Here is a 115,343-nt window from a genome sequence, read left to right on the forward strand (position 1 = left end):
TAACATCATCCCGAGCTGCTTGCCGAAGATCCCTCACATCGCTCGGAATGGGTGTAGAACTACCTACCATTTTTTCTTTCGATTTTGGCTCGAATCATAAAGTTGAAGAGTATTTTAGAAGAGCTCGTCATTCGTGTTTTTTGGGTGCACATTAATATCAAATGAATGCATTGAATCAGCAGCAGCTCCAGGAATTTTTCGTGATTCATTCGCCCACTCACCTAAATCAATGAGCTTGCAGCGATCAGAACAAAAAGGTCTGAATGGGTTATCCGAGTGCCAGGTATTTTGTTTTTGGCATGTTGGGCAGGTGATTTTTTGATCTGTGTTCATAAGGTTCTTCGTCAATCTCTCTTAGGAAGTATACGCATATGTATCTGTTGGGAGCAATTATTTTTAGTTTTCAATTGAGAAAATAAGGTTTTATCTGAATTAATGTTTCAAATTTATGAGTGCTATAGCCTATAAATAGTATAATCCAGTCGAAATGAATAACAGGAGATGAAGAAAAAGAGAGATACATGAATGTAAATTATCCTTTCACACAAACAATAGGGATTAATCTGGCTACTTTCTTAGTTAAACCAGAATCTTGGGCTGCATCAACAACAAGATCCACATTTTTATAAGCTCCAGGAGCTTCTTCTGCTACTCCACGATAGGAACTGCTGCGAATCAAAATGCCTTGTTGGGCTAATTGCTTGATGATATCTTGGCCTTGCCATTGTTTTGTTGCTTGATGTCGACTCATTGCTCGTCCTGCACCATGACACGCTGAACCAAAAGACTTATTTTGGGCATTTGCTGTTCCTGCTAAAACATAAGAAGCAGTTCCCATACTGCCCCCAATAATGACGGGCTGACCTACATGACTAAAAGAAGAGGCTAATTGAGGGTGACCTGGTCCAAACGCTCGGGTAGCCCCTTTACGATGTACAAATAAGCGCTTTGATTTACCCTTTATTTGGTGTATTTCTTCTTTACAGGTATTATGGGAAACATCATAGATCAGGTTTATTTTGGTGCCAGGTATCTCATCTTGAAAAACTTCGCGCATAAAATGAGTAATGATCTCCCGGTTCGCTAAAGCACAATTAATTCCGGCGCGCATCGCCCCTAAGTAACGCTCACCCATTGGCGAACGAATAGGTGCGCAAGCCAGCTCACGATCAATTAATTGAATTCCACGTTGTTGTGCGTCAATGAGCATGGAGCGTAGAAAATCAGTTCCTATTTGGTGGCCCAAGCCACGCGAACCGCAATGAATACTCACTACTACATCGCCTTGAGCCAAACCAAATGCCGCAGCAGTTTTGTCACAATATATTTTTTTTACTTCCTGAATTTCTAAGTAATGGTTACCTGAGCCTAAAGTACCCATTTCATTTTTTTGACGCTTTTTTGCATGTTCTGAAACATGCTCTGGTAACGCTCCATCAACACGACCATAATCCTCAATACGTTCTAAATCTTCCTTTTCTCCGTATCCTTGCTTAACCGCCCAGACAGCGCCGCCACGTAACATATCGTCCATTTGTTTCATCGTCAGATTAATACGACTTTTGCTCCCTACACCTGCTGGAATATGGGCAAATAAAGCATCAGCCAGTTGCTCTTTATAAGGTTCAAATTCTTCACGTTTAAGCCCAGTGCTTAAGAGCCTTACGCCACAAGAAATATCAAAACCAACTCCTCCCGCAGATACGATTCCCTCATGCTCAGGATCAAATGCTGCAACTCCACCAATAGGAAAGCCATATCCCCAATGAGCATCAGGCATGGCATAGGAGCCACTAACAATTCCTGGTAATGTAGCTACATTAGAAACTTGTTCATAAACCTTCATATCCATATCGCGCAACAAGCTTTCTGAAGCAAAAATAAATCCGGGTACTCGCATTTTACCGTGTTTGGGGATTTGCCATTCAAAATCACTGATTTTTTCTAATAAATTTAAGTCCATCGATTTTGCCTTATTTCCTAAAAGAGGGTGTATTGCAATTGTTTATTCTGGTAATTATACATCAACAACACATTGTGCTATCCAAGTTTGATTGCTTTGATAAACTTTTAATTCAGTAAAAGTAGCTCCTTTAACTTCCACTGCGGGTTGATGCCGAACAATATCCACTTGTTCTCCTGCAATTAGAGCAGTTAATTTTAGTCCCTTAATCGTGATATCAAACTGGCTAAAAAGCATCTTATGGATTGCCATGTTATAAATAATGGCATTTAACCAGTCAATGAATAAAATCTCTTGATTCGGGGCTTCACAGCTTATGCGAAGCTTTTTTATTGGTTGAATTAATTGATGAGTAATGACATGAGTCAATGCAAGAGCTCCCATTGCAAATGCCTCAGATAAAGTAGAACCACAACCTCTCACACCTATATCTGATTCATGAGAGAAATGCTCCCATCTTTTTTGAGCAATCAATTTAGATTCCTAATTTTATCGTTGTTATAAATGCATCATAGGCCATATTCACCGTTGATTGCTACCGTCTTGCATAAGCCGCAATAGAGAGAAGAACCATTCCCATACCTATGGTTTGGCCTATAGTTAATCGCTCACCAAGTACTATCCATGCAAGAATTACTGTAGCCAATGGCATTATTGCTGTGGATAAAGAAGCCATTACTCCGTCTACTTTTTGACAACCAAGAAACCAAAAAACATAAAAAAGACCTGTGCTTAAACCTAAAATAAATAAAATAAGCCAATCAAAAAAATGAATCGATAAATTATCCCAAGAGCAAAAAAACAGACACAACATCAATAATAGGGCATTTATTGCGTTAAGTAAGGAGGAAATTAAAAATACAGGAAGGGTGGGAGTATGCATTTTACTTAAAATATAGTAAGTCGCTTCGGGTATAAGAGAGAGTAAAACAAGCATATCTCCCCAAAATGAATGGCTCGCTTGAACACTACTTAATTTATCAAATCCAATAATGGCTAGCCCTAAAGTGGCAAACCCCACACAAATGATTTTTTTTCCTGATATTTTTTCACTAAGAATAATCCAAGACATGAGTGCAATAAGTGCAGGGAGTGCACTAGTAATAATACCAGCAACATTGGCATCCGTGTATTGCAACCCCCCTAACATAAAGAAATTAAAAAGTACGCCTGCAGAAAGCGCTTGGGCGATTATAAAAAACCAATCTTTTTGTTTTAATTGAGAAAAATAATAGCTCATTGATGCTTTTTTTGATGAAATGAGCGCATGCAAAAAAAATAAAATAATGGCAGCTAGAGTAAAGCGTAGTGTTAATATAAACAGGATTGGGATTGACGACAGCACGTATTTAGAAGCAACAATATTCACGCCTACCATAATCTGGGCCAGAATAAGAAAGCACATACCGTGCAGAAAATAAGTCGTATATTTGTTCATCAACATCTCTAATTGTAACTAATTAAGAAGATCAGTTTAGCAGAGTTAAACGCAGAAAAAGTTATCTGTTTCCTGCATTTTTTGTGCTGTTTAACGCTTTTGTTCTCCATTGCGAAGGAGACTCACCAAATGTCTGAGTAAATCGACGACTAAATGCAGATAAATTCTCATAGCCTACTGCAAAAGCGATTGCTTCAATTGAAGTATCCTTTAAAGACAGCAATCGCTTCGCATGATGTAATTTTTGAGAACGCCAATATTCTGCAAGACTATAACCCATAACGTGTTTGAATCGACGTTGTAATTGACTCACACTCAAATGGCAATACTTCGCTACTTTGTTTATATCTACAACATCTGCAAAATAACGATCAATCCAGTTTTTTGCTTTGATTACCGTTTGATCCATTTCAGCGGAAAAAGAGTTTGTTGCAAAATGAATAAGCAATTGATTGATCAATGAATTGGCAAAAATATCTTCTTCCTGGACCGTTAAGTAATGATGGGTAAATTGCACCAGTTTCTTAATATTTTTTGTGAGGTTAAATTCGTGAGAGTGGTATCCATTTGGCTGATTTTTAGTTCCAATATCAACTACTAAAAAAAGATTTTTGGAGCTTCCTGCAAAGCAGTGTTGCTCATTGGGTGCAATGTATACGCCAATATTATTGTTTATTACACCCGAATAATTTCCTGCTTCTAACTCCATAGAGCCAGCTACTGGTAATACTAACTGCGCAAAATCATGGGTATGGCTATGACTCTCAGTATGATAAGAACGTAGATCCATACGATGAGCTATCATGTTATTCTCTCTTCGAAAAGCAAGATATAACCTCGTATTATATCCTAAATTTCTTTCTAGACCGAACGGTTCCAGGAATATAAGGGATCTTATAAAATCATTATTTCGATCTCATGTTCAATAAGGGCAGCAAAATGAATTGCTTAAGACAGCTGTTTCAACTCCAATCAAGTATCTTTTTATTTTTTATTCTCTTCTTCATTATCGCTACTGCTCATGCAACATTCAATGAAAAGCCGTTTGTTATCATGAGCTTTAATATTGAAAATGGTGGAGCACAAATTGATTTTAATCAGGTGGTTAAAGCAATTAAACAATCTAAAGCAGATGTAGTAGGTATTCAAGAGGCGTGGGGGAATACTAAACGTTTAGCAAAAGCATTAAATTGGCATTACTATGATCCATACCAACATGTTATCTCACGATTTCCATTATATAAAACAGCGCCACGACAAAGATTTGTCTTAATTGAAATAAAACCTAAACAGTTTGTTGCTGTTGCAAACGTGCATTTACCCGATGAGCCGTATGGTCCTGATCTCATTAACCAAGGTTTTGATGCAAGTATTGTGCGTAAAAACGAACTGAAAGTACGTTTCCCAGAAATAAAACCCGTTCTTGATCAATTAGCAGCTCTCGCAAAAGAAGGAGTGCCTGTATTTTTAACAGGTGACTTCAATTCACCTTCTCATTTGGATTGGTCCCATGTTACCTTACAAAAACAACGCAATCACCGTTATGTAATGAATTGGCCTGTTACTCAATATGCAGCGAATAAGGGTTTTGTGGATTCATACAGACAAATTATTCCCAATGCTTACCAATTTCCAAGTTTTACCTGGCCAGCAAAACGAGCAGCAGTAAAAAACTCAATGGATAATTATAATCCTTCTAATAAAGACTTACCTGATCGCATTGATTTTATTTTTTCTTCAGGTCCTGCTCAAGTGCTTGATAGTCAACTTATTGGTGAAAAAGATGGCAAAGATGTGAGCTTTTCTCTTTCGCCTTGGCCATCAGATCATCGAGCAATCGTTTCGCACTTTAAAGTTAGAGCATCTTATTTTCCGATACACCATCTGAAATTATTTCCTGTAATAGGCGAATATCGCAATAAGAAACCTCGGGTTATGGTCTCTAAAAAAGTACTAAAATCGGGTGAGCCTATTAAGATTTTCTGGGAAAATGCACCAGGGTATTTCTATGATTATATAAGTATTTCTCCTAAAAATAGAAATAAAACAATGAATGAAAATATTCGTCTTTATACTCAGGGAGAAATTAATGGCATTATTCAATATTCGAACAAAAACGTACAAGGAAATTGGACTAATTGGCACAAAGCTCATGCAAGTTGGCCACTTGTACCGGGAGTCTATGACGTAGAATTAATGTTAGATGATGGATATAATTCACTAGCAGCGACGCAAATTATAATAAAGTGATTTAAAAGAGTTTTCAATTTTCAAATTACACCAATCTGAGGCTATCTCCTGGTGGGGATTAATTAATACATTGGGTGGTGTTAAAATGTGGATTTTAATTTGATCATTCACTGGATGCCTCAGAGAAGCTGATGCATGTAGGCGATGGAGTTCATTATCAATGCACACCTAATTTTTTACTAGGGGCTGTTGACAATTCATCATTCTACGTCCCGCGACTTGTTCCTGAGAGAGCCTCACACAATTTAAAAAAGGAGTACCCCGTTGCTATTTAGAACCGCTCAGCCTGAGGAGGGGCAAAAAGCCCCGTCTCGAAGGTTCCTTCTGAGGCTTCGAGACAGCGCTTTGCGCTTCCTCAGCCCGAATGATCCAAGTGTATAATGGATCAAAAACATTTTTTAGTTTAAATTGTGTGAGGCTCTCTCAGGAACAAGTCGCGGGACGTAGGCGGTTAAAATACCGATTGTCAACAGCCTCTATTTATTTTTTGATAAAACTATTCCTAATGTTGCAGCAGCTCCCAATGCTAAGACCCCTAATCCAATATTTTTCATAGAAAAAAAACTATACCGATTGGCTTCTTCTTTTTGTTGCTTAATGCTTTCTGGAGATGTATAAAAAGTTGGATGATTTAAAAGTATTTTACCACTTGGGGTTACCGGTTTTCCTACCAGAGATGCAGCTTCAATTTCTGTGTAACCTTCATCAATTAATTGCTTGATTTTCTTATCTATAAGTTTTTTTGATGGTGAAGCAGCTGTTCTAACATTAAGGAATCGATCATCGATTTTTCCATCATCTTTTCCATCTGACCATGAAACTTGTTTCTTATCTGCTTTTGATTTTTCTGCCTTATCTAACTCAATTAGAGCTGATACATTTTGCTCATTTAACATTTAAATGTTCTCTCAAAATTATCAAAATTTTACCCATGATAACAACAATTCATTAAGACAATATTAAGGCATTTGCAACAGATATTTGCCATCTTTGTACAGGACAATTTTTGAATTTAACGGTTTAAAAAGAGAAATAACTCATTGATATTAAAGGAATAGTAGTAGTTAAAATTTAGGGATATCCATTCAATCAATGTAATCCCGTGATATTTATTATAATAACATATTTTTTATAGAGAAGAATTTAAAGATTTGCTTTAAAATTGGTAAGATCTTAATCTTTGCTATTTGCCATTATTTTTGGGCCAAAATTAATGAGCAATAAGAGAAAGCAGGTTTTTCATCTCTATTTTCTTGAATAATTGTGAAGCCAATTTCAGTCAACATGCGCCGGTAATTTTCAGCTGTTTTCATCACATGAGGGGTGAAATCATCGTGAAAAATATAACGATATTCTGCAGAAAGACAACGATCATTATTTTCTTCTTTATAAAACTCACAAATGCTTACAAGGCCATTTTTAGGTAATGCTTGATAAGCCATAGTTAATAGCTTTCTATCAACTTGTTCATTCCAGTCAAAGAGTACTCGGGTAAATAAAATAAGATCAAACCCGTCTGGAAAGGTATCTTCTTTAATAAAATCGCCCTCAATAACACTTACTTGATTGCTTAAGTTTTTATCAGCAATTGTTTTTCTTGCCATTACAGCTGGCTTGGGTAAATTATATACTGCAGCTTTTAAATGAGGGTGTTCGGTAACAAAAGCACAAGCCATAGTACCATCTCCTCCCCCTACATCCAAAAGAGCGGATACTTTTTTAAAGTTGATGCCATCCAAAATACACCGAATCGGTTGCTCTGCTGTTTTCATCATCCAATCCTCTAGCCATACCACTTCTGTATCTTTTTTAGGAGGCCAGGAAACACTTGTTTTGACTTTACCATAACGTAATACGTCAGTAAGATTTTCTTCTGCAGCGACATTCCAGCTATTAAAAAAGAACTGCATGTTCCACCATCGATTACTTTGCATTAACTGGTAAAACTCATCGGTTAATTTATAAGCAGGTTCACCATTTATTTCATTTTTTATTAAAAAATATTCACAACTAAGCAGATGGAGCCATTTTTTGGCTCTGATTGGCATTAATCCTAAATTTTCGATGATTTCTTGCTCTAAAACAAATTCATTTTTTTCAAATAAGGCGAATAGGTTCAAATTAAACATTGCTTCTACGAGTTTTAGCCGCGCACCAGAAGCGATAAGGGAAAAATAATTTTCGTAAAAATTGATTTTATTTTCTGGATTTTTTTGTTCTGCGCTATCTTTTTGTGCTATTAAATAAGTATGAGTGTCATGATGTTCTTTTGCAGAAGATTTTAAGAATGAACTTTTGAACCATGACATTAGTGTTTTCATATAAAATAAATTTTAGTGGGGATCTGTTGAATAAGCATATAAAAGAAACTAATGTTCAGCAATAGACCTCTAGCATAACCGCATCTTTTGTCTGATCGCTGCAAGTGCTTTTGCGGTATTCATTTACTCTTATATAAGCTCTGCTTCTCTCGCGAAAGAATGGAGTGTCTTGTTATAAATTCCTATTATTGTTATTTTTTATTTTTTAATACTACATCTGGTGGTATGGGAGCATTTTAAGTGGTGAAAAAAAAACAGGAAAATAATATAAATGATATTCTTAATGAACCTCTTGCAATTATTGGCATGAATTGTCAATTTCCTGGGATGGATTCAGATGTAGAAGACATTGATTCATTTTATACAATGTTGCTCCAAGGGCAATCACCTATTAAAGAAGTGCCTAAAAACCGTTGGAATGTTGATGAATATTATGATCCTGATCGTGACAAAGCCGATAAAATAATTGGTCGTAAGGGAGGTTTCCTTAATAATCCTCAATTGTTTGATGCTTCTTTTTTTAAAATCGCTACTGTTGAAGCGAAACAAATGGATCCACAGCATCGACTTTTTTTAGAGGTGGCCATTCGCGCTTTGAATCACGCGAATATTACACTTGACTCGCTTAGTAATTCAAATACTGGTGTATTTTATGGCACTTCAGCGCAAGATTACAGTCAACTGAATTATAAAGATCATATTGAATTTAATGCATACACCCAAATTGGAGCAGCAAGTAGTGCTGCAGCAGGAAGACTCTCTCATTTTCTCAATTTAAAAGGCCCAAGTTTGGCTGTGGATACAGCCTGTTCCTCGTCTTTGTCCGCGCTTTGCCTTGCTGCAAATTCATTAAGAATGGGACAATGTTCGCTGGCAATTGTTGGAGGGGTTCACTTGAACCTTTGTCCTGAAAACTTTATTGGTTTAAGTAAAGCCAGCATGTTATCAGCCCATGATCAATGCAGTAGTTTTGATATAAAAGCAGATGGTTTTGTACGTAGTGAAGGCTGTGGCGTAGTGATTGTGAAACGCTTAAACGATGCCCTTAAAGATAATAATACCATTTTGGCGGTACTAAAAAGTGTGGTTATGAATCAAGATGGTGATGATGGTACAGTATTAATGGCACCCAATATTAAGGCTCAGATTGCACTGCATGAAGAAGCATTAGCCCAAGCTCATTTGACAGCAGGCGATATCGATTACTTAGAAGCTCATGGGACAGGTACTATTGTTGGCGATTCAATCGAATTTAATGCGATTCAGCATGTGCATCAAGGTTTTCATTCTAAAGAGAAACCTCTGATTATCGGGGCATTAAAAAGTAACATAGGTCATGGTATCGCCTCATCAGGGATTGCTTCACTGATTAAAGTGATAGGTGCTTTACAGCATGAAAAAATTCCTCCAAACCTACATTATTCAAAGCCAAATCAAGCAATTGATCCACAGAGGATACCTGCCTTATTTCCCACTCAATCAATTGAATTTAAAAAGCTTAAAAATAAAAAACGGCGTGTACAAGTATCTAACTTTGGTTTTAGCGGTACTAATGTGAGCGCAATTATTGAGGAGCCAAATAATACAGTAAGTCCAGAAAGCTCAGATGATGACCAACCAAAATGTTTTGTTATTTCCGCAAATAGTGAATATTCACTAAGGCATATGATAGCAGGTTATGTCTCTTATCTTAAAAATACATCAGCTTGCTTAGGGGATATTTGTTATACGCTGATTCATTGTCGTGATCACTTCAAATATCGCTGCGCTATTATTGCTAGTGACAAAAATACGTTAATCAAAAAAATTGAGTCTCAAGATTATGAGCTGCATAAAGTAACTCTCAAAAAAGAAGTTAGAGAAATAATTCCTGATGCCCAAAATATTTATGAAACTTATCTGGCCGGATTTAATATTAAAATAACCTCCAATGCTCTTCCATACCATAAGGTAGAGTTACCTCTGTATCATTTTGATAGAAAATCGTATTGGCATGAGCCAAGGGTAAGACATTTACCCGATGCATTGCAGCAACAATCCAGGGAACAACAAGTTGAAAGCATCAAGAGTCAAGTGGCCACCAAAATACAATCTCTTCTAAAAAGAGAAAGTGTTAATGAATATGAAGACTTTGGATCTCTAGGACTGACTCAAGAATTACTCGTAGAACTTGATCAAAGTATTTATGAAACGTTTGCCTATAAAATGTCAACTCCAGCTTTTTTAACTATGGATAAACTTGCAAGACATTTACAACAGGTCTTATTGCCAGCTCCAGTTGTTCGCCAACCCACAGTCAATATACTGGATAATGAACCTATTGCTATTATAGGAATGAGTTGTCGTTTTCCCAAGGCATCAAATATCGATGAGTTTTTATCTCTGTTAGAACACGGGGAAAGCGGTATGGTCGATATACCTTTAGATCGTTGGGATAATGAAAAGTTTTATGATCCTGATGTTAATGCTTTAGGACGACTTTATATCAAACAACTTGGACTTATCGAACACATCAGAAATTTCGATGCTGAATTTTTTAATATTAGTCCGCGAGAAGCCAAGCTGATGTCACCACAGTTACGTGTGTTTTTAGAAACAAGCTACCATGCTTTAGAGAATGCAAATCTTCCTCTGGCTACAATAAAAGACAGTAAAACCGGTGTTTTTGTTGGTGTTGGCACGAACGAGTATCCACGACTGTTAGCAGGTTTAGGCGTGGGATTGGAGGATCTCAATATTTATTTTGCTACAGGAAATGTGTTGAATGCTATTCCCGGACGAGTGGCTTATTCTTTTGATTTTCATGGTCCAATACAGGCAATTGATACGGCATGCTCTTCGTCTATGACTGCAATTCATGATGCGTGTGTGAGTTTACAATCTGGTGGTTGTGATATGGCGTTAGCGGGGGGCGTCAATATTTTACTTGCTCCTGATTCGAACATTACTCTTTCAAAAGCAAGAATGTTATCTCCTGAAAGCCGCTGCAAAACATTTAGTGAAGATGCTGACGGTTATGCGCGTAGTGAAGGATGTGGTGTCCTTGTTTTAAAACGTTTAAGTACTGCACTCAAAGATAAGGATACGATTCTTGCTGTAATTAAAGGGACTTCAATTAATAGTGACGGCAAAAGCGGTGGGTTTACGGTTCCTAATGGGATTGCGCAAGAGGAAGTAATACGCAGCGCACTTGCTAAAGCAAGTCTTTCCCCAGCTGATATTGATTATATTGAAGCGCATGGGACAGGCACACCACTGGCTGATCCGATTGAAGTGAATGCACTCTCTAAAATTTTTAGTGAGGCTCACAGTCAAGAGAATCCGCTTTACATTAGTTCAGTTAAAACGAATATAGGCCATTCAGAAAGCGCTTCGGGTGTGGCAGGAGTGATTAAAACAGTTTTAAGTATACATACACACCAATTATTTAAACACCTCAATTTTAAAAAATTAAACCCACAAATTGAGTTAAAAAATACAGTTATTCCATTAAGTACTATAGTTTGGCCTAAAGAGAAAGGTTTACGGTGCGCGGGGGTAAGTTCATTTGGATTTAGTGGCGCCAATGCGCATGTTGTCCTCCAAGAAGTACCGTTACAAAAAATGGAACCTCGTGTTTTACCGCAAGAGTCCTTGTTGTTGATTTCAGCAAAAAGCAAAACCGCTCTTGAGTTACTTTTAGCAAGCTATCAAAAATTCTTAGCAAATACCGATAAAGAGTTTCCTGATATTTGCTATACCGCAGCTACATGCCGCAATCATTTTTTATTTCGAGTAGCGATTAAAGCAAGAACCGCAAAAGAAGCTGCGTCTTTTCTTGAAAAAAATGAATATAAGATTTATCAACTCAAAAAAGAAAAAAGCACTCCTTTATTTTTGCACCAATCAATGACATTGGAGCAGTTACAGACTGCCTATCAAGATGGAGTCAAGATTGATTGGCTTAATTATTATAATGGTCTTGCAGCAGGATTAGAGTCTGAAAACACGCACGATAAAGAGAAAGAGGAAGCGCTTTTTGGTGATAATTTTTTTATAAAAGTTAAGTTGCCTTTATATGAATTTGATCGTGAAGAACATTGGTTCGAAACAAAAGATAAGTTAAAAGATGTACCTATGCCTAAAGATTGGTGCTTTCAATTACAATGGCAGCATCAACCTTGTACTAAAAATCAGCGTAAAACCCAAGGCAATCATTGGCTGCTTCTGGGGGCGAAACATCTTGCTTCCAGGTTTGGAGCCCAGGGGTTATCTGTGGTTTCCGAAGAGGATAATTTTCCATTAGAAAAACTCAATGGGATTATATGTGCCATGGGTTTGGATTTTCCTGAAGACAGCGATATTGAATCCAATATTGCTTTTCAAAAAAATACCCTAAAAAAATTATTAGCTTGGATCAAAGAACTCCATGATAAAGCCGTCAAATTACAACTCATTGTGCTCACTACAAATGCAATCACTGAACTTGCTGCAGGCAAGCTTAATTTGGGCAATAGTTCTCTGATTGGATTTTGCCGAACTTTGGTATTAGAACTGCCTCAATTCCATACAATACTTATTGACTCGGAAAAAACGGATGATGAACATTATATTGCACAAGTTATTAATGAAATAAATTATAATGATGAGCCATATTACGAACATATTGTTGCCTATAGAGATAAGAAGCGATTCATTGCCCGTTTGAAAAAAACCAAATTAGTAGATCGACGGCGCTCGCTTTATGGTGACGGCCGTTATCTTATAACGGGTGGTTGTGGTGGTTTAGGCTTGGTAACTGCACAAGCGTTACTTTCCTCCGGAGCAAGAGAAATTATTCTTACTTCAAGAAATGTCAATAAACCTGCAATAGAAGAAGCAATAAAAAAATTAAAATTCAATTACACCGGGAGAACAATTCGGGCGATCAGTTTGGATGTCACCGATAAAGAGAAACTGCAAGCGTTGCTTTTAGACTTGAATAGTGATGGTTTACTCAAGGGAATTATTCATGCTGCTGGTGCCGCCGTTAAAGCGTCATTAATTGAACATACCGATAATGATATTGATTATTTGTTTTCTGCCAAGGTATTGGGAGGATGGTATTTACATGAACTGAGTCAAAACATTGATTTAGATTTCTTTGTTGTTTATTCTTCGATTTCATCGGTATTTGGAAGCAATAAAGAGTCCGTATATAGTGGCACAAATAGTTTTTTGGATGCGTTAATTGCTGAACGACGACGTCTAGGGTTGGTGGGTACTGCGATTGATTGGGGGCCTTGGGGCGAAGTGGGTATGGCAAAGAAACGCTCACAAGATCAAGGTCTAAAGCAGTCCTTAATTAGTAATGAACAAGGCTACACTTTTATCAAAATCTTGATCAATGAGCAGTTAAGCCATGCGGCCATTATTTCACCAGACTATCTCAAGTTTATGCTGGATTTTGTCCCTAAACCATTGCCTGCTTTTCATCACGATTTGGCGAGTAATCTTATTGGTGTAGGTCATATAGCGGATCAAAATTTATCAGCATGGCTTAATGATTATCTTGAAGTGAGTGCAGAAAATCGATTACAAGCTTGTAATGAGATGGTAACTAGCATTTGTAAAGAAATTCTTGAGTTATCAGATGCTGAAGATTTGGATGAAAATGAAGGATTTTTCGAACTTGGCTTTGACTCACTGATGATTACAGAGCTGGCCACTAAGCTCAAGGAAAAGCTCGCGCCAACACTTAAAGTTACTGCCACTATTGGTTTTGATTATCCATCGATTAACAAACTTGCTCACTATATAGAATCGGAACTGGATACCCATTTAATTAAAAAGCAAGCTCCTAAACCTATAGTAGAAAAATTAGATGATTCAATTGCTATTATTGGTATGAGTTGTAATTTTCCTAATGCACCGGATATTGCCGCTTTTGAAACATTGCTCGAAGAAGGGCGAAGTGGTATGAGAGAGATTCCCATTGAGCGTTGGGATAATAAGAAATATTATGATCCCAATATGGATGCTCCTGGAAAATCATATGTCAAGAAGTTGGGATTAATTGAAAATATCAAAGGTTTTGATGCCAATTTTTTCGGAATTAGTCCTCGTGAAGCGAAGTTTATGGAGCCACAACAACGGATATTTTTAGCGTGTTCGTATAATGCCTTAGAACATGCAAATTATACTCCTGAGTTTTTACAGGGTAGTTTAACTGGCGTGTTTGCTGGGGTAGGTCCTAATGAATATTATGCGCAACTTGAAAAGTCAGGTTTTTCTAATGAAGAATTAAGCGTTTATTCTATTACAGGTAATGTTTCCAATCTTATTCCAGGACGAGTTGCCTACGCCTTTGACTTTAAAGGGCCATCAATTAGTGTAGATACGGCATGTTCATCATCGATGGTTGCAATTCATTATGCTTGCCAAAGTTTAAAAAATAGGGAAGTCGATTATGCCTTAGCAGGAGGTGTCAACGTTTTATTAATGCCAGAGTCCAATGTTACTCTATGTAAAGCAAAAGCATTATCTCCCGATGGAGAGTGTAAAACTTTTGATGAACAAGCAGACGGTTATGCTCGAGCAGAAGGTTGTGGAGTGCTTTTCTTAAAAAGACTGTCTGATGCATTGCGTGACAAAGATACCATTTTAGCCGTCATTAAAGCATCAGCGGTTAATAATGATGGGAGGTCTGCAGGATTAACTGTTCCTAATGGTTTAAGCCAAGAAGAAGTGATGATGAAGGCGTTAAGTCAAACTGACTTATCAAGCAGTGATATCAGTTATGTTGAGGCCCATGGAACAGGTACTCCCTTGGGCGATCCTATTGAAGTTCATGCAATCAATAAAGTTTATGGAAAAGGGCGAGGGCAAGATAATCCATTATATCTTGGCGCAGTCAAAACCAATATTGGTCATCTTGAAAGTGCTGCTGGTGTAGCAAGTATTATTAAAGCAGTCATCAGTTTGCAAAAGAAAAAAATTTATCCACTTTTAAATTTTAAAAAATTAAATCCTCATATACACTTGGGTGAAACGCGTCTTGCGTTGCAAAAAATGGATTGGGATACTCCTCCTGCTAAACTAAAATATGTGGGAGTGAATGCATTTGGTTTTAGCGGTACTAATGCACATGTTATTTTACAAGAGTTTTCTGCTTCTTCCTTAACGTCTGATGATCTTAATGCTGCTGGGACTTTCTCACATGCTACGTATCACAAATCCATAGACAGTACCGCGGATAAATCGCAGGACGTCCGCAGAGGTGATCCGTTACAAGTCCGTAAGCCTCATCTACTTGTTTTCTCAGCTAAGTCCCAAACTTCACTAAATAATTTGACTGAAAACTATCAACAGTATTTGGCAACAACGACGGATGATTTTGGTGATATCTGTTTTACTGCAGCTACCTGTAGAGAACATCATACTTATCGAGTAGCTTTAGTGGCTCAAACCGCTAAAGAGGCGAGTCAATTATTAGAAGCTGATCAGTTCAATGAAGCACTTCATTTTAATGATCCAGCACTCAAATCAGTATTCAATCTTTATTTACAAGGCAAACAAGTCGACTGGGTTTCCTATTATAAAGCTGTTGGCAATGATTATGCTAAAGTCAATTTACCTTATTATCCATTTGATCTTGTTGAGTTTTGGGTTGAAAAAAAATCGTCTCAAAATGTTCCTTCAGATGTAGTTCATCCTCTTTTAGGACAAATGTTTTCTCTCCCTGGGAATGAATATTTATTTTGCAATAAGCTGGATTTAGACCATTTTTCTTATATCCAAAAAAATTACATCTTTGATAAAATTGTATTACCAGCAACGGTATATATTGAATCAGGTTTAGCAGCTGCTCGCTTGGTTTTAAAACGCAATGCTTTTTGTATTGAAAAGTTTCATATTGAACGTCCTTTATATCCTAAAACCGAACAAGAATTTCAGGTGCAAGTTAAACCTCAAAATGAGAATCAATTCAAAATAAACATCTTTGCCAAACAAGAGGACAATTGGCAATTATTTTCAGAAATGGAAATCGGTTTGGTAGCGCCATCAATACCTCAATCTGTTGATCTTAATACCATAAAATCATCTTTTGCTCATCATATTAAATCCTTACAAATTTATGAGCATTTTAAAGCGCATTCTTTTTTTTACGATGACACGTTTCAGGTATTACAAGAGAGTTATATAGATAATGAAAACATACTTTCAAAAATAGTATTACCAAAAAGCGGTGATGGACAAAATTATTATTATCATCCTCTTTTGCTTGATGGGGCTATGCAAAGTATTTGGTTATTTATTATGAATCATGTTGAGCATTCAACTTATGTACCTTATGCATTTGCGCGCATGATTACTTTTCAAGAAGCTACTCGAAATGCCTGGGTGCATCTCACGCAACGAGCCTCTGATAATGAGCATGAACTTTGTTTTGATATAAAATTTTATGATAACTCAGGGTTATTGATTGGTGAAATAGAAAAGCTTAAATTACGAAAAGTGACTCGTGCCCATTTCATTTCGTATGAACCTAATCTCCAACATCTTTATTATACGCGATGGAATGCATTTAAGTTTAATTTATCGATTCCAACAGAAATTCCTGAGCTTTTGGTAATTGCTTCTGATCCTGTACATGCTCAAAAGGTACTTGGCGATCTGAATTATCAACTCATAGACAATCTCAATGAGATAAAAAACATTGAGAATAAGAACATTGTATTTTTATATCATCAAGGCCAATTCAATGCCTTATTTCATTGTTGTCAGAAATTATTTAAGTTACGACCCAATAGCTTTATTTTGGTGACAGAAAATGCTTACGCAATTCATGAGAAGGACAAAGTTAATCCTTATCATACAATGGCGAGTTCTTTTTGGAAAACCTTTAGCAATGAACTTGAGCTCAATAAAAATTATAGTGTTGATTTAGATATCAAGAGTACTTTGTCACCTGTTTTAAGTATTTTATTCTCCCCAAATAATTCGGAAAATCAATTTGCAGTGCGAGATTCCATTTATATTCCAAGACTTAAGAAAATGCAGTTGCCTACTAACCTTACCCAAGAAGAAATGTCATTTAAAAGTGATGCAAGTTATTTGATCACAGGTGGGACTGGGGGGTTGGCACGATTGTTAATTGAATACCTCATGCAACGAGGGGCTCAACATATTATTATTACAAGCAGATCTGAATGTTCTAACTCGATTAAGGAATTGATTAACCGATCACGAAAGAAAAATATATTTATTCAGCATCATCAAGCAGATGCCAGTAATTATCAGCAAATGGAAAAAATTATTGCTGAGATTGAACAAGGTTCATACCCATTACAAGGTGTATTTCATCTTGCAGGTATAGTGCAAGATGGTCTCTTAATCAATTTGAGTGATGAAGAGATGCAACCTGTATTAAGCGCGAAAATGGATAGCGCTTTGATTCTGCATCAATTAACCCAAGAGATTCCTTTGGATTTGTTTGTGTTATTTTCTTCATCAGCTTCGGTATTAGGAGCACGAGGACAAGCAAATTATGTTGCCGCCAATGGATTTTTGGATGGATTAGCTCATTTAAGGCAACAACAAGGATTACCCGCCATAGCTATAAATTGGGGGCCTTTTGACGCTATAGGTATGACCGCTAATTTATCTCAAGCAATACAACAGCGTGGATTTACTTCACTGGATAAATCCAGTATCGATATTCTTGATGTTTTATTAAAAAGTCAGTTGGCGCAAATTGCTGTATGCCCTATTAATTGGGAAATTTATTTTAAATTTGTACCGAAACAATCGTGGTTGTCTGGCCTAGTTAAGAATAATCCAGTGGATCAACATTTTTTAAATGCTTTGCGTCAGCATACTCAAGAAGAATCTATGGCATTATTAGGTCAAGCGTTGCGTGAAATTGTTGCAGATGTTTTAGGTTTGGATACTATTGAGCAAATCAAAATTGATGATGGGCTATTTTCATTAGGATTAGATTCATTAATGGCCATCGAAATTAGAAATCGAATCCATGATAAATTGCAATGTTCTACGCTTAATTTATCTATAGAGTATTTCATTAATAAACCAAGTATACGCAAAATTGCAAAAAGCATCGTTGATGAATTACAAGATTTTTTTAATTTTAATTACAAAACAGAGCAGCAACTTATTGAAAACTCAATGCAAGAAGCAGTTCCTTTATGTGATTTTCAATACGTATTTTGGGTGCTTAATAAACGAGAATATCCTTATAATGTAGGTACTCAATTACAGCTCCAAGGGAAACTCAACAAGGAATATGTTGCTCAAGCATTTGATCTTGTAGTTAAGAGAAATAGTACATTTTGGTTGAGCTTTAATAAAGAAGAGCCTATTCAAGTGTTGAAAAGGCAAGGGCAGTTTAAATTAATTTATAAAGACGTCTCTTTAGAGAATGAACCTAAAGAGCTGAGTCAGGAATTTCAAAAGAATATGCTAAGTGCTATTTCTTTATGTGAGCAACCTTTAATTCGGGTCTATCTCTATAAGATAAATAGTGACTTACATGAATTACATATAGTAATACCCCATATTATCGTCGATGGTCCTTCATGTGATCTGGTATTGAGTCAATTCAAAAGATGTTATGACATGCTGGCTCAAGGAGAGGGGTTAAGCATAGAGCCAGAAAGAGATTCTTTTCTTAACTATGTCAAAAAAAATAATTCTCTTTATGAAAAAAATTTAAAAGAGAAAATTGATTTTTGGCGAGATTATAATAAAGCATTTAAAATGCTGTACTTGGGCCCTCAGTATTTCATGTCTACTGCCATTCAGAAAAAATATTTATTCCATTATCCAATTGATTCTCATCGTGCAGAGCAATTTATTGAGTGGCATAAAACAAAAAATATGAATGTAAGCACAGGATTAATTGCGGTTTGCCATATTGCATTTTATAAGTTGAGTCGTCAAAAGAATGTACCCTTTATCCAAATTCATAGTGGGAGGGAAGGGAGTCAATATAATTCAATTGTTGGTTTGTTCTCAGAATATAAAAAAATAAATAGCGCTTTAAAGGAGGAGTATCGTTTTATCGATTTCATTAAAGCGATTGATGAACAACAATTGAAAGCAGCTCCTTATCAAAAGTGCTCCCATGTAATTAAAAATAATGAGTTTCAAGGAGCCGGATTGGCTATGACTCATTATTTGCGCTACAAATGGAATAAGTTTTGGTTAACCAAACAATTTAAAAAAAGCAAGCTCGACTCGAAACTTATTGATTTTTATCTTAAGTATTTAAGTTGGGCGGAAGTGATTGATTACTCGACAGCAATTAAATTGAAACTGAACAAGCTATTTAAGACCAATATTCCTTTGCAAAAGCCAGAGCGGTTAAGAGTATTGATTAATATCACTCCTTCTTTTTTTGGTAAATCCAATCCTGATTTGGATGTGTCGCCTTTAAAGTATCAGTATGCGAATCACTTTAGCAGCGAGGATCGCCCTACAAATAGTCATGTTCTGTGGATTTTATTTTCAAAAAATCAAAAAGGTGAATATCTATTTTCCATTAATGGTCCATTAACCACACAGGCTAAAGATCTTATTGCCGCTGAATTTAATCAGATTATTGCGAAGCTGATGGAAAATGATAAGTGTACGATTGCTGATTTATAAGATGAGAAAAGGTAGTCTGCTGCAGCGAAGCATAACCCGTTTATGATCCAGATCTATTTCTCGGATGCATCCAGACTACCATTATGAGGCTATAATTCTTTTATATAATGGGCAAAATAGGGATATGATCGATGAAAAATAGACCTAATGATCAGGAGCATCGCCACCTAAAAAAGAATGAATCGGCAAATGAGCATCAATCATGTCATCATCCTAGATCTCAGCAAACTTCAACTGAAAATAAAATAACAACGGGCATGTTTACCTGCCCTATGCATCCTGAAATTCGTCAATCAGGCCCAGGAGTTTGCCCTCTTTGTGGTATGGCACTAGAGCCAGAAACGGTGTCTGTAGAAGGAGAAAATCCTGAATACAAAGATATGAAATATCGATTTTGGCTTGCATTGGTATTGAGCTTCCCTGTATTTGTATTGGAAATGAGTGGGCATATATTTTCTGAGGTTATCTCTGCAAATCAATCGGCATGGATTCAATTTATATTCGCAACTCCTGTGGTTTTTGGGTGTGGGTTACCCTTTTTCGAGCGAGCGCTCCAATCACTTAAAACACGCCAGTTAAATATGTTTACTCTAATTGCTATGGGTATAGGTGTTGCTTGGATTTACAGTACCATTGTTTTGATGTTTCCAGGAGTATTTCCCGTTGCATTCCGCAATAAAGGGTTAATCAATGTTTATTTTGAGGCAGCGGCAGTTATAACAACGCTTGTTCTACTTGGACAAGTATTGGAGTTAAAGGCACGAGAGCAAACTGGAGGTGCGATTCGATCTTTATTAAATTTAGCGCCAGAAAGTGCTCGCCGAATTGATCATAAAGGGAATGAGGAAGAAATAACACTCGATCAAGTTCTGGTTGGAGACAAACTACGCGTTCGACCTGGTGAAAAAATTCCTGTAGATGGGGAGGTAGTTGAAGGACATAGTAATGTTGATGAGTCTATGGTTACTGGGGAGGCGATGCCTGTAAGTAAAAATGTGGGAGCTAAGGTGATTGGTGCTACAATAAATCAGAATGGTAGTTTTGTAATGAAGGCAGAACACATTGGTAGTGATACAATGCTTGCACATATTGTACAAATGGTTAGTGAAGCGCAACGAAGTAGAGCGCCTATTCAAAGATTAGCCGACACGGTTTCTGGTTGGTTTGTGCCAGGAGTCATTTTAATTGCATTAGCCGCTTTTTTTATTTGGTTTTTCATAGGTCCTCAGCCAGCATTTAGTTATGGTTTGCTCGCCGCGGTCTCAGTATTAATTATTGCTTGTCCTTGCGCATTAGGATTAGCAACACCAATGTCCATTATGGTGGGGGTGGGTAAAGGGGCTCAAAATGGAGTTTTAGTGAAGAATGCTCTGGCACTTGAACAGATGGAAAAGATTAATGTGCTCGTTGTGGATAAAACAGGGACATTAACTTTAGGACAACCGAAATTAACACAAATTATCACCAATAAAGAGTTTGAAGCAGATGAACTATTGGCTTTAGCGGCAGCTCTTGAGCTTCGTAGTGAGCATCCTCTAGCCCATGCCATTATTAGTGCTGCCAAAGAAAAACAATTATCTTTTGCCGCTGTAACTCATTTTGAAGCCTTACCAGGAAGAGGCGTTCGTGGTCATGTAAATGATTTGCAAATTGCTCTTGGAAATATTCGATTGATGCAAGAATATCGTATGGAGGATGATTCACTAATTCATCAGGCGGATGAGCTACGTTCCCAAGGGGTCTCAGTGATGTTTCTTGCTATAGAAGCTCGTGTGGTTGCTCTTTTCGCAGTAGAGGATCCGATTAAACCAAGTACACCAGAGGCAATACGTGCGTTACAAAAAAATAATATTGATCTTTTTATGCTTACTGGAGATAGTCAGGCAACCGCCGAATCAGTAGCCAAGAATTTAGGAATTAAAAATGTTGTTGCAGAGGTTATGCCCGAGGACAAATGTCGAATTGTACGTGAATTAAAAGAAAAAGGTTTCATTGTGGCAATGGCTGGAGATGGGGTGAATGATGCTCCAGCTTTGGTGGTTGCTGATATTGGTATTGCCATGGGAACAGGTACTGATGTTGCGATTGAAAGTGCTGGCATCACATTATTGCATGGTGATTTAAATGGCATCGTGAAAGCGCATCATCTGTCCCAAGCTACTATGGAAAACATCCGCCAGAATCTTTTTTTTGCTTTTATCTATAATGGATTAGGTATTCCTTTGGCTGCAGGAGTGCTTTATCCACTGACAGGATTACTCTTAAATCCTATTGTTGCAGCAACAGCAATGGCTTTAAGTTCTGTTTCAGTGATTATTAACGCATTGAGATTGCGTAGGCTAGTGCTCTAATCCATGAGTAATATGGCGCTCTCAAGTTTTACGACAAAGTATGAAAATGTTGCATATGTTCGTTAATATTGAAAGTTAGAACTTAAAAGCTGATGCTAATGCTGTTCTAAAAGCTATAACCTTATCCTTGGGATCAGGTTTTTCGTTCTAGAAATTTTACAAGTTCTATTTTTATGCCTATATTGAACAAATAAAATTAAATATAAGGAGGTATTGTCATGGAATACAAATGTCATAAATGTGGTATGGCGGTAAAAAATATTACCTGCAGTAAATGCAATACATTATTAGTGGGGGATACTGTAAAAACTGATGATGGTAAGGTTCAAGTTGCAAAGTGCCCTAATGGTTGCGGGCAAATCAAGTCGCCAACATGTTGCGGCCACGATATGGTAGCCACAGCTTGATTCATTTCTGAATTGATCAAAATAAAGGCAAAAATATTCTACCAAAAAGATGAAGTAAAAGATTCAGGTATGTTTATTTTGTCTTTGCGAGCCTGGGCGAAGCAATTCAGAACGCCGTCACATTGAGGGGTTGAGCTGGATTTACTTCGTTCGGAATGACAACTGTTACAGCGTGAAGTTGTCATTACCAGAACGAATGCCCCAAAAGAGTGGAATAGAAGACTATTCCATTCCGTTATTATATTCACCCATACAAGCTAAGCTGTTCAAACGGGCGCGATTAAGTAAAGCTTCTTGTGCTGTAGCAATATTGGCATCTTTTCCACCCCAGGCAGATAAGCAATTCTCTTGTAATGCTCTGCCAAAGGAAAAACTCAGTAACCACGGTTGATGGTCAATGCTGTTGATTGCATTTAAATTCGCTGTAGCTTGCTGAGGTGTTTGACCGCCAGATAGGAAATTAATTGTGGGTACCGCAGCAGGAACATTATTACGAAATACACCAATCGTGTAATCGGCAACTTCATCGGGTTCACTAAAGGGTTGATTTTCCTTACCGCAGGTTACCATGCTTGGTTTTAAGATGATATGTTCTAGTTCAACCTGATGGATAAACAAGGCATGAAATAACTCATGGAGCACGATTTCGCATACTTCAGCGCAGTGCTCTATGCTGTGATTTCCATCCATAAGCACTTCAGGCTCAACAATAGGAACTATACCTGCTTCTTGACAGGCTGCTGCATAACGCGCCAAATTCTCTGCGCCTGTTTTTACTGCAGTCAAACTGGGTGTATATTCTGAAATAGAATAAACATTACGCCATTTAGCAAATTTTGCGCCTAATTTTTTAAAATGCTGTAAGCGTTCTGCTAAACCATCTAAGCCTTGTGTTACTTTTTCCTGTTCAGTATTGGCTAAATCAACTAACCCTTTGTCTACTTTAATTCCAGGAACGATGCCTTTATCTGCAAATAATTTAACAATAGGGGTTCCATGCTCATCAGTCTGGCTAAAGGTTTCTTCAAACAAAATAACACCATTGATATAGTTTTCTAAGTCAGGTGTTGTGGCGAGTAATAACCTATAATTTCTGCGATTTTCTTCAGTATTTTCAATTCCTATTGAGGAAAAGCGCTTCCCTATAGTTGCATTACTTTCATCGGCAGCTAAAATTCCTTTACCTGCCTGAAGTATTTGTTCCATAGTACTGGATAATTCTTCATAACTCATAATTGCTCCTGATCATTATCTAGATATATATTTTTCACGAATAATTTGTTGCATAACAAAGCCTTGATCTTTTAAAGAATTAAAAGCCTCGTCAATCATACCTGGATTTCCACATAAATAAATAATATCTTTTTCGGGATTAAGGTTTAGTGACGGAAAAGCATGTTGTACATAGCCACTGAATTCATTTTCAATTAATTCATGCTTGGGTTGACGACTTAAGTAAGGTCTGAATGTGGCTTGAGGATATTTTTGCACAAAATCTCGAAATTCATTAGCATAGAGAATCTCTTCGCGTCGTTGTACCCCCTGGAGAATAACCACTTGTAGTTCAGGATATTGATCCATAAGATTTCCAAGATCTTGGAGCATTGATCGGTATGGAGTAACCCCTGTACTCGTAGCTACCAAGATAAAACGCCCAAAGTGGCCTTCTTTAAGCGTTAACCGGCCATAAGGGCCACTGACCTGTATTGTATCACCAGGTTTTAAATGATACAGCAATTCAGTACCTGGTCCATTTTCAAAATAGCCTGCAGCGATCTCAATTTTATTATCGCGTTTTGGGATATTGGCTATACTATAACTACGCTTTAGTGTTTTACCTCCATGTTCAAAATGAATGGTAATAAATTGACCAGGAGAATAGTTAAAATATGGAAAAATCTGACAATTAAAAACAAAGTGTTTTACTTTAGGTGAGATCATAAAAGATTCTACTAAAGTGATGGGAAATGTATTTATTTGCATAATGAGTATAAACTTTATTATAAAACTTGAGATTATAACCTTGAAATGAAGTTAATATAAGCAAAAATTATGCATTATAAGTTTTAACGGCATATAATTAAATTATGAACACACCAGATCTTGTTACAATGATAGGCAATTTAAGCCGTTCTTTATATCCGGTACAGCATATTATTACCGGGGGGGCTTATATTCTAGGTATTTTATTTTTTATGACCGCTATTGCCAAGCTCAGAAAAATAGCTGATTACAGGGCTCAGTCGTCTTCTCAGGAAAAGATGTATGGTCCAATGATGTATTTAATATTTGGAGCACTTTTGCTTTATTTGCCGTCTGCTTTGGACGTAATGGCTAATACGGCCTTTGGGGTAGGGAATATATTAACTTATAGCTCGTACAATCCCTCAAATATATTTAGTTCAATGGGATTACTCATTCAAACTATAGGCATCTTATGGTTCGTCCGCGGTTCCGTTTTAGTGGCGCATTCAAGCCATCCGGGGACGGGACATGGGCCAAAAGGTTTAGCATTTATCTGTGCAGGAATTTTAGCGATGAATTTTGATAATACAATTGCTGCTCTGAATTACGTGGTGAATAATTTTGTGAGTTGGACACTTTAAAAATAAGTCCTGGCTGGTACTTCATCATATCCTTTAGTCTTCTCCACATATCCTGAGGTTGTTTGCTTTAGCAAAATCTAAGATTGATTGGTATAACAAGGGACTTGATTCTTTAAGCTTAGGGTCAAGCAAAACGCATTGATAGCCTTCACTATTGACGCTTGGGCGCAATAAAGGAGAATAGCGAATACGGCTATTTTTGAAACTTGCTAATGAACCACTCATTCGTTCAGCCCAGTCACTAGGTCTGAATGTTTTCCCTTGAGCAGTTATTCCTTCGATAATAATTGTTTTATTTTCTGCGGCAACCATAACACTATGCAATTTAAGTACAGTGTGCTAAGTATAACATCATATGGTGCATGCTGTATTGAAATTTATTCGTTTTGTTGAAATAAATTTGTGTTAAATATAATTTGCAAAAGTAATTTTTATCCCTATTATGTCAAGATACTTTATTTAGGGGTTTTTAAAGGTTATTAAGAATGGAAAAAGACAGTCATTCTGGTATTTATTTGTTGCCCAATCTGTTTACAACGGCAAGTTTGTTTGCTGCATTTTATTCTCTTGTTGCCTCAATGAAAGGACAATTTGAAGCATCAATCATTGCAATATTTATTGGCATGATTGCAGATGGATTAGATGGAAGAATTGCTCGTTTAACTCACACGCAGACTGCATTTGGTGCCCAATACGATAGTTTATCGGATATGGTCACATTTGGAGTGGCTCCTTCACTTTTAGTCTATAATTTGATTTTAAATCACTTAGGAAAAGTGGGGTGGCTTGTTGCATTTGTTTATACAGCAGCTGTAGCTTTACGTTTGGCTCGTTTTAATACCCAACTCGAAACAGCAGATAAAAGATATTTTCAAGGATTGCCTTGCCCACCTTCTGCAGCAGTAATGGCTTCTTTTGCATGGTTATGCTATCAACATGAGTGGCAAAATATTTTCGTTGCGGTGTTAACTGCGTTCTTATCGTTAATTACGTCTACATTAATGGTTTCTAATATTCGTTATTATAGTTTTAAGGAAGTAGATTTTAAGGGGAAAGTTCCTTTTTTGTATGTATTAGTCATGATCATTTTATTTGTAGCTATTGCTGCTGATCCCTCATTAGTTTTATTTATTGGATTTACTATTTACGCGATTTCTGGATTAATTATGACCTTAATTGTTTTGCAGAAAGTAAGAAAGCAGAGAAGAAACATGGAGAAATAGCTCTGCCGCGAAGGTATTTGTTCAAAAGATATACTTGGTAAAAGTTAGGTTGAAAATGAAATTGCTTGAACAAATTACAGGCCTTTTACTCTTTTTAGCCCAAGTTTCTCGATGAATGTGGCATGCATGAGTAGTTTTGTCGATTAAATAATGATTACTACTCGCCTTCACCAAAAAAATTATTGATTAAGTGAGTTAAAGCTTCATTCATTTGGGTTTCATCAGGGCCATTTATTTCCATAATGATTTCAGCTCCTTGATTTGCGGCGAGCATCATTACACCCATAATGCTTTTTCCATTAACGGTTTGTGAATTACAGGTTACATCAATCTGGCTTTGAAATCGTGCAGCAGTTGAGACAAATTTTGCTGATGCCCTTGCATGTAAGCCTAATTTATTAATTATTTTAATCGTAGTTTTTATCATAGCGCGTACAATGTACCATGAAGTGTAAAATAAGTGTAGTCTGATGGGGATGAAAACACGGTTTCAATGAAGGATTGTGCGAGCACCGGGACAAGGCATTCCTTATCCCGGCTACTCATCAGAGGCTTTTGTATAACTATCTTTTACTTGATTACTGCAAGTTAAACGTCTATTTTGCGTCTTACACTCAGCAAAATATGCTGTGCTGGCTGGTTATGTAGAAGTTATACCTTAATCATGATGATTACGGTTTTTTTCTTTATGTTTGATCAGTTGCCGATCTAATTTATCAATCAATGTATCAATTGCGGTGTATAAATCATCAGATTCTGAACTTGCATGCAACTCCCCTTTGGCTACATAAACAGTTGCTTCAGCAATTTGTCTTAATTTTTCTACACCAAAAACTACATTAATGGACGTGATTTGATCGAAGTGACGCTCTAGTTTATCGAATTTTTCTTCGGTAAATGCTCTGATAGCAGGAGTAACATCCATATGATGCCCTGTGATGTTAATTTGCATAAAAATCTCCTAGTTGTTTTAGAATCATAAAAAGCTATGATTTCTAATAATTAATGTGTTCGATATAAGAACAATATTATTTTTTATATCGAATTATGTTGATTTAAAATTAATTGGGTCCCGTATAAATGCTACGTATTTTACTAAACTCTCATTAGTTATCAATTATTTTTCGTTCATTAGATGGAGCAATTCCCATTGCTTCACGATATTTTGCTACAGTTCGTCTTGCTACTTGAATCCCTTGTTTTTCCAGTAATTGGGTAATTTTGCTGTCACTTAATGGTTTTTTTCTATTCTCGGCGGCAATTAATTTTTTAATTACGGCACGTATTGCCGTAGAAGAGCATTCATCGCCAACATTTGTACTAATATGGCTAGAGAAGAAATATTTAAGTTCAAAGACACCTCGAGGAGTATGAATGAATTTTTGTGTAGTAACACGCGATATGGTTGATTCATGCATTTCTAGAGTTAAAGCAACGTCATTAAGAATTAATGGTTTCATTGCTTCTTCTCCATATTCTAGGAATCCTTGCTGATACTCCATAATGCAGGTAGCTACTTTGAGTAGCGTTTCTTGTCGGCTTTGAATGCTTTTTAAAAACCATCGTGCTTCTTGCAGGTTATTTTTTAGAAATTGATTGTCTGCACTATTGTCTGCTCGTTGAATAAGTGATGCATATTGATTGTTAATGCTTAAGTGAGGAAGCACACTTTGATTTAATTGAACTTTCCATTGGTTGTTGATCTTTTTAACCGTTAAATCGGGAATAATATACTCAGTAATGTCTTCATGAATTAAACTCCCCGGCTTAGGGTTTAATTTTTGGATAATTTTTAATACTGAGTCAATTGTTTTTTCAGTAATCTGGTGATTTTTCATCAGTTGTCGGTAATTATGCTGACCCAGTAATTCAATGTCTTTAGTGATTATCTTTTTAGCCAAGGCTAAATGTTCTGTATCTTGATGAAGTTGATCCAGCTGGATGAGTAATGTTTCCGCTAGATTGATGCAAGCACATCCTACAGGATCAAATAATTGAAGGCGATGACGTACCGCTTCTATTTCATCTAAGTCAAGGGGGTGCTCTTCGCTGGTAAGGCTAGCATGTAGCTCAGCAATGCTCATACTTAGGAATCCATCGCTGTTAAGCGCATCGATAATGGCAGTAGCTATAGCCCTATCTATATCACTCATAGGAGAAAGGTTAAGCTGCCATTTTAAATGATCTTTTAAGTTAGTGGTTGTACAATGTAGGTTATCAAAATTATAGTCATGTTCTTCAAATGAGGTGCGCTTATCTGAGCTTTGATATAATTCAGACCATTGAAAGTCACTTTGCTCATTTTCTTGTTGTCTTATTTCATCGATTTGGATTTCTTCTTTTTCTTCATTTGGCGTTGCTTCAAGCAAAGGATTTGATTCAAGAACGAGTTGAATTTCTTGTTGTAAATCAATAGTTGATAATTGCAAAATTCTTATCGCTTGTTGTAGCTGTGGAGTTAGAGTTAAATGCTGGCTAATACTTAGTTGCAATGATGGTTTCATGCAAATCCTCTTTGTTTTCTTTCATTGCTGTTTATTATCAGTTTAAACGATTCGGGAGGATTATCCAGTATTTCACCGGGTTATTTAGAATAAAACTCGAACTAATAAAAAAGCCCCTTACCGGGGCTTAGATATTTATTTTACTTTTTTCTCTTTGAAGAGCACATGCTTACGTACTTTTGGATCATACATCATGAGTTCCATCTTTTCAGGATGGTTCCGTGGATTCTTCGTTGTAGTTTTGTAGTATCCAGTTCCTGCTGTGGACTCCATTTTCACTTTAATAGTGACAGCTGCCATGGCTTATCCCCCTAAATTATATTTTTTCGCCTTTAGCTCTGAGTTTATCCAGAACTGCTTTTATACCTAACTTGTCTATAATACGCATACCTTTGGTACTAAGTTTTAATGTGACAAATCGTTTTTCTTCTTCAACCCAAAAACTATGGTTTTGAATATTAGGCAGAAAGCGTCTTTTAGTTTTATTGTTAGCGTGCGACACTTTGTGGCCAGTCATGGGTCGCTTGCCAGTTACCTGACATACTCTAGACATTATGTTACTCCAAAATAGGTTTTAATGTGCTTATCTTTGTAAAATTCTGGGCAAATAGCCGGATGTGAAATACAAGAGCGGTTTTATATCAAAAAAATGCATTAGTTGCAAGATTTTTGTAAGAACATATAATTCCTGGCTTTAGATAAATTGGGTGTGAAGATGCAGCGTCAGATAAAAAGTTATGTGTTACGAGCTGGGCGAGTAAGTAATCGACAACGCCAAGGTTTGGAGCTTTGGTTAAAGAATTATGAGCTCACTGTAAGTGGAAGTCCTTGGGATTTGAACAACGAATTTACACGATCAGCGGATACTATAGTTGAAATAGGATTTGGAATGGGGGCTTCGTTGTTGGCGATGGCAAAGAATAATCCTGAACTTAACTATATCGGAATAGAAGTACATCTTGCGGGGGTGGGGAGTTTGGCTGCTGATTTACATGAACATCAATTATCTAATGTGCGTATTGTAGCGAATGATGCTGTAGAAGTATTTCATACTCAATTACTCGACAATTCACTTGCGGGAGTGCAGATTTTTTTTCCAGACCCATGGCATAAAAAGCGTCACCATAAAAGACGTTTAATTCAGACAGCATTTATTCAATTACTTGTACAAAAAATTAGACCTGGAGGATTTATTCACTGTGCTACCGACTGGCAAGAATATGCAGAGCATATGCTCCATGTTTTATCCATGGAGCAAGCTTTAAGAAATCTCCAGACCGATGGCGGATATTCTCCAAGACCTTTATCACGGCCACTGACAAAGTTTGAGAATCGAGGTGAGCGTTTAGGGCATGGCATTTGGGACCTAATTTTTACTAAATTAACGTGAGTTATGGATAAAAAAGCGGATTATTCCCCCTCAGTACGTTCGGGCTGAGGAAGCGCGTAGCGATGTCTCGAAACCTTAGCACGAATTTTCAAGATCTGTGTTCAGGCTTCAAGACGGCATGAATGCCTCCTCAGCCCAAACGGGCCGAAATGGAGACTGGTTCTAAATAGATTCTTTATCCGAAACTCACGTTAAATTAACATGAGTTATGGATAAAAAAGCGGATTATTCCCCCTCAGTACGTTCGGGCTGAGGAAGCGCGTAGCGATGTCTCGAAGCCTTAGCACGAATTTTCAAGATCTGTGTTCAGGCTTCAAGACGGCATGAATGCCTCCTCAGCCCAAACGGGCCGAAATGGAGACTGGTTCTAAATAGATCCTTTATCCGAAACTCACGTTAAATTAACATGAATTATGGATAAAAAAGCGGATTATTCCCCCTCAGTACGTTCGGGCTGAGGAAGCGCAAAGCGCTGTCTCGAAGCCTTAACACGAACATACCAAGGCTTCGAGACGATGCTAACGCATCTCCTCAGCCCGATCGGAGTCAGGTAGACGCTGGTTCTAATAAAATCCTTATCCATAACTCACGTTAAATTAACGTGATCTCGACATAAAAGGTATAGAGTTTGATCTTCTATTGTTCAATGTGTAATATAAATCTGGAAGTAACTTACAGAGGATGTAATCATGGAATTTATAACGGAAATCAATGCAGCTGTAAAATCGGGATTGCAAGGATTTAAACTGTTTATTGAGCAAAAGCTTAGCGAAGATGCGAATTATTTAGGACATCCATTTTGGATTGAAAATGGCGAACAAGTGACTGTCTTGAATTATTTAATTCAGCAGCATCAAGAAAAAGAAGGAAAGCGTATTCATGAAGAGTTATCTTCTGATTTAACGCAGTTTATTGATTTTGTTCTAAGTAGAGTAAAAGATAAAAATATTGGTGAACCACTCCATCAGGCGCTTGCTTTTGGAAAATTACAGTTAGCGCTTCATCTCTTTGATACAGTTGTTTTTGACGTGAATCGGCGTGATCAAGAGGGGCGTACTTTATTATCTTTGGTTGTAGAAACAAAAAATCGCCATTTATTGAGAAAAATATTGAAGAGTCATCCTGATGTGAATGCAACTACACGGATTACAGATGCTCGTGTTTTGTTTCAGCCATTACATCAAGCTATAGCATTGGATTTCGCATTTGGAGTAAGGAGTTTAGCAAATGCTGGAGCGGATTTAACGAACCCTTTAGGGGCGATGAAAGATACGCCAGTATTATTGGCGGCACGACAAGGTAAAATAAAAGCGCTTGAAGCTTTATTAGAGTTTCCCGTAGAAAAACTCGATCTTGAAGCAGAAAATAATAGATTATCCGCAGATAAAATGACAGCAGATAATGCGATTGAGTCACTTTGCAAACTATTAGCAAACGATAAAAATAATAAGGACTTGATTCGAGGTGTGGCTATGTTGCTTTGTCGTGGTGCTGAACCGCCACGAAAAGAGTCTATGTGTCAATTATTAGCGGATAAACGTAGTGATTTGCTTAAAGAAATTGACCGTTATATGAATTCTCGACCTGAACTTGTTGACCCTTTTGTGAATCGGTGTCATTTGGCAGATAGTCCATTACATAAAATAATTTATGTAGATCACTCCTGGGGTAGTACTTTACGTCAGTTATTTGGTAGACCTAGCGAGGCCGCCTTTGTGATTGAGCGCTTGGTTACACGTAAGTACAGTCGTCGTCAAGAAGGAAGCTCCGAATCGCCTGCGTTATCAACTGTTGCTGCAGTACCCTTAAAAGGAGATGAACCTCCTCTCAAACTCTATGCTGAATTTGTCCGACGCTATAATGAGGCTTATCAGAACCAACGAATTACAAACCCTTGGAGTACTATGCGATGGATGATTGCTGAAGGAAAATGCAATTGGGAAATGGTGAAGCAATACGCACGTAGCCATCCAGGAACTAGAACACAGATTATCTATGATGATATGTTTAAAACTTTACCTAAAATGGAGATGCATGAACAAATTGAGAATGCAACCGGAACGCTTCATTGTAATGTCAGGCTTTAAATGAGTCACAGTTTGAGCAAGGAGATGGTAGTGCCAAAATTACGGATTAAATTAAGATTATGATATATAATTGAGCTTGTTGTTTGGGGTATCCATTATGAACGTTAGTTTATTGCTATTAATCTTAATTTGTTTTATTGGAATGATTAGTCCGGGACCAGATTTTTTATTGGTTACAAAAAATGCGCTCTTATATCCCAAACGCCAAGCGTTGGCTACTGCTTTTGGTATCGTTTCAGGATGTCTTTTTCATGCTACTTACTGCATTTTGGGTTTGGCATTAATTATTACCCAAAGTATTGTAATTTATACAATGGTAAAATATGCAGGAGCTTGTTATTTAATTTATTTGGGATTTAAAAGCCTAAGTTCTAAGAAAATGAAGAGAGAACCTTCGGAGCTTTCTTCTATAAAAAATATTACCGTTTTAAGAGCTTATACAGAAGGTGCTTTATGCAATGTATTAAATCCTAAGTTAGCTTTTTTCCTCTTAAGTTTGTTTACTCAGTTTGTTTCAATTAATGCAGCATTTAGTGATAAAGCTTTAGTTGCGGGAGTGTTTGTGACTGAATCAGCTCTTTATTGGCCTCTTTTGGTTTTATTCTTGCAATCACATCATATCCGAAAGTTATTGACTCATTTTCAAGCTTCCTTAAATCGCGTATTTGGTGGTTTGTTGGTGTATCTAGGCTTTCGAGTGATGTTGAGTACGGATGTTTAAATTTCTTAAAGTAACGTCACTTTATTACGTGTCACTAAAATGATGTCAATCCATGTCTGGAAGATTGATCTCAGAGGAAAATCTCAGTAGGAAGCTTGCTTAAACTTCATATACCCCATAGAATTCTAGTTTTCTTAAAATTGGCCAGGAGAGAAGTGCATGGGGTGGAATGAGCCAGATAAAGGCAAAGAGCCTTGGAAGGGTAAAAATCAACCTCCAGATTTGGATGAAGCGCTTAAGCGTATTCATGAGAAGCTGAAGAAGATTCTTTTTGGTGGTACTGTAAAAACAAATAATGAGCCTTCTAAAAAATCAAATGGTGGATTAGTAGCCATGATGATTGTTCTAATTGCTTTCCTTCTTTGGGCTCTGTCTGGTATTTTTATCGTTGATCCTGCCGAACAAGCGGTTATTCTTCGCTTTGGTAAATATGTAGAAACAGTAGGATCAGGGCCACATTGGATACCACGAATTATTTCCTCCAAAATTATAATGAATGTGGATAGAGTCTTGGATTACTCCTATTCTGCCCAAATGCTTACCAGTGATGAAAATCTGGTTGCTGTCTCTTTAGCGGTACAATATCGCATTGGTGATTTAGAACAGTACTTATTTAACGTTGCTAATCCAGAAGAAAGTTTGCAGCAAGCAACTTCCAGTGCTCTCAGACAGGTTGTAGGAGCTACTACTTTGGATCAAATGATTACTGAAGGACGTGAAGTGTGGGGAAGTCAAGTTCAAGAGACCCTAGTAAAAACTCTAAATTTATATCACACAGGTATTGTTATCGTTAATGTGGCGCCCCAACCCGCACGAGCTCCTGAAAGTGTACAAGAGGCCTTTGATGATGCTATTAAAGCTCAAGAGGATGAAAAGCGTTTTAAAGCTCAAGCGTATGCTTATGTAGCTAAGGTAGTTCCGATTGCTGAGGGTAAAGCAAGTCGTATTAAACAAGAAGCAGAAGCCTATTCGAAACAAGTTGTTTTGAATGCCCAAGGCGAGGTTTCTGAGTTTTTGGCCTTACTTTCTCAATACAATGTGGCTCCTGATGTGATGGCTGAACGCATGTATTTGGAAACCATGGAAAAGGTATTGAATAGAACCAGTAAGATTATTGTTGATAGCAAATCAGGTAATTTATTGTATTTACCTTTAGATAAATTATTTACAAAATCGTCGGGCCCTCTGGAGACCGCAAAAAATAATAAAACAGGAATTGATGAATCAAATGAAATGGAGACTTTAGTCGATGGACGAGAATTCACAAGACCTGTTTATCGACAAGGGAGAGATTAACAATGAAGAATACTGGCAAAGCCCTTGGCATATTGGTCTTTTTAATATTTCTGGTTTTACTTACTACAGTATTTACTGTAACTCAAGGACAACAAGGTATTCTTTTGCGTCTAGGGCGCTTGGTTAATGACGAGGCAACTAATAAAGTTAAGGTATTGAATCCCGGGCTGCATTTTAAAGTACCGTTTATTGAAAATGTACGTATTTTTGATACTCGAATACAAACAAAGGATATTAAATCAACTCGTATTGTCACTCGAGAAAAAAAAGACGTGATGGTTGACTATTATGTTAAATGGCAAATTGTTGATTTAGCACAATACTTCAAATCCACTGGAGGTAGCGAATTTAAAGCTGAAACTTTGTTGGAGCAACAATTAAATACTTTATTACGGGCACAATTTGGCAAACGTACTATTCCTGAGGTAGTATCAGGTGGGCGTGATGATGTGATGCAGTTGCTCCGTAAGGCAGCCCAAAAACAAGCAGGTGAATTGGGTATTAATGTTGTCGATGTACGTATTAAAGGTATAGAGTTGCCAGCAAGTACCAGTAACCAAATTTATCAACGCATGCGCGCTGACATGCAAGAAATTGCAAACCGACACCGTGCTGATGGTCAGGCAGCTGCTGAACAAATACAAGCTAAAGCAGATGCCGATGTTATGGTGTTATTAGCAAAAACTCGTAGTGAGGCGCAAAAAGTCAGAGCAATTGGGCAGGAGAAAGCTGCATCAATCTATGCAGAAGCATATAGCAAAAATAAGGAGTTCTTTGCTTTATATCGTAGTCTTCTGGCTTATGAGGGGAGCTTTAAAAGTAAAAAAGATATTTTGGTTTTGGATCAAAGCAGCGCATTTTTTGATTATTTTAAGCAAGCTACTCCAAAAAATGATGGTGTACCTGTTAAAAAATAACTATAATGACCAATTTTGTTGAAATTGGGTTCAGAACTTTTTCAATTAAGAGCAATAGAGAGCATTTTGCAAATTAAGAGTGGATCATGGGTAAAAATGTTGTTGTTTTAGGAACACAGTGGGGCGATGAAGGCAAAGGTAAAATTGTCGATTTATTAACGCAAGATGCGCAGGTTGTTGTTCGTTACCAAGGCGGGCATAATGCCGGTCATACTTTAAAAATTAATGGGGTTAAAACTGTTTTACGCCTTATTCCTTCAGGCATGTTAAGGCCCCATGTAATTTGTTATATTGCAAATGGAGTGGTGCTTTCACCAGATGCGTTACTGAGCGAAATAAAAGAACTGGAAAATACGGGGATTGATGTTCGCTCGCGCTTGCGTATTAGCAAGGCATGCCCTCTAATTCTCCCTTGCCATGTTGCTATGGATAAAGCACGCGAAGCACATATGGGAAATTCTGCTATTGGTACTACTGGGAGAGGCATAGGCCCGGCTTATGAAGATAAAATAGCCCGTCGTGCATTAAAGGTAAGTGATCTCTTCCATCCAGAACGCTTTGCCACTAAATTGGAAGATCTTCTAGACTATTATAATTTTATTTTGACCCAGTATTTCAAGCAACCTGCTGTAGCGCTTCAACCTTTATTGGATGCCGCCTTACAATGGGCTGACGAATTACGTCCTATGATTTATGATGTTTCGACTTGCTTACATGAACATAGAGAACGAGGGGATAACATCCTATTTGAAGGAGCTCAAGGAGTATATCTGGATATCGATCATGGCACATATCCTTTTGTAACCTCTTCGAATACCTGTGTGGGTTCTGTGATTAACGGTGCAGGCTTTGGTCCGAAATATATTGATTATGTGTTGGGAATTACGAAAGCGTACACTACTCGAGTAGGAGGGGGGCCTTTTCCCACGGAACTTTTTAATGAGGTAGGAAAGCGGATTGCTGAGCGCGGCCAAGAGTTTGGTGCGGTTACTGGTAGACCACGACGATGTGGATGGTTTGATGCTGTTTTATTAAAGCGATCAATTGAACTGAATAGTATTACAGGCCTATGTATTACCAAGTTAGATGTTTTAGATAGCTTAGATGTACTGCGTATCGCTGTCGCTTATAAAGACAATAAAGGTAATTTAATTTCACGACCTCCACAAGCTGCTGTTGATTTTGAAGATTTGGAGCCTGTTTATGAGGAGATGCCAGGCTGGCAGGAATCTACTGCTGACATCAAGAATATGAAGGACTTACCTGATAACGCAATTGCTTATCTAAAGCGAATAGAATCGTTGCTGAATATTCCTATTGATATACTATCAACTGGACCCGAGCGTGATTCGACAATTATTTTACGTGATCCATTCAAAATTTAAGATGTACCGATAATCCATTCCCCATCTGTAGGTGTCGCACTTTATGCGACACCTACCTTAAATACTGGGATTAAGCTTCCAATTTTTGATACCTCGGGCAAGCCCTTGAGCGATATTTACAAAATTTAAAAATGAGGAGCCACTGGCTATTTAGAATCGTTCAGCCAGAGGCCTACCGTTATTGACTTAAGGGGTTCCTCATTTCGCGCCAGCGGAAATCCATATTTAGAGGAGCATTGTGCCTCTATCACCATAGGGACTCCCTTGCACGCATAGGCGTCTACTTAAGGAAAAATTGACTCTCACTTTTAAGGGGATGTTTAGCAGGGCGTCACCCTCTGCGAAAGCAGAGGGTCTATTGAAATCTATGCTGGAAGATGAAGTTTCTAAGGAAGGTTTGTTGCCTTTTCAGACCTTCTCCTTTTGCGCATAGGCGTCAATTTTTCCTCAAGTAGACGCCTATGCGCTTGCACGAAGGCGCGAACTACCCATTCTTTAAGTGTGAAGGGCAGTGGAGCCCAGCTTATGCAAAAATATAGGTTAAAACTTATGCTCAAATTTATTCAGTTTTTGTTCTAAGTTCCATTGCAATTGAGCTTTTTCACTTATTTTAATAAATTGTTTGCAGCTTTGACTGTTTAAATCTTGGCAATCTTGAATAAGCTGAGCTTTATTGGCATCTGTCCAGATGCTTTTTCCGGGTAAAAATGCATAAGTTATTGCATTTCTATTGATTTGTTTTATGGTTTTATAATCTAAACCATGGTGCAATACGGCCTCTACATATTGTTGGCTTAAATTAGTTCTTAAGATTCCTTCATCATCCGTAGATAAAACAACAGGAACATGGTGTTTTAAGTAATAATTAAGAGGATGTTCTCGACCAGAAATGTTTAATATTTTAAGATTGCTAATTAAATTAATTTCCACTGCTTTATGTTGAGTTGCCATATAATCCAAGGTGTCTTCGACATGACTCTCATTGGCGATAGCTACACCATGTCCAATTCTTTGGGCTTGGCCAGTAAACAGAGCATCATGTATGTGATAATCTAAATCTTTAGGGGTAACAATTTCTTGAGTTAATTCGCCAGCATGTAACGCAATATTTACTTGAGGGTAAATTTGATGCAGGTACTGATACATCTGCATTTGCTGATGATAATCTCGTAAGGAAATAATTCCATCTTCAGGTTGTACTAAGTTAACCCCAACTAAGACTCCTTTATTTTTCATGGATTGCGCTACAGCCTCAAAAGCATTCAGTGTTTGTGCAAAAAGATTATCGAGAGGCTGTTCTCTAAGCGAGTAATATAAAAACTTTACTTGTATTTGACATTCTTTCTTTTCTGGATAGGCTGTACATCCTAATTCCTGGTGTGCCTTTTGGAGGATATGTTCTGCCTCCATGGCAGTATGGTTGATGTTATTTTGAAAGTCTTTATTTGCTAATAAAAGCGCTCTTTTTTCATTGAATGTAGTTGTATTTTTAAGTAAATCACCAAAACTCAGTGAATGAGCATTATCAGGCAAAAGCATTAATTCCATATATTGCTCATTTTGTTGTGCTGCAACTTCCAGTACAGCTGCCACTAATTCGGGCTGATAATCTTCTACTATGGTATTGAATTTATCAAATGAATTAAAAAAATGATCGTGTCCTGATTCTTTTCCAGCAACAAAATCTTTCATGGACCAACTTTTGATGGTATTTGCATAAATGTCTGGTTGTGTGAGTAAATTTTTAGTATCCATTTCATTACAACCGGTAGAGTTTTTACTCACTTTTGATGTCACTGTACTCAGGCAATAATCTTCTTTAGATGCAAGTTCTAACATTATTTCAGGATATGCGCCTCCTGCTAAATGATAATGAAGCTCTCCACCTTTGGGCATGCTTTTAAAAAATGCAGATAAAGAATTAGGATCGTTTTTTATTTGATCAAAGTAAGATTGCACACTTGCTTGAGTAACAGATAAGAAAGAAAAACTGAGGAAGTATAAAGTTGACTTTAAATAATTCATGATGACCTACTGGTTGTCATTTTTTGGGTGAATTATTACATAATTATTATTAATTCCCAACCATTGTATTTAACTCCTATTCATAGCAAAATAATTTTGTCATTGTTTTGTTCGTCATTTGGAAAGTGCAATGAATAAAGATGATCTCTTTATCAATCAGTTACTACACAGTCTAATCAATTAGGAAAATAAATATGAAACATTTTTTATCAAAGTACATTGTTTTAAATACTTTTTTTGTCTTTTTGATGACAGGCTTTAATGTAGCCGCATCTAGCTCAACGGATACTACAAAGAAAATGACGATTAATGTTGGCATTTATGCTCCCTTTACTCATGAATCCGCTGTTATTGGTAGAAACATGTTGGGTGCAATGGAAATCGCCCGGGATCAATTAAAATCTTCTAACATAACTTATGAGTTTTATACTTTGGATAAGATGCCAAATAATACAAACGCCACAAAAACATTACAAAAATTTATTGATACACATCATATTAATGTACTATTGACCGAAGGAACGGATAGCGGTGCTTTAGTGGCACCGTTAGCAAAAAAAAATAACCTCATTCATTTTTGTTTAACCAATGATTCGGTAATTACTGATGGAAAAAATAACTTTTTAGCACAAGGCATTCATCACCAGAATGCGGTGGCTTTAACTAAAACAACGAAGCCTGAGTTTATTGCACAGTTCCAACAAGAATACTTTAGTCATCCTATTACTCAAGCAGGTTATGCTTATGATATATTCCATATCGTGCATAATAGCGCTGTGCTTGCAATGAAGACCAATTCTGATTTTTCCAGTCAAGCGGTCGCTACGCATCTTTTAGCTCTTGAACCTGGAGTTGGTGTCATGGGGACATTTAATGTGGGTAAAAAAGGTGTTTCCTATAAAAAGCCAGTCCTGACTGCATAAACTTTGTATCTAGTTCTTGCTTGATGAATCGAAGTCACTAAAAGCCGTTAAGAACGGCTTTTAGTTTATAAAAATTCCCTTTGAGGTTAATGCTAAACAAAGTGTAGTCCAATATAAGGTGATTGTTACGCCCCATTTGACATACAGTGTAATGGTGCGTCAAATGTGCAAATTATGAAATGGCTATAATCTGAAAGTTATGGATATTTGCAATGATTCCATTTTCCCACCCACCAATAATTAAATTATCGGCATTATTTTTTAATAGGGTGGCTACTGTTCCAGAAAAATGGGTTGTTTGGCCATTTTTATCTGGAAAGGCATCAAAGATAGCATAAGTATCTGCATCGGCTTTCAATGCGCCCCAAAAATAGGTTTGAGGTTCTGTCGCATTAATAATTTGCGATGCTTCATGTAAAAATAGTTCAATTTCCTGATTTTTTCCTGGTTTTACTTTGAAAACAATCAAATTAGCTACTTTAGAATTTAAAATTTTTCCTTTATTAAAATGATTGGTAGCGATGAGATCAAAATTATTAATATTTTTCACTACTCCATTTTCCCAGCCATCTTTTACTAATTCTGCTGCATTTTCTTTTAATGCATTGGCTACTTGACCTGAAAAATGTCTCTCTCTTCCAGTTTCATTATAAAAAAGATCAAAAATAGCAAAATGTTCATTTTCTTTTAATCCAAACCACAGAGGTGTTCCTGGTTCTGTTTGCCGTACTAATGTGCTTCCTTTGTGTAAAAACTCCTCCAGTTGTAATGCTGCTTCGGGTTTGCTTTTTAAAGAAATGTAAGTAGCTTTTTCAATAGTTATAGTATCAGTATTCATAGTTTTTTTGCTCGCATCATTGTTAGTTGAAAGTCTTAAAGTTAAGACACCTGTTGTGAATAATAATCTAAGTTTCGTCGGTACCTCGGTAAAGCTATCTACTAATAGATAGATTAGTTAAATAAAAAATTTTAATCCATTTTTTTTATAAATTGTTTTACAATTTCAATATAAGTAAAATCATGATACAAACGTGACATCAGTAAACCTCCTTCTATTTGAATCAGTAAATATTTGGGTAGATTATCTTTTGAATATAAACTATCAAAAGAGTTATTTTTATAGTTCTCTGCATCGAGCAACTCTTTTATCCATTGTTCGAGCGCATTAAAAAAATGACGAACTCTATTTTTAAGTTTTTCAGGCAAAGAAAGTACATCCGATGCTAGAATGCCTCCCAAGCACATTTTCATTTCATCACGTAATGTCAATGATAAAATTACATCAACCGCATATAACAGCTTTTCTTGTAAAGAAAGAGCGCTATTGAGTTTGAGTTCATTTAAGACAATGAGTACGCGCTCCAGTTGCCAATCAATTACAGCAACAGCCAGATCTTCTTTGGTAGGGTAATAATAGTGAATACTGGAGGTTTTAATTCCTACTATCAAGGCTATATCTTTATAGCTAAAAGCATTATAGCCCATTTTCTGGATTAAACTTTCTGCTGTATTTAGTATTTTTTCTTGCATCATTGTCAGTTTCATAATATAAATTCTACCTACTAGTAGATAAATGTCAAGTTTTTAATTATTTTTATTAGGAGCTGTTGACAGGAGACGCGGGTCTTTGAAGACGAATCGTCAACAGATCTTAGCTAGATATGGGTTTCCACGTGGCGAAAATAACAAAAGCCTTGAACCAATGGGCCTAAGAGCAATGATTTTTTAGCACATTGCTCTTAATCTTGCTACTCGTTCTGCTGTTAAGGGATGAGTTGAAAATAGATTGGCCAATTTTTCTCCATTTAATGGATTAACGATAAACATATGTGCTGTTGAGGGGTGTGTTTCTGCTTCCTTAAAAAAACGTTCATGGCTCGCTTGCTCGAGCTTTAATAAGGCATTAGCAAGCCATCTTGGATTGCCACAAATACGTGCTCCACCAGCATCTGCCTCGAATTCACGAGAGCGTGATATAGCCATTTGAATTAATCCTGCTGCCAGAGGAGCAACTATCATCATAACAATTCCAACAACAGGGTGTACACTTTCTTCATTATTTGAATGGTTACCAAACATAGAAAGCCACATAAACATATTGGCAATCCCACTAATTGCTCCCGCTATAGTCGCACTGACCACACTAATTAAAGTGTCGTGGTGAATTACATGAGCTAATTCATGAGATAAGACTCCTGTTATTTCTTCTTTAGTCAATCGTTCCAATAAGCCTGTGGTAACTGCGATACTTGCATTTTCAGGGTTTCTTCCTGTTGCAAATGCGTTTGGAGTCGTGTTATTAATTAAATAAACTTTGGGCACAGGCGTTCCTGCTCGGTGAGCGAGTCCTGATACAATATCAGAGACAAAATGACTGGAAGATAACGGCTCAGCGTTATACATTCTTAAAACAAGAGTATCTGAGTACCAGTATGCTGAAAAATTCATAATTCCCGCAAATATTAATGCAATCAACATTCCGCTGGTTCCTCCAAGCAATCCACCAATAATAACAAGCAATGCTGTTAGAGCGGCAAGCAAGAGAAAGGTTTTCAGATTATTTATCATTTTTATCACTCATCATTCATCGTTACTATTTCTAATAATGAGGGCAGATATAAAAATTTCAACTTTGATGATCTTATTGAGTTTTTATTGAAGTTATTCTCAATTATGCAAATGCATACAAAACAAAAAGCCTGGGGATTTTTTACTTCGCCCAGGCCATAAAGCTAAAAATCATTGGGAAAATAAATCGATTATCTGTTTGCTAGAGACATACCTTCCAATACGGTCAATGCAGCGTAGAGTTGATAGTCATTGTGCATTAAGTCATCCAATACTGCTTTGGCGCTTTTTGCTTTGGTCTTTTCTACACTTTTGTTAAGTATATGTCCATTCAGATCTGCTTCACTAAATCCAGTTGCATCCGCAGGCTTAGCTGCATTTTTTGGAATTTCTACTTCGTTTACTACGATATCAGGAATAATTCCTGTTGCTTGGATGGATGTTCCTGAAGGCGTATAGTAAAGCGCTGTAGTTAGCTTAATTCCTGTTTTATTATCTAAAGGTAATACAGTTTGTACTGAGCCTTTGCCAAAACTTGTTGTACCCAGAATTACTGCTCGTTTATTGTCTTTCAGTGCTCCAGCTACAATTTCAGCAGCAGAGGCGGAACCATTATTGATGAGCACAACCATTGGTGCATTATGTAAAACGTCCATTCCTTTTGATAAAGCAGTGAAATCTGAACCGGGTAATCGTCCTTTAGTAGACACAATAGTTTCTGGTTTGCCTGATTTATCTTTGCCTAAAAATGCATCAGAAACCTGGATGGCTGAATCAAGTAATCCTCCTGGATTGTTTCTTAAATCCAGTATAAGACCTTTTAATTTACCGCCAGATTTTTGTTTCAGTTGAGCAATCGCTTGTAACATATCTTTTCCAGTTAAAGCTTGGAATTGAGTTAAACGAATGTAACCATATCCTGGAGCTAGCATTTTGCTTTGAACACTTTTAATTTGAATCACTTCTCGCACTAAATCAAAAGTCAGTGCTTTATTCACTCCTTTACGGAGTATTGTTAATTCAATGGTACTTCCAGCTTTACCGCGCATTATGTTGACTGCATCTTTAAGAGAGAGTCCTTGAACGGATTCTTTTCCTAATTTGATGATATAGTCCCCAGATTTAATTCCTGCCTTAAAGGCGGGAGTATCAACAAGTGGAGTGACCACTTTGACAACCCCATCTTCCATGGTTACTTCTAGGCCTAGGCCACCAAATTCACCGCTAGTAGATGTTTGTAATTCTTTAAACTCTTCTTCATCCAGATAGCTGGAGTGAGGATCAAGCCCACTGAGCATTCCACGAATGGCATTATCAAAAAGTTCTTTATCATCTATAGGCTTAACATAATATTTTTTAATTTCACCAATTGCATTGGAAAATCTTTGTACATCTTCTAAGGGTACTGCTTTGGAGTCTGAATTGGAGGCATTGCTTGATGTATCTGTATTAAACTCATCATCTGCGAACACGGGCAGAGACAACATAAGAGTCATTGCATACGCTATTGCAAGCGAGCATGATTGTAGTTTTCTTAGCAACATAACGATCTCCTCAGATACCGGCTAGAATATAAGCCATTTTCTTTTGTTATAATTATTGAAATGCAATTTAGGTGCCAGGGATCAAAAATCTAGGACAACCAGTTTAATGGCGGAATAGCCCTTCCCTTTAATCTTATTTCAAAGTATAGACCGTTTTGTTTAATTCCGCCGCTATGGCCTACACTCGCAATTTGTTCATTTTGACTGACGTATTGTCCTTGTCTTTTAAATAAAGACTGATTATGAGCATACAAAGTCATGAAACCTTGGCCGTGATCAATAATAAGGAGTAATCCATAACCTTTAAGCCAATCACTAAACACGATTTTGCCTGGATAAACGGCAGTAACTACTGCTCCTTCTTTGGCAAAAAATGTCACTCCTTGATGCATTTTGCGAAATGATCGGCCCTGAGTCTGAACTGGAAGCGGCAATTTTTTGCGCATCTGACTAAAAGGCTTGCTGGTTTGGGTAATGCTTTGCTGGGATAATGATTTTAATAAGCGTGCTAAATTCTCTTTATTTTTTTTAGCTTCATGTAATGTATTTTGTTTGTCTTGGATTTCATGATTAAGTGATTGAATTAGAGCGGTATGATAACCTTTATTTTGGTTTAGTTTTTCCTGATGTTGTGTTAATTCAGTTTTAAGTTGTTTGTTGGCTAGGAGTTCAGATCGGAGTTCTTCTTTACTTTTATTAAGGTTTTTACGCGTTTTATCGATGTGCTCGATAAGTTGTTGTCGTGATTTAACGATATATTGATAATAGGTTAAAATTCGACTTATTTTATTTGGATCATCTTGATTGAGTAACAGTTTAAGCGGTTGATATTCGCCCATTTGGTAACGTGCACGTAGGTGATTTGTCAGTAATTGTTGTTGGGTCGTAAGTTGCTTGTTTAGTTGATTGACCTGATCTTGTAGCCCAACAATTTTCTTTTCGGTACTATTTATATCATTTTGTATCGAGCGTAGCTTTTGCACACCCTCACCGATTTGTTTTTCAGTTTCGGAAAGCTCTTTATTTAAAACACCACGTTTATCGTGCGCAGAATTTAATGTTTGTTGTAAGCTATTAATTTGAGCATCTAATTGTTTGAGCTTATTTTGTGTTTGCAGTACAGAAGGGGATGATTCTGCATAAAGATTGAAGCAAAACAGCACCCCAAAAAGAGAGCTGTTCAAATAAATAAGCGCTTTTTGCCACTGGCTACGTTTACGCTCTTGATTTCTTTTGACCAAGGAGAAAGAACGACTTCGCTTGGTATCAGACTGATTTGAGCTATAACAAATAATACAATTACGTTTATTCATGAATATTTTTTTCTAATAATGAATGCCCAGTCATTTCAGCTGGAGGAGTAATTCCGAGTAAGGTCAACATAGTTGGCGCAATATCGATTAAACTTCCTTCACTGCGAGTAAAATGCCAAAGTCCCCCAACGTATACTAAAGGGACAGGCTCACTTGTATGAGCAGTATGTGCTTGATGGGTGTTTTCGTCAAACATTTCTTCAGCATTGCCATGATCTGCTGTAATCAGTAATTGTCCACCATGTTGGGCTAATGCATGCCATACTCGACTCATACATTGATCCAGGCATTCTATGGCAGAAAGAGTTGCTGCAAAATCCCCGCTATGACCAACCATATCTGCATTAGCATAATTACAAATAATTACATCATATGCTTGGCTGTTAATCGCCTCAACTAAATGCTCGGTTAATTGCGGGGCGCTCATTTCAGGTTGTAAATTATAGGTGGCAACTTTAGGAGATGGAATCAGCACTCGCTCTTCATTGGGAAAAACATTCTCATTGCCGCCATTTAAGAAAAAAGTGACATGGGCATATTTTTCGGTTTCTGCGATACGTAATTGGCTTAATCCATGGGTGGCAAGAACTTCTCCTAAGGTATTATTTAAGGGAATTGGAGGAAACGCTGATGTTGTGGGCAAGTTTTTATCATATTGAGTCATACTCACAAAATAAGACAATTGAGGTCGAAGTGTTCGGTGAAACTTTTTAAATTCGGGATCAAGAAAAGCAGTAGTGAGTTGGCGGGCTCTATCTGCACGAAAATTAAAAAATAAAACGGCATCACCATCTTTAATTGGATGTTGTTTGCCAATTCGAGTCGGCGGTATAAATTCGTCTGACAGATTTTCCAGATAATACGACTTTATTGCGGTTTCTGCATCTGCATAATGATACTTACCCTCACTTTGGGTTAATAAGGTATAAACTTGCTCTATTCTGTTCCACCGATTATCTCTATCCATCGCATAATAACGCCCGCTAATCGAAGCTATAGTCGCTACTGGGTGAATTTTAAAGTATGCATTGAGGCGCTCTAAGCTTGGTAATGCGCTTTGCGGCGGTGTGTCGCGTCCATCTAGGAATAAATGCAGATAAACCGCAGTAAATTTTTGTTGTGCGCATAAGTCAAGTAAAGCAAATAAATGTTGCTCATGGCTATGAACCCCTCCTGGAGAGAATAATCCCATGATATGTAACGTTTTCTCGGTTTTTTGTAATGTAGTGATAACCTTATAAAAAACTGGATTATTCGCGAACTCACCATTTTTTATACTTTTATTAATCCGAGTAAAATCTTGTTCTATTATCCGGCCTGCGCCAATATGCATATGTCCTACTTCTGAATTACCCATTTGCGCATCAGGTAACCCTACAGAATCACCAGATGCTTGCAAAAGAATATGCGGGCAGTTTTCCCACCATTCATCCCATTGTGGTGTCTTAGCTTGGGCAATAGCATTGTATTGGTTATTTTCGTTATATCCCCAACCATCCAAAATCATAAGCAACAATGGTGCTTTTTTTTGCATGTAATACTCCGCAAAATAGGATCAAATTTAGAGGAAAGATTATACATGACTTAAGTTGCAATGCATTCCTTAGTATCTAAGAAATTCTCACAAAATTAGAACAATTTTGTATAGGACAGTGTACTTCTCTGCATAAATTTGTGCATGTCCGAAAAGTATTCATTAATGTTCGATATAAAAATAAACGTCATTTTTTATATCGAACTGATTTTATTTAGAACTTGATTCCCTATAAATGCGACGCATTTTATGGAATAACGTTCGTTTAGCGACGTCAAGGCAGCATGGAAGTTCCTTTACGTCGAGCTCGCGTTATTTAGATAATTTTTGAGTAGTGACATTTTTAGGTTAAAGAAGTTAGACTATGCACTATTTATTAGTTTGAGAAGAATAGTGTTAGAGCAAAAAATTCCTCAGCATATTGCTATTGTTATGGATGGAAATGGTCGTTGGGCTGAAAGTAAAGGGTTGGCTCGCATTGAAGGTCATAAAGCAGGTGTGGAATCTGTGAAAAAAATGATTCGTAGCTGTATGACAAAAGGAGTTCCCTATCTTAGTTTATTTGCTTTTAGTTCTGAAAACTGGTTACGTCCTGTTGAAGAGGTAAGTTTCTTAATGGAATTATTTCTAGAGTCTCTGCGCAAAGAGATAGCAGAATTAAATCAGCATGGAATAAGGATGCGTTTTACTGGAAATCGTAGTTCTTTATCGTCAGTGTTACAAAAACAAATGCATGAAGCAGAAGTTTTAACGGCAAAAAATGAGCAATTTACTTTGAACATAGTTGTTAATTATGGTGGTAAATGGGATGTGGCGAATGCAGCCAAAAAAATAGCGCAAGCAGTTATGCGTAGTGAATTGAAGATTGATGAGATTAATGAAACCAGTTTTGCTCATTATTTGGATACAGAGGGATTGCCTGATCCTGATTTATTCATTCGTACTAGTGGCGAGCTGCGGATTAGTAATTTTTTCCTTTGGCAACTTGCTTACACGGAGCTTTATTTTAGCGAAGTTCATTGGCCAGATTTCGGAGAGGATGAATTTGAGTTGGCGCTAGCCTCTTTTAATAAAAGAAAAAGAAGATTTGGGCAGATTTCTTAATTAACGTGAGTTCGACATAAAGAGCATTTCTATGCTTGTTATGTCGCTAAACGAACGTTATCCCGTAAAATGGGTAGCGTTTATACGGGATCCAGTTTTAAAATTGGAATAGTTCGATATAAAAAATTACATTATTTTTATATCGAACTCACAAATTAATTTTAAACCATAAGGGCAATATCATGTTCCTACAACGTCTTATAACTGCATTGATTCTAGTTCCTTTGGTTTTGTGGCTGATTTTTTATGGCAATCAATGGCTTTTAGCCGGAATAGCCTTAATCGTTTATATTGCTGCGGGTCGAGAATCTTTCCAATTAATTCCTATAAAAAAAATCAGCACTCAAGTTGGATTTCTTTTATTGCTGCTGTTGTGTTTGTGGGGTTGTGGTTATTTATTTCCCTACTGGTTAGTCTTAGGCTTGATTATATGGGGTTTGATTATTGTTGCGATACTCACTTTTCCTAACTCACAGAAATATTGGGGCTATCCTGTTATTGTTGCCGCCACTTGTTTGTTATTGTTGCCTTTATTTTTGCAAAGTCTCTTTCATTTATATAGTTTATCTCAGGGCAAAGAGTTATTGATTTACTTATTGTTTTTAATTTGGGCATCAGACTCAGGCGCTTATTTTAGTGGTAAAACTATGGGAAAACATAAGTTAATTCCTCAAGTTAGCCCGGGAAAATCGTGGGAAGGGGTAATTGGAGGGGTGGTTTTATCCTTGATCGTTGCCTGGGGTGGTTATTATTATTTTAACCCTGTTGCTCAGGTTCATTGGTTTGTTTTGGCCTTATGTACTATAATAATTGCAATCTTCGGAGATTTATTTATCAGTATATTGAAGCGCAGGTGTCATTTAAAAGATACAGGCGCCATAATTCCTGGTCATGGGGGTATCTTAGATCGTTTGGATAGTTTGATTGCAGCTTTACCTTTATTTTATTTCGGATTAACTATGTAACCTCTTGAGTTAACCTTTAAAGCTGTTTGGACTTAATAATTAATCAATAAACAGGATGTTTTTGGCAGGTCGCACCTTGCAGGTGAGCACCTACTTTTATATTTTTGTAAGTCTAAACAATTGGAGAGCGATCAGGGGTGTTACTACTATTTTTTAGGATAGCACTATGCTTTCAACTCTGCTTTATTTTTTCTTAGCTTTAATCTTATTAGTTACAATTCATGAGTACGGCCATTTTCAAGTGGCACGTTGGTGTGGTGTTAAAGTACTTCGTTTTTCTTTTGGCTTTGGACCTATTTTGGCGCGATGGCAAGGTAAAAAAGGAACAGAATACGCCTGGTCTTTATTCCCGTTGGGGGGATATGTCAAAATGCTTGATGAGTCTGAGGGCGAAGTAGCAGAAAATGAACGTCATTTAGCATTTAATAACCAACCACTGTGGAAAAGGGCAGCAATTGTTTTTGCAGGCCCCTTATTTAATTTTCTTTTTGCTTTTGTTGCTTTATGGTTGGTGTTAGTTATTGGGATGCCGTCTTTAGCCCCTATTGTTGAAGCTGTAAAACCCAACAGCATTGCTGCCCATGGGGGTCTAGAAGCAAAAGAAGAAATTATTGCACTCAATGGTAGTAAGATAAATAGCTGGCGTGATTTTCAATATGCCATTATGCCTCTTGTTGGTTCTGAAGAAACCATACAATTAACGGTTAAATCATTGGTTGATGGACGTCAACATCAAGTATTTTTACCTTTGGCTCATTGGCAATTGGATAGCAAAAGGCCTGATCCACTCCAAAGTTTGGGTATAGAGCCTTTTATTCCTTCAATTCCTCCTGTTGTTGGGGAAGTAGTACCTGATTCTCCGGCAGCAAAATCTGGATTACAAAATGGCGATATTATTTTAAGTGTCGATGGTAAGTCTTTCAAAGACTGGTTGTTCCTCGTTGATTTTGTGCAGAAACATCCAGATAAATCATTAACATTAACTATTAAAAGAAATAAAGCAATACAAAAAATTATGGTACATACTGGAAGCCAGGAAAATAAGGGTAAAATTGAAGGCTTTTTAGGTGTACGCTCACAGAAAGTTAAGTGGCCTGCACACTGGTTACGCTTAGAAAGACAAGATCCTTTTACGGCCATAGGCACGTCATTAAAACAAACAACCCAATTAACAAGTGCAACATTTACATTAATGGGCAGATTAGTAATGGGTAAGTTAGGGCTAAATAGTATTAGTGGCCCAGTTGGTATCGCTCAAGGGGCAGGAGATTCCGGAAGAAATGGACTAGCTGCTTATTTGTTTTTCCTTGCACTAGTAAGTATCAGCTTAGGCGCATTAAATTTATTACCTATTCCTATGCTGGATGGTGGTCATTTATTGTATTATTTGGTGGAAGCCATTCAACGTAAGCCTGTATCTAATGGTTTAAAATCAGCAGGAGCTTATTTTGGTTTATTACTATTAGTCGTGCTTATGTTTATAGCAATAACCAATGATTTATCCAGGCTTACAGGTTAGTTATAGTACCTATATGCTCCAAAGGATTGGAGCAAAACCTTGACAGTAGTTTCTACTTCCTATAAAAAGTGGTTCAATTTTTAGTGTACCGATTTTGGTATTAAAAGTGCACGTAGTACTGGGCGTAAAATAATAATGAAAAAAATCAGTAGTAAATTAATATTAGGTATTTGTTGTTCCTCGCTTATTGCTTGGTCTTCACAAACAATCGCAGCGGATACTTTCGTTGTTAAAAGTATTAAAGTTACAGGATTACAACGAGTATCCACCGGAACAGTCCTTAATTACATTCCTGTGCAAGTAGGTGAGGAAGTTGGCCCTGAATCTACTGCTGAAATCATTCGAGCTCTTTATGATACTGGTTTTTTCCAAGCGGTTTCCTTAGAGCGTCAAGGGAACACTTTAATTGTTAACGTAGTAGAAAGGGCAACCATTGGCTCGATTAGTGTCGTGGGAAATAAGGAAATTCCTAGTGACAAAATGAAAGATTTTCTCAAAGAAATGGGACTAGTTAAAGGTCGTGTATTCCAAACATCCACTTTGGAGCGTTTAGAAAAGGAACTTAAGCAAGCATATAATGCGAGAGGAAAATATAACGCACGTATAGAAACTCGAGTTACTCCATTAACAGAGAATAGAGTAGGAATAACGGTTACTATTTCTGAAGGACGAGTATCACGAATTAAACAGATCAAAATAATTGGTAATCATGATTTTACTACTAATGAATTGTTACCAGAGTTTGCTTTATCTAAATCGGGTATTTTTACTTATTTTACTAAAAAAGATCAGTATTCAAAGCAAGGCATGGATGCATCCTTAGAAGCGTTACGCTCATTTTATTTGGATCGAGGATATTTGAAATTTAAAATTGTTTCGTCACAAGTTTTACTCTCACCGGATAGGAAAGATGTTTACATTAATGTGCATATTGAAGAAGGACCACAATATCACTTTTCAGGTTATAAAGTAGTAGGTAAGCCTATATTGCCTCCAGAGAAGATTGAATCATTAGTCCAAGTTAAAAAAGGTGCTGTTTTTTCACGTAAAAAGGTAACTGATACTATTTCTTCGATTGGATTGGCTTTAGGAGATATAGGTTATGGATTTCCAGCAATTAATGCAGAACCTCAGTTAGATGAGAAGGAGAAAACTGTATTTATCACCTTTATCGTGCAGCCTGGCCGACATGTTTATGTCCGTCGTATTAATTTCCATGGTAACACTAAAACGAGTGATTATGTATTACGTAGTGTTATTCGCCAAGATGAAGGAGGGTTGTTATCTTTACATAACATTAAGGAGTCAGAAAGGCAGCTGCGCTTACTGGGATATTTGAAAAATGTTGATGTAAAAACTACCCCAGTTCCTGATGCAAATAACCAAGTTGACCTAGACGTCCAAGTAGAAGAAGCTCCTTCTGCTGAGGCAAGTGCTTCTATTGGTTATGGTACCAATGGCTACCAATTGAACGCTTCGGTGAATCAACACAATTTTATGGGAACGGGACGAGCAATCGGCGCTGCGTTTACAGCAAGCAAATGGGGACAAGATTATACTTTAAATTATTATAATCCTTTTTATACAGATACAGGAATAGGACGAGGGGTTAACCTTTATTTTGCTCGAGTTGATCCTAGAAATCTAAATGTAAGTACTTATAGCTCCAACCGTTTTGGTGGCGATGTGAATTATAGCTTACCATTAGGTGAGATCAGCAGATTACAGTTTGGATATGGTTACCAGGACATAGATATTAAAAGTGTAGGTTATGTTGTTCCTATTCAGAATTTTGTAAATTTATATGGAAAGCATTTTCATGAAATCCGTTTATCTACTGGATGGAGTCGTAATACTTATGACCAATTTCCTTATCCTACTCGAGGTGTTAATCAACAAGCGGCTGCTGTAATTGCTTTGCCAGCTGCTTCTGGATCTTTATCTTATTTCAAAGGTTCCTATCAAGCTCGTTTGTATCAACCTATAACCCATGGGTGGATTTTTTCTCTGCAAGGATTTGCAGGTTATGGAAACTCTTTTAATAATAATGGATTGCCGTTTTTCGAGAATTATTATGCAGGGGGTACTGCACAACCAGGTCAAGTACGCGGATATGACAGTTATTCTTTAGGGCCTTTAGATAACTACCGCAATTCAGTGGGAGGTAACTTATTACTTAGTGGAACCGCAGGGATTATATTGCCTTATCCTTTGAGTAGAGACAATGTGCGTACAACAGCTTTTGTGGATGCGGGTAACGTATTTGCAGTGAATACTCTACCTACTTTAACGGGAAAGTATGAAGGGCCTTTAAGATATTCAGCCGGTGTTTCTATTGAATGGCGTTCTCCTTTTGGTCCATTAGCATTTAGTTTAGCTAAGGCATTGAACCCTCAACAATTCGATCAACAGCAATTGTTCCAATTTGCATTGTCTTCTGGATTTTAATTTTTTATTTCTCCTTACTTCTGTTGCAACGTGGGGAAAAAATAGGGACTGTAAACAGTCCCTAAAGCGACGCTAATGTCCCAAAATTATTATTGAAAACTCGTGTTGTATATATCGCAACCTATATCGATTTGTGCTAGCATCATGATCTTTAATTTAGGAGATAGTTATGAAGCGGTTTGGTTTGGTTTTATTGACCTTTATTTTTAGCGTGTTTGGCGCTAACGTATTTGCTGATACAGCAAAGATAGGAGTGGTTGATTTACAAAAAATCATGCAAACTTCAAGTCAAATCAAAGAAATTCAACAAAAATTAGAAAAAGAATTTAAGCCGCGCCGTGATAAGTTATTAGCGGTTGAAGCCAAGATAAAGGCTGATATGGAAAAGTTCAAGCGTGATAGTGCTGTTTTGAGTGCTTCTCAAAAGAAAGAAATGGAACGCAAAATTGTCAGCGCACAACAACAATTTGAACGTGATGGTCAGCAATATCAGCAAGAGCTGAGCACTGCAAACAATGAAGCTATGGAAAGTTTGTATGCCAAAGTGCGTGCAGCAATTGCAAAAGTTGCTAAAGATGACAAATATGATCTTATCGTACAGAAAGATGCAGCTCCTTTTAGCTCAGATTCCCTTGATGTAACTGACAAAGTCGCTAAAGCGATTAATTAATTTGGCGATGTGGCGTTGCTAACATTAGCACAACTGGCTGAAAAATTAGGTGGCGTGTGGCATGGTAATGCAGATCACGCCATTTTTTCATTTGCTTCTTTAGCTCGAGCGACACCTAAAGATATAGCCTATTACGATAATTCTATATTGCGAGGCGCTTTAGGAAATACTTCTGCCGGTGCAGTATTACTTAAATCAGAACATAAAGCTCTTTACCAAGGAAATTGTATTATTGTATCCAATCCCTTACAAACAATGATGCAAGCCACGCAATTTTTATCAAAGCCAACAATTTTGTATTCTGGTATAGATCCTACGGCTCGAATTCATCATTCAGCTCAAATAGGTGAAGGAGTATCTATAGGTGCATACAGTGTCATTCATGCTGAAGCGCGATTGGCTGATCACGTTGTAGTAGGAGCAAATACTGTTATCGAATCATCTGTTGTGATTGGAAAAAACAGTCAGATTGGTCATGATGTAGTACTACATTCGGGTTGTCAATTGGGAGCTCAAGTAATTATTGACTCTGGGTGTGTTGTCGGCGCTTTTCCATTTAATTATTTAAAACAACACGGCCATTGGCAGCCAGGTTTTAGCGTAGGTACGGTTATTATAGCGGATAAGGTACGTATTGGGGCTAATACCGTAATTGATAGAGGTTCTTTAAGTGATACTTACTTAGGGGAAGGGGTTTGTATCGATAATTTAGTTCAGATCGCACATGATGTACTGATTGGGAAAAATACAATTATTGCAGGATGTGCTGCTGTAGGAGCTTATGCTCAAATTGGAGAGGACTGTATTATTGGTGGCGCAAGCTCTGTTGCTGCTTATGTATGTTTAACAGACGATGTGGTGATTACAGGTATGTCTACTGTAAGTAAATCGCTTGCTAAGTCTGGAATTTACTCTTCAGGAACCTTAGTCCATGAGCATCAACGTTGGCGTCGAAATGCAGCACGATTTCGACGATTAGATGACTATATAGAAAAACTTAGTGCTTTAGAAAAAAAATTAAATCTAATAAATACATTTGAGTCCTCATCTGAGGATTAGATATTTCTAATAGATTTAACTGTATTTTGAGGTAGATAAGTAGGATAGGACGGACAAGTTTTTAACAATTAATAATTGATTTGCATCTATTAAAACTGGATAATGCATTCTTTATTGTGGCCAGCTAAATAGACTGATTAAGCGAGAAACTGTGTATGAGTGAACCTATAGATATAAAACAAATTTTTAGTTTGTTGCCCCATCGTTACCCGATGTTGTTGGTAGATAGGGTATTAGATTTTAAAGCATATGAACATTTAACAGCTATAAAAAATGTGACGATTAATGAGAACTTTTTTGCTGGCCATTTTCCAGAAAGTCCAATTATGCCAGGAGTTCTGATGCTTGAAGCTTTAGCTCAAGCAGGCGGTCTTTTTGCGGGATTATCTCAGACACCTGAAGAAAATGAAGGAATTTTACATTTTTTTGCGGGCATCGATAATGCAAAATTTAAACATGTAGTGGTTCCTGGTGATCAATTACGCTTGGAAATAAAATTATTAACAAGAAAAGGAGTTTTTTGGCGTGTGCATGGCGAAGCTTATGTAGGCGATAAACTAGCCTGTTCTGCAGATTTATTAAGTGCAGCGAAGGAATTTCAAAAGTGATAGATGAACGAGCTATAATTCACCCCAATGCAAAATTAGCAAATGGGGTATCAGTAGGTCCTGGCGCTATAATTGGTGCAGATGTGGAAATAGGTGAAAATACCTGGGTTGGTCCTTACGCGGTTATCGAAGGGCCCACAATTATTGGTAAAAATAATAAAATTTTTCAATTTGCCTCAGTAGGGGACGAACCCCAAGATATGACCTATAAAGGTGAATCTACCCGTTTAGAAATTGGTGATGATAATATCATACGTGAATATTGTATGATTAGCCGAGGAACTGCTAAAGGTGGCGGCGTTACTCGTATAGGGAATAAGAACTTCTTTATGGCTTATTCGCATGTTGGGCATGACTGTATGATTGGCAACCAAATTATTTTGGTGAGTTATGCGGCACTATCAGGACATGTCACCGTAGGTGATTATGCAAACATTGGGGGATATGCTGCAGTACATCAATTTTGTCATATAGGGGCTTATTCTTTTATTTCGAGAGCTTCTTATGTAAGTAAAGATGTTCTTCCTTATCTCATGATTTCTGGTGATACCACCTCGGCTTGTGGTATTAATACAGTAGGACTCCGTAGACGAGGATTTTCATCAGAAGCAATTGATAATTTGCGACGTGCTTATAAAATAATTTTTCGCAAAGGATTAACTGTGCAGCAAGCTGTTGCTGAATTAGAGTTGATGCAACACGAATGCCCTGAAGTAGTTCTTATGATTGATGCATTGAATCAAGCTACGCGTGGTATTGTTAGGTAAATTGAATGTAACTGCTCACTCCATCTTAAGTGTGTCTGTACTTTGTGCGTATTGGATAAGATTTTTATATTCTGATGTATGTTTTGCTTTTTAATTTTTTTGTCCAACGACGCACAAATTTGAATGCTCACCAAAAATTTTCATGTAGAGAGCGAGCAGTTACAATTGGACGAATAAATTAAGTTAGAGTGATATCTTTATGCTAGACATTCAATTATTACGTGATGAGCCGCAATTTGTTGCCGCACAGTTATTAAAAAGAGGTTTTCAGTTTGATGTTTCATCTTTTATTGCCTTAGAAGAAAAGCGTAAATCATTACAAGTTGCAACGCAATCATTACAAAATGAACGCAACACACGTTCCAAAGCTATTGGAGAGGCAAAGTCTCGTGGTGAAGATATAGATGTCATGCGTGAAGATATGAATCGTCTTGCTAAGGAGTTGGAACAAAAAAAAGGTGAACTTGATGATGTGTTACAACAAATTGAAGCAATTGCTTTACGTTTGCCGAATATCCCTCATGAGTCTGTTCCAGTTGGCGAAAATGAACAACATAATCAAGAAATTAGACGTTGGGGTACAATTCCAACTTTTGATTTTCCAGTAAAGTCACATGATGAATTGGGAGATGAGTTGGGTCAAATGGATTTTGCTTTGGCTGCTAAGCTTACGGGTAGTCGCTTTGTGGTTATGAAAAATCAATTAGCTAGATTACATCGTGGTTTGATCCAATTTATGTTAGATCTTCATACACAACAACATGGATATCAAGAAATTTATGTTCCATATATTGTTAATGCAGACAGCTTATTAGGTACGGGTCAATTACCGAAGTTTGAAGAAGATCTATTTAAATTAACTGGGGATCATGGGTATTACTTGATTCCTACAGCAGAAATTCCTGTAACTAATACGGTCCGTGATACTCTTTTAGCTGAAGAAAATTTACCTATTCGTTATGCATGCCATTCTCCTTGCTTTCGAAGTGAGGCGGGTTCTTATGGTAAAGATACTAAAGGCATGATCCGACAACATCAGTTTGAAAAAGTAGAGTTAGTATGGATTACTAAGCCAGAAGAGTCGTATGCTGCTTTGGAACAATTAGTACAACATGCCGAAACGATACTGCAGCGCTTAGAATTGCCTTATCGTGTAGTTACCCTTTGTACTGGTGACATGGGACCTAGTGCAGCAAAAACTTATGATATTGAAGTATGGTTACCCAGTCAGAATACTTACAGAGAAATTTCGTCCTGTTCTAACATAGAAGCTTTTCAAGCTCGTCGTATGAAAGCACGCTATAGACATGAAAAAACACGTGAAATCAATTTAGTGCATACCCTAAATGGATCAGGTCTTGCTGTAGGTAGAACATTAGTTGCTTTAATGGAAAATTATCAAGATAAAGAGGGTAATATTCATATTCCTATGGCCTTAAGACCTTATTTAGGTGGGATAGAGTGTATACAGCATGTGAAGCAATAAAAACGCTTATTTTTTTAGCCTGTGCTTACCCCTAAGTCAGGCTAAAATAAAACATGACCTTTCTGAAAAATATTCACAGTTGGTCTGAATTGTATTTCTCTTTCTTTTTTGCTTTGTTCTGTTGATGAAAAGAAAGTTGAATGCTGATGCACTAGAAAACTCTTGTGCGACGAGTGTGGTTTTTCTTTTGGGTGCGCGCTGTTTTCAAGAACCCCTCTTTCATGATTAAAGTTGTTTCTTTTTTTAAGATTTTCTACGAAAAATTTAAATGCAGTTAATGCATAGTCCATAACATCTGTATCTTGCATAGGTACATTTGTTATTAAGTTTTTTTTCGCAAAATGAATGAAATAATGAAGACAATGATGAAGACTATCAATTGGTACATGATGTTTTTTTTCTAACAGTGATGCGAGTTTATTATTTTGCTGATGAATTAATTGCAATAAGCGTTTCTTTTTTATTTGTTTTACGTTATTTTGTGCGTTTTTTATGCATGTGATTGAATGATGTAATCGTGTAGTAAAAGATGGAGTACTAAATAATTTTTCGATTACATCAAATTGTCGAGTGACTGTTAAAAAAAACAATAAATTGTGCTTGCATAAGAATTTGAATTCATTATGTATTTGTTCATTTTGATGTATTTCATCTGTTTTATTGAGACTACCATTAATTTTTCTAATCCATGTTAAGTAAGATACCAGCAAAGGGCATCCTGCTTCAGAGATGTGATGTTTTTTTAAAAGAGAACTTCTTTTATATTTATTAGTCCCTTGTACATGCACATCCAGTGCTAATTGAATGGAGTCCATCACTCAATTCCTGTTCGTCCAAGTTTTAAAAGTATAGTATTTTTTGGAGAAAGTGCATTTATTTTGGGCCAACTGATTTTTTTATGAGATTTCAATGGATTAAGTAATGTTTTGACTGAATCGTTCTTTGCTTTTAAGATGTGCTTTTTGCTTTTATTTAAAGAAAATTATGCACGCCAACACATTAAAACTTATTCATGTGATTAATAATTATTGGGAACATTGGTTAACTTCCCACAAAAATAAAAGTGTTTGCTCAGGTTTTCTTAAAGGCTCAAAAATGAAATACAAACCATAGGATAGTTTTTGAAGAAAAAATCAACTGCCTCTTTTATAACTCATAATCAATAATTGCTGAAGATAAGGAATGTATTGTGAAAAAAGGATTATATTGTTTCATAGTTTTGTTTTGTATGCTGACGACTTTTTCTCAAGATGTTTTTTCTGCCTGTTCTGTCTTTCATTCTTCTGGAAAACTTACAGAGCGAACTAATGATGCTTTAGGCCTTATACTTTTTTCAGAGGCTCAGTGCCCTAGAGATGTTTTTGCATTGCGGCAATTTTTAAAAAATTCGGGTTTAAAAATAGAAACAACAATGGTTGCAAATCGAGGATTCCATAATCCATCTCAAGGTAGTTTTAGTTTATTTGAGATGGCCTTAGGGGAATTAAAAATAATGGATCATCATTTGTCCATTAATGCCGGCGATTTTTTCTTTGGTCATTTTACTGCTGTAAGCCCAGCTGGTGATTTAGTTGCTGATCAGAATCCAGAAAAAAATGTATTAATGATTGAGGCATTTGCTTGGGATCCTAAAAAAGAGGTATTTAATTTTTATGAATTACGTGGTGATGGCACACAAGGCCAATGGTTTTATCGCGGAGATTCAGAAGATATTTTTGCAGATAACGAGTTACTTCATCGCCAACCCGATCCAAAACATCCCCAATTTGGTACACGATTACGTTGTTCTGGATGTCATGGTGCTGGTGGGCCTATTATGAAAGAATTGGATAAACCTCATAATGATTGGTGGGAGCCAAAACGAAAATTGGATTTTGGTGGGCGCAAGCCAGATGCGGCATTGCAAGATATTTTAGAAACACTAGTGGCGCCGGATCAATTATCCAAAAGCGTTTTGCTTGGCGTTAACAAGCTGAATTATAACGAGAAATTCTATCGAAAAAAAGTTTCTCTTTCCTTACAAGAGCTGCTTCGTCCTTTATTTTGTCCAGTTGAACTCAATTTAATGTCGGATATTTACCCAAATGATGAATTTCATTCCGAAGTAAGTATTCCCATGGAGTTTTTTATTGATTCAAGATTTTTACCGGATCAGAAAAATCAAGCGATTATTATTTCTAGAGCTTTTTACGAAGAAGCATTAAATGTTTTAGGGAGTCATTTTCCTGAAACCTATTTGCAAGATGCGGATCATGCGTGGCTTACACCTGTGAAAGCTAGATCAGATAAATTAGCAGTGGATAATTTAATTAACAATAGAGTAATTGATACTAAATTCATGTTGGATGTTTTAGATATAGATAGAGAAAATCCAGTATTTTCACCGACACGGTGCAGTCTTTTACGTTTGCTGCCAGCAACCCCTACTTTGAATTGGCATGATGTATTTATAAAAAACTTGAGTAAATCAAAAGAATGGGCTGCAAAAAAATTGCTAAAAAATCGTACCTCTCCAGAACAAGATATTGAATTTTATCAACAAAAAGCAAGAAAATTTCTTCAGAATTGTCAAGAGAAACTAAAAAATAGCAAAAATGTGGAAAAGATGTATCGCTTGTTAGTGCAAAGACGGATAGAGGTGAGCACATCAGAAATTTCATTAAATCCACTTGGACAAATTTTAGAACCCGGATTTCGTGTCATTTTTCCTGAGAATGAAAGAATACTTGCTTCAAGGACATTAAAGCTCACGTCAGCCTGTGATGTAATAGAGCAACAAGATAAAATATCATGAGCATAAAGAAAAACAATTGATTCAAAAATTATCTTATTACTGTGTTGTTACATCGGATATCATTTTTTAATGATGCCAATTGATGGTGTTTTGTAGCCTGGATATGATCAATAAGTCTATGTTTTACCCAAAGACCCTGGCATAGTTACCTATGCCAGGTGCTGCTACGTTTCACTACGCGACAATCGCCATGGTAGCACTGTTTTTTATAAGTTGAATGATGGCATGTGTTACCTGCGCATGTAGTGTGTTTAACATCTTTTGTCCACACAGCCCAACTGTTTGAAGCGAAAAAAACACCTACACTCAAGCCTATAATTATTTTTTTAAAATGAGTCAATATCATCTAAATCTCCTCGGTCATATGTTTATCTATATGACTATAATTTTTACATTTCTTCCGATGAGTATAGGTGAAAACACCAGATTTTTCTTTATTTTATTCAAAATGATTATTATTTTTATAGTAAAATAATTATTGGAGTTAAATATTGGTTCAATTTTATTTAGATAATTTTCTTTTCTTCATACTTTCTTTTAACAGCGAAATGAAATCAATTACGTCACTTTTGCTCTCTTTTTCAGGTATTTCTTTTTTAATTTTTGATTGTTTTGCAATTTGTTGATCCAGCCATTTTTTTAATGCTTCTCGATATTCGTTGTGATATTTTTCGGGTTGCCATTTTGTAGTCATTTCTTGAATCAAGGCTGTGGCCATTTTTATTTCTGAAGCAGAAATTTTATAAGCTTTGAGATTTTCTTGAGGGAGAGCAATTTCATGTTCTGCACGGATTTCGTCTTTAAAATGGATTAAGTATAAAAGTAATGCATGCTGATGAGGAATAATCAAGCAGATGGATTCTTTAGTGCGTATGATAATTCGCGCAACACCTGCTTTATTTGTTTTTTTTAATGATTCTCTTAATAACACATAAGCTTTTTTATTTTTGCTTTCCGGTACTAGATAATAAGGTTTAATTAAATAAAGACTATCGATTTCTTGAAAATTGACGAACTCTTCAATAGTGATTGCTTTAAATAAATCAGGCTCAACTTTTTCAAATTTTTCTTCATCTACAATAACGTAGCGATCTTTTTCGTATTCAAATCCTTTAACGATATCGTCCCAAGATACTTCATTTCCTGTTTTTTCACTAATACGTTGATAGCGAATTCTCGATTTAGTTTTTTTGTCAAGCAGATGAAAATTAATTTCATTTTTTTCTTCAGTTGAATATAAAGAAACAGGAATAGAAACAAGGCCAAAAGAAATTTCTCCTTTCCAAATTGATTTAGGCATTCTATTTAATCCTTAAATAAATTCATTTATAAAATCTCATGATCAAGGTTTATTAAAAAAGATTAGACCATTTATCTCTTTTTTGAATTCTCTCCAAAGTGGAAATTTCTAGTTTTTTTAATAAAATTAAAGAAGAAACATACATCATGGAGAGAGTAATGAGCTTGGAGGCTTATCGAAATAAAAGAAATTTTAATAAAACTCCTGAACCTCAAGGTAATGTTTCCGAGGAAGATAAATTTCTATTTGTTATTCAAAAACATGCAGCCAGCCATCTTCATTATGATTTTCGATTAGAATTGAATGGAGTATTACTAAGTTGGGCTATTCCCAAAGGTCCTTGCCTTGATCCCTTAGTGAAACGTTTAGCAATGCATGTGGAAGATCATCCAGTTGAGTATGGTCATTTTGAAGGAATAATACCCAAAGGCCAATATGGTGCTGGTGTCGTAATGCTCTGGGATCAAGGTACTTGGCAAACACTGGATAAAAATCCCGAAGAGGCTTATAAAGCTGGGCATTTACGATTTGAATTAAATGCCAAAAAATTAAAAGGGCGTTGGGACTTGCTTCGTTTTAACAAGGCGAATCAATGGTTTTTAATTAAATATAAAGATAAATTTGCTCAAAAACTAGAAGATTATGATGTTACTGTAGAGGCGCCAAATAGTGTGTTGACTTATCAATCTATTGAAGAAATCAGTAAAAAATTTCGTTTTTCATGGACAAAAGAGGGGTTAATGGAGGAGGTGGTTCCAAATCAAAACCTAAAAAAAAACATGACGATAATTTTTTGAAATTATTAAATGACTTGCCAATTAGCCCTTTACCTGAGTTTGTAAAACCGCAATTAGCCACTTTAGTAGATAAGGCTCCGGAAGGTTCAGAGTGGTTGCATGAAATAAAACTTGATGGGTATAGGATACTTGCTTTTATTCAAGATAAAAAAATTCATTTAAAAACCCGTAACAATAATGATTGGACCAGCTATTTATCATCGATAGAACAAGCACTTAAAAAATTATCATTGCAGCGAGTTATTTTGGATGGGGAGCTTGTGTTGCTTGATAAGCATGGATATTCTGACTTTCAACTGTTACAGAATACTATTAAAGTTAACACAAATGCTCCTTATGTTTATTATATTTTCGACATTCTTTATTACGATCAATTTGATTTAAGATCGTTACCTTTATTAAAGCGTAAGCAGATTTTAAAAAAATTATTAGCAGGGGAAAATAAAACGCTTCGTTATAGTGATCATATTATAGGGAATGGTGGTTTTCTTTTTCAGCAATCTTGTGATTTATCTCTTGAAGGAATAATTTCCAAACGAATAGATAGCCCTTATTTATCGAAGCGAAGTAATACATGGTTGAAGGTAAAATGCCAACACAGGCAAGAATTTATTATTACAGGATATGTTCCTTCTAAGGGAAGGCGTCACTATTTTCGATCTTTATTTTTAGGAGTCTATAACGAGTATGGGGACTTAGAATATGTAGGGAAAGTAGGGACAGGGTTTACAGAAGAGTCACTTAAAGAAATTTTTACTCTTTTACAAAAAGAGCTTCCAACTAATAAGAGTCCTTTTAATAAAGAGATTGCCAATTCTCATGAAGTAGTTTGGGTTACACCCATGTGGGTGGTGGAAGTGGAGTTTACTGAATGGACAGAAGAAGGTTATTTGCGTCATCCAAGTTTTAAAGGCTTACGTTTGGATAAAAAGCCTGATGAGGTAGTTAAGGAAAGAACAAATAAGATTTATCAAAAAGAGGATGAAGTGAAAAAAATGAAGGTGGATACAAGACAGCATTCATTGAAAATAACTCATCCTGATAAAGCGCTGTATCTTGAAGAAGGAATTACAAAAAGAGATTTACTTAATTATTACGAAATTGTAGCTGATCATATAATGCCCTTTATTAAAGATAGGGCTTTATCATTAGTACGATGCCCTGAAAATCGGAACAATTGCTTTTTTCAACGCCATTATACGGAGTCTACACCTAAAGCTTTAAAAGCGATTACTGTAGAAACTAAAGCGGGAAAAAAAGAGCAATTCATTTATTTAAATACTAAAAATGGATTATATAGTTTGATACAAATGGATGTTTTAGAAATTCATCTATGGGGGAGCTTAGTTTCGAATATAGAAAAGCCAGATGTGATTGTTATTGACTTAGATCCTGATCCATCAGTTGCTTGGGAAACTATAGTTAAATCTGCTTTGGAAATAAAAAAATATTTGCAAGAATTTAAATTAACTTCTTTTGTCAAAACGACAGGTGGTAAAGGATTACATGTGGTTGTACCTATACAACCAGAGTATGAATGGGATGAAGTGAAAAATTTTACACATGTTTTTGTGGCGCTTATCGAAAGAATAAATCCTGAATGTTACGTAAGTAAAATGACTAAATCCAAACGCAAAGGCAAAATTTTTATTGATTATTTGCGTAATCAACGCGGCGCAACCGCAATTAGTCCTTATTCAACAAGAGCACGTGCGCATGCCCCTGTTGCTGTCCCTATTTCTTGGGAGGAGCTTACTCATGATAAGCGTGATTCGGAGTTTACTTTAAAAACTTTACCTAACCGACTCAAGTTATTAAGAAAAGATCCATGGGAAGATTATTGGAAAATAAAACAATCTTTGCGACTCGATGAATTAAAATGAGTAGTGCTATTAAGGGGAGTAGCCACTCCTCATGATACGGCCCCAGAACATTCTGGAGCTGTGTGCAGGTATTTCTAATATCAAGAACAATCATGCTCGCTTATATTACGTAAGGATACGGATATAAAAAACGATTTTTGTTTAGCAAAAGCATTAAGGGTAACTGGCAGATATCCTTGATTTCCTCCTAATGAATAACTAGGATATATATTATAAGATCAAAAATAGATCATATTGTTTTAATTATTTCTTATTCCGAGAAAAGGAGTGATTTAATGAATACAAACATCGAATTAGGTGCAATGAATGCTAGTGATAGTACATCAATGGATGAGATGGATACCAATGAAAAGACTGTTAGTGCTGATTCTGAAGATGTATCTAAATATAAAAAAATAAGCGCGCATATTCCAAAGCTAATTACAGTTCTCGAGCAATTAGAAATGTTAGATCAAAGTTTTGAAATGAATTTTGAATTAAAAAAATCAAGAAAAAGGTTCGCATCGATAGTTACAGATAACGTAAATCCAAATGCAGAAGATATAGAAGAATTTATAGATCTTCTATCAAGTGCGCTTTACGGGTTAAGTGCTGGATTGCGTGTAATTGATATGAACACGCTTATGCAAGAGAAGAAAAGCCGTGCTGTAGATTTACTAGCAGACATTTCTCTAATCCAAGAGGATATTGCTAAGCTCGCTGGCTAAACAAGAGGACTATACAGCAAACTTTATTTACCTGCCCTGCAACGATTGATTGTAGTTTATGAGAGATTTTAACCATGCCAACTACTAGAAAACTTGATTGGAGCAAAGTAGCACGAGCCGCGAAAAAAGCAGCGAAAGAAGCTGGCGCAGGGCTGGTGGGAGTGCTTGTTGCTCCTGTGTATGCTGTGGGCAGTGCAATTGAATGGACAAAAGATCACGGTTGGCCCGCGGTTCGTGATGCGGCGGTAAGTGCGTATAAAGGAACAAAAGAAGCTTTAGGCACTGCGTTTGAATGGACTAAAACCAAGGGCTGGCCAGCCGTCCGCGATGCGACGGTAAGTGCGTATAAAGGAACAAAAGAAGCTTTAGGCACTGCGTTTGAGTGGACTAAAACCAAGGGCTGGCCAGCCGTCCGCGATGCAGCGGTAAGCGCGTATAAAGGAACAAAAGAAGCCTTAGGCACTGCGTTTGAATGGACTAAAACCAAGGGCTGGCCAGCCGTCCGCGATGCGACGGTAAGTGCGTATAAAGGAACAAAAGAAGCTTTAGGCACTGCGTTTGAATGGACTAAAACCAAGGGTTGGCCAGCCGTCCGCGATGCAGCGGTAAGTGCGTATAAAGGAACAAAAGAAGCTTTAGGCACTGCGTTTGAATGGACCAAAACCAAGGGTTGGCCAGCCGTTCGTGATGCGACGGTAAGTGCATATAAAGGAACAAAAGAAGCTTTAGGCACTGCGTTTGAATGGACCAAAACCAAGGGTTGGCCAGCCGTTCGTGATGCAGCGGTAAGTGCGTATAAAGGAATAAAAGAAGCTTTAGGCACTGCGTTTGAATGGACTAAAACCAAGGGCTGGCCCGCGGTTCGTGATGCGGCGGTAAGCGCGTATAAAGGAACAAAAGAAGCTTTAGGCACTGCGTTTGAATGGACCAAAACCAAGGGTTGGCCAGCCGTTCGTGATGCGGCGGTAAGCGCGTATAAAGGAACAAAAGAAGCTTTAGGCACTGCGTTTGAATGGACTAAAACCAAGGGTTGGCCCGCGGTTCGTGATGCGGCGGTAAGCGCGTATAAAGGAACAAAAGAAGCTTTAGGCACTGCGTTTGAATGGACCAAAACCAAGGGTTGGCCAGCCGTTCGTGATGCGACGGTAAGTGCATATAAAGGAACAAAAGAAGCTTTAGGCACTGCGTTTGAATGGACCAAAACCAAGGGTTGGCCAGCCGTTCGTGATGCAGCGGTAAGTGCGTATAAAGGAACAAAAGAAGCTTTAGGCACTGCGTTTGAATGGACTAAAACCAAGGGCTGGCCCGCGGTTCGTGATGCAGCGGTAAGTGCGTATAAAGGAACAAAAGAAGCTTTAGGCACTGCGTTTGAATGGACTAAAACCAAGGGCTGGCCAGCCGTCCGCGATGCAGCGGTAAGTGCGTATAAAGGAACAAAAGAAGCTTTAGGCACTGCGTTTGAATGGACTAAAACCAAGGGCTGGCCAGCCGTCCGCGATGCGACGGTAAATGCGTATAAAGGAACAAAAGAAGCTTTAGGCACTGCGTTTGAATGGACCAAAACCAAGGGCTGGCCAGCCGTCCGCGATGCGACGGTAAGTGCGTATAAAGGAACAAAAGAAGCTTTAGGCACTGCGTTTGAATGGACTAAAACCAAGGGCTGGCCAGCCGTCCGCGATGCGACGGTAAGTGCGTATAAAGGAACAAAAGAAGCTTTAGGCACTGCGTTTGAGTGGACTAAAACCAAGGGCTGGCCAGCCGTCCGCGATGCAGCGGTAAGCGCGTATAAAGGAACAAAAGAAGCTTTAGGCACTGCGTTTGAATGGACTAAAACCAAGGGCTGGCCAGCCGTCCGCGATGCGACGGTAAATGCGTATAAAGGAACAAAAGAAGCTTTAGGCACTGCGTTTGAATGGACCAAAACCAAGGGCTGGCCAGCCGTCCGCGATGCGACGGTAAGTGCGTATAAAGGAACAAAAGAAGCTTTAGGCACTGCGTTTGAATGGACTAAAACCAAGGGCTGGCCAGCCGTCCGCGATGCAGCGGTAAGCGCGTATAAAGGAACAAAAGAAGCTTTAGGCACTGCGTTTGAATGGACTAAAACCAAGGGCTGGCCAGCCGTCCGCGATGCGACGGTAAATGCGTATAAAGGAACAAAAGAAGCTTTAGGCACTGCGTTTGAATGGACTAAAACCAAGGGCTGGCCAGCCGTCCGCGATGCGACGGTAAATGCGTATAAAGGAACAAAAGAAGCTTTAGGCACTGCGTTTGAATGGACTAAAACCAAGGGCTGGCCAGCCGTCCGCGATGCAGCGGTAAGCGCGTATAAAGGAACAAAAGAAGCCTTAGGCACTGCGTTTGAATGGACTAAAACCAAGGGTTGGCCAGCCGTTCGTGATGCAGCGGTAAGTGCTTACAAGGGAACAAAAGAAACTTTAGGCACTGCGTTTGAGTGGACTAAAACCAAGGGTTGGCCCGCCGTTCGTGATGCAGCGGTAAGTGCTTACAAGGGAACAAAAGAAGCTTTAGGCACTGCGTTTGAGTGGACTAAAACCAAGGGTTGGCCCGCGGTTCGCGATGCGGCGGTAAGCGCGTATAAAAGAACAAAAGAAGCTTTGGGCACTGCGTTTGAGTGGACTAAAACCAAGGGTTGGCCCGCGGTTCGCGATGCGGCGGTAAGCGCGTATAAAAGAACAAAAGAAGCTTTGGGCAATGCTGTTGAACGGACAAAAACTAAAGGTTGGCCTGGAATCAAAGAAGCTGCTGAAAATGCTTTCAAAAATGCACGTGAATTTTGCAGCAGCAAGATTTCTGCAATGAGCAAGAAGTTTGATGAATTACATGATAAAGCAATCGAAAAAATAGATAAGTATTTAGATGATTATTTAACTGAAGATAAGGGACTCTTATTATCTTCTCCAGCGAATAGTTCTCCGAAAACATCTCTTTCTTCTTCTTTTAATGAACCGATGTCGACGAAACAATCCGAAGATAATGAGATGCAGGAGCTGGGGAAGGATAAGGAAGATTCAAAACGTCATCAGTTATAGCGCAAGCGTAATACGAAATTTTTTTCTCTATTGCTCAAATAGAGATGAGTTTTAAATAGTATCTGAGTCAAAGTGTTTTAAAAATACATTAAAAGGGTAGGTTTATTCTGCTAAACTGCGAGCTAAATTTCTTTTTTTAAAGTAAAAATATGGTTATTTATGAAGTCAATTTATCAATTGACCGAGATGTCTTTGCAAAATTTCAAATATGGTTAAAGGAGCATGTAAAAGAAATGCTTCAATTGCCTGGATTCATACAAGCAAGAATTTTAAAGCCAGAAGATAAGGAAATAATTGGGAAAAATAAATTAACAGTCCAATATCAACTGGAAAATAGAGAATCCTTAACTATATATTTTGCTGAATTTGCAGCTAAAATGCGTGAAGAGGGGATTAGATTATTTAAAGATAAATTTTCTGCAGAAAGAAAGATTTTTGAAGTTCAGGAAAATATTGTGAAACAATAACTTAACGTGAATTTCGGATCAAGGATCTATTGAGATCCAGCCTCCATCTTGAACCGTTCGGGCTGAGGAGGCATGCATGCCGTCTCGAAGCTTTAGTCCAGAACTTGAAAATTTGTACTAAGGCTTCGAGACAGTGCTATGCGCTTCCTCAGCCCGAACGGATCAAAGTAAAACCACGTTCTCTTATCCGAAACTCACGTTAATTTAATGTAAAAGAAGTGTCTGTATTGAAAATAAAAGCATAAGAAATTAGGTCATTAAAAACAAATAGCATACAAAAACAATCTATTACTTAGGGTGATCGTTTAAGTGATTTTTTAATTGATCGCAGATGAGCTCAGTTGAACAGTTGTTCATATAAGAATCTATCGATAAATGATACAATTTTAAATATTTTTGATTATTGGGTATTCTTTGAATGATTGGTTTTTCTTCAGAAGAGTTTCGTTTTTGCTTTAAACTCATGGATAAATCTCAACATGAATTTGTTCTGGGATGGATTCATCAACCTCATATTAATGAATGGCTTCATGGTGAGGGTTTAAGCAATACCATCAAAGATATAGAACAATTCTTAAATAATGGGGAACCATGGGCTACCCATTGGATAGCCTACGATAATGAAATTCCATTTGCTTATTTGATGACTTCTGAAGTTGAAAAATCAAAAGAATATCCAGAGGGAGCAGTTACTTTAGATTTATTTATTTGCAGGTTGGATTACATAGGGAAAGGATTATCGATACAAATGATTCATGAATTCATCTTAAGTCAATTTATTGATAAAAAAATTGTGCTAATTGATCCAGAAATTTCTAATGAACGTGCTGTTCATGTGTATCAAAAAGCTGGTTTTGAAATTATTGGCGAATTTATAGCCTCATGGCATCCCGTCCCACACTATAAAATGCAGTTATGTATTGATAAACTAAAAAAACAAAAATCATTAGACTAGATAAATTTTTGTATATTACTGGTATTGATTAGGTTTAACCATTGCATCTATCGATTATCGATATGCTACAGGACGTTATGGATTATTCGCTAATAAGGTAAAAATATTAAGTAACGTGAGTTCGACACAAAAGACATTTCTATGCCTTTTGTGTCGTTAACACGTTAAGTAGTTCTTCTGAACTAAACCACTACCCAAGGAAATTTTTAAAAAGTCAGGTGGGGATTCAATTAATGGGAATCCAATCAATACAATTGAAAATATATGTGAGCACATAAAAAAAATTGTTATACAATTAGTAGTATCCTTAGATTACGAGGGCTGTTTTTAGAATTAATATTTGTAGCAGTCATTAAAATTTTTTATTTCTGTTAAAAAAGGAACTGGTTCCCACTACCTATATGTTGCGTTTTACGCGCAGTGTCCCGCTTTGCAAGAACCTAATATTGCAGACCGTTTGGAGCTCGACTATAAATCGCAGAGCGTAGGGAAACAAAATGGATTGCCAGCAAACTCTAAGATACAACTAAGGAATAGTGTAATGAGAATTAATGATATATATACCTTCTTTTTGTGGTGGTTTCTCTTTAGCATTTTCTGGATTTTATTGATTTCCCATGTCACTGTTGCCGAATGTCTTATTGGAGGCATTTTAGCATTTATCATTGCTTTTATACCTCTGACAATGACCAAACTAGGCTACTTTTCATTAAGGATTCGTGGCCATTGGTTTGATACTTTCTTAAAAATTCCTTATAAAATTATTTTTGAAACTTATTTAGTATTTGTAAGAGTTATTACATTTTTTATTAAAGGAAAACAGATAAGAGGCGGTTTCCATACTTTATACTTTAAAGATTTGCATCCCAAAATATCTAATCGAAAACTAGATTTAACCTTGCTAATTTATACATTTTCTATTGCTCCTAATCATTATATTGTATTCATTGATAAGAAAAATAAAAAAATATTGATCCATTCTTTAGTAACTAATAGATAAAGAATATTTTAGTTTTTGTAGTTATTAATAAGGCAGGTTTAAGTGAATATTTGGTTTATCGCAATTCTATTTATGCTTCTAAGCTTATTAATTACAACAGTTGGAATTTTGCGAGGTACGGTTTTAAATCGATTAATTTTTTTACAAGTAAGCAGCAATATAACTACTATAACTGCTTTATTATTATGCGAGTTTTATGGCCGAGCTGCTTATTTTGATGTGCCGTTAACAATGGCTATATTAAGCTTTATTAGTATATTAATTTTTATTCGGTATTTGGAGTGATCAGCGAATGAATTATGTAATAGGAATCCCTCTTTTTTTAGGAGTTGTATTAATACTTCTTTCTAGTATTGCTCTTGTAATTTTACCAACAGCCTATGCTCGGTTGCATTTCCTGGCGCCTACTACCTTAGGGATATTTTTAATTGTAATTTCAATTTTGATCAAAGAAGGACTGAATCAACAAGGGATTAAGTCTTTATTAGTTTTTATAATTTTAATGTTAATAGGACCCGTATTGACTCATGCCACGGCAAGGGCAGGTAAAATGGAAAAAAATCAATGATATTTATAAATCTAATTATCTATCTGTTGCTTATTATTACTGGAACTGGGGTAATATTAACTAGAAACCCATTAAAGCAAACAATTGTATTAAGTTTATTTGGGCTTATTGCTTCTCTATTATTCTTGATCCTGCAAGCACCAGAAGTTGCTCTTTCAGAAATTGTTGTAGGCATGGTGATCATTCCCCTGATGGTTCTACTCTCTCTTATAAAAATAAAAAGTTATAAAGAAATCAATAAAGATGAAGGGGAATAAATGAATAGCACTAGGAAATATTTTTTTTTATTTTCTGCTCTTGGTTTTTTCATCTTTTTAATTCCAGGAATTTTAACGCTCCTTCCTTTCGGCCAGAATCAAAGCGAATATGCAAGAATTGTTCTTACACAGGAGTCAGCTAAAATAAAAGCAACTAATATCGTAACTGCAGTTGCTTTTGACTATCGCGGTTTTGATAGTTTTATTGAAGCAATAATCCTTTTTACGTCAGTTGTTGGTATTATTCTTGTTTTGCGAGTAGGGAAAAAAGAAAGAAAAGAAATTTCAAAGCATATAAACTCTAAGAAACAGCCTCCAAAAATTAGCCCTGCAATTGAGTTTTTTGGTTTGGTTTTTATTGGTTATATTGCTTTTTTTGGTTTTTATATGGTTTTGCATGCTCCATTATCACCCGGAGGGGGATTTCAAGGTGGAGTAATCATCAGTTCTGCTTTACTATTAATTTATCTTGCAGGATCCTATTTTGAATTTATCCAGAGGCTTTCATTATATGTTATAAGTCTTGTTGAATCTTTGGGATTGATTAGTTTAATTTTATTGGGAAGCATTCCATTTTTGGAGGGAAACAATTTTTTTTATAATTTTCTTCCTAAAGGAACGCTCGGAAATATATTATCTTCAGGAACGATTTTACCTTTTAATTTATTTGTTGGTATCACTGTTATGGCCAGCATCATTCAAATTTTAAATGAATTTTTAGAACAAGTAGTCATCATTCGCAAAAAGAGTAAGGAAAGATAATAATGGATTATTTGTCTTATTTTGTAGCATTTTGGTTGTTTATTTTCTCTCTCTATGGGATCGTTAGCAGTCGCAATTTAATTCATATGATTAATTGCATTATTGTCTTACAGTCCTCTACTTATATTTTTCTTTTATTCATTGGATACCGTCAAGGAGGCTCTGCGCCTGTTCTTGCGGATAATATACCTCCTGAAAAGATGGTTGATCCGGTAGTGCAAGCCATTGCTCTGACCGATATTGTAGTGAGTGCAGTCGTTGCTGCATTATTATTGGCTATTGCAATACAGGCATATAAGCAGTTTAAAACGCTCGATCCCTATAAATTAATTTCTATAAAAGGTTGATATGTATAATTTGGCTGTTTTGCCCATTCTACTTCCTTTTCTTACGGCTATGATTTTATTAGTGGTTCGGGATGTCTTAAGTAGAAAGTTCTTGGATTCTATTGCATTAGCTACAACACTTGCAGTTACTTTGATTTGTATCCTATTAATGAGGCGTGTTCCTGAGGTGTATTGGTTTGGTAATCAAATTCCCGTAGGGAAGATGGCAGTAGGTATTGCATTCGTTATCGATTTTATAGCAGCTTCTTTAGCAACTTTTACTTCATTTCTGACGTTTACAGTTTTTATTTATTCTTGGAGTTACTTTAAAGCGGTTAGCGGTTTATATCATTCTCTTATGCTCCTTTTTTTAGGAGCTATGATTGGGTTTTGTTTTACCGGTGATCTGTTTAACCTCTTTGTTTTTTTTGAGCTTATGAGTGTGGCTGCATTTGCTTTAACAGCATATAAGAATGAATCACAAAGTGCTTTGCAGGGCGCTCTCAATTTTGTGATTACGAATATGCTGGGTGGCATGTTAATATTATTAGGCGTAACATTTATTTATAGTAAAACAGGGGCATTAAATTTTGCTCAAATAGGGGCTCTGCTCCAAAATCAAACTTTAGACAATATCATCATTACTTCTTTTGTGTTGATGACAATAGGATTTTTAATTAAAGCAGCTATCGCTCCTTTTCATTTCTGGCTTGCCGATGCACATACAGTTGCACCAACGCCTGTATCTGTCCTTTTGTCAGGTATTATGGCTCCACTTGGATTATATGGTTTTTTACGTGTTTATTGGACGATGTATGCGGCGCCGTTACATTCTTTAGATACGGTGGTTACTGTACTATTTTTTAGTATAGGCACTATTACCATTTTAATCGCAAGCATCATGTGTTTTATTGAACGCTCATTAAAACGAATGCTTGCTTTTTCGACTATAAGTAACTCGGGCATTATTTTAATTGGTATATCTACCTTAAAACCACTAGGTATACAGGCTTCTATGATTTATATTCTTGCACATGGTTTTTTAAAGGGTTCCCTTTTTATGTGCAGCGGGGTGTTATTGCATCATTTTAGAAGCGTTGATGAACTTGATTTACAGGGAAAAGGAAAAAAAATACCTTTCATTGGTCTTTTGTTTTTTATAGGAATTATTGGTTTGGCAGGTTTGCCTGCATTTGGGGTTTTTACAGCCAAAAATATGATTGAAGCTTCTATGGATTTGAAAGTTGTTGGGGTTGCCTTTTTTCTTATTCTATTTGAATCAATTGTTACCACCGGAGCGTTTGCACGTGTGTTTGGAAGAGTTTTTCTTGGTTGGGGAATGCAGCAAAAAAATAATTTGGTCACCGAAAATAGCGAAGAGCAAGAAACTCAAGCCACCAAAAAAACTACTCCTATAGTGATGGGTATTCCAATAGTATTATTACTATTAGCACCTGTGGTTCTAAATTATCTCTATTTTTTTAATAACACTTTAAGTACTGCTGCAAATGAATTTCAAAATCGAATTTGGTATTATGCTGTTGTATATAATGAAACATTACCTGTTACACAGCCAGTAAATTATTCAGGAAATTTAAAAAATTATATTTTCGAATTCACGGGGATTTTAATTGCTTTATTTATTGGATTCTTAAATATCTTTAAACATTTTATCCCTTTTAAAATACGTAAAATAACTGATACGATTAATATGCCCTTTATAACAATATTGAAATCATTGCAAAGTGGTTTAATTGGAGATTATCTATCTTGGATTATTTTTGGGACAACTATTATAGGTCTTGCTTTTTTACGTTCAGTATAACTATTACATGATCTTAATAGGGCTTAATTAAGAGGAGTAGGCGCTACCCAAATCCTTTTGAGCCTAGAATGATCTGATTTATTGGAAGCTGGTACTTAAGGCATTTTACGATAAGTAAAATGGATTTTATTCTTACCTATAAGAGATGGACATTTCAATGTAGCAGTATTGAATTTCAATTTATCCTGTCTATACTCAAAATACACTAATAATGCTTTTGGAATGAAAGGCATCAGGTGTATGCACTAAAGCACCCCAGGAAAACCTCCATGGAAATTTATACTAAACATTCTACGCTAAAATTATAATTTAGTTTTATGAAGTCAGATGTCCCTACTGGAATCAATAAGGGAGAAGCTGAATGCCACGTGAAAACTATAAAAAAAATGAAATTAGAGACACTGATGAGAACCCCCAAAATTTAGATGAATATTTAACAGGCTATACGGCGGGTTATCAATTTTCTGGACCTCATCGGCCACTAGAAGAGTCAGAACAGATACTTAAATATCCTTCTGATTTTGATCGTATGTTACATGCTTGGTTAGCAGAAATCACGTTAGGGATATCACCGGCTTCTTTGATACTTGCATATATTGATTGGTTTTTGCATTTATTAGTATACCCTATCAAACAGCAAGAATTGCTCAGAGACGCAAATCGAAAAATTGAAATGTTCTTAAACTACGTGAAATATAGTTTGCTAGGACAGAAATGCGATCCTTGTATTGTACCACAAGAAAAAGACAGCCGATTTGAGAATAGGCTATGGCAAGAGTTACCATTTGCTTTTTATGCACAAGGATTTTTATTAACCGAACATTGGTGGCAATTAGCCACAACCCACATTCATGGTGTAAGTAGGCATCATACCGAAATCGTTAACTTTGTAACAAGGCAATGGTTGGATATGCTTAGTCCGAGTAATTTCCTTCCCACAAATCCTGAAGTGATTAAAACAACGTTGGACGAACAAGGCCAGAACCTGATAAAAGGCTTAGATCATTTAATAGATGATCTCTCCCGTTTTATTCAAAATGAGCTTCCTCGAGATGCTGAGCAATTCAAACTAGGAACCGATCTTGCGACATGTGAAGGTAAAATTATTTACAGAAATTCTTTATTTGAATTGATTCAGTATGTCCCAAAAACCCAAAAGGTATATCCCGAACCCATTTTAATTATTCCGGCTTGGATCATGAAATATTACATTTTAGATCTTTCACCAAATAATTCCATGGTAAAATTTTTGCTAGAGAAAGGCCATACTGTCTTCATGATTTCATGGAAAAATCCAGATAAAGAAGACTCATCACATGGCCTCTCAGATTACCTAAAAGAAGGGGTTATAAAAGCAATTGAAATAGTTTCTAAGGTTGTTCCTAATCAAAAGATCCATGCAACTGGTTATTGTGTTGGCGGTACTATTTTAACAATGGCAGCTGCTTATCTTGCTAAGCATAATAAAAACTTACTTAAATCACTTACCTTATTTGCAACTCAGATTGATTTTGCTGATGCGGGTGAATTGTTGATGTTCATCGATGAAAGTGAGCTTGCCTATTTGGATGATTTAATGTGGAACCAAGGAAATTTGAAAAAATGGCAGCTTTCTGGTGCTTTTAATATGCTTCGCTCTAAGGACTTAATTTGGTCTAGATGGGTTCGAGATTATTTAAAAGGAAAAGAAGAAAAAATGTTTGATTTAATGGCCTGGAATGCTGATGCCACTCGTATACCTTATAAATTACATGCAGAATATTTACGCTCCCTGTATCTTAATAATGATTTGATTGAGCACCGTTATCAGTTTGAAGATACCATTATCGACTTAGATGAGATACGCATACCGGTTTTTGCGGTAGCTACTGAGAAAGATCATATTGCTCCTTGGAAATCCGTTTTTAAGCTTCATGCACTGTTAGCAACAGAATTGACCTTTATTTTAACTAATGGAGGTCATAACGCTGGGATTATAAGTGAACCAGGACATAAAGATCGGAAATTTGAAATTAGGGTATCTAATAGTCGAGATCACTATATTTCCCCTGAAAAATGGAGAGAAAAAGCGGAAAAAAAAATCAGGATCATGGTGGCTAACGTGGCAAAATTGGCTTAAAAATGATTCTCAAGCAAAGACAACTCCTCCCGAAATGGGAGCCAAAGAATTTAAACCAATAGAAGATGCTCCAGGTCAGTACGTCCTGATACGTTAGATGTTTCCTCATGGGATATGGTTTTTGGGTATACAGCATTGGATGCAATTTATGAAAGAAACTTCTTTGAAGACATTAATATTATTACTTGCTATTTTTATCGCATTAATCTTTTTTTTAGCGATTTGGAATGTCTTCCAAAAAAAACATACTCTATTAAGAAACTTTCCTATCATTGGGTATACACGCTATTTCGCGGAATTCTTAGGCGTGTATTTAAGACAATATTTTTATGCTCGAGATCGAGAAGAATTACCTTTTAATCGTACAGAGCGGACATGGGTTTATGAAGCAAGCGAAGATGTAGATACCACTATAGGATTTGGGTCAACTCGGGATCGCAGGCCTCTAAATACCATTTATTTTGTTGATTCTCCGTTCCCAGTTCTTAAACGTGATGTTGTAAAGGCTGATTCAGTCACCATTGGACAGCACTGCAAATTTCCCTATACAACAAACTCTTTAATCAATATTTCAGCAATGAGTTATGGGGCTATTTCAAGTAATGCCATCTTAGCATTATCTCATGGAGCAAAAAAAGCAGCTTGCTGGTTCAATACTGGAGAGGGGGGATTATCTCCTTTTCATTTAGAAGGCGGATGTGATCTAGTAGCACAAATTGGGACTGCAAAATATGGCTACCGTGATGAGGATGGAAATTTATCTGATGAAAAATTAAAAGAAGCAGCGGCTCATTCACAAGTAAAAATGTTTGAAATCAAATTAAGTCAAGGTGCTAAACCTGGTAAAGGTGGGTTGTTACCTGCAAAAAAGGTAACCAAGGAAATTGCTAAAGTTCGAGGAATTAAGCCTCATGAGGACTCCATAAGTCCAAATCGTTTTCCTGAAATTTCAAACTCATTCGAATTACTTAATATGATCCATCATATAAGGGAAATAACGGGTAAGCCTACAGGATTTAAAGTTGTTTTAGGAAATTATGAATGGCTGGACGAGTTATTTCAGGAAATCATAAAAAGAGGAATTGAATATGCTCCTGACTTTATTACTTTAGATGGTGCTGAGGGTGGAACAGGGGCTGCTCCGCTTACTTTAGCAGATTATATGGGATTACCTTTAACAGAAAGTCTTCCTGTTCTTGTTGATAAGTTAATTGAATATGACTTACGTAGTCGTATTAAGGTAATTGCCTCAGGAAAATTAATCACTCCCGGAAAAGTGGCATGGGCGCTTTGTGTGGGTGCGGATTTTGTTAATTCAGCACGTGGATTTATGTTTGCTCTTGGTTGTGTTCAAGCATTGAGATGTCATAAAAATACGTGCCCTACTGGAATTACAACACACAATAAATGGCTCGTAAGAGGTTTAAATCCTCGAAATAAAGCAAATCGTGTGTATCATTATGTAAAAAATCTTACTTATGAAGTAGGAATTATTTGTCATTCCTGTGGTGTAGAAGAACCACGAGAATTAAGAAGATATCACGCACGAATTGTATCTGAGCATGGGACTTCTGTTTCTTTGGCTGATGTGTATCCACCCAAAGAAAGAGGGGCAAAACTTAATAAGAAAACATGAATAATTTTTATATTTTTTATGACAATGAAAGATAAATGGTCTCAGAGTGTTACTCAAAAAAGTCATGCCTTAGATTTAGAAAAAGGTGTTTTTACCTGGAAAGATCCGCAAGAGATCGCTAAATCTTTAATACACTCGGCCGAAAAAAGTACTCGTCGGAAAGGTTCAATTTATCAATCTGCTATGTCTATGCTTAGTTTTTATATTAATCGAGCTGGAAAGAAGCTGGCTCAGGAGCAAAAAGATATTTTAAATAAGGCAAAGGATGAATTAAGAAAACTAAAGGAGACAAAAAATAGATAAACATCTTATTCATTAACTGCATCGTAGAAAATACGAATGTTCGAATTTAGTAATTATAAAATCTTACATGAAAGAAAGGAGACTCGGATGCCCTATAAAAAAATCAATGAACTACCCGATAGCGTTAAGGATAACTTGCCTAAACATGCACAGGAAATTTATAAGGAGGCATATAATAATGCATGGGATCAGTATGATAAGCCAGAGAAAAGGCAGGGAGATCGTGACAGGGAAGAGACTGCGCATGCAGTTGCTTGGAGCGCAGTAAAAAAAGAATATGAAAAAAACTCTGGAGGAGAGTGGGTAAAAAAATAACTGCTGTTGAAGGAGGGTTGGGAAAAATGAGCAACGCTTTTTTAATTTGAATTCAAGCAATGAAGCCGCTTAAATGAGCGGCTTTTTATTTAGAAACCATGCTTCTTTTCTACTGTCTGTAAACGAATTCCTTTCTCTTCAATATCAATCAAACCTCGTTTATAAAGTTGTCCCAATGCACTTTTAAAATTTTTTTTACTCTCAGCAAATATCTGCTGAATTTCTGCAGGAGAGCTTTTGTCATGTAACGCTAAAAAACCATCGGATTGTTCCAGCCTAGAGATAATACGTTGTGCTAATTCATTAATACTGTTTTGCCCTATTTGTCTTAAAGCAACATCAATTTTACCATCTTCACGTATCTTCTTAATGTACCCTTTTATTTTTTTGCCATAGATTAATGGTTGAAAAATATCGCCTGCATGGATTAATCCCCAGTGGCTGTTGTTGATAATTACTTTTCGTCCTAACGGTGTACTATCAGCAATCAGTAGACTAACCTCCTCACCTGACTTAAAGTTAGCTGTTGTCTTATCCAAAAAATAATCGATTTTTGAGCTTGCAATAATGCGTCCCTGATTATCTTGTTTTAAATAGACAAGATAAGATTTTCCCTTTTCCATAGGACGGTGTTGTTCTGGTTTGGGTACCAATAAATCTTTGTCTAATCCCCAATCCAGAAAAGCTCCTACCGGATTCACATCAACCACTTTTAAAAAAGCACAGCTACCTAATTTGGCATGAGGACGCACTGTTGTTGCTATAATTTTGTCTTCTGAATCAAAATAAACAAATACATCTACTATATCACCAACCAAAGCATTTTTAGGTACAGATTTATTGGGTAATAAAATTTCTCCCCACTCTCCTCCTTGAAGATACACCCCAAAAGGAGCCTCCCGTACCATTTTTAATTTATTAAATTGTCCAACTTTTATCATGACAAACTCGCTATCTTGTTTCTCTATCTGGTTTTCTTTATTTTAATGCACAAATACATCAAACAGAAGTGATGTTAATCTACCTTTTTGCCAGTTGGTTTCACACTGATTTTTGCTGGAGTAAGGTTGTTGGTGATACGGGAGACAGTTCTATCTACTCGTCGCTGAAGCATGATTTCAACCATTACGGTTTCATTCGGATGAAGAATTTTGTTAATGTCAGCGAGCGAGGAATGAAAATCAAGTATCTTGTAATAGGCAAGGGCTTGGTCACTTGACTCAGGATATGCCTTAATACGGAAACCCAGATTACCCTGCATTTTTGGGGTATTAATTCCGGCTTCCATAATATCGTAATTAAGAAAATAAGTCAGTTTTCCCCGATCATGTTGGTTTCGCTGGCGGTCTGCGAAAAAACCTGTAGGAAGCGCATACTCGCTATATTGGGGTCCGGCAGTTAGATAAAGATCATACTCGTCAAGATGATTACCCCGGTCATCAATAAGTCGGAATATAATCATAGAGTAGCGATTGGTGATAAACTCACGTTTATACATAAGCATCTTCACAAGTTCTGTATGCTCATTTTTCTGGGTTTCTTTGGTAATCTTATCTAGATCTTTTGCCAATGCATTATAGGAGTCACGATTTCTTACTTGAAGGCATCGCAAGACCCATATAGCCGTAGGATGAGTAGCTGCATTGGCCATAGTAACACTGCGGATGATTCCCATTTTTTTACCGGAATGTGAACACCCCGGCAGAACCCCAAATGCCATTTGTTTTGTTCGTGTCATTTTGGAGACAACAAGATTTTCACCATTATTCCCCTCTTGATGTAACTTTAATAGGCTGTAATTCATATTTGCAGCAGCTACACGCACAACTCCATCAGATCCGGCCTCTCCTGTATAAGAGTTAACAGCGTCATAAAGTTGACGATCAATTTTCTGGCCTGTAAGTACAAACGAATAGATGCCATGAGCAGTGCAATCGTAATCAAGCCAGCTTTCATTAAGTTGCCAGCTCATGTTGCTTCCGAGCTCAAGCCAATCAAGTACATGCTGTCCTGGTTCAATACCTTCAAAAAAACTTTTTATACGACCTAGCCGAGATTTACCAAGTTGAGCAAGCGCAGAACCATGGTTGGAAGGAGCCAGCATGATAAGATGACTTAATGGGCATTTTGCAAGATTATTCTTAAAGTATAAATCCAGCCACTTACGAACAACAGGGCCACCGGTAGAGTGAGTAATACAAGCAAAACGCTGCCCCTCTCGCAGTTTATCAGCAATTTCATCACGTACCGCATGATCAAATGCACGTGCTATATCATCTACTGTCACGGTATCGTCAAAGCTGATATAGCGCCCAAGATAGATATTACCAACTTGAATATTTAGCTTTCCGTCTTTGCTCTGACTTTCAAGCCATTGAGGAAGCTCTCCATAAGTATTGGTATGTGTGACACTCCAACCATGGACGAAGATAACAATCATAATTTTCCTTAACTTATTGTGACATCATCACCAACTAGCACCTATAAATGAGAACCAATATAAGTAATAATGAGTTTATTGGGTACAAAAAATATAAGATTTGTGATCGTATACACAAATAACCTCATATTTGTTAATCCATATCCATAATTTACTAGAGAACACGGTAGAAAAGGTGTTAAGCGAGCTACAGCAAGAGATTTCCATCCCAATGAGTTCAGCTGTTCCAGCCATTGAACTAAGAGTTTATTTTTACTGCAAGGCAACCAGGAAAAACCCAAATAGCGACTTATTGTGAAAGCAAGAGCCGCGCTCACGACTGCACAGAATAAAGTGGTCAAAAAACCATAATAAAATCCAAATATAGCTCCTGATGCTAGAACGATAGGTTCGATAGGCAAAAATAACAATATGGTAAAGCAATAAAGCATAAAAAAACCAATAAATGCATAAGAGCCTAGCCCCTGAACTCTTTGAATGAACATTGGAATATAACCATGTAATTTCCATATAAAAAAAACAAGTACAGTGACGATAAAAACTATTCTCATCCATTTAATCATCAAAAATAAATAATCGTTATTCATTTGGAACATCATAGCTTGTATAGTCGCCGGTATAAGAAACTGGTGGTATGAAGAGTTGCACTTCACTCCACTCCACTATCAGTCATTCTGGGTTACTTGATCATACATTTTTTCTCATGATTAGCAAAAAATTGATTTATTTCTTGAGGAATTTAATGGCGGTATCTTTAAGTGAGCTTTATCATTTGCTAAATCGAAACCATGGAATTGGCTTAAAATGAGCCCATTTTATAAAAATGGGCTCACTCTGTATTTTAGTTATCTTTTATGCTATTAACAAAAGAAGTATAATCATTAGGTAAGCCACCCATAACCTCAGTTTGGCCTTCATTATTTATAAAAACAGTTAGAGGCGTTCCAACTCCTAAACCTGTATAGCGAATGAAAGCTGCTTCATTTTCATTTAATGAACGAATAGCATATGCTGAGGGATTAGTTGATGGTGGGATACCTCCACTTTCGCTTGTTGTATTAAAGTTGTCTTCATTGTAAGCAAAAGCGCCTGCAGGTGTTGCAGAATACCCTGAACCCGGTGGTACTTTTCCATCGAGAATAGCCCAAACTTTGCCTTGTGAGGTGGGCTGTAAAAAACTCACTAGAATCCAATGAATTGATACCTGGCCACTTGTGACATAAGGCTGCATGCCTTCATAAAAATCATGGCAGTAAATACAATTCGGCTCGCCAAAAACATAAATGGTTTTGGGCGCATTCGGATCCCCCTCTACAAAAGAAGCTAAAGAGCGGACCACATCATATGAAAAATTAGAAGGAACCTCTCCATTAATTCCATAACTACTCAGCGGAAGATTGCTTATATAATCCAGGAAAGTTGTCACTGAATTATTAACACCAATTACTTGACCACCAACTACGGCATAACGTTGAAATTGATCAATAAAAACAATTTGATTCTCTGCTGTTTGATAGGCTAGGAGATTCGCTACATCATTAGATGAAGCGGGATCAGTATATGGATTATAGGGTGGGGTAAGCGGGATTCTCGTAGTAGTACTTAAAAGCAACATAATTTCTGCGGGATTACTTACAATTTGTCCGTCTATAATTAAAAATTGACCATTCTCATCTACAAGTCCTTTTTGTGGGGCCCAGTGAGATTCTGGAGGAAAAGTAACCTCATACTTGAGTAAATCACTGAAGTGAAAACGTGTTTCCACTTCAGGTGGAGCAAAAAAAATACTGCCATAAGCAAGACTAACAACTAATTGAGCAGGAGTAAGTACCTGAACATCTAAACTATCAACTCGACTTGGCTGATAACATTGATTAGGGTTTCCCTGAGAGCAAAGCACTGGACCACCCTTTACAGTTCCGGATAGCCCACCATTTACATATAAAGTCAAAGTACATGATTCATGAGCGCCTAAAGGAGAAGTGCATCCTGAAGGAGTAATACCGCGTATAAGTTTCATTTGTAAGAGGTGCGATTTACTTGACTGATTAGTCACCGTATATTGGACTGAGGTAGTATCTGTTGGACCAATAGACACCTTAGGTGGAAATTCGGGAACAGGAGTTAAAGTCCATACAGGACTAGCCTGTACTACAGCAGTAAAACAAAAAACACTAAGGCCAATTCCAATTTGTTTTATTAAACAAGATAATTTCATATCCATTCCTTATGCAATGTAAGTGAGATTAAACATAACTCCATTAGTGTATAGATGAGTTAAAGAAAGACCACTATTTAAAGTTTGTTCTTGTCGAATGCCAGATAAAAAGTTTACGTTTTGCTTATATTTTCCCAACAGGCCCAGCGCTAATTGCACTTATCCAAGTCCAACTGGGTACTACAGACCCCTATAGTGCCTGCTAATGCACTGCTAGTTGCAAGGCTTGCTGATAAAGCAAGTATTAAAGAATTTTTATTCATTAGAACTCCCTAAATGTAAAAAACAAATAGCAGCGAGTGAGATTTGAAGCAAGACCGCTTTGTTTCTTACCATAGCTATTCTCTCTTTTTTTTCAAAATTTAGGTGGAACGATCATTTGTAGGTATCGATATAGAGGAATATCCGGATTGGTTCCACCCCAAATAAAAGGGCATTTTAATCAAGTTAGCCTAGACTAATTCTTTGATTTGACAGTTAAATGGAAGATTAAAATACCTAAAAAAGATTGTACCTTAAATTTGCCAGAATATTCTATATAAAAGAATGAGTGGAGAAAACCTGGTATATATTGAAGTGCGCTATCGCTGGGTAGTTCGCTCTATTCATTGCGGTAATAAGAAACTGCACCAAAATGATGGTCTTATAAAATGCGTCCTTTGTTTTTCTGAAATTCATACCAATTTATTATTGTGGCGGTATTGTGCAGATAAAATAACTTTAACTTTATTTATTGCCAAAAGAGTACAAACGTTAAATATCTCATAAATTTAATAAATAATTTACTGATATAAATTAACCAAAATTTTGCCTTAATTTATGTTGATCTTACGTTAAACGAAATATTATAAAATCTTACCCCACTTAGTATTTAATTCACATCAGCCAGATAAGATTATTTGAATTAAAACAGCAAGGCTGGGTTATTTTGACCCAACAGCAGGGTGGGATGGTTCATTAGAACCCAATATTACTATATAATATACGCATGTTACGAGCTTAGAGAGTAGATGTGCCTTATAACAAAGTATTTCCACTAATGGGGGTTGGTACCTTTATTGGTGTGGAAGCAGATCGCATTGAAAATGTAGCACAGCGAATGGCAGCTGTTAAAAATACAGTGCTTAAAGCTTTGGAGCTAGGCTATCGACATATCGATCTTGCATTAAGCTACGGCAATTTACCTGCAATTGGTGCGGCATTGCAGCAAGCGATGAAACCCAAAGCGGAGAGTGGTTTGGGCATCTCTCGTGATGAATTATGGCTTACTATGAAATCAGATCAGTATAAGCCTGAAAATATTCAATCTTACCTGGACACCTTAGGCGTAGAGTACATTGATACGTTTATGCTTCATCATCCTTACACAGATCATATTTTCGGTAGTGAACAACAACTGACGAATACATGGGTGGCAGTAACATCTCTTTTAGGTGATAAAGTTAAAACGGTAGGGGTGTCTAATTGCTATCCAGGCCATCTTTCACGATTAGTAGCTGTATGTGACAAGCATCAATTGCCTAAGCCATTCAGCAACGAAGTGGAGTCGAATTTATTATGTCCTAATGATGCAACCATTAAATTTTGTCGAGACAATGGGATACAAGTTATTGCTTATTCACCGCTGGGCTACAATATGTCTTCTATGATACTCGAGTCCGAAACCTTAGTAACAATTGCTGATAGTATGGATGCAACACCTACTCAGGTTGCATTGGCATGGCATATGGCGCGAGGCGTGGCAGTGATTCCTAAATCAATTCATACGGCGAGACTTCATGAAAATTTGGCGGCATTGACCTATGTTGGTGATATAGACATAAACAAACAGGGACAATTGTCTACAATAGCTATTGACGGTATGGATGCTGTGACTGAAACGGCAGCAGCGGCTAAAGCGCATGCTGAGTCATTAGTTTGGGTTGTGGCTGAACCTGAATTAGATTCAGAGGTAGATGATGAAAATGCACAGGCTACAAGGTTTAAATGCGGTTAAAATTTTTCGTTGAGAATCATTTGATATCCATCAGGCTGCACGCTTCCTAATTCCCAGTTAAAATAAAGATCCTGAACATGTATTAGCTGCATTAGCTAGTTGATAATTGAAGTCTTAACCATTTCTATAAATTACTGGATTTTGCGTAAGGGCGCAAACTCCGGAGCATTCGGCCTAATGAATAATTTGGGCTATATTGCTGACCTGCGCCTGAAATTCAGATTTTTGCCGTTATGATATTTTTTGCAACACAGCCGAATTAATCAACCAGGCAAAGCGACGCCAAATTGATGTGATTATTGTTTGGAAATTGGATCGGTGGGGATGCTCTGTTAACGATCTTTTTCATACATTGAATGACCTAAATAATCTTGGTGTTGGTTTTATTTCTTTGACAGAGGCTCTTTCTCAGTACTGCAACTGGCAGAGCAATGGCTGGGTTATTAGCTATATTTGCAGAATTTGAACGTGAAATATTATGTGAACGAGTTAAGGCTGGGATCGCTCATGCAAGACAAAAGGGAAAAAATCATGGATAGCCAGTAATAATTAAAAAACATGAAGAAAGAATACAAGAGTTATTTAAATCTGGGTTTAGTAAGTCCGAAATTGCTAGACAACTTGGTATTGGTAGGAATTTGTTGGAAAAACTATTTGCATGAAATCAAAAGCTTTTTTCATTGCTTTAAGCGTATGTAATGATTTTGATTCATTTTCAACTCTATTAGATACGTTAGAACCTAAAATGATCGTATTAGCAAATCAGATACTGCAGGGGTACAGCGTGGTTTAGAGTTTTTAAGAGGTCTTCCCAAAGCCACAGATTTTACAAGAGACAAAGAAATGCGTGCAACAATGCTCGAGAAATCAACTACGCCTGATGGTGATGTTATGCGTGCTTTAGTTACACAATTTGAAAATCAATTTGTTATTAATGATAACTTCGAAGACAATCTTCAGTGCCGCATTATGTAATACTCATTCTCTCTTGTATAGTTACTATTCAGAAAGGGAGAAATTTTTAAATTTATTTGTAATTTTAAAATCAAAAAACTATTAATCCTCTATTATAATGAAAAAAATTATTCATTTTTTACATTAGATAACATCTTGATATTAAAATAAACATGAAACGGTCCTTTTCGTCAGAATCCCGGCTGAACCTCAAATACAGTCCCAGGATATCTTTTTATCGTCTGAATTTAAAGCAAGAACCCATTTGAAAATGGATTTCCTGAGGATGTTAAGGGACTAGAATGTACCCTATTCTGGTGCATTTAGATGGGCGCCAAGTGAATTAATTATTTACAAATATTATATTAATTGTATAATTTGCATTATTTTGATGCATTGAGGTAAATATGGCAAATAAGAAATTTTTTGGCGTTGCGCAAATTGGTATAAAAAATGATAACTCACTAACGCTTGAAGATTGCGTAAAAGGAATTCAGGAAGGAAAATTAGGGCCTTTCAGCCCAATTCCCCAAAAGGAAAGAGATGTTGCCCCTATTTATCGTACGTTACATCTGCGGCACTCCCTTCAGGTATATTTAGGATATCAGAACAGAGAAGCTGCCCGTATGAAGTCGATACAGACGCCCAATCCAGGTAAAGTTATGATAATTTATGAAGGCGTTTCTTTAAGTAATGGATTGATTCAAATTAATAATTTTACTGTATGCCGTAATAGCTCTCATTATTCCTTTCCTACACCACTTCACTTTAGGTTGGTAAAGAATGAGGGACCTCTTATGGGAGATATTTTTCTTAGACCTGCCGAAAATGCATGTTCTCTCCAAGATTTAGCTGCAAAAACTTTGGCAAAAAATCCAACCTTTTTTAATAAAAATAAGGCAAGCGAGCTAGCTATAGAACAAGTTAAAGAAGCTGAAGAAAGTCTAGCCATTGCACCTTTAGTGCCAATATTAAAGAAGTCTGGGGCATATATTTACCCCAAGAAACAGCAACTGGCTTCTTTGCAGGATTTAGCAGCCGTAACTTTGGCGAAACATCCTTGCTTTTTTAAAGCAGAGAATGCAACTCGAGCAGCTATATTTAAGGTTAACGAAGCTAAAAAGCATCTGCCAAGCCCAGCTTTTAATGGCCTTTAAAAAACCAATACCTCGACTCGATTCTATTTATCTAGTTCAATTGAGTCTGTCAAAATGATGATGCAATTTCTAGTAAGTGCAAGTCACTCAAATGAGTAAGCGTATTACGCAACCTCTCACTCTCTAAATTTAATACTCTGCCCTGAAAATCATTAATTTTGAAATTAAATCACCCGCTCCTCCAAGATTATCTTAGTGGAAGAAAAACTACTAAGCGAGATGTGCCTGAAAAAACGCGATTGAATTCTTTGAATCAATAAATGATTAAGAGGCTGGTTCTTATTAGACAATGAAAATTATTAGCGTTAAAGAAAATTGGATTTTGAAAGGGACTCTTGAGTACGGTTTATCAAAGTAAATTCGGCTCTGTTGCAAAAAACATTGATAAAGATACTTAATAATATAAGATCGCCTTATGTTTTTTTTCTAAAAAAATTGTACTGGTCGAAGGAGATATGGATCGTTACTTCTATAGGGCAATCCTTCAATTATTAAAACCAGAACACATTCAAGAAGTTGCAATTTTAGATATTCATGGAAAAGGAAATTATGAGAAATGGAAATTATTTTTTGAAAGTTTTGGTTTGGATATTTATTATATAGGCGATTTTGATAATGTATTTACACTAGATTTTTTGAGAAATAAATTAATAAATAGAGAAATAAAGAATAAAGCTGAAGGCGATATCCAGGACTGACGTGGTCAAGTAAAAGTTTACAACCCAGTTAAGCAGCCTTCATTAAAATTTCTATCTTTTGTTCGAATTGGTTCGGACTCTGATATCCCAAATAAGAGTGCAATCGATTGCTGTTATAGAACATTGTGATGTAGTTCAAAATATCTTGCTGAGCTTCCCAGCGCGTTTGATAATTGCGCCATTGAACTCGTTCTTGCTTTAAGCTACCAAAAAAGCTTTCAATAACACTGTTATCCCAACAATCGCCTTTTTTACTCATGCTTCCAACACAATGGTGTATTTTGATTAAATTCCGATACTCCTTACTTGCATATTGTGCTCCTCGATCAGAGTGAACAATTAAACCAGGCGATGGTTTTCGTTGCCATATAGCCATATTCAGTGCGTCACATACCAGAGAAGCTTTCATTCTCGAGCCCATGCTTCCAACCCACGATCTTTCGTGAAAATAAATCCATAACAACGGCTAAATACAGCCAGCCCTCTTGAGTCCAGACATAAGTAATATCTGAAACATAGGCTACATTTGCTTCAGCTACATGAAATTGCCTATTTAAAACATTTTCATAAACCGGTTGTTTGTGTTTACTGTTAGTAGTGACTTTGTATTTTTTCCGGTAACGAACAAAAACCTCTGCTTCTTTCATTAAGCTTTGAGTTCTTCGTCGTCCTACTGGATAGCCCAATGCATTTAATGCCTTCCTCATTCGGCGACTTCCATAACAATAATGACTCGACTCAGCTATCTTTTTTATCCACTCTATCAATTCATCATGTAGGGGATCTTTAGGTTTATTGTTCTGGCGTTTTTGATAGCTATAATAGCTTTGTCGAGTTACGCCCAGTAGTTGGTACAATACGCCAACAGGCCAGATCTTCTTGTGTTGGGCAATAAACGAATATTTTACTTCGTTTCCTGAGCAAAGAAGACCGCCGCCTTTTTTAATATTTCTTTCTCCATCTTTAGGCGTTTATTTTCTTCTTTTAACCGGCGAATTTCTGCTTGCTCTGCACTCAGCTTTCCATTGCCCCGAAATGCCTCACTAGCAGGTTCTTGGTATTCTCTAATCCAGCGACTAAGAAGAGCTTGATGAACCCCTAAACTTTTAGCTGCCTCTGTGCAACCATAGCCTTGATCTAATACAAGACTAACTGCATCAAGTTTAAATTCTTTTGAATACTTCTTTCTTACTGCCATTATCTTCTCCAGTTAAGTACATTATCTCTTAACTGGGCTGTCAAAATCTATTAGACCACGTCAGTATATCTTGGCTTACAGAAATCAAGCCTTTTATACTTATGATGAATTGACGCACTCTGATACATTTATCATTTGGAAATATATTTGGCTTTTCAAAAAATATTTAGGTGTAAATAAAACTTGTATTTTGCTAAATATAAAAACAAAAAATGTATATTCATGTCCCGAATGCGATTATGGAAAATCATCATTAGGTGAGAGTAACGAATGTAATTTTGCCTATTTTTTAGAAAATACAAAGACATTATTTTGTCCTATCTGTGAAAGTAAATTTCTTTTAACTGATATCACTTGTGAAAACGAAAAATGCGCTTCAAATAATGTTGTCTCGAATAATGACTGGGGCGATTTTTGTTTGGACTGTTTATCATTTAACAAATAGGAAGTGACTATTCTTATTTGAGTTAATTAACTCATAATTTTATTAAATTAATTAACCATGAAAATTTAACCTGATTTTTTAGCCAGGTTTTCTTTTATTTTCCGTTTTGTAAAAAGATATTCTAGGGAGGCAAGAAACCGCCCGTTTGTTATACCTCTTTAAATTCGACTGTATTGAAACGTAATCATATGAGAAAATTACGAAAACATGATAATGAAGGTTTATGATGGGAAAAATACAATCCGCACATATTCACGATCAAAATTTTGAGGACATCGTTAAATTAATTACCTCTTCAAAAAATAAGGCATATCAAGCGGTTAACACTGTATTAATAGATCTATATTGGCGTATTGGTGAATACATTAGTCGAAAAATATCACTTGCTGAATGGGGTGAAGGAGTAGTTGAACACCTAGCAAGCTATATATCTCGGACTCATCCCGGAATTAGAGGTTTCACACGGCCCAACCTTTTTAGAATGAAACAATTTTATGAAACTTATCATAATGATCAAATTGTCTCACCGCTGGTGAGACAATTACCTTGGACGCATAATTTGATTATTATCAATCAGAGTAAAACTAGGGAAGAACGAGAATTTTATTTACATAAATGTCTTCAAGAAAAATGGAGTAAAAGAGAGTTAGAGCGACAATTTAAATCCGCGCTCTATGAACGATCCGTATTAAGTCCTGTACAGATTTCAGGAGCTTTAGAACAATCTCATCCAGAAGCAAAAAATACGTTTAAAGACACCTATATGGTTGAGTTTTTAGGTCTTCAGGATGATCATGAAGAAATAGATCTTCATAGAGCCTTATTAAAGAAGCTCAAAAACTTTTTAATTGAATTAGGTAAGGATTTTTGTTTTGTTGGAACAGAGTATCCACTACAAGTAGGCGGAAGAGATTTTTTAATAGATTTGTTATTTTTTCATAGAGGGTTAAATTGCTTAGTTGCTGTAGAACTAAAAGTAGGGCGGTTTGAACCTGAATATCTAGGAAAGCTATCCTTTTACCTGGAAGGGTTGGATCAAACAGTGAAAAAAGCACATGAGAATCCTTCTATAGGATTATTATTATGCGCGAGTAAAGATAAAGAAGTTGTCGAATTTTCATTAAATAGAACTCTATCACCCGCATTGATAGCAGAGTATCAAATTCAACTTCCTGATAAAAAATTATTGCAAGCAAAATTGCACGAGCTGCTATCAGATGATGAATAAGAAATAAGATTGTCTCGCCAGTGGTGAGACAATCTTATCTGAATCAGAAATACCATTTTCAACATTCTTTAGAGAATGTAACAGAGAGGGTAGGGCTAGTTTAACCCAAGACCTAAATAGACCAATTAAGTCTGATTACTTCGAAAAGTAGACTTTAAGCAGAAAACTGACTCGAAATAGATCAATACTTGAAAAACCGATTTATTTTGCCTCATAAACCATAACGTTCGCAAAACCCCCGTTTATTACATACCAAAACTACGCCATTGACTTACTTCTATTTAAGTTATATACTTTACCTATCAAAAGAAAAATAAGAATAGCAATGATTTTTATTGAAACTCAAATTTTTACAGAAGACGTGAAGGACTTATTATCTGATGAGGAGTATGCTGAGTTTCAAGAGTATCTTGCGAATAATCCTTTAGCTGGAGATGTGATTCAGCAAACCGGCGGGCTACGAAAAGTTCGATGGTCATCTCAAGGCAAAGGAAAGCGAGGTGGTGTTAGAATTATTTATTATTATGTAACTCCTGCTTCACAAATAAGGCTCTTACTTATTTATAAAAAAGGTATTCAAGATGATCTGACTGCAGATCAAAAGAAAATGTTACGGCAATTAAATGAACGGTGGTAATCATGGATAAAAAATTATTTGAACGATTATACGAAAGTATGACCCAGATGAATGAAATTATTGATGGTGAGCGCGCTCCTTCACGAGAGTTTGTAATAGATGCTGTTCATGTAAAAGAAATTAGAAAAAAAACAGGCCTAACCCAAGAAAAATTTTGTCATTTAATTGACGTAAATATTGGAACATTAAGAAACTGGGAGCAGGGAAGGAGGGAACCAACAGGTCCCGCAAAAGCTCTTCTTCGAGCAATAAATAAAGATCCTGAACATGTATTAGCTGCATTAGCTAGTTGATAATTTAACCATTTCTATGAAAAAGTGCCGACAGTGTCGGCACAATTCAAAGTTTCTCCAAAAGCGCTTTCAACTAAAAAATATGGAAAACCAGTTTAGTGTTGGTACACTAAATGATATTAGACGATTATACTTGCAAATTAGCCACGCGCTGCGTGGCTAATCTATTGAAATAGGATTAATCCGAATTTGAGCTGGATTTATCACCAAGCATTAATGGGGAGAAGAAGCGCATGTTATAATATTAAATTAGGTCTGATCATCGTGAAACCAAAAGATAGGAGGGGAGAGGCTACATCAGCAAATAACATCTAAAAAGGCTGATTACTGTGAAAAGCAGACCGCGATAAAAAGTAATTTAATTAAGGACAAAGATAACTATATAGAAACTATTTATCACTCACAAACGTGCAATTGTCTGCACTTAAAAGGTTGATAATTTTAAAATTAAAATAAAAGCTAAACAACAAAATAATTTTTTAATAGATATCAAGATAAGTCGGGTAACAGGATCGAGTCGCCCCGATCCCGTCCCCTAAGAACGTAGCGTGCGACTTTCACCGCACTACGCTCAAGCCTTTCTAAGGCGAAAATCACCCAGCAGTTATTCGTCAGTAATTACATTCCGTTGCTTATCCAATTTTCATTGGATAAGGGAAATATCTTTTATTAACTTCTGTCTATTTTCGAAGTATTCCTTGTACTCCAGTAAATAGAGATTAGCAGCGGTAAATAAATAAAAATGCCTTTATTTTCATATGGTTAAATGGATTTATTTTGTATTTTTTACCGTTGATTCACCATAGGTTCACCACCGACATACCTTTATACATAAGTTTACAGCCGATTTTTTCCGTTTGCATTCAACATTCGGGTTACTTGATAACACTTTCATCTACTATTCAGCAATCTTTTCAAAAAAAATAGCCCGGAGGTTATAGGGATTAATAGATGTATTGCGACAAAGATTTTAAATTAGTTGCCATAAGATTTCTTTTCAATCGTCAAAACGCATTCAATTTGCACCCTATAATGACAATTCGGTTGGGGGACACCAAAACCCCATTGATTTCATTGGTCGGAGTGACAAGAATCGAACTTGCGACCCCTGCCTCCCGAAGGCAGTGCTCTACCAGGCTGAGCTACACTCCGTGTTGGACGATGAAATTCCTCTGTCCTGTTAATGATCGAAACTAATAGCTTCTTAGTAATGCAAATTGTGCGAGCTCTATAAGTGCATTTTTATATTTTGAGTCAGGCAGTAATGTTAAGCTGGAAATTGCGGTATTGACTTCTTTGGCTGCAATTTCTTTAGTGTATTCTATAGCCTTAGTTTCTTCCAAAGCATCGAGAATTTCAGGTAAAAAGTCCAGTGTGCCGTGTTTTAGGCTTTCTTCAATTTGTTGTTTTTGTACTTCTGTTCCATGTTGCAATGCATAAATTAACGGTAAAGTGGCTTTTCCATCTGCAAGATCATCTCCTATGTTTTTGCCAATCGTTTTTGCATCAGAACAATAATCCAGGGCATCATCTATAAGTTGAAACGCATTTCCTAGATGTAAACCATAAGCATAAAGAGCATCTTGCATTTCCTTAGAGGCGTTGCTAATTATTGGACCTATACATGCAGCAGCCGCAAATAATAAGGCTGTTTTGGCACGAATTACATCGAAATATTCCTCAAAGGTTAATGCAGGATTATGGCGGTTCGTTAATTGTTTGACCTCGCCACAACTGATTTCAAGTGCTGTCCTGGCGAAAAGCTTAAGTACCTCGGAGTTATTTATATCAACCATTAATTCAATGGATTGAGTAAAAAGATAATCGCCAACTAAAATACTTGCTTTGCTTCCCCAGATATTATTTGCTGTTTGGCGTCCTCTTCTCAACGTAGACTCGTCAATGACATCATCATGCAATAAAGTTGCGGTATGAAAAAACTCTACCATTGCAGCTAGATCAATATGTTCCTGGCCTTGATAACCACAGGCATGACTTGCTAAAAGCACTAACAATGGACGTAATCTTTTTCCTCCACTTTCAATCATATGGTGGGACATTTTATCAATTAGGCCAATTTGCGATTCAATTTTATTAATAATTAAATTATTAACGGCATTAAAATCGTCATTAATTAGCGCCCGTATGCTGTCAATCGCCATTGTTTGTCCTCTACGACTCAATCAACAAATGCTAAGGTTGAGCATAAGAATTGTCAAGTAAAACTGGGCTTGGATTAATTATACATTAAAGCGAAAATGCATAACATCACCATCACAAACGATATACTCTTTGCCTTCTAAACGTAACTTGCCTGCCTCTTTAGCACCTTGCTCGCCACCACACTGGATAAATGCATCATAAGCTATAACCTCGGCACGGATGAAGCCTTTTTCAAAGTCCGAATGGATTACTCCTGCGGCTTGGGGAGCAGTAGCTCCTTTAGAGATGGTCCATGCTCTTACTTCTTTAACTCCAGCAGTAAAATAAGTTTGTAATCCTAATAGTTCATAGCCTGCTCGGATTACTCGATGTAAACCGGGTTCACTTAAACCTAAATCTTCCATAAACTCTTGGCGATCAGCTTCCTCTAATTCTACGAGCTCTGCTTCAGTTGCTGCACATAGAGCAACAATACTTGCTTTTTCTTGAAGCGCCAATTCACGAACTTGCTCCAGTAACGGATTATTTTCATATCCATTATCATCAACATTTGCGATATAAAGGACGGGCTTTGCTGTGAGTAAGAAAAGTCGACGTGAAATGGGTTCTTCTTCAGCAGTGAGTTCAAGGGTACGAACTGGATAACCCTCATCAAGATGCGCTTTGATTTTTTCTAATGTTTTCATTTCAAATAGCGCTTCTTTATTGCCACTACGACTGTTTTTTCCGGCTTTTAATAAGGCTTTTTCCAGAGTTTCCATGTCCGCTAAAGCCAATTCTGTGTTAATCACTTCAATATCGCTTAGGGGATGGACATGGCCTTCTACATGAACTACATCTGTATTTTCAAAGCAACGTACTACATGGGCAATTGCATCTGTTTCACGAATATTGGCTAAAAACTGATTGCCTAAACCTTCTCCTTTTGAGGCTCCTTTCACAATACCTGCAATATCAACAAATTGCATGGTTGCTGGGAGCACTTGTTGAGGTTTGACGATTTTACTTAAGGCATCAAGACGTGGATCAGGAACAGTCACAATGCCTACATTGGGCTCAATAGTACAAAAAGGATAATTTGCTGCTTCAATACCCGCTTTAGTCAGAGCGTTAAATAAGGTTGATTTACCAACATTGGGCAAGCCCACTATTCCACATTTAAATCCCATATGTAGTACCTCTAAAAATGTTATATTTAGGATGATGTGTGCAAAAACTCACACAAATCCTTAAGCGTTTAATTGATTCATTGCTTTGGCTAAATCATCAGAGAAGATGAATGGCATTACAGCAATACCCCTATCAATCGCGTCATAAGTTAATTGTCTTTCTTGTGCTGAAGGTTTACTGAGCACAAATTGATGGACTAAGTCTTTATGTCCAGGATGGCCAATCCCAATACGCATACGGTGAAATTCCGTACTCCCTAATTGAGCAATTATATCTCTTAAGCCATTATGACCTCCATGGCCTCCACCTGTTTTAAGTTTAATGCGTCCTGCAGGTAAATCTAACTCATCATGCACGATTAATATCTCGTTAGGTTGAATACGATAAAAATGGCTTATAAGTCGGGTAGGTTGTCCACTATGATTCATAAAAGTGGTGGGTAATGCCAATTTACACAGATGTTGATTTAATTCTAGATCAACCAGCTCAGCCTGCATCTTTTTTTCAAGTTTAAAGAAAATACTATATCGTTGTGCTAATGCTGAGACTAGCCATTCTCCCACATTATGACGAGTATGCTCATAAGCTGAGCCTGGATTACGTAAACCGATAATTAGTTTAATGGCCATGGATTATAAGCTCTTTGCTATGGTCGTAATTTTGGACTTATGTTGCTTGGGTGAAGCAGAGTGAGCAAGGAAAAATAGGTTTCCAAGCTTTTCTAGGTTCACCCAGGTTATATTTATTGCATGATGTAACAATAAGAATATAAATTTTTTATTCTTCACCTTTCTCAGCGTCAACAGTAGGTACAGCTGATGCTGGGACTTCTGTTGTTTCCTCTTCTTCTGATGCTGCACTTACTTTAGACATATGAATACTTACCACAGGTGCATCATGACTTCCATCAGTAACATCAACAGTAAGTTGGACTCCTTTAGGTAATTTTAAGTGAGATAAGTGAACTACATCATCAATTTTAACTTCGGACATATCTACATTAATAAATTCAGGTAAGTCTTTTGCTTGGCAGCGGACTTCTACTTGAGTCATCGTGTGGTTAATCATACCACCTGCTTTAATGCCAGGGGCTTTATCTTCATTAATAAAATGAATAGGGACTAATTTAACGAGGATATCCGTTTTAGAAACACGTTGTAAATCCATATGCATAACAACAGGCTTATACGGATGTCGTTGTAATGCCTTTAAAATAACATGTTCTACTTTACCATCAACGGTAATATCGAAAACACTTGAGTAAATACTTTCAGTTTCCAACGCTTTGATTACTTTATTATGTTGAAAATGAATAGAGGTAGGTTTTTTATCACCACCATAGATTACGGCAGGTACTTGATTTTCAAGACGACGTAGGCGGCGGCTCGCACCTTTCCCCATATCCGTTCTTGTTTGAGCTTCTAAAAGAATGTTTGACATTATATACTCCCAAAATTGATATGAATCCTTTGAAATTCAATCCGCGACCAGACTAAATACCGGATAAAAATCCGGAAAGGGTGGCGAAGTATACAATATTTTAAAATGAACTTGAAGTCATAGTCATAATTTCATAGAATATGCGACTTTATTGAATTTTTGATAGCCAAGCAGGCGAGTTGGAGAAAAATTATGTATGCAGTAATCAAAACTGGCGGTAAGCAATACACCGTGAAGGAAGGTGATGTATTAAAAATTGAATTACTGCCTGAAGATGTTGGCAATGAAATACAATTTGAAGAAGTATTAATGTTAGCTGATGGGGATAAAATTGTTTGTGGCTCTCCATTAGTTGATAAGGCTACAGTGAAAGCTGAAGTGCTGGATCATGGTCGCCACAAAAAAGTTAAAATCATTAAGTTTCGTCGTCGTAAGCACCACAAGAAACAAATGGGGCACAGACAATATTATTCGCAAGTTAAAATTACTGCGATAAGTAAGTAAGAGAGGATAGCAATGGCTCATAAGAAAGCAGGTGGTAGTACTCGTAACGGCCGCGATTCGAATCCCAAGTACCTTGGTGTGAAACGTTTTGGTGGTCAATTTGTTAATGCAGGCGAAATTATTGTAAGACAACGTGGCACACGTTTTCATCCAGGACCTGGTGTTGGATGTGGTCGTGATCATACTTTGTTTGCTTTGGTTGAAGGTTTGGTTCAATTCGTTGTTAAAGGAAGCAAAAATCGTAAGTATGTAACCATTGTTGCAGAACAAAAAGAAGAAACTGCAAATTAAGTCTGAGTCATTCCAGTTACTTCGGAATAGATAAATTGCAGCTTAGCTGCAATATTCTCAGATTTTTAAGAAGTTTTCAGTTTTTGCTGTGCTAGGATTTTTGTTATCTCCTAATGCAATATCGTCTTTAGCCCCGGCAACGGGGTTTTTTATTTTGGGGTAGGCCATGAAGTTCGTTGATGAAGCAGTAATAAAAGTGGAAGCAGGCCATGGAGGAAACGGTTGCTTAAGCTTTAGACGCGAAAAATTCATACCCCGTGGTGGTCCCGATGGTGGAGATGGTGGAGATGGTGGCAGTATTTACTTTGAAGCCAGTACCAATTTAAATACACTCATTGATTTTCGCTATACACGTCACTATAAAGCAGGTAATGGTCAGCAAGGAATGGGTGGAAATTGTACCGGAAAAAAAGGTGATGATTTAATTATTAAAGTTCCGGTTGGCACTCTGATTTATGATACAGATACTGATGAATTGTTAGGCGATATTAAAGACCCTAATGTTCCAGTATTGATTGCCCAAGGCGGTTTTCATGGTTTAGGTAATACGCGTTTTAAAAGTAGCGTTAATCGTTCACCACGCCAAACAACTCAAGGAAGCTCAGGGGAATCAAGGAATTTACGACTGGAATTGCGAGTTTTGGCGGATGTCGGATTATTAGGATTGCCTAATGCAGGAAAGTCAACTTTAATTCGCGCTGTTTCAAGCTCAAAAGCGAAGGTTGCTGATTATCCTTTTACCACCTTGCATCCTAGTTTAGGTGTGGTCAGTGTTTCTTCTCATAAGAGCTTCGTTATGGCGGACATCCCAGGCCTAATCGAAGGTGCTTCTACTGGAGCAGGCCTTGGTCATCGTTTTTTAAAACATCTTTCTCGTACTTGTGTCCTTTTACATGTGATTGATGTAGCGCCTGTAGATGGCAGTGATCCTGTAGCTTCGGCCCAAACGATCATTAATGAGTTGGAACAATATAATCCAGAGCTACTCAAAAAAAATCGATGGTTGGTGTTGAACAAAATGGATATGTTACCTGACGCAACAAGTCGAGAAGAAAAAATGCAGTCTATAGTGACAGGACTCAATTGGAAAGATAAAGTATTCGCCATTTCAGCAATCAGCGGTGAAGGAACGCAACAATTATGTTATTCGCTTATGCAATTGATTGATGAGATGAAAGAGTCGGAAGCATAACTGTTTTGAAGTCGCTACTCTTGATACGGCCAAATTCATAGACCATGCACTTTGCTTTTCTTAAATGGTTTAATCCCATTATCTGGCTTTTTCAAGATTTTTACTTGTAACTCTAGTTCCGGGTGTAATGACTTTTTGGTGATGTAATTTTGAATCCTAATAAAAAATTTCTTAATATTTTCGAGGACCTAGGATTAATTTCAGCGTATATCCTTTTGATATAGTTTACAGTGTTTTTTTCTGAGCCTATGATATATGTAACATAAATCAAAAGAGCTTATCATGTCTCCACGAGGTGGAAAAAGAGAAGGAGCCGGGCGTCCTAGAGGCGAGCCTACCAAAATCATTCGTGTACCGGTATCTCAGCTTTCGGATTTTGCGCGATTAAAGGGGCAATCTGATTATCAACTCCCCATATTTTCCAGTAAAGTGCAAGCTGGATTTCCATCACCTGCCGATGATTACATTGAAGGGTATCTGGATTTAAATACTAAGTTTATCAAGCATCATTCCTCCACCTTTGTGGTGCAAGCGGTAGGGGACTCTATGGTGGAGGCTGGTATTTTTTCAGGTGATTGGCTTTTAGTCGATAGAAGCATAGAGCCTTTAGATGGCCGTATTGTGATTGCAGCAATTCATGGTGAATTAACGGTAAAACGTTTGTCGAAAAAGACAGGTAAGGTACAGCTACTTCCTGCTAATCCTCAATTTAAACCCATTCATATTACGGAAGACAGTAACATGGTGATTTGGGGTGTGGTTACTTTAGTTCTTCATGAGTTACCTTAATCTGTTTGCCTTAGTGAACTGCAATAATTTTTATGCAGGCTGCGAACGCTTGTTTGGCTCTGAGTCCTTGTATCAACGTCATGCTTTAAGTGAATAAACCAAAAGATATACTATGGAACTGATAAATCCAATCAGAAAAATTATTCATATCGATATGGACTGTTTTTATGCCGCGATTGAAATGCGAGATTTTCCTGAGTTGGCAAATAAGCCTATTGCAGTAGGAGGGGATGCCAATCGTCGCGGGGTTATTGCTACTTGTAATTATATAGCCCGCCAATTCGGAGTACGCTCCGCAATGCCAACAGCACAGGCACTTAAATTATGCCGGCAGCTTATTTTGCGACCAGTACGTATGGAGGTTTATCAAAAAGAAAGTCACTACATTCGCGCTTTATTTGCAGAATATACGGATCTTATTGAACCTTTATCATTGGATGAAGCTTATCTTGATGTTACTCATTCCACACAATGTAAGGGAAGTGCGACTTGGATAGCGCAAGAACTGCGCGCACGAATTTATCGAACACGCGGACTTACTGCAAGTGCCGGTATTGCTCCAAACAAAAGTTTGGCAAAAATCGCCAGTGATTGGCATAAACCTAATGGTCAAATGGTAATTAGACCAGAAGAAGTTGCTGCATTTATGCTTCATTTACCAGTACGTCAATTATTTGGTGTAGGACCTAGAATGGAGGAAAAATTAAACGCACTGAATATTAAAACATGTGGTGAACTACAGTACTATTCAATTGAAGCTTTATGTAAAGAATTCGGCACTATGGGACAAAGACTCTATGAGTTAGCACGAGGAGTAGATCATCGTCTTGTTAATCCTGAGCGTATTAGAAAATCTATTAGTGTGGAGGAAACTTATCTCAAAGACTTGCCTGATGGTGAGGCGTGTTTGGCTGCTTTACCAGAACTTATTACGCGTCTTGAAGTACGGATACAGCGTATAGGAAAAATTTCTGGCATCCATAGCTTGTTTGTTAAATTGAAATTTAATGATTTTCAGAAAACTACGGTGGAATGTGTCCACGATAAAATTGACTTAGCTATTTTACAACAGCTCATCCAAGAAGGTTTTTCCAGAAAATATATGCCTGTACGATTATTGGGTATAGGCATTAAATTAAAGCAAGAAAAGGCAAATGAGATGATTCAGCTTCCTTTATTTGACGTATAATTGTTTATTATTCACGAGCTATAAAGAGTATCAAATCATTAATATCTATTGACATTTATCCGTATATTACCTAATAACAAAAAAAGATGATTTTTTTTATAATAAGCACTACTCTTATTGAACAGTTTTTTTAAGATTTATTGTGTACGTGAAGGAGAAATTATGGAGTTTTCAAGCCGTTATATAGCGCATATTCCCAACGCTCAAGGGTTAGTCAATTATTCTGCGGAAGAACGCAGGATTTGGAAAACTTTATTTGAACGGCAAGTGAAGTTATTACCTGGAAGAGCCTGTGATGAGTTTATAAGCGGATTAAAAACTTTAGGGATTACTTCTGATGTTATACCACAGATCCCAGATTTAAGTCGATGCCTTAAAGCCGAGACGGGTTGGCAAGTCTCTGCTGTTGCTGCCTTAATTTCCGCTCGCGAATTTTTTGAATTATTAGCCACAAAACATTTTCCAGTAGCTACTTTTATACGTACTGAAGAAGAATTGGATTATGTAAAAGAGCCTGATATTTTTCATGAGGTTTTTGGCCATTGCCCTATGTTGACTGATAAAGTTTATGCTGAGTTTGTTTATGATTATGCTCGTAAAGTTTTAACGTTCCCTGAGTCTGATTGGGCCTTATTACAACGTATGTTTTGGTTTACAGTTGAATTTGGTTTAATTAAAACCCAAAAAGGATTAAGGGCTTATGGCGGGGGAATACTTTCATCAATTAGTGAAATTATTTACAGTGTAGAAAGTGATATTCCGCTTAGAGTGATTTTTGAACCAATACCAGCATTTCGTATGCCTTACCGTATTGATATGCTGCAACCGATTTATTTTGTGATTAACGATTATCAAACTTTGTACGATTTTGTTTTGTCTAATATAAGTGAACTTTTAGCACGAACTCGAGAGTTAGGTGAGTTTCCACCCTTGTTTACAGTAGATCCGGATAACCCTAATATTCATATTAGAGCGTGTTAATGTACCATAGTGCAATCGTGCGAAGTATGTATTGTAATGCACAGCCAGTCTTGTTAACATCGAGCAACTGTTTGTTCATTGGCTGTTTCAAGTCAAGGAGCATTATTTGATTAAAGTACTAATTGTTGATGACCATGCATTGGTTCGAATGGGTATTCGACGATTACTCGAAGATATGTCAGATGTAGAAGTTGTTGCTGATGCAGAAAGCGGTGAACAAGCTTTAGTATTAGTAAAGCAGTATTCTCCTGACGTAGTTCTTTTAGATATGAAAATGCCTGGAATTGATGGCTGGGAAGTAACGCGTCGTCTGAAAAAATCAAATCCGCATGTCAAAGTTATAGCAGTAACTGCAATGTGTTCTGATGTATTGCCCACCCGTGTTTTGCAATTAGGAGCCATGGGGTATCTCACTAAAGAATCAGGTGCTGAAGAAATGGCTGCGGCAATACGGAAGGTAGCTAAAGGGGAAAAATACCTTAGTGCCGAAATTGCTCAAAAAATGGCAATCAACAGTTTGGAAGAAGCACAAGGATCTCCTTTTAATGTATTATCCGAACGAGAAATGCAAGTGATGTTGATGATTACAAGTGGCATGAATGTTCAGGAAATCAGCGATAGACTTTTCTTGAGTACTAAAACGATCAATGGCTATCGTTATCGTACGTTTGAGAAATTAGGTATAAAAAATGATGTGGAGCTGACTTACTTAGCTTTGAAACATGGAATCATAGAAAATCCTACTGGTTTGACTTCAGAAGAATAGAAATTGCTACGCTAAGAGTTTACTGCTGTAATTCTCTAATTTTTAATGTCAAAAACGTCAAGTGATAATCCTCTGCTCCATAAAAATACTGCTATTATTATGAATATGAATATTTCTAAAGAGTTGGCATTATTCCTCGCCAAGCTTCCTAATGAACCGGGTATCTATCGCATGCTGGATGAAGAGGGTACTGTGCTTTATGTGGGCAAAGCGGCCAATTTGAAAAAACGAGTTACGAGCTATTTTAATAAGCAGAAAACAGGGATTAAAACCCGTTCTTTAGTCACTCAAATTGTTTCTATTGAAATTTCAGTGACTCGGAGTGAAACGGAGGCATTACTTTTAGAAAGCAATCTTATTAAAACGTTAAAACCCAAATACAATGTTTTATTGCGTGATGATAAATCTTATCCTTATATCCATCTTTCTAATCATCCTCAATTCCCACGAATAGAAAGCTATCGCTCGAAAAAAAAGCCACTTTCTGGGGATTTCTTTGGTCCTTATCCTAGTAGTGGAGCAGTGAAAGAAACTATAGTAACCATTCAAAAAGTATTTAAAATTCGTAATTGCCGTGACAGCTATTTTAATGCACGTTCACGGCCTTGTTTACAGTATCAAATTAAGCGCTGTACCGCACCCTGTGTGAATTACATTACTCCAGAGGACTATAAACGTTCAGTACACGATGCCATGCGTTTTTTACAAGGCAAGTGCCAATTAATTCTCGATGAATTAGCAAAGCGAATAGATAAAGCAGTGAGCGAGTTGAATTTTGAAGAAGCGGCTCTTTTTCGAGATCAGATTAAAAGCTTACGATTAGTCCAAGAGCAACAAGGAATTTTACAATTACAAGGAGATGCGGACGCCATTGCTATTGAAGTAAATCCAGGTTTTGCTTGTGTGCAGTGTGTAACCATTCGTGAGGGGCAAATATTGACAAGCCATAGTTATTTCCCATCTTTGCCGCAAAACGGATTGGATGAGGAGTTCGGGGTGGATACTCTATGGCAACAAATTTTTAGTGCATTTATTGGCTTTTATTATTTAGATGCTCCGGAAAAAATTCCAGCACTAATTATTACGAATCATCCTGTAGAGGATCAAAAAGCACTTCAAGAGGCATTATCACAGCAACGTGGTAAATCATGTAAGCTTCAGGCCAACCCTCGTGGGGTTAAATTACGTTGGATGGATTTTGCATTGAATAATTTACGTGTTTCTGTTGCTGAATATGTCACGAAACATTCTACCATGAGATCTCGTTTTCAAGAGTTAGAGCAGTTTTTAGGACTGAAAAGGCCAATTGAACGAATGGAGTGCTTTGATATAAGTCATACGCTTGGAGAGGCGACGGTGGCATCTTGTGTTGTATTTGAACAAGAAGGACCTTCTCCTAATCAATATAGGCGTTTTAATATTGAAGGCATCACGCCAGGTGATGATTATGCTGCTATGGAGCAGGCAATTACTCGTCGTTTTAAACGTTTAGTAGAAACTCAATCTTTACCTGATGTACTCATTATTGATGGAGGTAAGGGGCAGGTTGCTGTTGCTCAAAAAGCCCTTTCATCTTTAAACATATCCTCTGTGATTTTATTGGGCATCGCAAAAGGACCGGCACGAAAAGCGGGATGGGAAAAGTTAATTTTAGTGCATGACGCACGAGAGTTGAGCTTACCTGATGATTCTAAGGCATTGCATTTGTTACAACATATTCGTGATGAAGCGCATCGCTTTGCGATTACTGCTCATCGCAAGAAAAGACAAAAAAAGCAGTTGGATTCTGTTCTTGAAGACATAGAAGGAGTAGGCAGGAAACGCAGACAAGCATTATTGCATCGTTTTGGAGGGCTGCGTGAACTTGCAAAAGCCCCGTTAGAAGAAATAGCTAAGGTGCAGGGGATTAATGAGCATTTGGCAAGGCGCATTTTTCAATTTTTTCATGGCGAAAATACATTGCTATGAAATAATCTAGGTAAGTAACAGTCTAATATGGTTTTTATTTTATCATAAAGATTTATTTATGATTATTAATGTCAGTCTTAACGAATAGAGAATGAGAATATTATTTATAACCCTAGCAAAATTTCTAATATTCGTACTACACTTAGGGTAGATATGCTCGAATAATAATTAGAACAAATTGTATTTAAGCACAGATCTTGCAGGTAAAAAAATAAAAAGTAAGGTGAGGGGGGCATATGTATAAAATACTTTCCATTGCATTAATGATGCTCATGGGTGCTGTAGTAAATGCCGCTAATTTTTATGGCACAGGATTATGTAGTTATCCTCAATATGACTGTATTAAAGTAGAGTCAGGACAAAGCTGGGAAACTTTATTTCCTGATCCTACCCAACGTGATATTGTCCAAAGGGTTAATCGTACTTATAACCCTCTATGGGCTGGTAAGGTTATTGCAGTACCAAAAAATTTAGCGTATCTCACTGTTTTTGATGTTTCTCCTTTCCCACTCAAGATACCTGAAGAGCATCAAAAGCTAATTATTGTCGATCAAGATAAATTAGCTTATGCCGCCTATGATGTTGACGGTAACTTGGTAAAATGGGGGCCTATTTCATCTGGAAGAGATAGATGTCCTGATGCGAATCGTTCTTGTCGAACTTTAACAGGTATTTATCGCGTCTTTAGTAAAGAAAATGAGAAATGTACCTCGGATGTGTTCCCAATCGGTAAAGGTGGAGCCAAGATGCCTTTTTGCATGTTCTTTCATAAAGGCTTTGCATTACATGGTTCCGAAGATATACCAGGAGTTAGAGCAAGCCACGGTTGTGTAAGGATGTTTACTGCTGATGCTAAATGGTTAAATCAAAATTTTGTTGAATTATCCAGTGAACGTAATAATTTCATGGGTACAACAATAATCGTTCGTCCAATAAATGACAGTGAGTGAGAAAAATGATGAATACAATAAAAAAATTCACTTCGATTTCATTGATTCTTTTCTTAGGGCTGTTATCTACTCACCTTGACGCGGCTACTAAATCCAAAAAAAACAAAAATGAGGATGGACAAGCAAAATCCGCAAAAGAGGAAACTCGATTTCCCATAGGCTGCAGACCGGTTGGGTATAAGGAAAGTTTAAAAATATTGAGCCTTTATCCAGGAAAAGAGGGCGCCTTACAATCTTTATATTTCTTTTTCAATAAATTGCCACAAACCGTAAGTTTATACCAAATGCGTGATGAGGATAGCGAATATACAACTCGTGTGAATCATACTATTGGCGGTAACCAATGGGCAGTTTTAGCAACCGGGGAGCCCTTAGTCAAATTTATTTGTACTTTAGGGGATGGTAAAACTTCCTATGGAAAAATTGTAGATTGTGCTGATACGATTAAAGTGTGTGAGTACGTTCATGTTAAATTTGGTTTAAATAATAAAGGTAATTATTGGATCGTAGATGGTGCTACTAGAAATGAGGCAGTTAATGGGGTAGTGCATTATGGCATAATACCTGGGGTATAAATCTGAATTATAAAAAAATTCGGGTTAAATTGCCGTGTTAAGAGGGAGAATTTTCATGAAATCGCTAGTACCTTGGGTATGTTTGTTTGTTGCATCAGCCGGCCAACAAGCTTTTGCTGATGATTTCAGTGCTTATCGATTAGGCAACTATAATAAAGCGATTGAACCTTTGATGAGTCAATCAGGAAAAAATGCTGTTGCTGATTATTACTTAGGTCGAATTTACCTGTACGGGTATGGCCAACTAAAAAACAATCAGCTTGCTATACGTTATTTTACCCAATCGGCGCAAAAAGGATATCTGCCTGCCATTTTACTCATGGCCAAATACTCTTTATTACATGAAAAAAATTCAGAGCAAGCTTTAGAGTGGTTTAAAAAAGCGGCAGATGCTGGTGATGTAGATGCCCAAATGTTTACTGCAGCGGCTTATATGTATGGCGTTGGCGTCAAAAAAAATAGTGATATAGCAACTCGTTATTATATTAATGCAGCAAAAAATGGTAATTCAATTGCCCAATTTACTTTAGCAACGAATTTTATAGACAGCCGAAATGCATCAAATCGTAAATTAGGTCTTATTTGGTTGAATAAATCAGTTGCCAATAATAATCCTCAGGCTCTTACTAAATTAGCTCATCTTTATATTGAAGGAAAATTGGTTGATAAAGATGAAGATAAAGGAATCGAATTATTAAATCGGGCAGTATCTCAAGGTTTTGCACCGGCAATGGTTGCTTTGGGCGAATTGGCTTTAGAGCATAATCAAAAAGAGCAAGCTCTGGAGTGGTTTAATAAAGCAAGTAATCAGCAGAATGATCAGGCATACTTGGATTTGGCTCATATTTATTTACAATCCAAAGGTCCACTTTATGATCCTAAAACTGCTTTTATGTGGACTTTAAAAGCGGCGCAAGATGGACTACCCCAAGGTAAACGTGAGTTGGCCGAAATGTACCAAAAAGGAATAGGAGTTGAAGCGGATTCTAATATAGCAAAGCAATGGTTGAACCAAGCCAATCAAGATGAAAGCTCAAAAAATCAAGAGGCTGCTTTGGCACAAGCCGCATTGTGGTTGAGTAATGGTGTAACGGATAAATTGGAGCAGACTGATTTCCAAATGCAAGGGATATTAAGTGCCTGGCAAAATCCATCTGTATTAGGTGATTTTGCTTATAATCAAGCACCCAAATTGAAGAATGTGGTGCGTCAATCTGTATTTAAACCTCAATTTGAATTGATTCAGCCTAATGATGTACCTATAACCAGTTTTTATGATGTACTACTTCGTAAAAATCCTGATTTCCAAGCCAATCAATGGACTTATCCTTTTTATCCTTTAAACAAACAGTTAGCTGCTGCATTAAGGGAGCATAGTCCTATTTTTAACCAAACGAATTTACCTGTTCCTTATGTTGATGCAAATTATTACGATTATGACGATAACTCACAAGCGAGCATCCTGGATTTATGGACAGATGGTTGGCAAGCACAACTGAATTATATGTCTATTTTTAACAATTTATATTCCAGAGCAATATTAGGTGATGCTCAATCACAGTTTGAAATAGGGCAAATGTTTCAATACGGTATTGGTGTTGCTCAAAGTGATGCTTCTGCAATTATTTTTTATCAAAATGCGGCACAACAACAACATTTAGGCGCCGAGTACAATCTAGGCATGTTGTATTTGCAACATGCTAAAGATAAAAATGATTATCAGCTTGCTTTAAATGATTTAACGGATGCTGCATTTAAGGGAAATAAAAAGTCTCAATATGTGCTTGCTAGAATTTTGACCCAAGGAGTAACGGGTCAAGATGGAACAGTATATATTCAGCCTAACCAAGAACAGGCAACGTCTATGTTGTATCTGGCTGCTGCTAATAATTATGGTCCTGCGGAATATGAATTAGCAGATAATTTGGCACGACAAAATGATAGTGCATTAAGCGTCAATGTCAGAAAGCATAAAATAGCAATGATACGTCAGCTTTATCAAGGAGCCGCAGATCGCGGAGTATCTCAAGCTTTATTACCACTTGCTTTTTATAATGCAATGGATGAGGACAAGCAAAGACAAGATCAAGCGTTCCAGATTGCTAAGGAGCAAGCCTTGGTGGGTAATGATGACGCCGCGCTCTTGTTAGGTTTACTTTATGATCGAGGCATTGGGGTAACAGCTGATCCTGGACAAGCAATCACTTGGTATCAACAATCAGGAAAAAATGCTGTAAGCGATTTTATTTTGGGTACTTATGTAGCAGAAGGAAAAGGCATTGCTCAGGATACGGCAAGAGGAATGGAACAGTTACAACAATCTGTTAATGATAAATTTTCTTACGCTGATTTCAATATGGCTGTGTTACAAAAACAGATGGGCGTGGAGTTTTTACCTAATTTGATCCAAGCTTATCAGCTAGGAAATAGCCATGCTGGGATTGTTTTAGCTGATTATTATTTAATAGACAATTCTGATCCCCAAAAAATGCAGGAGGCGAAACAAATTTACGCCGGTCTTGCTGAAAAAGGAGATCAGTACGCTCAATTAAAATTAGCATACATGCTGCAGAAGGGTTTAGGCTCTGAACCGGATTTGACTGAAGCACAACGCTGGTATACTGCTTCAGCAGAACAAGGAAATCCTCTAGCTCAATACCTATTAGCTCAATTATATCAACTGGGTATTAATAGTGATCCCGATTATAATTTGGCACGAGAGTGGTACCAAAAGGCAGCTACGGCATTGCCTGAGGCTTTAGTTGCATTAGGCTTTATACATGAAACTGTTGATGATAATTATCCTAAGGCATTGAAAGAATATGAAGAAGCAGCTGCCAAAGGCGATGCTTTAGGAACATATGATTTAGGCTTAATGTATTTATATGGAAAAGGTATCCCTGTGGATTACCAAAAGGCTAGGGACTTCTTTGCTGAAGCAGCAAATCAAGGAGTTCATGAAGCAATGAATCAATTGGGGACCATTTATTTTTATGGATTAGGGCAGGCTCGAGATACACAACAAGCTTTAGCATGGTATAAAAAAGCAGCAGAACTAGGAAATGCTAATGCACTTTATCAATTGGGGTTATTATCTGAGACAGGGGTCATTACCAAGCTTGATTTTAATGACGCACTCAAATATTACCAGCAATCAGCAGATAAAGGTAATGAAAAGGCAATGTTGGCTTTAGCTAGAATGTATCACTATGGCCTGGGTGTTGAAAAAAATCCTGAAATGGCAGCAAGTTTTTATCAAAAATTAGCCATACGTCAAAATGCTTATGCTCAATACCAATTAGGCACTTATTATTTGGAAGGTACTGCAGGCGAGCGTTCAGTTGCTAAAGGCAAAGAATTATTGCAGCAAGCAAGTGATAATGGTAATTTGCAAGCACGCCAAGTGTTACAGCGATTAGAAGCACAAACTCAAGCACGAGTTAGTTTTATTGAGCCTGTGTTGATGAATAATGCGCCGGTAGCTGCTGCAGGACAAACAGCTGATTTAATGTACCTAGAAGCGCTTAATGAGTGGAATCAAGGTGATGAAGTTTTATCACGAATGATTTTACAACGTTTAGTGACCCAATATCCTAACTTTACCCCCGCAAAACGTGCTTTTGATCAATTGAACCAGGCACGATTAGTGAGTATTTATAGTTAACCTTCTATTTTGCAGTATCATGTAGCCTGAATGGGGTATAGTGGGACTCGAGGAATTAATTAAATAATTTGAGTTCCACTTACTTGCACTAAGATTAAAAATTGCGACAACAAGTTGACTTTTTGCAACCTCATAACAAGGACTCAAATTCCACTATCTATAATAGTCAGGTTACCAAGCGTGCTTGTTGTTGATATATGATAATAGCATTATAATGCCGTTATCATGTGTATCAGTGGGGGCATAACTATGTTAGCGATTCTAGAAGCAAATAAAGCGGGCCTTCTCCAGCCAAAACATTGGCTCAATAATATTATTGCTGGAGTTATTGTAGGTGTTGTTGCCTTACCGCTTGCTATGGCATTCGCAATTGCATCGGGAGCTAAACCAGAACAAGGGCTCTACACCGCTATTGTGGCTGGATTGTTTGTTTCGATATTTGGAGGGAGTCGACTGCAAATTGCAGGCCCAACGGGTGCATTTATCGTTATTTTATCGGGTATTACAGCAAAATACGGCATTGAAGGCTTACAAATCGCAAGTATAATGGCAGGGGGAATGTTGCTATTACTTGGTTTGGCGAAAATGGGTGCCATTATTAAATTTATACCCGACCCAGTAATCGTCGGCTTTACTGCAGGGATTGGCATTATTATCTGGGTGGGACAATGGCAAGATTTTTTTGGACTCCCTGCTGTTACGGGGGAGCATTTTCATACTAAATTGATTCATTTAATTCAAGTGCTTCCTCAATTCCACTTAGCAACTACTTTGTTGGCCATTCTTGCACTCCTATTAGTTATTTATAGTCCCAAAGTACCATTACTAAAGCGTGTTCCTGGACCTTTGGTAGCACTGATCGTTACGACTTTAATTCAAGTAATATTTCAATTCAAAGGAATCAAAACAATTGGTTCCGCTTTTGGCGGGATTCCTCAGGGGATGCCTGCATTTGCTCTCCCTTCCGTCACCTGGGACAAAATCATTGAATTGATTGGCCCTGCATTTACAATTGCGATGCTTGGAGCCATCGAGTCGCTCTTATCTGCTGTGGTTGCTGATGGTATGGCTGGCACTAGACATGACTCCAATCAGGAACTAGTGGGTCAAGGATTGGCTAACATTGTAGCTCCTTTGTTTGGAGGATTTGCTGCAACGGGGGCAATTGCACGAACAGCAACTAATATCCGTAATGGGGGTACAGCCCCAATTGCGGGAATTGTTCATTCAATTACTTTAATCATTATTTTATTGATATTGGCTCCTTTAGCGGTCCATATTCCATTGGCTACATTGGCTGCCATACTTTTTGTGGTCGCTTGGAATATGAGTGAAGCGAAGCATTTTATTAAAATGCTGCATCGAGCTCCTTTGGCCGATGCTGTGATTTTGTTGATTACCTTTGTACTGACTGTTTTTGCCGATCTGGTAGTCGCAGTTAATATTGGTGTCATTCTAGCAACACTCCAGTTTCTGCGCAGAATGGCCACCAGTGTCGAAGTTCGTCAGGCGACAGAGCAGGAATTGGTACAGGAATTTGCACACAGAGGGTTTATCACTTTACCACCTGGAGTGTTAGTTTTTACTGTCGAAGGTCCTTTCTTTTTTGGAGCTGTCGAAAATTTTGAACGTGCTTTAGCTGGAACACATACCGATCCCAAATATCTTATTATTCGACTTAAATGGGTTCCTTTTATCGATATAACCGGCCTGCAAACTTTAGAAGAGGTTATTAACGATTTACAAAAGCGTGGTGTCAACGTCATGTTGTCTGGCGCTAATGACCGGGTTAGGGGAAAATTGCAAAAATCTGGGATTATCGATTTGATTGGAGAAAAAAATAATTTTCATACTTTTGATGAAGCCTTAGTTTTTCTAAAAGAAAGTATGCCTGAATTAAGTGATGCTTCGTCTTCCCAGCAAATTGTTGTAAGCGACTTTGCTCAAAATGTGCGGAATCCAGATTAAGAAAATTTTTGATCATCAGCAGAGTATGGAAAGGAGATAAACTACTCATTTTTTTCTTATGGATTATCGGCTGAGTCTGTATTCTCTTCAAGATAACGGATCTCGTGTTTCTCAAGGTACTCTCGAATTAATTGCCTGACAACTTGAGAGGGAGTCAAATCTTGGGAAGCGCAGAGCTTTTCAAACGCCTGTTTTTTTCGCGGATCCATTAGTACGGTAAAACGCGCTGTCTTACTTTCCACTTATTGTTGCCCTCATATGTTTAGGTAATAATATATTATAATCACATTCCAAGTGTTGTAGAAACATCCCTTTTTGGTAAGAAGCCGAAAACTTTATTGGTTTATTATATAGTGCTATCCACTAAGTTCTGTATATCGTTGCAAGCTCGTTCTGCTTTGATGGATCCTCTTTCACCTCACTTTACTTGCCTTGTCTAGAACTGAGCGTATGACACTATAGAAATTGACTGTTATTATTTTGATTTTTATTAAATCTCTAGTGGTGACAGCGTAGCACATCTCTCTATTTTTCTATGAAATAAATTCTTGCATCTTTGATAATATTTACTCAAAATAGCTTGTGCTTTATCTGATTTAAAATCAGGTATCTAAATTCATATAACAGGGGTGTTGAGATGAAACATACGTTAACTATTTGCGTATTTGATCATACTGTAGAAGGTAATCCTTTTTGGCATGGTTCTTTTTTTCTATCTAAATTGAATGAAAGCAAACAGTTGCTTGAGGTCGCGGAGACCTGGGGATTTTATGGTGTAACAAGTACAACTGATAGAAAGAGTTGGTGGGGTAAATTAAAAACTAAATTTGCTTTGGATGTTGATTTTCAAGGTAATCATGGAATACTCACTCACGAAGAAGTTCGATTTATGGATCTTGGTCATGGGTTGCATGGATATACTTTTGAACTTACTGAGGAGCAATTTAATGAGATACAAAAAAGATGCACTAAAGCAGTAGCAGATCAAGAGGCTGCCATTAAAGAAATTGTAGGTTCTGAAATCCCATCGGATCCATCGCGAAAAGTGAGATTTTATAAAGAAGAACCAGTATCCAAGCATATTTTTGAGATAGAGAAATACAAAGCAAAAATGGAGGGGCGTCCTTCTCGCTTAAAGCCATTTGATTTACAAGTGTCCTTTGGTTTTTGGGGACCAAGTCTTGAAAAATCTCATACTTGTAAAAGTGAAGCCCTTAATCTATTAGAAGGGATATTAACAGAAGAACAACTTGCACCTTTTAAAGCTACTTCCTTGCCGCGATTTATACGTGGTTTAGAGCCTATTCTGTTACATAGTACTGGTAAATTGCGCACTCATACTCGAAGTTCTGGCAAAGAGGTTTTCTATCGTGATAGACGCGATGAAGATGTTAAATTGTATTGGAGTGTTCCTCCTCAACATGTTGAAGCTTTGTCAACAGATACAATAGATTTATTATCTATAGACAAAGAATATATTGCAGAAGTTAAGAGCACTGTGAGTAAGTTGCAGCGTTTGGAGTGGTCATTAAGAAATGCTTCTTTGCCTACTCAATATCAAGAATATAAAGATAATTTAATTGATAAAGTCATTACGTGTTACAAAGCATTTGCTATTGTGGAGCCTAAAAAAGATACAAAAATATCAGGATGGCAAGGATTTGCTCTTTCTCTATTCTCATTACCAAGAAGTAGAGAGGAGAAAAAATTACAAGACAAAATTCATCAGGCCAAAATGCTTTTAAATTCTATTTACATGGCAATTGCTGATGGATGGGTAATTGACGAGAGGTATCCTTCCGAAGTATCTGCTACTGAACATGATGAAGATTATAATCCACTTGAGGCAGTTGTTTCTTATTTATCGATTGATGATAAGAAAGAACTTTGCCAGATATTAGGACGCACTTATGTCGAGCGCGAAGAAGACGAAGAAATGAGTGAAGAATCACTTTCATTTGCAGCACAAATGTAGTTTTAAAGAGCAACTCTTTGCAGGGGAGTTGCTCTTTTTGCTTCATTTTTATCTTCTATAAAATTTCTTGTTTCTCAATTCATTTGGTATCATAATGAAAAACAATAATGTGTTTTTTTAGACCAAATTAATCTGAAGAGTAAGAATGAGCTTTTGTAAGCGATTTTCTTTACTATTTCACTAGATCAGCATAAAGGTACTTTATCTTAGTATCCTGAAAAAAATCATGAACGTTTATCAACTGATTCAATTAATAAGTGCCAATTTACTGAGGAAATAAAGATGAGTATTAGATCGTTCGAAGACAAGAAAATTAGGGCTAATAGTATCGCTCTAAATTTCATTACAGCTGAAGAAGAAGCAAAATCTTTTTGTAAGAAGCTGGATGTGTTGCAAAAAGATCTTTGCTCGGCAAAAACACAAACAGAATTTGATAGTGTCGCTAAAAAGTTAATTACTCAGGGAAAAGAGGTGCATCAGTTTTTATCAACACTGGCAGCAGGGAAGGAACAAGAAACGAAACTAGCTTTAACATACGGTTCTAAATATGTAGGAAAGCTCTCAAAATATATAGATGTTGTAACCGAAAGCGTTTCAGAAAAAAACGAGTCAGTCGCTCTTGAAGAAATATTGAAGAATTTAGCTGATACCCAAAAGAATGAAGTTCGTAATTTTATTAAAAGCCTAAAAGAACTCCAGCCAGTTTCAGAAACCCTTATGAGTCAAGAAGAAAAATTTAAAGAACGCCTTAGTCAGGCAGATTCATCTGATGTTGTTGATATGATTGAGGCTGAAATTTTGGCGAAGAATAATATTATTGAAGGCTCTTTGAATCGACTCATCTCTTATCCTCAAGATGAGGCTGTAGCTGGAGCCCTTGTCAATTTTTTGCAGAGGAATGAACGCCTTTTAAATATAATGCAATCTTTTGATATATACGCGTCCTTAGAGGATGATCTATCAAATGCGAGGGCAGCACTCCCTGTAAATAATAGATCTTTACGTAGTTAGATGAGTTGCCAATTGAGTTTTTGTACAAAATATATAGAACATAGAGGCTATTATGAATTATAGCTCACAGAGCAAACCTCATTGAGGTAGTTTTTGACTCATGTAACTCCCCATCTCATCCTGAGCGGAGCTATACCCACGAAATTTAAAAAAGTCCAGTCACTCTTTAGAACCGTTCAGCCTGAGGAGGGGCAAAATGCCCCGTCTCGAAGGCCTGCTGCAAGCTTCGAGACAGCGCTTTGCGCTTCCTCAGCCCGAACGAGCCCAGTCAAATCATCTTGTAGTTTAAATTTCGGGGGACAGATGAGTTCAGGAGAACGTGGGGAGTTACAAAATATTTTACAACTCATTTTAATTTTCTTTGTATAGACATCTACAGCACACCTAATTTCTATAAAAAAGATTAATATAGCCTTAACAAAATTCACTTTATATTCCTTCTTGTAATAGGCTATTCATTTTATTCATTTTGATATCACTTAAGGTTAAGACTAATGTGTGAAAATAATACATATAGGATGGAAAGTTAACTAATTTTTAAATGCTCTTTTGGCTAAAAACCAAAAAAAACACTATATAGTGAGGGTTATTATGTTTGACGAATTAATAAAAATCTTAGGGGATAAGGTCACAATGAAAAAGGATATTAGAGGCGCAATAGCGTTAAGTAAACATATTGCCTATCAAAAACATTTATCACCTATTTTATCTCTTTTAAAAAATGCACCTGAAAACAGTATCGATGTAGTTGTTTGCAATCAATTAATGAATAAGTTTAATAGAGATTGGGATTTTATATGTGCTGTTTACAATCTATTAATTGCTAAAGAAATAGCTAATGAAGCCAGCATTAATAGTTTTATTACAATGGCTGGGAAAAATAAAAAGTTTGAAGCGGCACAAAATGCTTTTGAATTTGCTAAAACAAGGAAATTAGTTAATGAGATTACATTTAATAGTTTCATTGTGGTTGCAGGGAAAAATAGGCAGTTTCATGCAGCGCAAAATGCATTTGAATTGGCCAAAAAATGGAAATTGACCAATGCGATTACCTTCGCAACTTTTATTGATGTAGCTGGAAAGCATGGGCAATTTGAATTGGCGCAAAATACCTTTGAATTAGCAAAAAAATGTGGATTGCTCAATGAAGCTGCCTTTTCTAGTTTTATTGATGCAGCGGGTAAAAATGGACGATTTGAATTGGCGCAGAAGGCTTTTGAGTTAGCTAAAAACTGTAAATTGGTTAATGAAGTCACTTTTGCAAGTTTCATTGATGCGGCGGGTAAAAATGGGCAATTCGAAATAGCCCAAAATACTTTTGCATTGGCTAAAAGCAGCAACTTAGCAAATCAGATTACTTTTAATAGCTTCATTAATGCAGCAGGCAAGAATGGGCAGT

Annotated in this window: 98 protein-coding genes, 1 tRNA gene and 1 pseudogene (1 of these 100 cut by a window edge); 65 read left to right on the forward strand and 35 right to left on the reverse strand. The window is 36.9% G+C overall.

Features of this window, described 5'->3' with window-relative positions; translation table 11 throughout:
* Window positions 1–114: 114 nt before the first annotated feature.
* The 5 genes from yacG to DYH34_RS03930 form a co-directional block, all read right to left on the reverse strand.
* Complete coding sequence (yacG, locus tag DYH34_RS03910; protein ID WP_058465914.1) at window positions 115–333, reverse strand: DNA gyrase inhibitor YacG; 219 nt, start codon at window positions 331–333, stop codon at window positions 115–117.
* 199 nt (window positions 334–532) lie between these two features.
* Entirely contained in the window at window positions 533–1,963 is a 1,431-nt protein-coding gene (locus tag DYH34_RS03915; RefSeq protein WP_058465915.1) for an RtcB family protein, read from the reverse strand.
* Between the two features lie 54 nt (window positions 1,964–2,017).
* Window positions 2,018–2,437 (reverse strand): archease, encoded by a 420-nt coding sequence (locus tag DYH34_RS03920; protein ID WP_058465916.1) that lies wholly within the window; start codon window positions 2,435–2,437, stop codon window positions 2,018–2,020.
* A 61-nt stretch (window positions 2,438–2,498) separates the two neighbouring features.
* The gene (locus DYH34_RS03925; protein WP_058465917.1) at window positions 2,499–3,407 is read right to left on the reverse strand and encodes a DMT family transporter; all 909 of its coding nucleotides are present in this window, start codon (window positions 3,405–3,407) and stop codon (window positions 2,499–2,501) included.
* Window positions 3,408–3,462: 55 nt separating this feature from the next.
* A complete protein-coding gene (locus DYH34_RS03930) occupies window positions 3,463–4,206 on the reverse strand; it encodes a helix-turn-helix transcriptional regulator (protein WP_058465918.1) in 744 nt (247 codons plus the stop codon).
* 134 nt (window positions 4,207–4,340) lie between these two features.
* On the opposite strand from DYH34_RS03930, the gene DYH34_RS03935 reads away from it, so the two are divergent.
* Window positions 4,341–5,651, forward strand: a complete 1,311-nt coding sequence (locus DYH34_RS03935) for an endonuclease/exonuclease/phosphatase family protein (RefSeq protein WP_058465919.1) — start codon at window positions 4,341–4,343, stop codon at window positions 5,649–5,651.
* A 476-nt stretch (window positions 5,652–6,127) separates the two neighbouring features.
* Here DYH34_RS03935 and DYH34_RS03940 read toward each other — a convergent pair whose 3' ends face one another.
* Complete coding sequence (locus DYH34_RS03940; RefSeq protein ID WP_058465920.1) at window positions 6,128–6,547, reverse strand: hypothetical protein; 420 nt, start codon at window positions 6,545–6,547, stop codon at window positions 6,128–6,130.
* Between the two features lie 297 nt (window positions 6,548–6,844).
* Entirely contained in the window at window positions 6,845–7,972 is a 1,128-nt protein-coding gene (locus DYH34_RS03945; protein ID WP_420795589.1) for a methyltransferase, read from the reverse strand.
* Window positions 7,973–8,212: 240 nt separating this feature from the next.
* On the opposite strand from DYH34_RS03945, the gene DYH34_RS03950 reads away from it, so the two are divergent.
* The 3 genes from DYH34_RS03950 (at window position 8,213) to DYH34_RS03960 (ending at window position 22,358) form a co-directional block, all read left to right on the forward strand.
* Window positions 8,213–19,600 carry an SDR family NAD(P)-dependent oxidoreductase gene (locus DYH34_RS03950; RefSeq protein WP_058465921.1) on the forward strand — a complete coding sequence of 3,796 codons (11,388 nt, stop codon included), beginning with the start codon at window positions 8,213–8,215 and terminating at the stop codon, window positions 19,598–19,600.
* Between the two features lie 131 nt (window positions 19,601–19,731).
* Window positions 19,732–21,951, forward strand: coding sequence for a copper-transporting P-type ATPase (gene copA / locus DYH34_RS03955; protein WP_058465922.1), 2,220 nt, complete (start codon window positions 19,732–19,734; stop codon window positions 21,949–21,951).
* Window positions 21,952–22,169: 218 nt separating this feature from the next.
* Window positions 22,170–22,358: a hypothetical protein gene (locus DYH34_RS03960; RefSeq protein ID WP_058465923.1), complete on the forward strand. Its 189-nt coding sequence runs from the start codon at window positions 22,170–22,172 to the stop codon at window positions 22,356–22,358.
* A 222-nt stretch (window positions 22,359–22,580) separates the two neighbouring features.
* On the opposite strand, the gene DYH34_RS03965 is transcribed toward DYH34_RS03960, so the two are convergent.
* Both DYH34_RS03965 and DYH34_RS03970 read right to left on the reverse strand, forming a co-directional pair.
* Window positions 22,581–23,591, reverse strand: a complete 1,011-nt coding sequence (locus DYH34_RS03965; protein WP_058465924.1) for a class I fructose-bisphosphate aldolase — start codon at window positions 23,589–23,591, stop codon at window positions 22,581–22,583.
* A 15-nt stretch (window positions 23,592–23,606) separates the two neighbouring features.
* Window positions 23,607–24,341: a ferredoxin--NADP reductase gene (locus DYH34_RS03970; protein ID WP_058465925.1), complete on the reverse strand. Its 735-nt coding sequence runs from the start codon at window positions 24,339–24,341 to the stop codon at window positions 23,607–23,609.
* Window positions 24,342–24,445: 104 nt separating this feature from the next.
* Here DYH34_RS03970 and DYH34_RS03975 point away from each other — a divergent pair, with 104 nt between their 5' ends.
* Window positions 24,446–24,964: a hypothetical protein gene (locus DYH34_RS03975; protein WP_058465926.1), complete on the forward strand. Its 519-nt coding sequence runs from the start codon at window positions 24,446–24,448 to the stop codon at window positions 24,962–24,964.
* Between the two features lie 33 nt (window positions 24,965–24,997).
* Here DYH34_RS03975 and DYH34_RS03980 read toward each other — a convergent pair whose 3' ends face one another.
* Window positions 24,998–25,276: a DUF3579 domain-containing protein gene (locus tag DYH34_RS03980; protein ID WP_058465927.1), complete on the reverse strand. Its 279-nt coding sequence runs from the start codon at window positions 25,274–25,276 to the stop codon at window positions 24,998–25,000.
* Window positions 25,277–25,449: 173 nt separating this feature from the next.
* Between DYH34_RS03980 and pssA the strand changes: the two genes are divergently transcribed.
* Complete coding sequence (gene pssA, locus DYH34_RS03985) at window positions 25,450–26,187, forward strand: CDP-diacylglycerol--serine O-phosphatidyltransferase (protein WP_058465928.1); 738 nt, start codon at window positions 25,450–25,452, stop codon at window positions 26,185–26,187.
* 157 nt (window positions 26,188–26,344) lie between these two features.
* Here pssA and DYH34_RS03990 read toward each other — a convergent pair whose 3' ends face one another.
* The 5 genes from DYH34_RS03990 to rpmB form a co-directional block, all read right to left on the reverse strand.
* Window positions 26,345–26,614: an HPr family phosphocarrier protein gene (locus DYH34_RS03990; RefSeq protein WP_058465929.1), complete on the reverse strand. Its 270-nt coding sequence runs from the start codon at window positions 26,612–26,614 to the stop codon at window positions 26,345–26,347.
* A gap of 231 nt (window positions 26,615–26,845) precedes the next feature.
* Window positions 26,846–27,139 carry a ribosome hibernation-promoting factor, HPF/YfiA family gene (gene hpf, locus DYH34_RS03995; RefSeq protein WP_058465930.1) on the reverse strand — a complete coding sequence of 98 codons (294 nt, stop codon included), beginning with the start codon at window positions 27,137–27,139 and terminating at the stop codon, window positions 26,846–26,848.
* A gap of 154 nt (window positions 27,140–27,293) precedes the next feature.
* Entirely contained in the window at window positions 27,294–28,691 is a 1,398-nt protein-coding gene (locus DYH34_RS04000) for an RNA polymerase factor sigma-54 (RefSeq protein WP_058465931.1), read from the reverse strand.
* Between the two features lie 135 nt (window positions 28,692–28,826).
* On the reverse strand, window positions 28,827–28,991 hold the full coding sequence (gene rpmG, locus DYH34_RS04005) for a 50S ribosomal protein L33 (RefSeq protein ID WP_003635328.1): 165 nt from the start codon (window positions 28,989–28,991) through the stop codon (window positions 28,827–28,829).
* A 16-nt stretch (window positions 28,992–29,007) separates the two neighbouring features.
* A complete protein-coding gene (gene rpmB / locus DYH34_RS04010) occupies window positions 29,008–29,244 on the reverse strand; it encodes a 50S ribosomal protein L28 (RefSeq protein WP_003635329.1) in 237 nt (78 codons plus the stop codon).
* A 162-nt stretch (window positions 29,245–29,406) separates the two neighbouring features.
* Here rpmB and trmB point away from each other — a divergent pair, with 162 nt between their 5' ends.
* From trmB to DYH34_RS04040, 6 genes are all read left to right on the forward strand, one after another.
* Complete coding sequence (gene trmB, locus DYH34_RS04015) at window positions 29,407–30,081, forward strand: tRNA (guanosine(46)-N7)-methyltransferase TrmB (protein WP_058465932.1); 675 nt, start codon at window positions 29,407–29,409, stop codon at window positions 30,079–30,081.
* A gap of 689 nt (window positions 30,082–30,770) precedes the next feature.
* A complete protein-coding gene (gene ankC, locus DYH34_RS04020) occupies window positions 30,771–32,168 on the forward strand; it encodes a Dot/Icm T4SS effector AnkC/LegA12 (RefSeq protein ID WP_058465933.1) in 1,398 nt (465 codons plus the stop codon).
* 97 nt (window positions 32,169–32,265) lie between these two features.
* Window positions 32,266–32,889 carry a LysE family translocator gene (locus DYH34_RS04025; protein ID WP_058465934.1) on the forward strand — a complete coding sequence of 208 codons (624 nt, stop codon included), beginning with the start codon at window positions 32,266–32,268 and terminating at the stop codon, window positions 32,887–32,889.
* A 159-nt stretch (window positions 32,890–33,048) separates the two neighbouring features.
* Entirely contained in the window at window positions 33,049–34,185 is a 1,137-nt protein-coding gene (hflK, locus tag DYH34_RS04030; RefSeq protein ID WP_058465935.1) for an FtsH protease activity modulator HflK, read from the forward strand.
* Between the two features lie 2 nt (window positions 34,186–34,187).
* A complete protein-coding gene (gene hflC, locus DYH34_RS04035) occupies window positions 34,188–35,102 on the forward strand; it encodes a protease modulator HflC (protein WP_058465936.1) in 915 nt (304 codons plus the stop codon).
* 86 nt (window positions 35,103–35,188) lie between these two features.
* Window positions 35,189–36,487 carry an adenylosuccinate synthase gene (locus tag DYH34_RS04040; RefSeq protein ID WP_058465937.1) on the forward strand — a complete coding sequence of 433 codons (1,299 nt, stop codon included), beginning with the start codon at window positions 35,189–35,191 and terminating at the stop codon, window positions 36,485–36,487.
* 540 nt (window positions 36,488–37,027) lie between these two features.
* On the opposite strand, the gene DYH34_RS04045 is transcribed toward DYH34_RS04040, so the two are convergent.
* Window positions 37,028–38,512 carry an adenosine deaminase family protein gene (locus DYH34_RS04045; protein ID WP_058465938.1) on the reverse strand — a complete coding sequence of 495 codons (1,485 nt, stop codon included), beginning with the start codon at window positions 38,510–38,512 and terminating at the stop codon, window positions 37,028–37,030.
* A gap of 194 nt (window positions 38,513–38,706) precedes the next feature.
* Here DYH34_RS04045 and DYH34_RS04050 point away from each other — a divergent pair, with 194 nt between their 5' ends.
* The gene (locus DYH34_RS04050) at window positions 38,707–39,435 is read left to right on the forward strand and encodes a type 1 periplasmic-binding domain-containing protein (RefSeq protein ID WP_058465939.1); all 729 of its coding nucleotides are present in this window, start codon (window positions 38,707–38,709) and stop codon (window positions 39,433–39,435) included.
* A 172-nt stretch (window positions 39,436–39,607) separates the two neighbouring features.
* Here DYH34_RS04050 and DYH34_RS04055 read toward each other — a convergent pair whose 3' ends face one another.
* The 6 genes from DYH34_RS04055 to gpmI all read right to left on the reverse strand — a co-directional run bounded on the left by DYH34_RS04055 (window position 39,608) and on the right by gpmI (window position 46,394).
* Window positions 39,608–40,273 (reverse strand): hypothetical protein, encoded by a 666-nt coding sequence (locus DYH34_RS04055; protein WP_058465940.1) that lies wholly within the window; start codon window positions 40,271–40,273, stop codon window positions 39,608–39,610.
* A 131-nt stretch (window positions 40,274–40,404) separates the two neighbouring features.
* Complete coding sequence (locus DYH34_RS04060) at window positions 40,405–40,968, reverse strand: TetR/AcrR family transcriptional regulator (protein WP_238589555.1); 564 nt, start codon at window positions 40,966–40,968, stop codon at window positions 40,405–40,407.
* A gap of 192 nt (window positions 40,969–41,160) precedes the next feature.
* Window positions 41,161–42,003, reverse strand: coding sequence for a zinc metalloprotease HtpX (gene htpX / locus DYH34_RS04065; protein ID WP_058465942.1), 843 nt, complete (start codon window positions 42,001–42,003; stop codon window positions 41,161–41,163).
* A gap of 191 nt (window positions 42,004–42,194) precedes the next feature.
* Window positions 42,195–43,547 (reverse strand): S41 family peptidase, encoded by a 1,353-nt coding sequence (locus DYH34_RS04070; RefSeq protein ID WP_058465943.1) that lies wholly within the window; start codon window positions 43,545–43,547, stop codon window positions 42,195–42,197.
* An 89-nt stretch (window positions 43,548–43,636) separates the two neighbouring features.
* Complete coding sequence (locus DYH34_RS04075; protein WP_083502800.1) at window positions 43,637–44,860, reverse strand: murein hydrolase activator EnvC family protein; 1,224 nt, start codon at window positions 44,858–44,860, stop codon at window positions 43,637–43,639.
* On the reverse strand, window positions 44,853–46,394 hold the full coding sequence (gpmI, locus tag DYH34_RS04080; protein ID WP_058465944.1) for a 2,3-bisphosphoglycerate-independent phosphoglycerate mutase: 1,542 nt from the start codon (window positions 46,392–46,394) through the stop codon (window positions 44,853–44,855). The genes DYH34_RS04075 and gpmI overlap by 8 nt, the downstream gene beginning before the upstream one ends.
* A 393-nt stretch (window positions 46,395–46,787) precedes the next feature.
* Between gpmI and uppS the strand changes: the two genes are divergently transcribed.
* The 9 genes from uppS to serS all read left to right on the forward strand — a co-directional run bounded on the left by uppS (window position 46,788) and on the right by serS (window position 57,020).
* On the forward strand, window positions 46,788–47,498 hold the full coding sequence (gene uppS, locus DYH34_RS04085) for a polyprenyl diphosphate synthase (protein WP_274519450.1): 711 nt from the start codon (window positions 46,788–46,790) through the stop codon (window positions 47,496–47,498).
* 182 nt (window positions 47,499–47,680) lie between these two features.
* Entirely contained in the window at window positions 47,681–48,463 is a 783-nt protein-coding gene (locus DYH34_RS04090) for a phosphatidate cytidylyltransferase (RefSeq protein WP_058465945.1), read from the forward strand.
* Window positions 48,464–48,629: 166 nt separating this feature from the next.
* The gene (rseP, locus tag DYH34_RS04095; protein ID WP_058465946.1) at window positions 48,630–49,982 is read left to right on the forward strand and encodes an RIP metalloprotease RseP; all 1,353 of its coding nucleotides are present in this window, start codon (window positions 48,630–48,632) and stop codon (window positions 49,980–49,982) included.
* Window positions 49,983–50,117: 135 nt separating this feature from the next.
* Complete coding sequence (gene bamA / locus DYH34_RS04100) at window positions 50,118–52,430, forward strand: outer membrane protein assembly factor BamA (protein WP_058465947.1); 2,313 nt, start codon at window positions 50,118–50,120, stop codon at window positions 52,428–52,430.
* Window positions 52,431–52,599: 169 nt separating this feature from the next.
* Complete coding sequence (locus tag DYH34_RS04105) at window positions 52,600–53,100, forward strand: OmpH/Skp family outer membrane protein (RefSeq protein ID WP_058465948.1); 501 nt, start codon at window positions 52,600–52,602, stop codon at window positions 53,098–53,100.
* 15 nt (window positions 53,101–53,115) lie between these two features.
* Window positions 53,116–54,159 carry a UDP-3-O-(3-hydroxymyristoyl)glucosamine N-acyltransferase gene (gene lpxD, locus DYH34_RS04110; RefSeq protein WP_058465949.1) on the forward strand — a complete coding sequence of 348 codons (1,044 nt, stop codon included), beginning with the start codon at window positions 53,116–53,118 and terminating at the stop codon, window positions 54,157–54,159.
* A gap of 155 nt (window positions 54,160–54,314) precedes the next feature.
* Complete coding sequence (gene fabZ / locus DYH34_RS04115) at window positions 54,315–54,767, forward strand: 3-hydroxyacyl-ACP dehydratase FabZ (protein ID WP_058465950.1); 453 nt, start codon at window positions 54,315–54,317, stop codon at window positions 54,765–54,767.
* Entirely contained in the window at window positions 54,764–55,534 is a 771-nt protein-coding gene (gene lpxA / locus DYH34_RS04120) for an acyl-ACP--UDP-N-acetylglucosamine O-acyltransferase (protein WP_058465951.1), read from the forward strand. The genes fabZ and lpxA overlap by 4 nt, the downstream gene beginning before the upstream one ends.
* Window positions 55,535–55,733: 199 nt before the next feature.
* Window positions 55,734–57,020 carry a serine--tRNA ligase gene (gene serS, locus DYH34_RS04125; RefSeq protein WP_058465952.1) on the forward strand — a complete coding sequence of 429 codons (1,287 nt, stop codon included), beginning with the start codon at window positions 55,734–55,736 and terminating at the stop codon, window positions 57,018–57,020.
* Window positions 57,021–57,061: 41 nt separating this feature from the next.
* Here the strand turns inward: serS and DYH34_RS04130 are convergent, their stop codons facing one another.
* Window positions 57,062–57,835, reverse strand: a complete 774-nt coding sequence (locus tag DYH34_RS04130; RefSeq protein WP_238589556.1) for a hypothetical protein — start codon at window positions 57,833–57,835, stop codon at window positions 57,062–57,064.
* 374 nt (window positions 57,836–58,209) lie between these two features.
* Between DYH34_RS04130 and DYH34_RS04135 the strand changes: the two genes are divergently transcribed.
* On the forward strand, window positions 58,210–59,814 hold the full coding sequence (locus tag DYH34_RS04135) for a hypothetical protein (protein ID WP_058465954.1): 1,605 nt from the start codon (window positions 58,210–58,212) through the stop codon (window positions 59,812–59,814).
* A gap of 502 nt (window positions 59,815–60,316) precedes the next feature.
* On the opposite strand, the gene ku is transcribed toward DYH34_RS04135, so the two are convergent.
* Window positions 60,317–61,114, reverse strand: a complete 798-nt coding sequence (gene ku, locus DYH34_RS04140) for a non-homologous end joining protein Ku (RefSeq protein WP_058465955.1) — start codon at window positions 61,112–61,114, stop codon at window positions 60,317–60,319.
* A gap of 158 nt (window positions 61,115–61,272) precedes the next feature.
* On the opposite strand from ku, the gene DYH34_RS17950 reads away from it, so the two are divergent.
* The 17 genes from DYH34_RS17950 to DYH34_RS04220 all read left to right on the forward strand — a co-directional run bounded on the left by DYH34_RS17950 (window position 61,273) and on the right by DYH34_RS04220 (window position 78,084).
* Window positions 61,273–61,911, forward strand: a complete 639-nt coding sequence (locus DYH34_RS17950; RefSeq protein WP_172465399.1) for a DNA polymerase ligase N-terminal domain-containing protein — start codon at window positions 61,273–61,275, stop codon at window positions 61,909–61,911.
* Window positions 61,908–63,794 (forward strand): DNA ligase D, encoded by a 1,887-nt coding sequence (ligD, locus tag DYH34_RS04145; RefSeq protein WP_238589557.1) that lies wholly within the window; start codon window positions 61,908–61,910, stop codon window positions 63,792–63,794. Before DYH34_RS17950 ends, ligD begins: the two co-directional genes overlap by 4 nt.
* A 275-nt stretch (window positions 63,795–64,069) precedes the next feature.
* Window positions 64,070–64,501, forward strand: coding sequence for a hypothetical protein (locus DYH34_RS04150; RefSeq protein WP_058465956.1), 432 nt, complete (start codon window positions 64,070–64,072; stop codon window positions 64,499–64,501).
* Window positions 64,502–64,575: 74 nt separating this feature from the next.
* Entirely contained in the window at window positions 64,576–67,551 is a 2,976-nt protein-coding gene (locus tag DYH34_RS04155; protein ID WP_115342557.1) for a hypothetical protein, read from the forward strand.
* Between the two features lie 149 nt (window positions 67,552–67,700).
* Window positions 67,701–68,018 (forward strand): DUF4286 family protein, encoded by a 318-nt coding sequence (locus DYH34_RS04160; RefSeq protein ID WP_058463777.1) that lies wholly within the window; start codon window positions 67,701–67,703, stop codon window positions 68,016–68,018.
* Window positions 68,019–68,436: 418 nt separating this feature from the next.
* Window positions 68,437–68,973: a GNAT family N-acetyltransferase gene (locus DYH34_RS04165; RefSeq protein ID WP_058463778.1), complete on the forward strand. Its 537-nt coding sequence runs from the start codon at window positions 68,437–68,439 to the stop codon at window positions 68,971–68,973.
* 541 nt (window positions 68,974–69,514) lie between these two features.
* Window positions 69,515–69,973: a hypothetical protein gene (locus DYH34_RS04170; RefSeq protein WP_058463779.1), complete on the forward strand. Its 459-nt coding sequence runs from the start codon at window positions 69,515–69,517 to the stop codon at window positions 69,971–69,973.
* Window positions 69,974–70,015: 42 nt separating this feature from the next.
* Window positions 70,016–70,258, forward strand: a complete 243-nt coding sequence (locus DYH34_RS04175; RefSeq protein ID WP_058463780.1) for an MrpF/PhaF family protein — start codon at window positions 70,016–70,018, stop codon at window positions 70,256–70,258.
* A 7-nt stretch (window positions 70,259–70,265) separates the two neighbouring features.
* Complete coding sequence (locus tag DYH34_RS04180; RefSeq protein ID WP_058463781.1) at window positions 70,266–70,541, forward strand: cation:proton antiporter; 276 nt, start codon at window positions 70,266–70,268, stop codon at window positions 70,539–70,541.
* Entirely contained in the window at window positions 70,538–70,798 is a 261-nt protein-coding gene (locus tag DYH34_RS04185) for a DUF4040 domain-containing protein (RefSeq protein WP_058463782.1), read from the forward strand. Before DYH34_RS04180 ends, DYH34_RS04185 begins: the two co-directional genes overlap by 4 nt.
* Window positions 70,799–71,560 (forward strand): MnhB domain-containing protein, encoded by a 762-nt coding sequence (locus tag DYH34_RS04190; RefSeq protein ID WP_058463783.1) that lies wholly within the window; start codon window positions 70,799–70,801, stop codon window positions 71,558–71,560.
* A 2-nt stretch (window positions 71,561–71,562) separates the two neighbouring features.
* A complete protein-coding gene (locus tag DYH34_RS04195; RefSeq protein WP_058463784.1) occupies window positions 71,563–71,907 on the forward strand; it encodes a sodium:proton antiporter in 345 nt (114 codons plus the stop codon).
* Window position 71,908: 1 nt separating this feature from the next.
* Window positions 71,909–73,711: a complex I subunit 5 family protein gene (locus tag DYH34_RS04200; RefSeq protein WP_058463785.1), complete on the forward strand. Its 1,803-nt coding sequence runs from the start codon at window positions 71,909–71,911 to the stop codon at window positions 73,709–73,711.
* Between the two features lie 361 nt (window positions 73,712–74,072).
* Entirely contained in the window at window positions 74,073–75,830 is a 1,758-nt protein-coding gene (locus DYH34_RS04205; protein ID WP_218564186.1) for a PHA/PHB synthase family protein, read from the forward strand.
* A 148-nt stretch (window positions 75,831–75,978) separates the two neighbouring features.
* Window positions 75,979–77,466: an FMN-binding glutamate synthase family protein gene (locus DYH34_RS04210; RefSeq protein ID WP_058463871.1), complete on the forward strand. Its 1,488-nt coding sequence runs from the start codon at window positions 75,979–75,981 to the stop codon at window positions 77,464–77,466.
* 18 nt (window positions 77,467–77,484) lie between these two features.
* Window positions 77,485–77,769: a DUF3175 domain-containing protein gene (locus DYH34_RS04215; protein WP_058463786.1), complete on the forward strand. Its 285-nt coding sequence runs from the start codon at window positions 77,485–77,487 to the stop codon at window positions 77,767–77,769.
* Window positions 77,770–77,856: 87 nt separating this feature from the next.
* On the forward strand, window positions 77,857–78,084 hold the full coding sequence (locus DYH34_RS04220) for a ChaB family protein (protein WP_058463787.1): 228 nt from the start codon (window positions 77,857–77,859) through the stop codon (window positions 78,082–78,084).
* A gap of 89 nt (window positions 78,085–78,173) precedes the next feature.
* Here the strand turns inward: DYH34_RS04220 and DYH34_RS04225 are convergent, their stop codons facing one another.
* The 4 genes from DYH34_RS04225 to DYH34_RS04240 form a co-directional block, all read right to left on the reverse strand.
* A complete protein-coding gene (locus DYH34_RS04225) occupies window positions 78,174–79,025 on the reverse strand; it encodes a CvfB family protein (RefSeq protein ID WP_058463788.1) in 852 nt (283 codons plus the stop codon).
* A 74-nt stretch (window positions 79,026–79,099) separates the two neighbouring features.
* On the reverse strand, window positions 79,100–80,524 hold the full coding sequence (plaB, locus tag DYH34_RS04230; RefSeq protein ID WP_058463789.1) for a phospholipase PlaB: 1,425 nt from the start codon (window positions 80,522–80,524) through the stop codon (window positions 79,100–79,102).
* A 41-nt stretch (window positions 80,525–80,565) separates the two neighbouring features.
* Complete coding sequence (locus tag DYH34_RS04235; protein ID WP_058463790.1) at window positions 80,566–81,111, reverse strand: TVP38/TMEM64 family protein; 546 nt, start codon at window positions 81,109–81,111, stop codon at window positions 80,566–80,568.
* A 254-nt stretch (window positions 81,112–81,365) separates the two neighbouring features.
* The gene (locus DYH34_RS04240) at window positions 81,366–82,742 is read right to left on the reverse strand and encodes a hypothetical protein (RefSeq protein ID WP_058463791.1); all 1,377 of its coding nucleotides are present in this window, start codon (window positions 82,740–82,742) and stop codon (window positions 81,366–81,368) included.
* A gap of 1,012 nt (window positions 82,743–83,754) precedes the next feature.
* On the opposite strand from DYH34_RS04240, the gene DYH34_RS04255 reads away from it, so the two are divergent.
* The 7 genes from DYH34_RS04255 (at window position 83,755) to DYH34_RS04275 (ending at window position 87,547) form a co-directional block, all read left to right on the forward strand.
* Window positions 83,755–84,738, forward strand: a complete 984-nt coding sequence (locus DYH34_RS04255; RefSeq protein ID WP_115342558.1) for an aldo/keto reductase family protein — start codon at window positions 83,755–83,757, stop codon at window positions 84,736–84,738.
* Window positions 84,739–85,030: 292 nt separating this feature from the next.
* Window positions 85,031–85,204 carry a recombinase family protein gene (locus tag DYH34_RS18675; RefSeq protein WP_162263048.1) on the forward strand — a complete coding sequence of 58 codons (174 nt, stop codon included), beginning with the start codon at window positions 85,031–85,033 and terminating at the stop codon, window positions 85,202–85,204.
* Window positions 85,170–85,277: a recombinase family protein gene (locus DYH34_RS18505; protein WP_083502713.1), complete on the forward strand. Its 108-nt coding sequence runs from the start codon at window positions 85,170–85,172 to the stop codon at window positions 85,275–85,277. Before DYH34_RS18675 ends, DYH34_RS18505 begins: the two co-directional genes overlap by 35 nt.
* A gap of 119 nt (window positions 85,278–85,396) precedes the next feature.
* Window positions 85,397–85,531, forward strand: a complete 135-nt coding sequence (locus tag DYH34_RS18510) for a hypothetical protein (RefSeq protein ID WP_274519434.1) — start codon at window positions 85,397–85,399, stop codon at window positions 85,529–85,531.
* Between the two features lie 50 nt (window positions 85,532–85,581).
* The gene (locus DYH34_RS18515; RefSeq protein ID WP_274519435.1) at window positions 85,582–85,713 is read left to right on the forward strand and encodes a hypothetical protein; all 132 of its coding nucleotides are present in this window, start codon (window positions 85,582–85,584) and stop codon (window positions 85,711–85,713) included.
* A gap of 386 nt (window positions 85,714–86,099) precedes the next feature.
* Complete coding sequence (locus DYH34_RS04270) at window positions 86,100–86,849, forward strand: hypothetical protein (protein ID WP_058463793.1); 750 nt, start codon at window positions 86,100–86,102, stop codon at window positions 86,847–86,849.
* Between the two features lie 407 nt (window positions 86,850–87,256).
* Window positions 87,257–87,547, forward strand: a complete 291-nt coding sequence (locus DYH34_RS04275; protein WP_338011270.1) for a TOPRIM nucleotidyl transferase/hydrolase domain-containing protein — start codon at window positions 87,257–87,259, stop codon at window positions 87,545–87,547.
* Window positions 87,548–87,575: 28 nt separating this feature from the next.
* On the opposite strand, the pseudogene DYH34_RS04280 reads toward DYH34_RS04275, so the two are convergent.
* A pseudogene (locus tag DYH34_RS04280) lies at window positions 87,576–88,745 on the reverse strand (IS3 family transposase).
* Between the two features lie 668 nt (window positions 88,746–89,413).
* Here DYH34_RS04280 and DYH34_RS04290 point away from each other — a divergent pair.
* From DYH34_RS04290 to DYH34_RS04300, 3 genes are all read left to right on the forward strand, one after another.
* Complete coding sequence (locus tag DYH34_RS04290) at window positions 89,414–90,418, forward strand: PDDEXK nuclease domain-containing protein (RefSeq protein WP_058463797.1); 1,005 nt, start codon at window positions 89,414–89,416, stop codon at window positions 90,416–90,418.
* A gap of 325 nt (window positions 90,419–90,743) precedes the next feature.
* Complete coding sequence (locus DYH34_RS04295) at window positions 90,744–91,055, forward strand: hypothetical protein (protein ID WP_058463798.1); 312 nt, start codon at window positions 90,744–90,746, stop codon at window positions 91,053–91,055.
* 2 nt (window positions 91,056–91,057) lie between these two features.
* A complete protein-coding gene (locus DYH34_RS04300) occupies window positions 91,058–91,348 on the forward strand; it encodes a helix-turn-helix domain-containing protein (RefSeq protein WP_058463799.1) in 291 nt (96 codons plus the stop codon).
* A gap of 1,075 nt (window positions 91,349–92,423) precedes the next feature.
* Here the strand turns inward: DYH34_RS04300 and DYH34_RS04305 are convergent.
* The 5 genes from DYH34_RS04305 to DYH34_RS04325 form a co-directional block, all read right to left on the reverse strand.
* A tRNA-Pro gene (locus tag DYH34_RS04305) sits at window positions 92,424–92,500 on the reverse strand.
* Window positions 92,501–92,541: 41 nt separating this feature from the next.
* Window positions 92,542–93,510 carry a polyprenyl synthetase family protein gene (locus tag DYH34_RS04310; protein ID WP_058463800.1) on the reverse strand — a complete coding sequence of 323 codons (969 nt, stop codon included), beginning with the start codon at window positions 93,508–93,510 and terminating at the stop codon, window positions 92,542–92,544.
* A gap of 78 nt (window positions 93,511–93,588) precedes the next feature.
* Entirely contained in the window at window positions 93,589–94,680 is a 1,092-nt protein-coding gene (ychF, locus tag DYH34_RS04315; RefSeq protein ID WP_058463801.1) for a redox-regulated ATPase YchF, read from the reverse strand.
* A 60-nt stretch (window positions 94,681–94,740) separates the two neighbouring features.
* A complete protein-coding gene (pth, locus tag DYH34_RS04320; protein ID WP_058463802.1) occupies window positions 94,741–95,310 on the reverse strand; it encodes an aminoacyl-tRNA hydrolase in 570 nt (189 codons plus the stop codon).
* Between the two features lie 148 nt (window positions 95,311–95,458).
* Complete coding sequence (locus DYH34_RS04325) at window positions 95,459–96,121, reverse strand: 50S ribosomal protein L25/general stress protein Ctc (RefSeq protein WP_058463803.1); 663 nt, start codon at window positions 96,119–96,121, stop codon at window positions 95,459–95,461.
* Between the two features lie 192 nt (window positions 96,122–96,313).
* Between DYH34_RS04325 and rplU the strand changes: the two genes are divergently transcribed.
* From rplU to DYH34_RS04385, 12 genes are all read left to right on the forward strand, one after another.
* Window positions 96,314–96,625 carry a 50S ribosomal protein L21 gene (rplU, locus tag DYH34_RS04330; protein WP_058463804.1) on the forward strand — a complete coding sequence of 104 codons (312 nt, stop codon included), beginning with the start codon at window positions 96,314–96,316 and terminating at the stop codon, window positions 96,623–96,625.
* A gap of 12 nt (window positions 96,626–96,637) precedes the next feature.
* Window positions 96,638–96,916, forward strand: coding sequence for a 50S ribosomal protein L27 (gene rpmA, locus DYH34_RS04335; RefSeq protein WP_058463805.1), 279 nt, complete (start codon window positions 96,638–96,640; stop codon window positions 96,914–96,916).
* Window positions 96,917–97,082: 166 nt separating this feature from the next.
* Window positions 97,083–98,108, forward strand: coding sequence for an Obg family GTPase CgtA (gene cgtA / locus DYH34_RS04340; RefSeq protein ID WP_058463806.1), 1,026 nt, complete (start codon window positions 97,083–97,085; stop codon window positions 98,106–98,108).
* 282 nt (window positions 98,109–98,390) lie between these two features.
* Entirely contained in the window at window positions 98,391–98,897 is a 507-nt protein-coding gene (locus DYH34_RS04345; RefSeq protein ID WP_058463807.1) for a LexA family protein, read from the forward strand.
* Between the two features lie 121 nt (window positions 98,898–99,018).
* A complete protein-coding gene (gene dinB / locus DYH34_RS04350) occupies window positions 99,019–100,086 on the forward strand; it encodes a DNA polymerase IV (RefSeq protein WP_115342647.1) in 1,068 nt (355 codons plus the stop codon).
* A 159-nt stretch (window positions 100,087–100,245) separates the two neighbouring features.
* Window positions 100,246–101,067: a phenylalanine 4-monooxygenase gene (gene phhA, locus DYH34_RS04355; protein ID WP_420795573.1), complete on the forward strand. Its 822-nt coding sequence runs from the start codon at window positions 100,246–100,248 to the stop codon at window positions 101,065–101,067.
* Between the two features lie 106 nt (window positions 101,068–101,173).
* Window positions 101,174–101,833, forward strand: a complete 660-nt coding sequence (gene letA / locus DYH34_RS04360) for a two-component system response regulator LetA (protein WP_058463810.1) — start codon at window positions 101,174–101,176, stop codon at window positions 101,831–101,833.
* Between the two features lie 105 nt (window positions 101,834–101,938).
* Entirely contained in the window at window positions 101,939–103,801 is a 1,863-nt protein-coding gene (gene uvrC, locus DYH34_RS04365) for an excinuclease ABC subunit UvrC (protein ID WP_058463872.1), read from the forward strand.
* Between the two features lie 236 nt (window positions 103,802–104,037).
* Window positions 104,038–104,751, forward strand: a complete 714-nt coding sequence (locus DYH34_RS04370) for a L,D-transpeptidase (RefSeq protein WP_058463811.1) — start codon at window positions 104,038–104,040, stop codon at window positions 104,749–104,751.
* Between the two features lie 8 nt (window positions 104,752–104,759).
* Window positions 104,760–105,326, forward strand: a complete 567-nt coding sequence (locus DYH34_RS04375) for a hypothetical protein (protein WP_058463812.1) — start codon at window positions 104,760–104,762, stop codon at window positions 105,324–105,326.
* A 55-nt stretch (window positions 105,327–105,381) separates the two neighbouring features.
* Window positions 105,382–108,990 (forward strand): tetratricopeptide repeat protein, encoded by a 3,609-nt coding sequence (locus tag DYH34_RS04380; protein ID WP_058463813.1) that lies wholly within the window; start codon window positions 105,382–105,384, stop codon window positions 108,988–108,990.
* Window positions 108,991–109,239: 249 nt separating this feature from the next.
* Entirely contained in the window at window positions 109,240–110,958 is a 1,719-nt protein-coding gene (locus tag DYH34_RS04385; protein ID WP_058463814.1) for a SulP family inorganic anion transporter, read from the forward strand.
* Between the two features lie 56 nt (window positions 110,959–111,014).
* Here DYH34_RS04385 and DYH34_RS04390 read toward each other — a convergent pair whose 3' ends face one another.
* The gene (locus tag DYH34_RS04390) at window positions 111,015–111,200 is read right to left on the reverse strand and encodes a CopG family transcriptional regulator (RefSeq protein ID WP_058463815.1); all 186 of its coding nucleotides are present in this window, start codon (window positions 111,198–111,200) and stop codon (window positions 111,015–111,017) included.
* 395 nt (window positions 111,201–111,595) lie between these two features.
* Here DYH34_RS04390 and DYH34_RS04395 point away from each other — a divergent pair, with 395 nt between their 5' ends.
* The 3 genes from DYH34_RS04395 to DYH34_RS04410 all read left to right on the forward strand — a co-directional run.
* A complete protein-coding gene (locus DYH34_RS04395; RefSeq protein ID WP_058463816.1) occupies window positions 111,596–112,933 on the forward strand; it encodes a hypothetical protein in 1,338 nt (445 codons plus the stop codon).
* 282 nt (window positions 112,934–113,215) lie between these two features.
* Window positions 113,216–113,944: a hypothetical protein gene (locus DYH34_RS04400; protein WP_058463817.1), complete on the forward strand. Its 729-nt coding sequence runs from the start codon at window positions 113,216–113,218 to the stop codon at window positions 113,942–113,944.
* 591 nt (window positions 113,945–114,535) lie between these two features.
* Window positions 114,536–115,343: the 5' portion of a pentatricopeptide repeat-containing protein gene (locus DYH34_RS04410; protein ID WP_058463819.1), read on the forward strand. It continues 377 nt past the right edge of the window; the window shows 808 of its 1,185 coding nt (coding positions 1–808); the start codon lies at window positions 114,536–114,538; its stop codon lies off the right edge, out of view.

Origin of the sequence: Legionella cincinnatiensis, from assembly GCF_900452415.1 — a bacterium.
GTDB lineage: Bacteria > Pseudomonadota > Gammaproteobacteria > Legionellales > Legionellaceae > Legionella > Legionella cincinnatiensis.

Excerpts from the sequence above, each read along its gene's own strand:
- yacG (WP_058465914.1), bottom strand. The coding sequence starts at position 333 with ATGAACACAGATCAAAAAATCACCTGCCCAACATGCCAAAAACAAAAT.
- DYH34_RS03915 (WP_058465915.1), bottom strand. The coding sequence starts at position 1,963 with ATGGACTTAAATTTATTAGAAAAAATCAGTGATTTTGAATGGCAAATC.
- DYH34_RS03925 (WP_058465917.1), bottom strand. The coding sequence starts at position 3,407 with ATGTTGATGAACAAATATACGACTTATTTTCTGCACGGTATGTGCTTT.
- DYH34_RS03930 (WP_058465918.1), bottom strand. The coding sequence starts at position 4,206 with ATGATAGCTCATCGTATGGATCTACGTTCTTATCATACTGAGAGTCAT.
- DYH34_RS03935 (WP_058465919.1), top strand. The coding sequence starts at position 4,341 with ATGAATTGCTTAAGACAGCTGTTTCAACTCCAATCAAGTATCTTTTTA.
- DYH34_RS03940 (WP_058465920.1), bottom strand. The coding sequence starts at position 6,547 with ATGTTAAATGAGCAAAATGTATCAGCTCTAATTGAGTTAGATAAGGCA.
- DYH34_RS03945 (WP_420795589.1), bottom strand. The coding sequence starts at position 7,972 with ATGAAAACACTAATGTCATGGTTCAAAAGTTCATTCTTAAAATCTTCT.
- copA (WP_058465922.1), top strand. The coding sequence starts at position 19,732 with ATGAAAAATAGACCTAATGATCAGGAGCATCGCCACCTAAAAAAGAAT.
- DYH34_RS03960 (WP_058465923.1), top strand. The coding sequence starts at position 22,170 with ATGGAATACAAATGTCATAAATGTGGTATGGCGGTAAAAAATATTACC.
- DYH34_RS03965 (WP_058465924.1), bottom strand. The coding sequence starts at position 23,591 with ATGAGTTATGAAGAATTATCCAGTACTATGGAACAAATACTTCAGGCA.
- DYH34_RS03970 (WP_058465925.1), bottom strand. The coding sequence starts at position 24,341 with ATGCAAATAAATACATTTCCCATCACTTTAGTAGAATCTTTTATGATC.
- DYH34_RS03975 (WP_058465926.1), top strand. The coding sequence starts at position 24,446 with ATGAACACACCAGATCTTGTTACAATGATAGGCAATTTAAGCCGTTCT.
- DYH34_RS03980 (WP_058465927.1), bottom strand. The coding sequence starts at position 25,276 with ATGGTTGCCGCAGAAAATAAAACAATTATTATCGAAGGAATAACTGCT.
- pssA (WP_058465928.1), top strand. The coding sequence starts at position 25,450 with ATGGAAAAAGACAGTCATTCTGGTATTTATTTGTTGCCCAATCTGTTT.
- DYH34_RS03990 (WP_058465929.1), bottom strand. The coding sequence starts at position 26,614 with ATGATAAAAACTACGATTAAAATAATTAATAAATTAGGCTTACATGCA.
- hpf (WP_058465930.1), bottom strand. The coding sequence starts at position 27,139 with ATGCAAATTAACATCACAGGGCATCATATGGATGTTACTCCTGCTATC.
- DYH34_RS04000 (WP_058465931.1), bottom strand. The coding sequence starts at position 28,691 with ATGAAACCATCATTGCAACTAAGTATTAGCCAGCATTTAACTCTAACT.
- rpmG (WP_003635328.1), bottom strand. The coding sequence starts at position 28,991 with ATGGCAGCTGTCACTATTAAAGTGAAAATGGAGTCCACAGCAGGAACT.
- rpmB (WP_003635329.1), bottom strand. The coding sequence starts at position 29,244 with ATGTCTAGAGTATGTCAGGTAACTGGCAAGCGACCCATGACTGGCCAC.
- trmB (WP_058465932.1), top strand. The coding sequence starts at position 29,407 with ATGCAGCGTCAGATAAAAAGTTATGTGTTACGAGCTGGGCGAGTAAGT.
- ankC (WP_058465933.1), top strand. The coding sequence starts at position 30,771 with ATGGAATTTATAACGGAAATCAATGCAGCTGTAAAATCGGGATTGCAA.
- DYH34_RS04025 (WP_058465934.1), top strand. The coding sequence starts at position 32,266 with ATGAACGTTAGTTTATTGCTATTAATCTTAATTTGTTTTATTGGAATG.
- hflK (WP_058465935.1), top strand. The coding sequence starts at position 33,049 with ATGGGGTGGAATGAGCCAGATAAAGGCAAAGAGCCTTGGAAGGGTAAA.
- hflC (WP_058465936.1), top strand. The coding sequence starts at position 34,188 with ATGAAGAATACTGGCAAAGCCCTTGGCATATTGGTCTTTTTAATATTT.
- DYH34_RS04040 (WP_058465937.1), top strand. The coding sequence starts at position 35,189 with ATGGGTAAAAATGTTGTTGTTTTAGGAACACAGTGGGGCGATGAAGGC.
- DYH34_RS04045 (WP_058465938.1), bottom strand. The coding sequence starts at position 38,512 with ATGAATTATTTAAAGTCAACTTTATACTTCCTCAGTTTTTCTTTCTTA.
- DYH34_RS04050 (WP_058465939.1), top strand. The coding sequence starts at position 38,707 with ATGAAACATTTTTTATCAAAGTACATTGTTTTAAATACTTTTTTTGTC.
- DYH34_RS04055 (WP_058465940.1), bottom strand. The coding sequence starts at position 40,273 with ATGAATACTGATACTATAACTATTGAAAAAGCTACTTACATTTCTTTA.
- DYH34_RS04060 (WP_238589555.1), bottom strand. The coding sequence starts at position 40,968 with ATGATGCAAGAAAAAATACTAAATACAGCAGAAAGTTTAATCCAGAAA.
- htpX (WP_058465942.1), bottom strand. The coding sequence starts at position 42,003 with ATGATAAATAATCTGAAAACCTTTCTCTTGCTTGCCGCTCTAACAGCA.
- DYH34_RS04070 (WP_058465943.1), bottom strand. The coding sequence starts at position 43,547 with ATGTTGCTAAGAAAACTACAATCATGCTCGCTTGCAATAGCGTATGCA.
- DYH34_RS04075 (WP_083502800.1), bottom strand. The coding sequence starts at position 44,860 with ATGAATAAACGTAATTGTATTATTTGTTATAGCTCAAATCAGTCTGAT.
- gpmI (WP_058465944.1), bottom strand. The coding sequence starts at position 46,394 with ATGCAAAAAAAAGCACCATTGTTGCTTATGATTTTGGATGGTTGGGGA.
- DYH34_RS04090 (WP_058465945.1), top strand. The coding sequence starts at position 47,681 with ATGTTCCTACAACGTCTTATAACTGCATTGATTCTAGTTCCTTTGGTT.
- rseP (WP_058465946.1), top strand. The coding sequence starts at position 48,630 with ATGCTTTCAACTCTGCTTTATTTTTTCTTAGCTTTAATCTTATTAGTT.
- bamA (WP_058465947.1), top strand. The coding sequence starts at position 50,118 with ATGAAAAAAATCAGTAGTAAATTAATATTAGGTATTTGTTGTTCCTCG.
- DYH34_RS04105 (WP_058465948.1), top strand. The coding sequence starts at position 52,600 with ATGAAGCGGTTTGGTTTGGTTTTATTGACCTTTATTTTTAGCGTGTTT.
- fabZ (WP_058465950.1), top strand. The coding sequence starts at position 54,315 with ATGAGTGAACCTATAGATATAAAACAAATTTTTAGTTTGTTGCCCCAT.
- serS (WP_058465952.1), top strand. The coding sequence starts at position 55,734 with ATGCTAGACATTCAATTATTACGTGATGAGCCGCAATTTGTTGCCGCA.
- DYH34_RS04130 (WP_238589556.1), bottom strand. The coding sequence starts at position 57,835 with ATGGACTCCATTCAATTAGCACTGGATGTGCATGTACAAGGGACTAAT.
- ku (WP_058465955.1), bottom strand. The coding sequence starts at position 61,114 with ATGCCTAAATCAATTTGGAAAGGAGAAATTTCTTTTGGCCTTGTTTCT.
- DYH34_RS17950 (WP_172465399.1), top strand. The coding sequence starts at position 61,273 with ATGAGCTTGGAGGCTTATCGAAATAAAAGAAATTTTAATAAAACTCCT.
- DYH34_RS04150 (WP_058465956.1), top strand. The coding sequence starts at position 64,070 with ATGAATACAAACATCGAATTAGGTGCAATGAATGCTAGTGATAGTACA.
- DYH34_RS04155 (WP_115342557.1), top strand. The coding sequence starts at position 64,576 with ATGCCAACTACTAGAAAACTTGATTGGAGCAAAGTAGCACGAGCCGCG.
- DYH34_RS04160 (WP_058463777.1), top strand. The coding sequence starts at position 67,701 with ATGGTTATTTATGAAGTCAATTTATCAATTGACCGAGATGTCTTTGCA.
- DYH34_RS04165 (WP_058463778.1), top strand. The coding sequence starts at position 68,437 with ATGATTGGTTTTTCTTCAGAAGAGTTTCGTTTTTGCTTTAAACTCATG.
- DYH34_RS04170 (WP_058463779.1), top strand. The coding sequence starts at position 69,515 with ATGAGAATTAATGATATATATACCTTCTTTTTGTGGTGGTTTCTCTTT.
- DYH34_RS04180 (WP_058463781.1), top strand. The coding sequence starts at position 70,266 with ATGAATTATGTAATAGGAATCCCTCTTTTTTTAGGAGTTGTATTAATA.
- DYH34_RS04185 (WP_058463782.1), top strand. The coding sequence starts at position 70,538 with ATGATATTTATAAATCTAATTATCTATCTGTTGCTTATTATTACTGGA.
- DYH34_RS04190 (WP_058463783.1), top strand. The coding sequence starts at position 70,799 with ATGAATAGCACTAGGAAATATTTTTTTTTATTTTCTGCTCTTGGTTTT.
- DYH34_RS04195 (WP_058463784.1), top strand. The coding sequence starts at position 71,563 with ATGGATTATTTGTCTTATTTTGTAGCATTTTGGTTGTTTATTTTCTCT.
- DYH34_RS04200 (WP_058463785.1), top strand. The coding sequence starts at position 71,909 with ATGTATAATTTGGCTGTTTTGCCCATTCTACTTCCTTTTCTTACGGCT.
- DYH34_RS04205 (WP_218564186.1), top strand. The coding sequence starts at position 74,073 with ATGCCACGTGAAAACTATAAAAAAAATGAAATTAGAGACACTGATGAG.
- DYH34_RS04210 (WP_058463871.1), top strand. The coding sequence starts at position 75,979 with ATGAAAGAAACTTCTTTGAAGACATTAATATTATTACTTGCTATTTTT.
- DYH34_RS04215 (WP_058463786.1), top strand. The coding sequence starts at position 77,485 with ATGACAATGAAAGATAAATGGTCTCAGAGTGTTACTCAAAAAAGTCAT.
- DYH34_RS04220 (WP_058463787.1), top strand. The coding sequence starts at position 77,857 with ATGCCCTATAAAAAAATCAATGAACTACCCGATAGCGTTAAGGATAAC.
- DYH34_RS04225 (WP_058463788.1), bottom strand. The coding sequence starts at position 79,025 with ATGATAAAAGTTGGACAATTTAATAAATTAAAAATGGTACGGGAGGCT.
- plaB (WP_058463789.1), bottom strand. The coding sequence starts at position 80,524 with ATGATTGTTATCTTCGTCCATGGTTGGAGTGTCACACATACCAATACT.
- DYH34_RS04235 (WP_058463790.1), bottom strand. The coding sequence starts at position 81,111 with ATGAATAACGATTATTTATTTTTGATGATTAAATGGATGAGAATAGTT.
- DYH34_RS04240 (WP_058463791.1), bottom strand. The coding sequence starts at position 82,742 with ATGAAATTATCTTGTTTAATAAAACAAATTGGAATTGGCCTTAGTGTT.
- DYH34_RS18505 (WP_083502713.1), top strand. The coding sequence starts at position 85,170 with ATGGCTGGGTTATTAGCTATATTTGCAGAATTTGAACGTGAAATATTA.
- DYH34_RS18510 (WP_274519434.1), top strand. The coding sequence starts at position 85,397 with ATGAAATCAAAAGCTTTTTTCATTGCTTTAAGCGTATGTAATGATTTT.
- DYH34_RS18515 (WP_274519435.1), top strand. The coding sequence starts at position 85,582 with ATGCGTGCAACAATGCTCGAGAAATCAACTACGCCTGATGGTGATGTT.
- DYH34_RS04270 (WP_058463793.1), top strand. The coding sequence starts at position 86,100 with ATGGCAAATAAGAAATTTTTTGGCGTTGCGCAAATTGGTATAAAAAAT.
- DYH34_RS04290 (WP_058463797.1), top strand. The coding sequence starts at position 89,414 with ATGATGGGAAAAATACAATCCGCACATATTCACGATCAAAATTTTGAG.
- DYH34_RS04295 (WP_058463798.1), top strand. The coding sequence starts at position 90,744 with ATGATTTTTATTGAAACTCAAATTTTTACAGAAGACGTGAAGGACTTA.
- DYH34_RS04300 (WP_058463799.1), top strand. The coding sequence starts at position 91,058 with ATGGATAAAAAATTATTTGAACGATTATACGAAAGTATGACCCAGATG.
- DYH34_RS04310 (WP_058463800.1), bottom strand. The coding sequence starts at position 93,510 with ATGGCGATTGACAGCATACGGGCGCTAATTAATGACGATTTTAATGCC.
- ychF (WP_058463801.1), bottom strand. The coding sequence starts at position 94,680 with ATGGGATTTAAATGTGGAATAGTGGGCTTGCCCAATGTTGGTAAATCA.
- pth (WP_058463802.1), bottom strand. The coding sequence starts at position 95,310 with ATGGCCATTAAACTAATTATCGGTTTACGTAATCCAGGCTCAGCTTAT.
- DYH34_RS04325 (WP_058463803.1), bottom strand. The coding sequence starts at position 96,121 with ATGTCAAACATTCTTTTAGAAGCTCAAACAAGAACGGATATGGGGAAA.
- rplU (WP_058463804.1), top strand. The coding sequence starts at position 96,314 with ATGTATGCAGTAATCAAAACTGGCGGTAAGCAATACACCGTGAAGGAA.
- rpmA (WP_058463805.1), top strand. The coding sequence starts at position 96,638 with ATGGCTCATAAGAAAGCAGGTGGTAGTACTCGTAACGGCCGCGATTCG.
- cgtA (WP_058463806.1), top strand. The coding sequence starts at position 97,083 with ATGAAGTTCGTTGATGAAGCAGTAATAAAAGTGGAAGCAGGCCATGGA.
- DYH34_RS04345 (WP_058463807.1), top strand. The coding sequence starts at position 98,391 with ATGTCTCCACGAGGTGGAAAAAGAGAAGGAGCCGGGCGTCCTAGAGGC.
- uvrC (WP_058463872.1), top strand. The coding sequence starts at position 101,939 with ATGAATATTTCTAAAGAGTTGGCATTATTCCTCGCCAAGCTTCCTAAT.
- DYH34_RS04370 (WP_058463811.1), top strand. The coding sequence starts at position 104,038 with ATGTATAAAATACTTTCCATTGCATTAATGATGCTCATGGGTGCTGTA.
- DYH34_RS04375 (WP_058463812.1), top strand. The coding sequence starts at position 104,760 with ATGAATACAATAAAAAAATTCACTTCGATTTCATTGATTCTTTTCTTA.
- DYH34_RS04380 (WP_058463813.1), top strand. The coding sequence starts at position 105,382 with ATGAAATCGCTAGTACCTTGGGTATGTTTGTTTGTTGCATCAGCCGGC.
- DYH34_RS04385 (WP_058463814.1), top strand. The coding sequence starts at position 109,240 with ATGTTAGCGATTCTAGAAGCAAATAAAGCGGGCCTTCTCCAGCCAAAA.
- DYH34_RS04395 (WP_058463816.1), top strand. The coding sequence starts at position 111,596 with ATGAAACATACGTTAACTATTTGCGTATTTGATCATACTGTAGAAGGT.
- DYH34_RS04400 (WP_058463817.1), top strand. The coding sequence starts at position 113,216 with ATGAGTATTAGATCGTTCGAAGACAAGAAAATTAGGGCTAATAGTATC.